Source organism: Streptomyces minutiscleroticus (genome assembly GCF_014650875.1).
In the GTDB taxonomy this organism is placed as follows: Bacteria; Actinomycetota; Actinomycetes; order Streptomycetales; family Streptomycetaceae; genus Streptomyces; species Streptomyces minutiscleroticus.
The window spans coordinates 112923-224422 of sequence record NZ_BMVU01000003.1; the positions used below are offsets into that span (position 1 = coordinate 112923).

Annotated in this window: 109 protein-coding genes and 3 pseudogenes (1 of these 112 only partly in view); 47 read left to right on the forward strand and 65 right to left on the reverse strand. The window is 73.8% G+C overall.

The genetic code is table 11. The features are described 5' to 3' along the window. Window positions 1-339, forward strand: partial view of a siderophore-interacting protein gene (locus IE271_RS05700; RefSeq protein WP_190189069.1) — the 3' end only. The gene continues 480 nt to the left of window position 1, outside the view; the window shows 339 of its 819 coding nt (coding positions 481-819); the start codon falls outside the window, past its left edge; its stop codon occupies window positions 337-339. 30 nt (window positions 340-369) lie between these two features. Here IE271_RS05700 and IE271_RS05705 read toward each other — a convergent pair whose 3' ends face one another. Beyond that, entirely contained in the window at window positions 370-657 is a 288-nt protein-coding gene (locus IE271_RS05705; RefSeq protein ID WP_308435157.1) for a dihydrodipicolinate synthase family protein, read from the reverse strand. Here IE271_RS05705 and IE271_RS41685 point away from each other — a divergent pair. After that, complete coding sequence (locus IE271_RS41685; RefSeq protein ID WP_229919185.1) at window positions 656-856, forward strand: hypothetical protein; 201 nt, start codon at window positions 656-658, stop codon at window positions 854-856. The genes IE271_RS05705 and IE271_RS41685 overlap by 2 nt on opposite strands. Window positions 857-956: 100 nt before the next feature. Next, complete coding sequence (locus tag IE271_RS05710; protein WP_190189071.1) at window positions 957-2756, forward strand: glycoside hydrolase family 15 protein; 1800 nt, start codon at window positions 957-959, stop codon at window positions 2754-2756. Window positions 2757-2813: 57 nt separating this feature from the next. Here IE271_RS05710 and IE271_RS05715 read toward each other — a convergent pair whose 3' ends face one another. The 4 genes from IE271_RS05715 to IE271_RS05730 form a co-directional block, all read right to left on the reverse strand. Then, window positions 2814-5273, reverse strand: a complete 2460-nt coding sequence (locus tag IE271_RS05715) for an FUSC family protein (protein WP_190189072.1) — start codon at window positions 5271-5273, stop codon at window positions 2814-2816. Further along, a complete protein-coding gene (locus tag IE271_RS05720) occupies window positions 5270-5740 on the reverse strand; it encodes a MarR family winged helix-turn-helix transcriptional regulator (RefSeq protein ID WP_190189073.1) in 471 nt (156 codons plus the stop codon). The genes IE271_RS05715 and IE271_RS05720 overlap by 4 nt, the downstream gene beginning before the upstream one ends. A gap of 101 nt (window positions 5741-5841) precedes the next feature. Beyond that, window positions 5842-6804, reverse strand: a complete 963-nt coding sequence (locus tag IE271_RS05725) for an LLM class flavin-dependent oxidoreductase (RefSeq protein WP_190189074.1) — start codon at window positions 6802-6804, stop codon at window positions 5842-5844. Next, window positions 6801-8114, reverse strand: coding sequence for an MFS transporter (locus IE271_RS05730; protein WP_190189075.1), 1314 nt, complete (start codon window positions 8112-8114; stop codon window positions 6801-6803). The genes IE271_RS05725 and IE271_RS05730 overlap by 4 nt, the downstream gene beginning before the upstream one ends. Window positions 8115-8236: 122 nt before the next feature. On the opposite strand from IE271_RS05730, the gene IE271_RS05735 reads away from it, so the two are divergent. Then, window positions 8237-8824, forward strand: coding sequence for a TetR/AcrR family transcriptional regulator (locus IE271_RS05735; protein ID WP_190189076.1), 588 nt, complete (start codon window positions 8237-8239; stop codon window positions 8822-8824). A gap of 112 nt (window positions 8825-8936) precedes the next feature. Here IE271_RS05735 and IE271_RS05740 read toward each other — a convergent pair whose 3' ends face one another. From IE271_RS05740 to IE271_RS05755, 4 genes are all read right to left on the reverse strand, one after another. After that, window positions 8937-9704 carry an NPP1 family protein gene (locus IE271_RS05740; protein ID WP_190189316.1) on the reverse strand — a complete coding sequence of 256 codons (768 nt, stop codon included), beginning with the start codon at window positions 9702-9704 and terminating at the stop codon, window positions 8937-8939. 303 nt (window positions 9705-10007) lie between these two features. Then, entirely contained in the window at window positions 10008-10823 is an 816-nt protein-coding gene (locus IE271_RS05745; protein ID WP_190189077.1) for an SAM-dependent methyltransferase, read from the reverse strand. Between the two features lie 446 nt (window positions 10824-11269). Then, on the reverse strand, window positions 11270-12115 hold the full coding sequence (locus tag IE271_RS05750; RefSeq protein ID WP_190189078.1) for an alpha/beta fold hydrolase: 846 nt from the start codon (window positions 12113-12115) through the stop codon (window positions 11270-11272). 326 nt (window positions 12116-12441) lie between these two features. Continuing rightward, entirely contained in the window at window positions 12442-12816 is a 375-nt protein-coding gene (locus tag IE271_RS05755) for a VOC family protein (RefSeq protein WP_190189079.1), read from the reverse strand. Window positions 12817-13258: 442 nt separating this feature from the next. On the opposite strand from IE271_RS05755, the gene IE271_RS05760 reads away from it, so the two are divergent. From IE271_RS05760 to IE271_RS05770, 3 genes are all read left to right on the forward strand, one after another. Next, window positions 13259-13552, forward strand: coding sequence for a hypothetical protein (locus IE271_RS05760; protein ID WP_190189080.1), 294 nt, complete (start codon window positions 13259-13261; stop codon window positions 13550-13552). 152 nt (window positions 13553-13704) lie between these two features. Further along, window positions 13705-15852: a DUF4139 domain-containing protein gene (locus IE271_RS05765; protein WP_190189081.1), complete on the forward strand. Its 2148-nt coding sequence runs from the start codon at window positions 13705-13707 to the stop codon at window positions 15850-15852. A gap of 8 nt (window positions 15853-15860) precedes the next feature. Further along, complete coding sequence (locus IE271_RS05770; protein WP_190189082.1) at window positions 15861-17432, forward strand: mucoidy inhibitor MuiA family protein; 1572 nt, start codon at window positions 15861-15863, stop codon at window positions 17430-17432. On the opposite strand, the gene IE271_RS05775 is transcribed toward IE271_RS05770, so the two are convergent. The 5 genes from IE271_RS05775 to IE271_RS05795 all read right to left on the reverse strand — a co-directional run bounded on the left by IE271_RS05775 (window position 17419) and on the right by IE271_RS05795 (window position 20863). After that, window positions 17419-17598 (reverse strand): hypothetical protein, encoded by a 180-nt coding sequence (locus tag IE271_RS05775; RefSeq protein ID WP_190189083.1) that lies wholly within the window; start codon window positions 17596-17598, stop codon window positions 17419-17421. The two genes, IE271_RS05770 and IE271_RS05775, sit on opposite strands and share 14 nt — an antisense overlap. Window positions 17599-17710: 112 nt before the next feature. Continuing rightward, window positions 17711-18199: a DUF5949 family protein gene (locus tag IE271_RS05780; RefSeq protein ID WP_190189084.1), complete on the reverse strand. Its 489-nt coding sequence runs from the start codon at window positions 18197-18199 to the stop codon at window positions 17711-17713. Window positions 18200-18636: 437 nt separating this feature from the next. Next, window positions 18637-18825 carry a hypothetical protein gene (locus tag IE271_RS05785; protein WP_190189085.1) on the reverse strand — a complete coding sequence of 63 codons (189 nt, stop codon included), beginning with the start codon at window positions 18823-18825 and terminating at the stop codon, window positions 18637-18639. Window positions 18826-18950: 125 nt separating this feature from the next. Next, window positions 18951-19112 carry a hypothetical protein gene (locus tag IE271_RS05790; RefSeq protein ID WP_190189086.1) on the reverse strand — a complete coding sequence of 54 codons (162 nt, stop codon included), beginning with the start codon at window positions 19110-19112 and terminating at the stop codon, window positions 18951-18953. Window positions 19113-19447: 335 nt separating this feature from the next. Beyond that, window positions 19448-20863 (reverse strand): FAD-binding oxidoreductase, encoded by a 1416-nt coding sequence (locus IE271_RS05795; RefSeq protein ID WP_229919151.1) that lies wholly within the window; start codon window positions 20861-20863, stop codon window positions 19448-19450. A gap of 534 nt (window positions 20864-21397) precedes the next feature. On the opposite strand from IE271_RS05795, the gene IE271_RS05800 reads away from it, so the two are divergent. Then, a complete protein-coding gene (locus tag IE271_RS05800; protein ID WP_229919152.1) occupies window positions 21398-21766 on the forward strand; it encodes a VOC family protein in 369 nt (122 codons plus the stop codon). Between the two features lie 125 nt (window positions 21767-21891). Here IE271_RS05800 and IE271_RS41690 read toward each other — a convergent pair whose 3' ends face one another. Both IE271_RS41690 and IE271_RS05810 read right to left on the reverse strand, forming a co-directional pair. Then, window positions 21892-22764, reverse strand: a complete 873-nt coding sequence (locus tag IE271_RS41690) for an ERAP1-like C-terminal domain-containing protein (RefSeq protein WP_229919153.1) — start codon at window positions 22762-22764, stop codon at window positions 21892-21894. Between the two features lie 197 nt (window positions 22765-22961). Then, window positions 22962-23360: a VOC family protein gene (locus IE271_RS05810; protein WP_190189089.1), complete on the reverse strand. Its 399-nt coding sequence runs from the start codon at window positions 23358-23360 to the stop codon at window positions 22962-22964. 216 nt (window positions 23361-23576) lie between these two features. On the opposite strand from IE271_RS05810, the gene IE271_RS05815 reads away from it, so the two are divergent. Further along, a complete protein-coding gene (locus IE271_RS05815) occupies window positions 23577-24596 on the forward strand; it encodes a helix-turn-helix transcriptional regulator (RefSeq protein ID WP_190189090.1) in 1020 nt (339 codons plus the stop codon). Between the two features lie 198 nt (window positions 24597-24794). Here the strand turns inward: IE271_RS05815 and IE271_RS05820 are convergent, their stop codons facing one another. The 4 genes from IE271_RS05820 to IE271_RS05835 form a co-directional block, all read right to left on the reverse strand. Then, window positions 24795-25448 (reverse strand): maleylpyruvate isomerase N-terminal domain-containing protein, encoded by a 654-nt coding sequence (locus tag IE271_RS05820; protein WP_190189091.1) that lies wholly within the window; start codon window positions 25446-25448, stop codon window positions 24795-24797. Between the two features lie 177 nt (window positions 25449-25625). After that, window positions 25626-26846 carry a beta-ketoacyl-[acyl-carrier-protein] synthase family protein gene (locus IE271_RS05825; protein WP_190189092.1) on the reverse strand — a complete coding sequence of 407 codons (1221 nt, stop codon included), beginning with the start codon at window positions 26844-26846 and terminating at the stop codon, window positions 25626-25628. Beyond that, window positions 26843-27250, reverse strand: a complete 408-nt coding sequence (locus tag IE271_RS05830; RefSeq protein WP_229919154.1) for an acyl carrier protein — start codon at window positions 27248-27250, stop codon at window positions 26843-26845. The genes IE271_RS05825 and IE271_RS05830 overlap by 4 nt, the downstream gene beginning before the upstream one ends. 45 nt (window positions 27251-27295) lie before the next feature. Next, the gene (locus IE271_RS05835) at window positions 27296-28432 is read right to left on the reverse strand and encodes an SDR family oxidoreductase (protein ID WP_190189093.1); all 1137 of its coding nucleotides are present in this window, start codon (window positions 28430-28432) and stop codon (window positions 27296-27298) included. Window positions 28433-28704: 272 nt separating this feature from the next. On the opposite strand from IE271_RS05835, the gene IE271_RS05840 reads away from it, so the two are divergent. Beyond that, a complete protein-coding gene (locus IE271_RS05840; RefSeq protein WP_190189094.1) occupies window positions 28705-30957 on the forward strand; it encodes an MMPL family transporter in 2253 nt (750 codons plus the stop codon). A gap of 114 nt (window positions 30958-31071) precedes the next feature. On the opposite strand, the gene IE271_RS05845 is transcribed toward IE271_RS05840, so the two are convergent. Together IE271_RS05845 and mptB are read right to left on the reverse strand one after the other, a co-directional pair. Beyond that, window positions 31072-31965, reverse strand: a complete 894-nt coding sequence (locus IE271_RS05845) for an aldo/keto reductase (RefSeq protein ID WP_190189095.1) — start codon at window positions 31963-31965, stop codon at window positions 31072-31074. Between the two features lie 308 nt (window positions 31966-32273). Then, window positions 32274-33701 carry a polyprenol phosphomannose-dependent alpha 1,6 mannosyltransferase MptB gene (gene mptB / locus IE271_RS05850; protein ID WP_190189096.1) on the reverse strand — a complete coding sequence of 476 codons (1428 nt, stop codon included), beginning with the start codon at window positions 33699-33701 and terminating at the stop codon, window positions 32274-32276. A 292-nt stretch (window positions 33702-33993) separates the two neighbouring features. On the opposite strand from mptB, the gene IE271_RS05855 reads away from it, so the two are divergent. Continuing rightward, entirely contained in the window at window positions 33994-37002 is a 3009-nt protein-coding gene (locus tag IE271_RS05855; protein ID WP_190189097.1) for a 3-keto-alpha-glucoside-1,2-lyase-like domain-containing protein, read from the forward strand. Window positions 37003-37113: 111 nt separating this feature from the next. On the opposite strand, the gene IE271_RS05860 is transcribed toward IE271_RS05855, so the two are convergent. The 4 genes and pseudogenes from IE271_RS05860 to IE271_RS05870 all read right to left on the reverse strand — a co-directional run bounded on the left by IE271_RS05860 (window position 37114) and on the right by IE271_RS05870 (window position 40515). Continuing rightward, window positions 37114-37902, reverse strand: a complete 789-nt coding sequence (locus tag IE271_RS05860; RefSeq protein ID WP_190189098.1) for an ANTAR domain-containing protein — start codon at window positions 37900-37902, stop codon at window positions 37114-37116. 266 nt (window positions 37903-38168) lie between these two features. Then, entirely contained in the window at window positions 38169-38567 is a 399-nt protein-coding gene (locus tag IE271_RS41695; protein WP_308435160.1) for an ABC transporter permease, read from the reverse strand. A 33-nt stretch (window positions 38568-38600) separates the two neighbouring features. Continuing rightward, window positions 38601-39176: pseudogene (locus tag IE271_RS05865) on the reverse strand (ABC transporter ATP-binding protein); the annotation flags it as partial. Between the two features lie 97 nt (window positions 39177-39273). Next, on the reverse strand, window positions 39274-40515 hold the full coding sequence (locus IE271_RS05870) for a PP2C family protein-serine/threonine phosphatase (protein ID WP_190189099.1): 1242 nt from the start codon (window positions 40513-40515) through the stop codon (window positions 39274-39276). Window positions 40516-40740: 225 nt separating this feature from the next. Between IE271_RS05870 and IE271_RS05875 the strand changes: the two genes are divergently transcribed. Next, complete coding sequence (locus tag IE271_RS05875) at window positions 40741-41394, forward strand: TOPRIM nucleotidyl transferase/hydrolase domain-containing protein (RefSeq protein ID WP_190189100.1); 654 nt, start codon at window positions 40741-40743, stop codon at window positions 41392-41394. Window positions 41395-41502: 108 nt separating this feature from the next. Here IE271_RS05875 and IE271_RS41700 read toward each other — a convergent pair. Next, window positions 41503-41673, reverse strand: a pseudogene (locus IE271_RS41700) (GntR family transcriptional regulator); the annotation flags it as partial. Window positions 41674-41881: 208 nt separating this feature from the next. Beyond that, window positions 41882-43303, reverse strand: coding sequence for an MFS transporter (locus IE271_RS05885; RefSeq protein ID WP_190189102.1), 1422 nt, complete (start codon window positions 43301-43303; stop codon window positions 41882-41884). 437 nt (window positions 43304-43740) lie between these two features. Between IE271_RS05885 and IE271_RS05890 the strand changes: the two genes are divergently transcribed. Further along, the gene (locus tag IE271_RS05890) at window positions 43741-44073 is read left to right on the forward strand and encodes a serine hydrolase (RefSeq protein WP_308435158.1); all 333 of its coding nucleotides are present in this window, start codon (window positions 43741-43743) and stop codon (window positions 44071-44073) included. 131 nt (window positions 44074-44204) lie between these two features. Here IE271_RS05890 and IE271_RS05895 read toward each other — a convergent pair whose 3' ends face one another. From IE271_RS05895 to IE271_RS05905, 3 genes are all read right to left on the reverse strand, one after another. After that, entirely contained in the window at window positions 44205-45128 is a 924-nt protein-coding gene (locus tag IE271_RS05895; RefSeq protein ID WP_229919155.1) for a hypothetical protein, read from the reverse strand. A gap of 431 nt (window positions 45129-45559) precedes the next feature. Further along, window positions 45560-46093 (reverse strand): alkyl hydroperoxide reductase, encoded by a 534-nt coding sequence (locus tag IE271_RS05900; protein WP_190189104.1) that lies wholly within the window; start codon window positions 46091-46093, stop codon window positions 45560-45562. Between the two features lie 3 nt (window positions 46094-46096). Then, on the reverse strand, window positions 46097-46651 hold the full coding sequence (locus IE271_RS05905; RefSeq protein WP_190189105.1) for a peroxiredoxin: 555 nt from the start codon (window positions 46649-46651) through the stop codon (window positions 46097-46099). Window positions 46652-46808: 157 nt separating this feature from the next. Between IE271_RS05905 and IE271_RS05910 the strand changes: the two genes are divergently transcribed. From IE271_RS05910 to IE271_RS05940, 7 genes are all read left to right on the forward strand, one after another. Further along, on the forward strand, window positions 46809-47765 hold the full coding sequence (locus tag IE271_RS05910) for a LysR substrate-binding domain-containing protein (protein WP_190189106.1): 957 nt from the start codon (window positions 46809-46811) through the stop codon (window positions 47763-47765). A gap of 271 nt (window positions 47766-48036) precedes the next feature. Next, the gene (locus IE271_RS05915) at window positions 48037-49710 is read left to right on the forward strand and encodes a PP2C family protein-serine/threonine phosphatase (protein WP_190189107.1); all 1674 of its coding nucleotides are present in this window, start codon (window positions 48037-48039) and stop codon (window positions 49708-49710) included. Then, a complete protein-coding gene (locus tag IE271_RS05920; RefSeq protein WP_190189108.1) occupies window positions 49707-50780 on the forward strand; it encodes a cobalamin B12-binding domain-containing protein in 1074 nt (357 codons plus the stop codon). The genes IE271_RS05915 and IE271_RS05920 overlap by 4 nt, the downstream gene beginning before the upstream one ends. Next, window positions 50777-51175 carry an STAS domain-containing protein gene (locus IE271_RS05925; protein ID WP_190189109.1) on the forward strand — a complete coding sequence of 133 codons (399 nt, stop codon included), beginning with the start codon at window positions 50777-50779 and terminating at the stop codon, window positions 51173-51175. The genes IE271_RS05920 and IE271_RS05925 overlap by 4 nt, the downstream gene beginning before the upstream one ends. A gap of 225 nt (window positions 51176-51400) precedes the next feature. After that, window positions 51401-52381 carry an alpha/beta fold hydrolase gene (locus tag IE271_RS05930; protein ID WP_190189110.1) on the forward strand — a complete coding sequence of 327 codons (981 nt, stop codon included), beginning with the start codon at window positions 51401-51403 and terminating at the stop codon, window positions 52379-52381. A 186-nt stretch (window positions 52382-52567) separates the two neighbouring features. After that, window positions 52568-54226 carry a PP2C family protein-serine/threonine phosphatase gene (locus IE271_RS05935; RefSeq protein WP_190189111.1) on the forward strand — a complete coding sequence of 553 codons (1659 nt, stop codon included), beginning with the start codon at window positions 52568-52570 and terminating at the stop codon, window positions 54224-54226. Continuing rightward, window positions 54223-54636, forward strand: a complete 414-nt coding sequence (locus IE271_RS05940) for an STAS domain-containing protein (protein WP_190189112.1) — start codon at window positions 54223-54225, stop codon at window positions 54634-54636. The genes IE271_RS05935 and IE271_RS05940 overlap by 4 nt, the downstream gene beginning before the upstream one ends. Before the next feature lie 295 nt (window positions 54637-54931). On the opposite strand, the gene IE271_RS05945 is transcribed toward IE271_RS05940, so the two are convergent. Then, complete coding sequence (locus IE271_RS05945) at window positions 54932-55249, reverse strand: hypothetical protein (RefSeq protein WP_190189113.1); 318 nt, start codon at window positions 55247-55249, stop codon at window positions 54932-54934. A 333-nt stretch (window positions 55250-55582) separates the two neighbouring features. Here IE271_RS05945 and IE271_RS05950 point away from each other — a divergent pair, with 333 nt between their 5' ends. Next, a complete protein-coding gene (locus tag IE271_RS05950; protein WP_190189114.1) occupies window positions 55583-56008 on the forward strand; it encodes a pyridoxamine 5'-phosphate oxidase family protein in 426 nt (141 codons plus the stop codon). A gap of 539 nt (window positions 56009-56547) precedes the next feature. Beyond that, window positions 56548-57732, forward strand: a complete 1185-nt coding sequence (locus IE271_RS05955) for a pyridoxal phosphate-dependent aminotransferase (RefSeq protein WP_190189115.1) — start codon at window positions 56548-56550, stop codon at window positions 57730-57732. Window positions 57733-57771: 39 nt separating this feature from the next. On the opposite strand, the gene IE271_RS05960 is transcribed toward IE271_RS05955, so the two are convergent. Beyond that, a complete protein-coding gene (locus IE271_RS05960) occupies window positions 57772-58035 on the reverse strand; it encodes a GlsB/YeaQ/YmgE family stress response membrane protein (RefSeq protein WP_190189319.1) in 264 nt (87 codons plus the stop codon). Window positions 58036-58317: 282 nt separating this feature from the next. After that, window positions 58318-59094, reverse strand: coding sequence for an AfsR/SARP family transcriptional regulator (locus tag IE271_RS05965; protein ID WP_190189116.1), 777 nt, complete (start codon window positions 59092-59094; stop codon window positions 58318-58320). Window positions 59095-59488: 394 nt separating this feature from the next. Between IE271_RS05965 and IE271_RS05970 the strand changes: the two genes are divergently transcribed. From IE271_RS05970 to IE271_RS05980, 3 genes are all read left to right on the forward strand, one after another. Then, window positions 59489-60412, forward strand: a complete 924-nt coding sequence (locus IE271_RS05970) for a manganese catalase (RefSeq protein WP_190189117.1) — start codon at window positions 59489-59491, stop codon at window positions 60410-60412. 63 nt (window positions 60413-60475) lie between these two features. Beyond that, a complete protein-coding gene (locus tag IE271_RS05975) occupies window positions 60476-60709 on the forward strand; it encodes a hypothetical protein (RefSeq protein WP_190189118.1) in 234 nt (77 codons plus the stop codon). Continuing rightward, on the forward strand, window positions 60702-62021 hold the full coding sequence (locus IE271_RS05980) for an Nramp family divalent metal transporter (RefSeq protein ID WP_190189119.1): 1320 nt from the start codon (window positions 60702-60704) through the stop codon (window positions 62019-62021). The genes IE271_RS05975 and IE271_RS05980 overlap by 8 nt, the downstream gene beginning before the upstream one ends. A 195-nt stretch (window positions 62022-62216) precedes the next feature. On the opposite strand, the gene IE271_RS05985 is transcribed toward IE271_RS05980, so the two are convergent. Beyond that, window positions 62217-63863, reverse strand: a complete 1647-nt coding sequence (locus IE271_RS05985; RefSeq protein WP_229919156.1) for an Nramp family divalent metal transporter — start codon at window positions 63861-63863, stop codon at window positions 62217-62219. Window positions 63864-64748: 885 nt separating this feature from the next. On the opposite strand from IE271_RS05985, the gene IE271_RS05990 reads away from it, so the two are divergent. Both IE271_RS05990 and IE271_RS05995 read left to right on the forward strand, forming a co-directional pair. Continuing rightward, the gene (locus IE271_RS05990) at window positions 64749-65978 is read left to right on the forward strand and encodes a cytochrome P450 (protein WP_190189120.1); all 1230 of its coding nucleotides are present in this window, start codon (window positions 64749-64751) and stop codon (window positions 65976-65978) included. A gap of 37 nt (window positions 65979-66015) precedes the next feature. Beyond that, the gene (locus IE271_RS05995; RefSeq protein WP_190189121.1) at window positions 66016-66207 is read left to right on the forward strand and encodes a ferredoxin; all 192 of its coding nucleotides are present in this window, start codon (window positions 66016-66018) and stop codon (window positions 66205-66207) included. 234 nt (window positions 66208-66441) lie between these two features. On the opposite strand, the gene IE271_RS06000 is transcribed toward IE271_RS05995, so the two are convergent. After that, window positions 66442-67020: a TetR/AcrR family transcriptional regulator gene (locus IE271_RS06000; RefSeq protein ID WP_190189122.1), complete on the reverse strand. Its 579-nt coding sequence runs from the start codon at window positions 67018-67020 to the stop codon at window positions 66442-66444. A 104-nt stretch (window positions 67021-67124) separates the two neighbouring features. Here IE271_RS06000 and IE271_RS41705 point away from each other — a divergent pair, with 104 nt between their 5' ends. From IE271_RS41705 to IE271_RS06015, 4 genes are all read left to right on the forward strand, one after another. Next, entirely contained in the window at window positions 67125-67298 is a 174-nt protein-coding gene (locus IE271_RS41705; RefSeq protein ID WP_229919157.1) for a hypothetical protein, read from the forward strand. Next, complete coding sequence (locus IE271_RS41710; RefSeq protein ID WP_229919158.1) at window positions 67298-67525, forward strand: alpha/beta fold hydrolase; 228 nt, start codon at window positions 67298-67300, stop codon at window positions 67523-67525. The genes IE271_RS41705 and IE271_RS41710 overlap by 1 nt, the downstream gene beginning before the upstream one ends. Then, entirely contained in the window at window positions 67522-68388 is an 867-nt protein-coding gene (locus IE271_RS06010) for a CE1 family esterase (RefSeq protein ID WP_190189123.1), read from the forward strand. The genes IE271_RS41710 and IE271_RS06010 overlap by 4 nt, the downstream gene beginning before the upstream one ends. 85 nt (window positions 68389-68473) lie before the next feature. Continuing rightward, window positions 68474-69289: an SDR family oxidoreductase gene (locus IE271_RS06015; protein WP_190189124.1), complete on the forward strand. Its 816-nt coding sequence runs from the start codon at window positions 68474-68476 to the stop codon at window positions 69287-69289. 251 nt (window positions 69290-69540) lie between these two features. Here IE271_RS06015 and IE271_RS06020 read toward each other — a convergent pair whose 3' ends face one another. Further along, window positions 69541-70050, reverse strand: a complete 510-nt coding sequence (locus tag IE271_RS06020) for a rhodanese-like domain-containing protein (protein WP_190189125.1) — start codon at window positions 70048-70050, stop codon at window positions 69541-69543. 93 nt (window positions 70051-70143) lie between these two features. On the opposite strand from IE271_RS06020, the gene IE271_RS06025 reads away from it, so the two are divergent. Beyond that, window positions 70144-70590, forward strand: coding sequence for an Lrp/AsnC family transcriptional regulator (locus tag IE271_RS06025; RefSeq protein ID WP_190189126.1), 447 nt, complete (start codon window positions 70144-70146; stop codon window positions 70588-70590). 182 nt (window positions 70591-70772) lie between these two features. Further along, window positions 70773-70976 carry an antitoxin gene (locus IE271_RS06030; RefSeq protein ID WP_190189127.1) on the forward strand — a complete coding sequence of 68 codons (204 nt, stop codon included), beginning with the start codon at window positions 70773-70775 and terminating at the stop codon, window positions 70974-70976. Between the two features lie 609 nt (window positions 70977-71585). On the opposite strand, the gene IE271_RS06035 is transcribed toward IE271_RS06030, so the two are convergent. After that, complete coding sequence (locus IE271_RS06035) at window positions 71586-72914, reverse strand: MFS transporter (RefSeq protein WP_190189128.1); 1329 nt, start codon at window positions 72912-72914, stop codon at window positions 71586-71588. A gap of 109 nt (window positions 72915-73023) precedes the next feature. Between IE271_RS06035 and IE271_RS06040 the strand changes: the two genes are divergently transcribed. Further along, window positions 73024-73335: an ArsR/SmtB family transcription factor gene (locus IE271_RS06040; RefSeq protein WP_190189129.1), complete on the forward strand. Its 312-nt coding sequence runs from the start codon at window positions 73024-73026 to the stop codon at window positions 73333-73335. Between the two features lie 51 nt (window positions 73336-73386). Here IE271_RS06040 and IE271_RS06045 read toward each other — a convergent pair whose 3' ends face one another. Continuing rightward, window positions 73387-73842, reverse strand: coding sequence for an OsmC family protein (locus IE271_RS06045; protein ID WP_190189130.1), 456 nt, complete (start codon window positions 73840-73842; stop codon window positions 73387-73389). A gap of 65 nt (window positions 73843-73907) precedes the next feature. Here IE271_RS06045 and IE271_RS06050 point away from each other — a divergent pair, with 65 nt between their 5' ends. Then, window positions 73908-74744, forward strand: coding sequence for an ArsR/SmtB family transcription factor (locus tag IE271_RS06050; RefSeq protein ID WP_190189131.1), 837 nt, complete (start codon window positions 73908-73910; stop codon window positions 74742-74744). 150 nt (window positions 74745-74894) lie between these two features. On the opposite strand, the gene IE271_RS06055 is transcribed toward IE271_RS06050, so the two are convergent. Then, complete coding sequence (locus IE271_RS06055) at window positions 74895-75845, reverse strand: NADP-dependent oxidoreductase (RefSeq protein ID WP_190189321.1); 951 nt, start codon at window positions 75843-75845, stop codon at window positions 74895-74897. Window positions 75846-75932: 87 nt separating this feature from the next. Here IE271_RS06055 and IE271_RS06060 point away from each other — a divergent pair, with 87 nt between their 5' ends. Beyond that, a complete protein-coding gene (locus IE271_RS06060; protein WP_190189132.1) occupies window positions 75933-76910 on the forward strand; it encodes a GlxA family transcriptional regulator in 978 nt (325 codons plus the stop codon). A gap of 290 nt (window positions 76911-77200) precedes the next feature. On the opposite strand, the gene IE271_RS06065 is transcribed toward IE271_RS06060, so the two are convergent. After that, the gene (locus IE271_RS06065; RefSeq protein ID WP_190189133.1) at window positions 77201-78112 is read right to left on the reverse strand and encodes an arginase family protein; all 912 of its coding nucleotides are present in this window, start codon (window positions 78110-78112) and stop codon (window positions 77201-77203) included. 738 nt (window positions 78113-78850) lie between these two features. On the opposite strand from IE271_RS06065, the gene IE271_RS06070 reads away from it, so the two are divergent. Then, on the forward strand, window positions 78851-79348 hold the full coding sequence (locus IE271_RS06070; RefSeq protein WP_190189134.1) for an NUDIX domain-containing protein: 498 nt from the start codon (window positions 78851-78853) through the stop codon (window positions 79346-79348). Window positions 79349-79483: 135 nt separating this feature from the next. Continuing rightward, a complete protein-coding gene (locus IE271_RS06075; protein WP_190189135.1) occupies window positions 79484-80725 on the forward strand; it encodes an ROK family protein in 1242 nt (413 codons plus the stop codon). A 66-nt stretch (window positions 80726-80791) separates the two neighbouring features. Here IE271_RS06075 and IE271_RS06080 read toward each other — a convergent pair whose 3' ends face one another. The 5 genes and pseudogenes from IE271_RS06080 to IE271_RS06100 all read right to left on the reverse strand — a co-directional run. Then, on the reverse strand, window positions 80792-82168 hold the full coding sequence (locus IE271_RS06080; RefSeq protein WP_190189136.1) for a GH1 family beta-glucosidase: 1377 nt from the start codon (window positions 82166-82168) through the stop codon (window positions 80792-80794). A gap of 32 nt (window positions 82169-82200) precedes the next feature. Next, complete coding sequence (locus IE271_RS06085) at window positions 82201-83070, reverse strand: carbohydrate ABC transporter permease (protein WP_229919159.1); 870 nt, start codon at window positions 83068-83070, stop codon at window positions 82201-82203. 4 nt (window positions 83071-83074) lie between these two features. Next, the gene (locus IE271_RS06090; RefSeq protein WP_190189137.1) at window positions 83075-84019 is read right to left on the reverse strand and encodes a carbohydrate ABC transporter permease; all 945 of its coding nucleotides are present in this window, start codon (window positions 84017-84019) and stop codon (window positions 83075-83077) included. A 5-nt stretch (window positions 84020-84024) separates the two neighbouring features. Then, window positions 84025-85284 carry an ABC transporter substrate-binding protein gene (locus IE271_RS06095; protein ID WP_190189138.1) on the reverse strand — a complete coding sequence of 420 codons (1260 nt, stop codon included), beginning with the start codon at window positions 85282-85284 and terminating at the stop codon, window positions 84025-84027. Window positions 85285-85531: 247 nt separating this feature from the next. After that, a pseudogene (locus IE271_RS06100) lies at window positions 85532-85720 on the reverse strand (xylose isomerase); the annotation flags it as partial. Window positions 85721-85999: 279 nt separating this feature from the next. On the opposite strand from IE271_RS06100, the gene yicI reads away from it, so the two are divergent. Beyond that, a complete protein-coding gene (yicI, locus tag IE271_RS06105; RefSeq protein WP_190189139.1) occupies window positions 86000-88270 on the forward strand; it encodes an alpha-xylosidase in 2271 nt (756 codons plus the stop codon). 308 nt (window positions 88271-88578) lie between these two features. Further along, a complete protein-coding gene (locus IE271_RS06110; RefSeq protein ID WP_190189140.1) occupies window positions 88579-89133 on the forward strand; it encodes a snapalysin family zinc-dependent metalloprotease in 555 nt (184 codons plus the stop codon). A gap of 90 nt (window positions 89134-89223) precedes the next feature. Here the strand turns inward: IE271_RS06110 and IE271_RS06115 are convergent, their stop codons facing one another. Continuing rightward, complete coding sequence (locus IE271_RS06115) at window positions 89224-89847, reverse strand: TetR/AcrR family transcriptional regulator (protein WP_190189141.1); 624 nt, start codon at window positions 89845-89847, stop codon at window positions 89224-89226. 172 nt (window positions 89848-90019) lie between these two features. Between IE271_RS06115 and IE271_RS06120 the strand changes: the two genes are divergently transcribed. Next, window positions 90020-90892: an NAD(P)-dependent oxidoreductase gene (locus tag IE271_RS06120; RefSeq protein WP_190189142.1), complete on the forward strand. Its 873-nt coding sequence runs from the start codon at window positions 90020-90022 to the stop codon at window positions 90890-90892. A gap of 85 nt (window positions 90893-90977) precedes the next feature. Here IE271_RS06120 and IE271_RS06125 read toward each other — a convergent pair whose 3' ends face one another. After that, window positions 90978-91526: a phosphatase PAP2 family protein gene (locus IE271_RS06125; protein ID WP_190189143.1), complete on the reverse strand. Its 549-nt coding sequence runs from the start codon at window positions 91524-91526 to the stop codon at window positions 90978-90980. A 124-nt stretch (window positions 91527-91650) separates the two neighbouring features. Continuing rightward, window positions 91651-92373 (reverse strand): alpha/beta hydrolase, encoded by a 723-nt coding sequence (locus IE271_RS06130; RefSeq protein WP_190189144.1) that lies wholly within the window; start codon window positions 92371-92373, stop codon window positions 91651-91653. Window positions 92374-92532: 159 nt separating this feature from the next. On the opposite strand from IE271_RS06130, the gene IE271_RS06135 reads away from it, so the two are divergent. Next, window positions 92533-92931, forward strand: coding sequence for a winged helix-turn-helix transcriptional regulator (locus tag IE271_RS06135; RefSeq protein ID WP_190189145.1), 399 nt, complete (start codon window positions 92533-92535; stop codon window positions 92929-92931). Window positions 92932-92996: 65 nt separating this feature from the next. Here IE271_RS06135 and IE271_RS06140 read toward each other — a convergent pair whose 3' ends face one another. The 3 genes from IE271_RS06140 to IE271_RS06150 all read right to left on the reverse strand — a co-directional run bounded on the left by IE271_RS06140 (window position 92997) and on the right by IE271_RS06150 (window position 94977). Further along, window positions 92997-93176 carry a helix-turn-helix domain-containing protein gene (locus IE271_RS06140; RefSeq protein WP_190189146.1) on the reverse strand — a complete coding sequence of 60 codons (180 nt, stop codon included), beginning with the start codon at window positions 93174-93176 and terminating at the stop codon, window positions 92997-92999. After that, window positions 93143-93820 (reverse strand): hypothetical protein, encoded by a 678-nt coding sequence (locus IE271_RS06145; protein WP_190189147.1) that lies wholly within the window; start codon window positions 93818-93820, stop codon window positions 93143-93145. The genes IE271_RS06140 and IE271_RS06145 overlap by 34 nt, the downstream gene beginning before the upstream one ends. 149 nt (window positions 93821-93969) lie before the next feature. Next, entirely contained in the window at window positions 93970-94977 is a 1008-nt protein-coding gene (locus IE271_RS06150; RefSeq protein WP_190189148.1) for a hypothetical protein, read from the reverse strand. Between the two features lie 100 nt (window positions 94978-95077). Here IE271_RS06150 and IE271_RS06155 point away from each other — a divergent pair, with 100 nt between their 5' ends. Next, window positions 95078-95248 carry a hypothetical protein gene (locus tag IE271_RS06155; RefSeq protein ID WP_190189149.1) on the forward strand — a complete coding sequence of 57 codons (171 nt, stop codon included), beginning with the start codon at window positions 95078-95080 and terminating at the stop codon, window positions 95246-95248. Between the two features lie 141 nt (window positions 95249-95389). Next, window positions 95390-95770 carry a peptidase inhibitor family I36 protein gene (locus IE271_RS06160; protein ID WP_190189150.1) on the forward strand — a complete coding sequence of 127 codons (381 nt, stop codon included), beginning with the start codon at window positions 95390-95392 and terminating at the stop codon, window positions 95768-95770. A 175-nt stretch (window positions 95771-95945) separates the two neighbouring features. Here IE271_RS06160 and IE271_RS06165 read toward each other — a convergent pair whose 3' ends face one another. The 3 genes from IE271_RS06165 to IE271_RS06175 form a co-directional block, all read right to left on the reverse strand. Further along, the gene (locus tag IE271_RS06165; protein ID WP_190189151.1) at window positions 95946-96215 is read right to left on the reverse strand and encodes a hypothetical protein; all 270 of its coding nucleotides are present in this window, start codon (window positions 96213-96215) and stop codon (window positions 95946-95948) included. Between the two features lie 34 nt (window positions 96216-96249). Continuing rightward, complete coding sequence (locus IE271_RS06170) at window positions 96250-97506, reverse strand: IS110 family RNA-guided transposase (RefSeq protein ID WP_190189323.1); 1257 nt, start codon at window positions 97504-97506, stop codon at window positions 96250-96252. A gap of 532 nt (window positions 97507-98038) precedes the next feature. Next, window positions 98039-98761 carry an AAA family ATPase gene (locus IE271_RS06175; RefSeq protein WP_190189152.1) on the reverse strand — a complete coding sequence of 241 codons (723 nt, stop codon included), beginning with the start codon at window positions 98759-98761 and terminating at the stop codon, window positions 98039-98041. Window positions 98762-98962: 201 nt separating this feature from the next. Here IE271_RS06175 and IE271_RS06180 point away from each other — a divergent pair, with 201 nt between their 5' ends. Then, on the forward strand, window positions 98963-99796 hold the full coding sequence (locus IE271_RS06180) for an SDR family oxidoreductase (protein ID WP_190189153.1): 834 nt from the start codon (window positions 98963-98965) through the stop codon (window positions 99794-99796). 51 nt (window positions 99797-99847) lie between these two features. On the opposite strand, the gene IE271_RS06185 is transcribed toward IE271_RS06180, so the two are convergent. From IE271_RS06185 to IE271_RS06205, 5 genes are all read right to left on the reverse strand, one after another. Next, complete coding sequence (locus IE271_RS06185) at window positions 99848-100789, reverse strand: SDR family oxidoreductase (RefSeq protein ID WP_190189154.1); 942 nt, start codon at window positions 100787-100789, stop codon at window positions 99848-99850. Window positions 100790-100877: 88 nt separating this feature from the next. After that, the gene (locus IE271_RS06190) at window positions 100878-101258 is read right to left on the reverse strand and encodes an STAS domain-containing protein (RefSeq protein WP_229919160.1); all 381 of its coding nucleotides are present in this window, start codon (window positions 101256-101258) and stop codon (window positions 100878-100880) included. A 343-nt stretch (window positions 101259-101601) separates the two neighbouring features. Further along, the gene (locus tag IE271_RS06195) at window positions 101602-102762 is read right to left on the reverse strand and encodes an oxygenase MpaB family protein (protein ID WP_190189156.1); all 1161 of its coding nucleotides are present in this window, start codon (window positions 102760-102762) and stop codon (window positions 101602-101604) included. A 109-nt stretch (window positions 102763-102871) separates the two neighbouring features. Beyond that, window positions 102872-103924 carry a polyprenyl synthetase family protein gene (locus IE271_RS06200; RefSeq protein WP_190189324.1) on the reverse strand — a complete coding sequence of 351 codons (1053 nt, stop codon included), beginning with the start codon at window positions 103922-103924 and terminating at the stop codon, window positions 102872-102874. After that, window positions 103917-104201 carry a polyprenyl synthetase gene (locus IE271_RS06205; RefSeq protein ID WP_190189157.1) on the reverse strand — a complete coding sequence of 95 codons (285 nt, stop codon included), beginning with the start codon at window positions 104199-104201 and terminating at the stop codon, window positions 103917-103919. The genes IE271_RS06200 and IE271_RS06205 overlap by 8 nt, the downstream gene beginning before the upstream one ends. Before the next feature lie 177 nt (window positions 104202-104378). Between IE271_RS06205 and IE271_RS06210 the strand changes: the two genes are divergently transcribed. Next, complete coding sequence (locus IE271_RS06210; protein WP_190189158.1) at window positions 104379-104834, forward strand: ankyrin repeat domain-containing protein; 456 nt, start codon at window positions 104379-104381, stop codon at window positions 104832-104834. An 84-nt stretch (window positions 104835-104918) separates the two neighbouring features. Here the strand turns inward: IE271_RS06210 and IE271_RS06215 are convergent, their stop codons facing one another. Genes IE271_RS06215 through IE271_RS06235 form a run of 5 tightly spaced genes read right to left on the reverse strand, consistent with a single transcriptional unit; the run spans window position 104919 to window position 110156 of the window. Beyond that, complete coding sequence (locus IE271_RS06215; RefSeq protein WP_190189159.1) at window positions 104919-105629, reverse strand: ABC transporter ATP-binding protein; 711 nt, start codon at window positions 105627-105629, stop codon at window positions 104919-104921. Further along, complete coding sequence (locus IE271_RS06220) at window positions 105622-106644, reverse strand: oligopeptide/dipeptide ABC transporter ATP-binding protein (protein ID WP_373308729.1); 1023 nt, start codon at window positions 106642-106644, stop codon at window positions 105622-105624. Before IE271_RS06220 ends, IE271_RS06215 begins: the two co-directional genes overlap by 8 nt. 35 nt (window positions 106645-106679) lie before the next feature. Further along, window positions 106680-107567 carry an ABC transporter permease gene (locus IE271_RS06225; protein WP_190189160.1) on the reverse strand — a complete coding sequence of 296 codons (888 nt, stop codon included), beginning with the start codon at window positions 107565-107567 and terminating at the stop codon, window positions 106680-106682. Next, window positions 107557-108525, reverse strand: coding sequence for an ABC transporter permease (locus IE271_RS06230; protein WP_190189161.1), 969 nt, complete (start codon window positions 108523-108525; stop codon window positions 107557-107559). Before IE271_RS06230 ends, IE271_RS06225 begins: the two co-directional genes overlap by 11 nt. A gap of 44 nt (window positions 108526-108569) precedes the next feature. Then, window positions 108570-110156: an ABC transporter substrate-binding protein gene (locus tag IE271_RS06235; protein WP_190189162.1), complete on the reverse strand. Its 1587-nt coding sequence runs from the start codon at window positions 110154-110156 to the stop codon at window positions 108570-108572. A gap of 293 nt (window positions 110157-110449) precedes the next feature. Between IE271_RS06235 and IE271_RS06240 the strand changes: the two genes are divergently transcribed. After that, window positions 110450-111340: a helix-turn-helix domain-containing protein gene (locus IE271_RS06240; RefSeq protein ID WP_190189163.1), complete on the forward strand. Its 891-nt coding sequence runs from the start codon at window positions 110450-110452 to the stop codon at window positions 111338-111340. Window positions 111341-111500 lie beyond the last annotated feature (160 nt).

Here is a 111500-nt window from a genome sequence, read left to right on the forward strand (position 1 = left end):
CTTCCGGCCGCCGCCGGCATCATGCGCTCCCTGCCGCGCGGGACGGTGGGGCGGCTGATCCAGGAGGTGCCCACGGCCGGTGACCGGCGTGAACTCGACGCACCGCCGGGAGTGACCGTCACCTGGGTCGTACGCGAGGACCGCGCCTGCGTGCCCGGCGCGGCGGCCCTGCGCGAACTGCTCGGCCGCACCCGCGTCGACGCCTCCGGCTACGCCTTCGTCGCCGGGGAGTCCACCCTCGCCACGGAGGGACGGCGGCACCTGCACCGGATCGGGCTCGCGAAGGACCGCATCACCTTCTCCGGCTTCTGGAAGCACGAGGCCGTGCTGACGGCCTGAGCCGTGGGGCCGACGGGACGCGCCCGCCCCTCACCCCTCGAGTTCGCCGAGCCGCTTCAGCGCTTCCGCCACCGTGTCCTCGCCGGCGGGCAGCAGCGGCAGACGCACGGCGGGGGTGGGAATCACACCTTGTTCGTACAGGACCGCCTTGAGGACGGTGGGGCTGGGTTCCCGGAACAGGGCGGCCGACAGGCGTGCCAGCGCGTGGCCCAGGGGGCGGGCACGGCCGGCGTCGCCGGTCCGCCAGGCGTCCGCGAGTTCGGCGAACCGGCGCGTCGCCAGATGGGCGGAGGCCAGGACGGCGCCCGAGGCGCCCATGGCCGGCACGGGGGAGACGAAGAGGCCGTCGACCCTGACCCCGCTGCCCGTCCGGCGGCGCACCGTGGTCGCGTACCGGCGGGGAGCGGGGCGGCACCCCGCCGTCGAAGCCGCCGTCATGGCGCTGCGCGCGGCGGTGCCGCAGGAGCTGGCCCACGGCCGGGTGCCGCCGTCCCCTCCGCCGGCGCCGCGCCGGTGACGCCCCGGGGCGTGCCGGTTCCGGTGCTTGTGCGTACTTCTGTGACCTGCGGGAACACAGCGGGTGACGAAGACCGTGCGGCGGAAGGGACCAGGCGGCGATGGCCGAGGCCGAGACAGCGCTCCCGGAGCGGACGGACGGATACGCGGAGCTGCGCTCGTACGCGGCGATCGGCGACGGCTACTGCGTGGCCCTGATCGCCCGCGACGGGGACATCGACTGGTACCCGGCCCCCGACCTCGACTCGCCGCCCGTCTTCGGCCGGCTCCTGGACGCGCTGGGCGGCGGCTACATCCGGCTGCGCCCCCGCGGTCCGTACGAGGTCGAGCGGGAGTACCTGCCGTCCACCAACGTGCTGTGCACCACCTACCGCACGCCGGGCGGCACCGTCCGGGTGACGGACTCCCTCAACGTGGGGCTGACCGGCAGGCTGCCGTGGAGCGAGCTGGCCCGCCGGATCGAGGGCGTCGACGGCGAGGTGGAGCTGGAGTGGGCCGTGGTCCCCGGCAACGCGCTGAACACCGTCTCGCCGTGGGTGATGCACACGCGCACCGGCAGCATCGTGCAGGCGGGCGACGTCAGCCTCACCGTACGGCTGAGCGAGGCCGGGTCCGTGCGGAAGGGGGAGCGGAGCGTCGACGGGACGCTGACCACCGCGCCGGGCTCCCGGCACCTGGTGGCCGTGATCGTGACCCGCGACGGGCCGGTGCCCCTGGTGGACGCCGACCGGGTGCTGGCCGGCATCGACCGCACCGTGGACCGCTGGGAGCGGTGGTCGGCGCAGCTCGGCCACGACGGGCCGTGGAAGGAGACGGTGCTGCGCAGCGCCCTCGCGCTCAAGCTGCTGATCCACAGCCCGACCGGGGCCGTCGCAGCCGCGGCCACCACCTCGCTGCCCGAGAGCCGCGAGGGCGGGCGCAACTGGGACTACCGCTACGCCTGGATCCGGGACGCCACCTACACCCTCAAGACGCTGCTGCGCCTGGGCGAGCCGGAGGAGGCGCACGGCGCCGTGGCCTGGCTGCTCCGGCTCGCGCGGCGGCACGACTGCGAACTGCCCGTGATGGCCCGGCTCGACGGCGGGCAGCCCGTCGAGGAGACGTACGCGGACGTCCCCGGCTGGCGCGGCATCGGGCCGGTCGTCATCGGCAACCGCGCGGCCGGTCAGCTCCAGCTCGGTGTGTACGGGGACCTGCTGGACATCGTCTGCACGTACACCGAGTACGGCAACGTGCTGGACTCGGCCAGCGGCCGGATGCTCGCGAACCTCGCCGACCGCGTCTGCGACCTGTGGCACCGCCCCGACTCCGGGATGTGGGAGCTGCCGGAGGCCCGGCACTACACGAGCTCCAAGATGGGCTGCTGGCACGCGCTGAACAGCGCCGTGGGGCTCGCCGAGGCCGGGCAGATCCCCGGCCCCGCCGACCGCTGGCGCTCCGAGCGGGACCTCATCCGACGCTGGATCGACGAGCACTGCTGGTCGCCGGAGCGCGGCGCCTACGTCTGGTACCCGGGCAGCCACCGGCTCGACGCCTCGGTGCTGCTGCACGCCGGCTCCGGTTTCGACCGGGGGCCCCGGATGTCCGCCACGATCGACGTCCTGCGCGAGGAGCTGGGCGCCGGGCCGCTGATGTACCGCCACAGCGAGGCCCGCGGCACCGAGGGCACCTTCACCGCCTGCGCCTTCTGGACCGTGGAGGCGCTGGCGTGGGTGGGGCGCGGCGAGGAGGCGGAGGAGCTCATGGCGCAACTGGTCCCGCTCGCCAACGACGTCGGCCTGTTCACCGAGATGATCGACGCGGACGACATGTCCTTCCTGGGCAACATGCCGCAGGGACTCAGCCACCTGGCGGTCATCACCGCCGCGCTGGCACTGCGGTCCGGGTCGTCCGGCTCGTGACGGCCGCCGCCCCGCTCCGGCGGGCGGGAGCCGCGGTCCGGCGGGCCGGAGCCGGGCTCACTCGGGGCGGACCCCCGCCGAGGGGGATCCGGACCGCACGGGACCGGCCGCCCGGCCGACGCCGGGGTGCTGCTGCGCCGGCGGTACCGGCGCCACCGGCGCGCCGGCAGGGCGGTCCGGGACGTCCAGGCCACGTGCCTCGGCGAACGCGGCCAGGGTCTCGTCCAGCGCCTCCAGCTCGCCCAGCGCGGTGAGCAGCCGCGCCGCCTCGGGCCGGGGCGGCGAGGAGCCCAGGGCCTTTCTCAGCTCCTGGACCAGCGGGCCGGTGCGCCGCCAGCCGCCCTGCGCCTGGCCGGTGGTCAGCCGGTGGTCCAGGGTGCGCAGCGACCCGACGAGGGTGCCGGTGATCAGCAGTGCCCGTTCGGCGAGGGGCGGTGGCAGGCGGACGACGGTGTCCGCCGCGGCGGCCAGGGTGCGGGCGTGCCCGGTGGCCGTGGACAGCAGCGCCGTGCGGTGGTCGGCGCGCCGCCCCCGCACGCCCGCGGGCATCCGCACCAGCGGTTCGGACACGGCGGTGACCTGGTAGAGGGCCGCCTCGACCGCGCGGGCCGCGCCGCGCAGCCGGACCGCGCCGCCGGGTTCGCCCCAGCGCAGCGCGACCTGGCCGACCAGGTGCTCCACGGCGGCCACGTACCCGTGCTCGGCCTCCCGGACGATCGCCCGCGTGGAGAGCGGGAAGATCAGCGCCGCGCACGCGGTCGCCACGGCGACGCCGAGGGCGTTGTCCAGCAGCCGCTCGCCCAGCAGCGCCTCCATCCCGCCGTCCGGCGTGGTCAGCGCGTACACCTGGACGAGCGCCGTCACCAGGCCGACCACCCACAGCGCGTACGCGCGCTGCATCCCGTACGCGCCCAGGGAGAGCCCCAGGACGACCACGGCGATCGTCGCGTACGGGTGGTCGCGGCCGATGACCTCCAGCACGGCCACGCCGACGACCGCCCCCACCACCGTGCCGACCACACGGTGGGCCAGTTTGCGCAGCCGTTCGGAGGTGGTGTTGGTGCCGAACAGTGTGATCATCACGCCGACCAGTCCCCAGTAGAGGCGCTGGGAGTCGACGGCGAGGGCGATCGGGCAGACCACGGCGGAGGCCGCCGCCGCGTGCAGCGGCGCCCGCACCACCGGCACGATCCGCCGCCAGCCCCGCTCGGAGCGCGCGTCGAGCACCCGCCGGACGGGGCCCGCCGAGCCGGTGATGCGGTTGTTCTCCAGCGCCACCGCCTGCTGGAAGGGCACCGCGTCCGGGGCGGCGGGCAGGTCCCGGCCCAGCGCCAGCCAGCTCGACAGCGAGCCGGCCAGCACGTCGAGCAGGTCGGCCGTGCGGGCGGCGAGCGCGACGGCCCGCGTCCCGGCCGGGCCCGCCGCCGCGTCGCGGCGCGCCTCCTCGCACGCCTCCTCGACGCGGTCCCGTATCGCGCGCACACGGCGGCGCAGTCCGCCGGCCCGGGTCAGCGGGGCGTCCCTGACCTGCTCCAGCGCCGCCGTGACGGCCTCGCGCAACGGCTCGGGCGGGTCGAGGCGGGACAGTTCCAGGGCCGACCGCCCGATGCCCCGCAGCGCGAGCTCGGCGTCGAAGAGGTGGCGGTGCAGCAGCTCGGCCGTCACCGGGTCGGCGCTGGTCCCGGGCTGCGCGAGCCGGCCGTCGATGGTGACGGTGACGAGGTTCAGATGGCGCAGGGAGCGGTCGAGGCGGCGCTCCACCCCGCGCCGGCCGGCGTCCGGGCCGAGCGCCGCGGCCGCCGTGCCGGCCAGCCTGCGCGCCTCCACGACGAAGGCGCGCTGGGTGCGCAGCAGGTCCTCGCGGGGCGTCGGGAAGCACAGCAGCAGCCGGGTGGCCAGCACCGCGGCCGACGCCAGCAGCGCCACGGCGAACGCCCGGCCGGTCAGCGCCGCGGGGATGCCCGCGAGCATGCCCAGCATCACACCGTTGAACAGCATCATCCCGGTGAGCAGTGCGAGCGGCCCGTAGCGGGAGAGGAGGAAGATGAGCGTCATCGCGCACACCGTCAGGACGATCTGGACGGTGCGGTCGTCGAAGCGGGCGGCCAGCCACAGCATCGCGCCGAACGGGAACGGCATCCACAGCACCGCGCGGGCCACCCGCTCCCAGGTGTTCTCCGCGACGGCGAAGGCGCTCATCAGACCCATCATGCCGCCGACCATCAGCCCGAGGAGGACGGGGAGGCCGAGGGCGAGGGAGGCCACGTGACCGGCCGCCAGCGAGGTGACCATGGCGACCAGGGACCGCCAGCCCGCCTGGAGCTGTATCAGCCCGGGGTCCGCGACCAGGACGCGGTCCCACCAGCGGCGCCGGGCCGCGACCCGGCGCGGTGCCGCGCCCCGGCGGCCCGCGGGCGCGGCGTGCCGGGCCCGGCGCCCGGTTCCGGAGCGGCCCGGCGAGGGGGCTCGCGGCGGCGTTCCGTCCGGCCGGGGCGGCGGGTTTCCCGTGTCCCTCAAGAGACCTCCTGGTCCATGGCGTCGGCGAGTACGGTCAGGGCGTCCCGGGCGGCGCCGACGGCGCGTTCCGAGTCCTCCACGCGTCCCTGCAGGGCCTCCAGCAGGGCGGCGGCCATGCGCTGCCGCGCCTGTGCGAGCAGCCGCCGCCCGTCCGGGGTGAGGCTGCTCTCCACCGCGCGCCGGTCCTCGGCGCAGCGGACCCGGGTGACCAGGTTCCGTTCCTCCAGCTGGTGCAGGACGACGGTGACCCGCGGCTGGGCCGTGCCGGTGCGGGCGGCCAGCGCGGTGACCCGCAGGGGCTCGTGCTCCAGTGCGTCCAGGACGGAGGCCTCACTGCGGGTCAGGCCGAACTCCCCGGCGCGGAACAGGGCCCGGCTGAGTGCGGCGATGCGGCTCAGCAGTCCGGTGGCGGCGGCCTGGACGCGCTCCTGTCCCGTTCCGGCGGGGGGCGCCGAAGGATGATGCATAAGGAAAATATATACGTTCAATATGCATGTATCTCTGCCGGGGGGTGTACCCCCCTCTGCAGGGGAGGGGTGCCGAGGCACCGATCACCCCTCCGGGGAAGTCAGAGGACCCGGGCCAGGGCGGCGAGCGCCGATCGGTGGTCGGGGCCGACCGGCGCGAGGACGACGCCGGTGACGCCCGCTTCGAAGAGGTGCCGGATGCGGGCGCGGACCTGGTCGGGGGTGCCCGCCAGGGCCAGCCGGTCCACCCATTGCGCGGGCATCGCCTGCGCGAACTCCCGCGCGCCGCCGCTGGCGCGGCGCAGCGCGGCGAGTTCGTCGCGGAAACCGAGAGGGGCGATGTGGGGCGCCCAGTCGGGGTCGCCGAGGGCCTGCAGGGCGGGCCGGGCGGCGGTGCGGGCGGTGTGCGGGTCGTCGTGGACGACGGCGACGTTGTAGGCGGTGAGCCGGTGGGGCCGCCGCGGGGCGATGCTGCCGAGGGCCTGGCGCGCGTACTCGGGCGTGACCGGCTCGGCGAGCAGGGTGCCGTCGGCCACCTCGCCGGAGACGGCGAGCGACTTGGGGCCGCGGACGCCGGCGAGGACGTCGGGCGCGCGCGAGGGCAGCGCCGAGCGGTCCAGGCGCAGTCCGTCGAGCCGGACGTAGCGGCCGTCCACGGCGGCCGGCTCGCCCGCCAGCAGCGTCCTGAGCGTCTGGATGTACTCGCGCAGCAGCGTCAGGGGGCTGCGCGGCCAGGCGCCGACGCTGCGCATCCAGCCGGGCATCCCGTGGCCGACGGCGATGTCGACGCGGCCGGGGTGGAGCTGGGCGAGCGTGGCCGCCTCCATCGCGGTGAAGGCGACGTTGCGCGCCGCGGCGGGCAGCAGGCCGACGCCGACGCGGATCCGGCGGGTGCGGGCCAGCACGGTGGCGGCCTGCGCGAGCCCGCCGCGGTAGCCGAGGTCCTCGACGACCCACAGTTCCGCGAAGCCGTGGGCGTCCGCCTCCTGCGCGAAGGGGACGACGTCGGTCAGGGGGATGTCGCGGGGGAGGAGGACGCCGATCGTGCCGTCCGGTCGCGTCATGGCAGGTCTCCGGTCTCGGGAAGGTGCTGATCCATGTGCCTCGCGTGCTCCGCGTGTTCCGCGCGGTCCGTGCCGTCCGTGCGGGGCGGGCCCGACGGCCTTGCCCGCGGTGACCCGGCGCGCGCGGCGGCCGGGGTGCGGACGCGGGTGCCGGCGGCGGGGGCGATCAGGACGGCCGAGGCGACGAACACCAGCACCACCGTCATCGCCGAGCGCAGCCCGTAGTGGTCGCCCAGGAACCCGAGGGCGGGCGGCCCCACCAGGAAGGCGACGTAGCCGATCGTGGCCACCAGGCCGACGCGGGCGGTCCGGTCGGGCCCGGAGTCGCCCGCCGCCGACAGCGCCACCGGGAAGCCCAGGGACGCCCCGAGCCCCCAGAACAGTACGGCGGCCGCGGCCACGACGGCGTTGTCGGAGAAGACGACCAGGAGCAGTCCCGCGGCGCCGGAGACGGCGCTCGCGCGCACGACGGCGGCGCGGCCGAAGCGGTCGAGGAAGTACGAGCCGCTGAAGCGCCCCAGGGTCATCGCGGCGGCGAACCCGACATAGACGAGCGAGCCGGCCGCCGCGCCCAGTCCGTGGCCGTCGACCATGAGCAGGGGCAGCCAGTCGTTGGCGGCCCCCTCGGCGAGCGCCATGGCCAGCACGATGGCGCCGATCAGCAGGAGCCTGCGGTCCTTCCGCACCGGCGGGCCGGAGGGCCGCGCCGCGTCCCGGTCCCCGGACGCGGCACGGATCCCGGTCCCGGCGGGCACGGCGCGCAGGGCGTGGACCAGGATGCCCGCGGCGATCACCGCGACCACGGCCAGGTGCCAGGAGGCGGGGAACGCGACGGCGGTGGCCGCCATCCCGGCCAGGCCCCCGACGACCGTGCCCAGGCTGAAACAGCCGTGCAGCGTGGGCAGGACCGCGGAACCGGTGAGGCGCTCCACGTCGGCGCCGTCCACGTTGACCGCCACCTCGCCGGAGCCCATGCCCGCGCCGAACACCCACAGCCCCGCGGTGACCAGCGGCGCGGACCGCACGGCGCAGCCCACGCCGATGACGGCCATGCTCACGACGACCAGGAGGGTGCCGAGCGCGATCACGGGCCTGGTGCCGAACCGCGACACGAGGCGGCCGGAGCACAGGATGCCGCACATGGAGCCGACGGACAGGCCGAACAGGATCAGCCCCATCTGTCCGGTGGACACACCGAGCCGGTCGCGGATGTCCGGCGTGCGCGTGACCCAGGAGGACATGGCGATGCCGGGCAGGAAGAAGAACAGGAAGAGGGCGTGACGGCGGCGGCGTACGGCGCGGTCTGTCAAGGGAGGGCTCCGCTGTGGTCCGGAAGAATGGCCGCGCAGGCGACGGATGCGGGCGCCCACCCGAGTATGCACAAATGTACACACCGAGGGGGGCGCGGGAGAAGAGAAGGCGGACGACGGCGATGACTGGCAGCACCCGCGGTCCCAACGACCCCCGGCGGCGCGAGCGCATCCTCGACGCGGCGCTCGACGTCGTCGCCGAGCACGGCGCCATCAAGGTGACCTTCAGAAGGATCGCCGAGGCGGCGGGGGTGCCGCTCGGCTCGCTCACCTACTACTTCGACGACATGCAGCACCTGCTCACGGCGGCGTTCACCCGCCTGGCCGAGTCCGTCTCCTCGCGCTACGGGGCCCTGCTGGAGGCGGCCGGGACGCCCGAGGAGGCCCAGGAGGCGGTCGTCGAGATCATCTGCGGCAAGGTCTGGGGCACCGACCGCAACCTGCTGCTCAGTTACGAGCTCTACGCGTTCGCCACCCGCCACCCCGAACTGCGCGAGGTCATGCGGTCCTGGATGCGGGCCAGCCGGGAGTCGCTGGCCCGGCACTTCGACCCCTTGACGGCCCGGGCCCTGGACGCGCTGGTGGAGGGCTTCTCCATCCACAACTCCGTCGACCCCGGGCCCACCGACCGCGCGGACGTGGCGGCCGTCGTCAGGGCCGTCGTGGACCGCCGCGCCCCCGGGGACGGCGGGAGCGCCGGGACCGGATGAGGCGGAACGGCGCGGAACGGAACGGGCCGGGGGACGTCGCGTCCCCCGGCCCGCGCGTGCGGACGGCCGGGCGGTGCCCGTACGTACGGTCAGGCAGTGCCCGCGCGTACGGTCAGGCGTTGGGGTCGAAGGTGATGCCGGACGGCTTGGCCTTCGCCAGGTGGGAGGCGAAACTGGCGTCCTTCAGACCGAAGTTGGCGCTGCCGAAGTCGGCCTGGACCAGCTTGTCGCGCAGTCCCGCGGGATAGCCGTTCCAGCCGACCAGGGCGGGGTACTGCCAGGTGCCCTTGTGGTTCTCCGGCGGTTCGTCGTTCGTGTTAGCGGGCCGGAAGCAGTGCGTGCTGATCCCGTCCTTGTGGTACACGATCTTGGGGTGCGTGCCGTCCCACCGGATCTGGTCGCGGCCGTAGGTGCTGAAGTCGCCGTGCGCCGAGGTGGAGACGTACTGGGCCTGGTCGTTCTGCACCCACACCACGATGTGCTCCCAGTCGTGCCGGTGCCCGCCGAGCGACGTGCCCGCCAGGGCCTGGTCCTTCTCGAAGTAGAGGCCGTAGACGATCGCGCACCAGCCGTTGTTGCACTTGGAACGCGAGTAGCTGTTGGTGTTGTCCAGGTCGGAGGCGTCACGGCAGTTGCCGTTGAGGGCGCCGGTCGGGTTGAGACCGGGGTTCAGCGTGCCGTCGGGGCCGATCGCGGGCGTGGAGTAGCAGCCGTCCGTGTCGTAGTCGAGGGCCGGCTGGAACGTCCGGTCCATGCTGTCCGCGTTGGCGGGCAGGGCGCCGGGCGGCGCGGCGAACGCGATGCCGGGGACGGCCACCACCAGTGCGACGGCGCTGCCGAGGATGAGCGAAGCCTTGCGGATCCGCGAGCCTGTCTTCAATGCGTCCTCCTGGTCGACCGGGGTGGGGGGTGCGGAGCTCATTGACATGGCCGGATCATCCTCGCCGAACTCCGTTGACATGCCGAGAGTCCGGAGGTTGCGAAGTGATGAAGGTGCAGCCAATACACGGGAGGGGCGGACTGCGCTCTCTGTCCGGTCAGCGAGGTCACAACTGCCGTGTGCGGCAGTCGTATTGACGGGAAGTGGACGAAAACCCCGGTCGGGCGGTGTCGACACCGCCCGACCGGGACGGGACGGCGGAGGCCGGAGGTCAGAGGCGCGGGCGCCCGGGCCCGGAGCGGGTCAGGGCTTGCGGCCGACGCCGCCGTGCTGGCCGATCGGCGTGGGAGCGGCGGAGCCGTCCTCCGGCCGCCACAGCGGCACCGAGACGACCCCGGGCTCCACGAGCTCCAGCCCCTCGAAGAACGCCTCGATCTTGTCCACGGGCCGCAGGAAGTACGGGACCGCGCCGGTCTCGTTGTAGCCGTCCTGCGCCTGCTCGTAGTCCGGGTCGGTACCGCGCGACCCGTCGTTGACGCACAGGTGACTGCCGGACGGCAGGCCGGCCATCAGCTCGCGCACGATGCGGCGGGCCTGCTCGTAGTCCGCGACGTGGCCGAGGATGCCGCTGAGGATGAGCGCGGTCGGCTGCGCGAGGTCCAGCGTCTCGGCGGCGGCCGCCAGGATGCGCTCGGGTTCGTACAGGTTGGCTTCCACGTAGTCGGTCGCGCCCTCCGGGGAGGAGGTGAGCAGGACGCGCGCGTGCACGAGGATCAGCGGGTCGTTGTCGACGTAGACGACCCGGGACTCCGGCGCGAGGCGCTGGGCCACCTCGTGGGTGTTGTCCACGGTGGGCAGGCCGGTGCCGACGTCCAGGAACTGCCGGATGCCCGCCTCCTCGACCAGGTACCGGATGCTGCGTCCGAGGAAGGCGCGGCTGCTGCGCGCGATGGTGACGATGCCGGGGAAGACGGCGGTGTAGGCGTCGCCGGCCTCCTCGTCCACGGGGTAGTTGTCCTTGCCGCCCAGCCAGTAGTTCCAGATGCGGGCCGAGTGCGGTACCGATATGTCGATATTCGGCCGCACCGCGGGGCCGGAAGGGCTCTCGTGGTCGGTCATGGGCACCGTCTTCTCCTCCGGGGCGTGCTCCGGCACGCGTGGCGAGCGGTCCAACGCCCAGGACACACAAGCCACTTCGTGCCCGGGCGTACGTCGCCGTCACGATACCCCGCACCCTCCTGGCCCGGGCGCTCCTCCGGACAAGCGAAGCGCGGCCGTCGCCGAGGGTTCCGTGGTGATCACGCTCGGCGACACGAGGGGGCTCTCCGGCCGGCCGTGCGCCCGCCCGCTGTCCCCGGGGGCCCCGCCCGGGCGGCGCGAATCCGGCCGACGACCTCCCGGCCGCGGTCGGAAGGTCGTCCGTCGAGGCCCGGCGACGGACGGTCCGGACCATACGCAGGGCGCAGCGCAGGGCGCAGGGTGGTGCTCTGCGTGAGGGCGAGGCCGAGCGGACGCGCGAGGACGGCGCTCGGTACCGCCCGCCGAGGGCGCGAACCGCCCACTGCTCACGCGACGAGGGCCGCGGCGAGTTCGTGCGGCCGGGCGGCGAACGGACTGTGGCCGCCGGGGAGGGTGCGCACGGTGAACGGGTTGTCGGGGAAGGCCCGGTCGGCTTCCGCGATCATCAGATCCTGCGCGGCCGGGGCCAGCGCGCGGTCCTCGGCGCAGCGCAGGAAGGTCCGGGGGATCCGCCCCCACCGTGCCGCGGTCGGGGTGACCGGGGTCGCCGGGACGGACAGTGGCAGATCGGGGCTCAACGCGGAGCGCCAGCGGTCGAAGCGGTCCGGGGGCGTGTCGTGATAGTGGGTCTGCCGTAGCTCCTCGACGTAGGCGGGGTCAGGTGAGAGCGGGTTGATGCGCACGGCGCCCAGCGCGGCGGGATCGCCGAGGTGGAGGCCCTGCCCGAGTGCGGTGGCGTTCTCGGGCGTGCCGAGGTAGTCGAAGAACCGTGGACGCCCGCCGGGGACGAAGGCCGACAAGTAGACGAGCCTGTCGACGAGTTCGGGTGCCCGTTCCGCGGCCAGGGACGCGGGACCGCCGCCCGCGCTGTGCGCGACGAGCACGACAGTGGGGAAGCGGCGCACCTGACGCAGTGTGTCCAGCACCGCGTCGGCGCAGCCGTCCATCGTCACAGTGGCGAGCTGCGACTTCTCGGTCGGCAGACCGGGCTGGCCGGGCAGGAGGTACCCGGTGGGCAGGGGAGCGTCGAAGCCGTGCCCGGGCAGGTCGACGGCCACGCCGGCGGCACCGAGTCCGGCGAGCGCGCGCTGTGTCGGCGCCCACTGAGCGGAGCTGTGCCACGCTCCGTGCACGAAGACGAAAACGGTGCCGGTCAAAGGTGTTTCTGTCATGCCTCCATCCCAGACCGCGACGGCCGCCTCGGCCAGCGAAAGACCTGACAAGAAGGGTTTTGATACTTCCGGGATATTGCGGGAGGGGGCGGGTATGTCCTGGGAGCGGGACGCCTGTGGCGCGCGGACGCTCACGAGGACGGTGGGTCCGGCGCGGACGGGGGCGGGGAGAAAGAGTAACCCTAAAGTTGAGCTTTAGGTTCGGTGTCGATCGGTGCGGGGTCCCTCCGGCGCGTGTGACGTCGACCGGTCCCGGACGGACGGAGAAGCGCGGCCCCCCGGTCGGGCACCGCCTTTCCGGCGTGTGCCCGACCGGGGCCGTCCGATCACAGGTACGGGCGGGTGATCAGTTCGATCGCGTGGCCGGCGGGGTCCTTGAAGTACACCCCGCGGCCGCCGTGCTCGGTGTTGGTCTCGCCCGGGCGCCGCATCTGCGGATCGGCCCAGTGCTCGACGCCGCGGTCGCGCAGCCGCCGGTACGCCCGGTCGAACAGGTCGTCGTCGACCAGGAACGCGTAGTGCTGCATCTGGATCTCCACCGGCGGCTCGGCGAACTGGAGCAGCACGCCGTCCGCGAGCCGGACGTTGGTGAAGACGCCCCAGGACGGCGCTTCCGGCAGTTCCAGCAGGTCACGGAAGAAACGGGCCGACTCGTCGCGGTCCACGGCGGCGATGATGGTGTGATTGAACGTGGCTGTCATTCGACTGATCTCACTGTCGTTCGGCACGGAAGCGGACTCGTGTGGTGCACGAGCACGGGGAGGTCCGCGTGCCGAACCAAGCGGGTGCCTTCTGCGCACCCTCTGTGCGATCAGCTCTCCACCGGGGAGCCGATCCGTGTGTGGCGTGGCGCCGGTCCGGTGTTCACGTCGGGCGATCGTAGTGGACCCGGCCCGCCACGACAACGGCTGTCCCACGGGCCGTGGTTGACGACGGACGCGACGGACCGGTCCGGCCACCGGCCGGTGGCCGGACCGGCCACCGGTCGGTGACCGGGTGTCCGGCGGTCGGGCCGTGTCCACGCAGCCCGTCGGAGGGCGGCGCGCAGTGCCCTGGCCGGGCCGGGCGCGGCCGTCCGCGGTGCTTTCCCGGGTTCTGCGCATTGCCCGGTGAGAGCGGCGGCGCCGGGGGTACACGGGCGGCATGGCAGCGAAGAACGAGCGATCCAAACTCCTGCGGGCCGTGCGGCAGTTGCGCCGGGTCCGGGCCTTCTACGCGGCGGGCGCCGTGCTGTGGGCGGCCCTGGCCGCCTGGGTGGGCTGGGAGCGTCCCGGCAGCCGGCAGATGTGGGTGTCGGTGCTCCTTCTGGTCGTCTTCACCGGCCTGCTGTCCGTGGCGTCCGTGTGGCTGTCGCGTCTCCGGGCGGCCGGCGCGGACAGGCCCGCGCACCACGCCCTCCCGCGCAGGACGGCCCTGCGCCGCCACGCGAACGCCTGACCGCACCGTCCGTCCCCCGACCCGGTCCACCGGTACCGGCGACACCTCGTGACCGCGCGGTCCGGTGACGCCGCGTCGGGGGCCGGCCGGATCGTGCGCGAACGGTTCTGGCGTAGGCTGCGCTGGGCACGGACGGGGCGGGGGCGGAGCACATGCGGACCGAGAGAGACCAGAGCTGCTGGGCGTCGGCCCTCGACGCGGTCGTGGTGTACGCGCAGGGCGCGCTCTGCAGCCGCCTGGCCCGGGGCACCGTGCCGCCGGACGGCCGGGTGCGCGTACCGGGACTGCCCCGCTCGCTGGACCCCGGTTCGCTGCGGGCCCGGGTCGTGCGCGGCTCCGGAGTGCGCGTCACCGAGGTCCGGGCGGAGGTGGACGCCGAGCCGCTGGGCGCCGACGAGCGCGACGGACTGCGGCGCGAAGGGGAGCGGCTGGACGACCTGTGGGCGGCGGCGGACGGCCGGCGCGGCCGGCAGCTCGCCCTGATCGAGGAGATCACGGCTCTGCACCCGGTCCCGCCGGCCCGCAAGCGCGAGGACCCGCACCGCCGCACCCCGGTCGACGCGTGGCTGGAACTCGCCGACTTCGTCGACGAGCGGCTGGCCGCACTGCACGCACGCCTCGCCGAGACGGAGGAGGAACTGCGCCGCATCGAGCACGAACGCGACGTCGTGGAGGACGGACTGGCCCGCGCCTCCACCGACGCACCGTCGGCGCACGTGCAGACGACGGTCTCCGCGGTCCTCACCCTCGACGGCAGCGGCGACGCGGAGCTGGAACTCGAGTACGGGGTGCCGGGCGCCGTCTGGGTGCCCGCCTACCGCCTCACCCACCGCCAGGGCGACGACGGCGGCCGTCTGGTGCTGCGCGCCTCGGTCGCCCAGCGCACCGGGGAGGACTGGAGCGGCGTGCGCGTCGCCCTGGCCACCGCCGATCTGCGGCGCCGCACCGACCTGCCGAAGCTGCGCTCGATGCGGATCGGGCGCCGGCAGCCCGCGCCCGCGCCGTCCGGCTGGCGGGAGCCCCCGGCGGGGCTCGCCGACCTGTTCGCCGGATACGACGCGGCAGGTCCTCACCGCGCCCCGGCCGCAGGGGCCATGGCCGGCGGGACCGGCCGTGCCTTCTCGGCCGTCGCCGGCGCCCCCGCAGCCGGCCCCGTCCCGCCGCCTCCGCCGGCACCGCAGGGCTACGGCGGACCGCCCCCGGTGCTCGGTGCGCCCGGCGGCGCGGAGGGTGCCTTCCCGGCGGGCTTCGGCGGCGGTACGCCCGGCACGGCGCCGCCGGCCCCGGCGCGGCCAGGAGGTGCGCCTCCCCGTACCGGCGCCGGGGCTCGTACCGGCAGATCCCTCGCGGCCCCCGCCGCCAAGGCGCCCGCGGCTCCGGCAGGAGCCGTGCCGCCGCCTCCGCAGTCGGCGGCCGGTCCCTGGGCACCGGCACCGGAACCGGCTGCGGTGGCCGGTCCGCCGCAGCCGAGCGGCGCCGAGCTCGACTACGCCGCCCTCGTCCTGAGCGGCCCCGGCGAGGAGGGCGGCCGCAGGGGACGGCTGTTCCCCGAGGCCCCCTTCGACCCGGTGGCGACCGAGTACCGCCGCCGCGCCGAGGCGGTGGCCGCGCTGCCCCTGCCCGCGCACGCCGTGCGCCCCCGTGAGTCGGCGGGCTCCTTCGACCACCGCTTCGACGCCGCCGCCCGCGCCGACATCCCGTCGGACGGCACCTGGCACACCGTCACCGTCGCCGAGGTCCCGGTCGGGCTGCGCACCGAGTACCTGTGCGTGCCGTCCGTGGAGCAGACCGTGTACGCGACGCTGGTGCTCTCCAACGCCACCGACCAGGCGCTGCTGGCCGGACCGGTCGAGGTCACCGTCGACGACGACTTCCTGCTGTCCACCGCACTGCCCACGCTCGCCCCCGGCGGCGAGAGCCGGGTGGGACTCGGGCCGGCCGAGAGCATCCGGGTCACCCGCCGCACGAACCTGCGCGAGTCGACCGCGGGGCTGCGCAACAACATCACCGTGCTCGACCACCGCGTCCACGTGGAGCTGGCCAACGGCCTCGCCAGACCCGTCACCGTCGAGGTCCGCGAACAGGTGCCGGTCACCTCCGAACCGGACGTCCGCATCGAGGAGCGGGCCGACTGGCGGGCACCGGAGCAGGACCACGACGCGGGAGCCGAACAGCACGCACCGGGCACCCGACTCTGGCGGGTGGATCTCCCCGCCGGCGGCACCGCCGGCCTCCACGGCGGCTACGAGATCCGCATACCGGCCGGCAAGGCCCTGGTCGGCGGCGACCGCAGGAGCTGACACACACCATGCCCACGGACCCGAGGACGGCCCCCGAGCCGATCCCCCTCCCCGTCACCGCCGTCACCTGCCTGGAGGACCGCGCCCACGTCGAGCGCTCCGCCGAACTCGACCTGCGGGCCGGCGTCCAGCGGCTGCGCCTCGGCCCGGTCAGCGCGCTGGCCGTCGACCGCACCCTCCACGCCGAACTGACCGCCGACCACCCGGCGGCCGTGCTGGACGCGCGGATCGTCCGCAGCTGGACGCCGCGCGGGCCGCTGCCGTCCGCCGACGACTCCGCCCTGCGCCTGCGCGTGCACACCCTCGAAGAGGAGCGGCTCGTGCTGGAGCGGCGGCGCGACCGGCTGCGGGTCCGCCTCGACCTGCTCGGCCGGCTGGCCGCCGATCTGCTCCGGGAGATCGGCGAGGGCGCCGGCTCCGGGGAGGGCGACCGTGTGCGCTGGACCCGCGAACTGGACCGGGTGGACGGGGAGCGCGACACCCACGGCGAGCGACTGCGCGACGCGGAAGCCCGGTCGGCAGCCCTCGACGCCGAGCTGGGTGAGGCGCGGCGGGCCCTCGGACTCGCCGAGGAGGAGACCGCCGAACTGGTCGGCCACATCGAGCTGACCGTGGAGAGCGAGGTCGCCGGACGGGCCGGACTGCGCCTGGGCCACCTCACACCGTGTGCGCTGTGGCGACCCGCCTACCGGGCCGTGCTCGACGGGGACCGTCTGAGGCTGGAGACCGACGCGATGGTCTGGCAGCGCACCGGCGAGGACTGGTCGGACGTACGGCTGACGCTGTCGACGGCCCGGTCGGCGCTGGCCACCGACCCGCCGCGGCTCGGGGAGGACCGGCTGACGCTCAGGGAACGCTCCGCCGCCGAGCGCCGCACGGTCGACGTCGAGCTGCGCGAGCAGGAGATCGGGGACCTCGGCCCGGCCCCGGTGCTGGGTCTGCCGGGCGTGGACGACGGTGGCGAGACGCGGGTGCTGACCTCTCCCGCGACCGTCTCCGTACCCGCGGACGGCCGTGCCCACCGTGTGCCACTGTCCACCTTCGGTACGGCCGCGACCAGCGAGTACGCCTGCTCGCCCGAGCTGTCCCCGCTGGTCACCAGAACGGTGCGGTTCGACAACCTGTCCGGCCACGCGCTGCTCGCCGGGCCGGTGGACCTGGTGCGCGGCAGCGGCTTCGTCGGCCGGGGCACACTGGACTTCACCGCCCCCGGCGCCCCGGTCGAACTCGCCTTCGGCAGCTGCGACGACCACCGGGTCGTCCGGCAGACCGAGGAGTCCCGCGACTCCGCGGCGATCAGCCACCGGACCACGATCACCCGTACGGTCCGGCTGCACCTGTCCCGCTTCTCCGCCCCCGGTGAGCAGGACGAACGGGTCGTCGTCCTGCGGGAGCGCATCCCGGTCTCCGAGGTCTCGGCGGTGGAGGCGCGGCTGCGCGAGAACGCCTGCTCCCCGGTGCCCGACGCGGTCGACTCCGAAGGAATCGCCCGTTGGGACGTCGCCCTACCGCCCGGCGGCCGCCGCACGGTCACCCTTGTCTACGAACTGTCGGCGAGCGCCGCGGTCACCGGACTCTGACACCGGCGGTCCGCCGCACGCCCGCGTCGAACGTGCTGCCGGTCGCCGGGGCCGTCCGGGCCGGGGCGAGGCCGATGTCGAGCGACGACGACCGGGCGAGGAGGGCGACGTGGGGCAGCGGGGTCCGGACCGACTCGGCGGGCGCACCGTTCGGCTCGGGCCGCATCGGTGCGTGCCCCGCCGCCGGGCGGAGCCGGTCGTTCCCTTCACGAACCGGCTGCGCCCCGCGGCGGGCGGGGCCGCGGCCTCGGGAGCCCGGTCGGCGGGGGCCGGCCCGTTCAGCTGCGCAGGCCGCGGGCCGGGAGGATGATCCGCGCCGAAGCCTCCAGCGTGGCCTGGTCGTTGGCGAAGGCGGCCAGGGCCTCGTAGTCGCCCGGGTCGCCCCCGAGCCATGGGCGCGTGGTGCAGACGAGGCAGGCGACCCCCTGCTTCTCGGCAGCGGCCAGCCATCCCTCCGGCGGGATGAACGGTGCCTTGATGTGCGGCAGGGTGAGGACGGCGGAGCCGGGCACGACGAGCAGGCTGATCGGCAGGTCCGGTCGGCGGGTGGCGTCGACGCTGTCGCCGCCCACGGCCAGCCCGGCGTCGCGCAGGAGGTGCTCGACGGTCGCCGTCGAGGGGTTCGTGCCGTCCTCGTCGTCCCCGACAGCACAGAGGAGGAGGTAGGGCACGTCACCCCCGTTGCTGGGGCGGATCCAGGAGAGCAGGACGAGCCTGCCGAGATCGGTGGTGTGCAGGGACGTCGTCTCGCTTGAGGTTGTGGTCACCACGGGAACCTATCGACGCGTCCGGTCCCTCCGGCCCCGCTGTCACCCGATCGGCCGATGGCCCCGCGGCCGGGCCACACGAACGAGGGAGGAGGGGGCGCCGCCGGCCGGGCGAGGAGAGGCGCCGCGGACCGGGCGAGGAGCGGCGCCGCGTTCCTCGGTACGACCGGGCCTGTACCGGGACGCGGCCGTGCGGGCCCGCACGGCCGGCGTGCGGGCGGACGCCGACGGGTCCGGGCGCAGGCCGCGCCGGAGCCGGCACACCGGGTCGGACTCACCCTCCGCGAGTCCGTCAGGTCCGGCGAACCCACCGTCCGACGGACGCGTGCACGCCGAAGCAGCAACAACGTGTTCCACAACGGCTGTCCGGATCCGGACCGGCACGGAGCGGTCGTGCCCGGGACGCGGGTGCGGCACGGGGACGAACCGTGGGGCGGTCAGAAGCCGCTGAGCCATCCGGAGACGTTGTTGACGCCGCCGTTGATGGCGGGGGCGATGCCCGTGGTGGCGAGGGCGAAGCCGAACAACGCGGCGGCCAGGGCGGGCCAGAATCGCAGGTGTCCGGTGCGGAACAGGACGAACACGATGATTCCGGTGAGGAGGGCCAGGGAAATGGTGAGTGTCACGGCGAGGAATTCCTTCCGGAAGTCTGTCCGGCCGGGCCCCACGCCCGGCCCGGCCGATGAGGGGGTGAGGGAGAGAGGACCGGCTCCTGAGAAGCTGTGTCACGTCTTTTCCGCGGACCACCGCGCTACGAGACGAGGCGGTACGCCCCGTGCGTACCGCCGGTGCCGTGGAGGCAGGGGCGGACGCGGTCGCGGGCGCCGCGGACCGGAGCGGGTGCGGCACGGCCGGGGCCTCTGAGGTCGTCCCAGGTGCCCGAAGCGGTGGCGGGCGCGGCGGAGACGGGCATGGCGCACTCCTTGCTTTGCGCACTCCTTGCTTTCCGGACTGTTCACCGAGGCCGAACACGGCAGAGCCGAGCTGCCGTGCGGTAGTAACAATCTAGGCGGGCGCGCCCCGCGGGAGCCAGTGAGCGGAGCGCCACGGCTCAAGCGCGTCGGCGTCGTCGCCGGGATCCGGCCGACACGGCGCCTTCTTCGGACGAGTCTCCCTTCTCCCCTGTGGGACCTGCACCGTGTGTATCGTCCCTGCTTCCCACCGGCCCCGGATCTCACGGTCGGGGAGCCGGCAATCCGTCCAAAAGCGTGCGCCGCGAGCGGGGGGATCCGCCACTCGGTCGCCCGCTCACGGCCTGCGCGCGGCCGGTGCGAACACGCCCTCCGGGTCGTACGCGGCGCGGATCCGTTCGAGACGCTCCTCGTGGGAGCCGAAGATCGCGCCCCGCCCGTCGGCGGCGTCCTCGCCGAGCCCGGCGAAGTTGATGTACATCCCGCCGCTCGCGAACGGTTTCAGCGCGTCCCACGCCGAGCGCGCCCACCCTATCGCCGCCTCGTCCAGCGCCGGGTCCTGCCAGCCCGCGTCGAAGCTCACGTTGTAGCGCGCGGACCGGTGCGCGAACGCGCTCTCGTCGGCGCCGACGCGCGCCACGGCCCCGCCCAGCGTCCGGACGACGATCAGGCTCTCCGGAGTCGGCCGCCGGGCGTCCCACTCGACCAGCACCCTGATGGCGTCGTCGCTCAGCTCGTCCATGAAGAGCGACTTCATGAAGTAGCGGTCCCCGTCGGGGAACAGCATGTCGTGCGCGCTCTGCACGGTGGTGTACGGGACGGTGCCGCTCATGTCGACGAGCGGCGGGCCGAACTGCCGCTGCGGCGTCAGGGCGGCGGTGGCGCCGGCGCCCGGCGGACCCGCGTACACGGCGACCGTGATCACGACGTTCGCCCCGTGCAGGTCCCGCGGGAGAGCGGGATCGGCCGGGACGCTCCAGAGGGCGAGTTCCGGTGTGACCGTGTCCGGCGTGCTGTCCGTGGCGTCGCGCCACGCCCGCAGGACGGCCTCGGCCCGTTCGTACGGGTGGAGGAGCTGCACCGCGGCCACGTCGGGGCCGAGCGGGTGGAGACCGAACTCGAAGGACGTGACCACCCCGATGCCGCGGCCGCCGCCGCGCGCGGCCCAGAACAGGTCGGACTCCTGGTCCCGGCTCGCCGTGCGCACCACACCGTCGGCGGTGACGATCTGGACCGAGCGCAGGGAGTCGCAGCTGAGGCCGTACGCCCGCATCACCAGCCCGAGGCCGCCGCCGAGCGTCAGCCCCGCGATGCCGGTGACCGAGATCTCCCCGCCCGGTGCGACCAGCCCGTGCACCTGGGTCTCGCGGTCGAGTTCGCCCCAGGTCACCCCCGCCTGCGCCCGCGCCGTGCGGGCGGCGGGGTCGACGTGCACACCCTTCGTCCGCGACAGGTCGATCACCAGCCCCTCGTCGCACACGGCGCTGCCGGCCACCTGGTGCCCACCGCCGCGGATGCTGACGAGCGGGCGGTGCGTGCGGGCGGCGCGTACCGCCTCGACGACGTCCGCAGTGCCGGAGCAGCGGGCGATGAGCGCGGGGCGGCGGTCGATCAGGCCGTTCCACACGGCGCGGGCCTCGTCGTAGCCGGGATGGCCGCGGCCGATCACCTCGCCCCGGAGCGAGGAGCCGAGCTGCTCGGCGAGTGCCCGCTCCGCGGCGGTTGTCGACGTGGTCCCCTGCTCGTCCGGCATCGACGTCACCTCTCTCGGTGCGCGCGGCTGGCCGCCGCTGTCCGTTCCCGCCCGCGCCAGGCCGGAACCTTTCGCGGCCGGCGCCGTCGGACCCGCGCTGCCGGTTCCGTCCCCCGGAGATGCCTGGCCCGTCCAGCCGTGCCACCTGGCCCGTGCGACCGTGCCACCTGGCGCGTCCCACCGCCGGCCCGGCGTTCGCCGCACCCGGAGCCGACAAACCGTTCACTCTCGTCGACGCTTCCCCGTGCCCCGCGCGAACGGCTCCGCCGTCTGCGGTCGGTCCCGCCGACACCGCCTGCGGTCCTTCGGCCGGCGCCTGCGGTCCTTCGGTCGGCGGCCGGTTCGCCGCCCTGCGCGTACCTTCTACCGCTGTGTGCGTACCTGGTCCTCCCAACGTAGCCGTCCGCGGAGCGGACGTCACCGACGAGGCCCGGCCATTCAACGGCCGGGGGCCGCTCCGGGGACGGACACGAAGCGGGCGGACGGCCGTTTCTGTAGTGTGATCGTGAATCTGGTGACCGGTCCGGAGGTGCCGTGCCCCTGCAGATGACGTTGCGTGCGGTGACGCTCGACTGCCCCGACCCGCCGGCTCTGATGACGTTCTACCAGCAGGCCACCGGCCTCGAACCGCACCCGGAGTCCGACGCCGGGTTCGCCGCTCTGCAGTACGGGGACGGACTCTTCATCGGATTCCAACGAGTCGACGACTACCGGGCACCCCGCTGGCCCGAGCAGACCGTTCCCCAGCAGTTCCACTTCGACTTCGCGGTCGACGACCTGGACGAGGCCGAGGCGCGGCTGCTCGAACTGGGGGCGAGCAAACCGGACCACCAGCCGGACGAGGGCAGGTGGCGGGTCCTGGTCGATCCGGCCGGGCACCCCTTCTGCCTGACCCGACGGTGACAGGCGCGGACGGGACAGGCGCGGACGGTTCGCCGGGGCACGGTTCCGCACGCGGGCGGCCCACCGCTCCCGCCGGTGGTTCATGAACAAGGCGCTGCTCGCGGGCGGCGTCTCGGCCGTCGCGGTCATGGGCGGCTGCGCCGCCACCACGGCCGGCGCGGAGGAGGCGCCGTCCACCGGCGCGACGGCGAGCGCCACACCGTCGGGGCCGCCGCCCGGCGGCGGGTTCGGCCAGACGGTGGCGGACGACGACTTCGTCGGCGTCCGCGTCGGCCTCCGCCTCCGCGGGACCGGGCGGCGGTCCGGGGCCTCAGGGCGACCCCACCCAGCAGCACATGCACACCGTCATCCGCACGCCCGACGGCAACGACTACGGATTCGACCTGCTCAAGCTCCACCTGGAGACCGGCCACTGAGCCCGGACCGGTCCGCTCCCGCGACACCGTGGGTGTGACACCTTCACGGCGCGCCTCCGCGCCGCCTGACGCCTGCCGGGCCTTCTCGATGTACGCGGAGTCGATGGCGTACGGGGGGAAGAGGTGGTTGGTGAAGCCCTTCGCCGGGATCATCCCGCCTTCGTGGAGCCGGGGGACGGAGTCCAGGTAGCGCCGGGTGAAGGGGGCCAGCAGAGCGTCCTGGCCGGGGCGCCAGAAGGCCGCCGCGACCTGGGCGACCGAGCCGACGGACACCGCGCGGTCCACGGCCAGCCGCTGCCAGACCTCGGCCTTCGCGGCGGGGTCGGGCAGGGCGGCCCGTACGGTGAGGGCGCGGACCCAGGCGTCGGGGTCCGGGTCGCTCTCCAGCAGGCGGGCGGTCTCGGACGCCACGTCACCGCCCAGTTCCGCCTCGCGGACCAGTGCGCGCCAGCGCAGGTCCGCGTCGTCCCCCGTGCGTTCGCGGAGCCAGGCCAGGTCGTCGGCGGACGTCGTGGTGCGGGCCAGACCGCGCAGGGCGACCCGGCGCTCGGCTTCACCACGGGTCAGGCTCCGGATCCCCATGCGTCGTCCTCCCTCGGCGCGGACAGCGGGCGTCAGCTTACGACGGGGAACACCGGTGGGCCCCGGTATTTCCGGGGCGTGCGCGACACACCTTTGGTGAGGGCGTGGGCAGGGCGCCCCGGGCGGGCGCGTCCGGACCGCCGTCCGGCCGTGCCCGCCCGGGGCGCCCCACCGCGGCAGCGGCGACCGGTCCGCCCTCAGCGGGCGAACTTCTCGATCGCGGCCGGTGTGACGGGGGTGAAGAAGTTGACGAGGTTGCCGTCGGGGTCGCGGAACAGGAGCGAGCGGTTGCCCCAGGGCATCGTGGTGGGCCCGTTGACGAAGTCCTCCACGAAGCCGGTCAGGTTCTCGTGCACCCGGTCCACGTCGTCGACGAGGAATTCGAGGACGACACTGCGGTTGTCGGACGGACGGGCGGAGCCGGGCGCGAAGAGAGCGACGGTACGGGTACTGCCGATCGCGAGGGTGGCCGAGGCGGTCCTGAGCTCGGCGAAGTCCTCGCCGAACCAGTCTGCGGACACGCCTGTGGCGCGCTCGTAGAAGCCGGCGAGGCGGGCGACGTCGCCCGTGATGACGCGGATCGAGACGAAGTTCATGGGTGTCTTTCCTGATGGGTCAGCCGATGAATCGGCACATCGGCACATCGACAGATCGATGAAGTGGTGAGTCGTCGAGTCGTTGATTCGGTAACTCGTTCGGTGGTTCGGAGGACCGGGGCGGCCGACCGTCGGCCGGGCGATCCGTCCTCGTGAGCGCACGGTATGACGGATACCGGGCAGAACCCGCCCGGTATGTGGGGGAGACTTCTCCGTATGCCCCGACCCGTCGCGCGTGTGCTCGCCCTGCTCGAACTCCTGCAGTCGGGCGGACTGCGGACCGTGGCGGACCTCGCCGACCGGCTCGGCGTCGACGAACGCACCGTGCGGCGCTACGTCGGCCACCTCCTCGACCTCGACATCCCCGTCGAATCGGTGCGCGGCCGCTACGGCGGTTACCGGCTCGCCGCCGGTTACCGCGTGCCCCCGCTCATGCTGAGCGACGACGAAGCGCTCGCCGTGCTGCTCGGGCTGGTCGCGGGCCGGCGGACCGGCCTGGCGACGGCCGCGGGAGCCGCGGGCGAGACGGCGGCGGCCAAGATCCGGCGGGTGCTGCCGGAGCGGTTGAGCCGCAGGCTCGACGCCCTCCTCGGCTCGCTCGCCTTCACGGCTTCGCCCGGCGCGGCGTCCGCGCCGGCGTCCGCGGTCGTGCTCCCGGTCGCCGACGCCGTGCACCACCGCCGGCCGATCTCGGTGCGCTACACCGCCGCCGACGGCCGGCGCAGCGAACGCACACTGCACCCGTACGGGGTCGTCGCCCATGCGGGAAGGTGGTACGTCACGGCTTCGGAGCCCGCGACCGGCGAGGACCGGACGTTCCGGCTCGACCGCGTCGACGACGTCAGGGTCCTGCCCGGCTCCTTCGAGCCGCCCGCCGGACCCGACCCGGCGCAGCGCCTCCTCAGGGGGCTCGCCACGGCTCCGTACCGGCACGAGGTGACCTTGTGGGTCCAGGCGACGGCGGAGCAGATCCACGCCCGGCTTCCCGCCGGCCTCGCGGTCGTGACGGAACCGCCCGCGGTGAGCAGCGCTGACGCGGTGAGCAGCGCTGACGCGGGGAGCGAGCGCTGGTCCCGCGTCGAGATGCGGGTGGAGCGGCTCGACTGGCTGCCCGCCGTGCTCGCCTCGCTGGACCGGCCCTTCGTCATCGACCGCCCGGACGAACTCCGCGGGCTGGTCGAGGCCCTCGCCGGACGACTCGCGGACTCCGCCCGGCGACGCTCACCCGATACGTGAGCCCCGGTGTGCCTCCGCTGCCGGCGCCCTGCCCGCCACGAGCGGCGAAGGCCGCGTCCACCGGACGCTCGTCCGGCGGGCCGGTCTCCGGGGACGAGCGCCCGATGGATCGGTCGCCGGGCACGATCGTCCGGCGGGCCGGTCGCCCGGGGACGAGCGGCGGACCCGTCGCCCGAGCACGAGCCTCCGGCGGGCCGGTCAGCCGAGGACGAGCGGCAGCCGCGCGGCCAGCCCGCCCAGTCCGGCCTTCTCCGCTCCGGTCGGTGCACGCCGTCCGGTGCCGATCAGCAGGGCGTCCCTGTCGGAGAGCGACGGAGGGAAGGCCGCGCCGGCGATCCCTTCCAGCAGCCCGCGTGACCGGGCGAGCGCTTCGGCGGGCGGTTCCGCCGCGCCGGGGAGGTGTGCGATCAGGTCGAGGTGGTGCAGCGTCCACTCCAGGACGTACGCGCGGAGGTAGTCGCCCGCGGTGAGCACCTCGCCGCGGGTGCCGACCCGCAGCGCGGGATCGGCGAGTTCGGCGGCGCGCCCGGCCGCGGAGCCGACGTCGTCGAGGTGGAACTTGAGCAGCCGCGGCTCCTCGTACGCGGCGGCCAGACGGACCGTCAGCGCGTCGAGCGGATCGTCACCGCTCGGGGCCTCGACGATGTCCCAGTAGGTCACGGCGTTCCTGGTGGGCTCCGTTCCGGCGGGCGTGACGAGAGTGATCAGGACGTCCTGCGCGTCGATGACCAGGTGGCACACCAGATCCCGCACGAGCCACCCGGCACAGCCGGACGGCCGCTCGAAGTCCTCGTCCGGCAGCCCGAGGACCGCCGTGCGCAACGCCGTCCACGCGTGTGAGAAGAGTTCCACGTCCGCAAGCTAGCAGTGCCCGGCTGCGCCGGGAGCCCGGTCGGGCCGGGCCCGCCGCGAGGGCGCGGCGGACGGCGCCGGCCCGGTCCCGGACGCCGGCCTCGACGCACAGCGGCGCGTCGTCCGGGGAACGGGGCCGGGCCGGGAACGCGCCGGAGGGGTCAGGGTGTTCGGCGGTCAGGGGCGGCGGAAGACGGCGGTGGAGTTGTGGCCGCCGAAGCCGAAGGAGTTGCTGACGACCGCGTTCAGCGCCGCGGTCCGGGGGCGGTCGGTGACGATGTCGAGGCCGATGCCGGGGTCGGGCCGCCGGTGGTTGGCGGTGGGCGGGATGAGGCCGTGGTGCAGGCTCAGGACGCTGCAGACGGCCTCGATGGCCCCCGCGCCGCCGATGGCGTGCCCGAAGACGCTCTTGTTCGCGGTGACGGGGGGCGGGTCGGCGAAGACCCGGTGCAGGGCGCGGGCCTCGGCCCGGTCGTTGAGGACGGTGGCGGTGCCGTGGGCGTTGACGTGGTCGACGTCTTCGGGCCGCAGCCCGGCGTCGTCGAGGGCCGTCAGCATGGCGCGCGCGGCACCGTCCCCCTCGGGGTGGGGGGCGACACAGTGGTGGGCGTCGGCGGTCGAGCCGTAACCGGCCAGCTCGGCGTAGACCCGGGCGAAGCGGGCCCGGGCCTGGCCGGCCCTTTCGAGGACCAGGACGCCGGCTCCCTCGCCGAGCACGAAACCGTCGCGGTCGGCGTCGAAGGGGCGCGAGGCGCCCGCGGGGTCCGCGCACCGCTGGGACAGGGCTCCCATGCGCCAGAAGGAGGCCGCCCCCATGGGGCAGCGGGGCGAGTCGGTGCCGCCCGCCACGACGATGTCGCAGGCGCCCGCGTCCAGCAGGAGCTTGGCCGCGCCCAGGGCCGCGGTCCCGGACGCGCAGTTGGTGCTGGTGCACATGGTCGGGCCCTGCGCGCCCAGGTCGAGGCTGACCTCGCCCGCGGCCATACCGGGCTGGCTGCGGGCCACCAGGCTGGGGGAGAGGGCGCTGAAGCGGCCGTCGACGACCTTCATGTACTCCTTGGTGTGGTCGAGCGCGCTGCCCCCCACACCGATCACGACGCCGACCCGCGTGCTGTCCCATTCGGCCGGGGACAGGGCCGCGTCGGCGACCGCCTCCCTGGCCGCCACGATCGCCATCTGGATGAACCGGTCGATGCGCCAGCGCAGGCCGCGCCCGAGGGCCGAGGCGAGGGCGTCGTCCGGGACCCGGCAGGAGAAGTCGACGGGCATTCCCTCCAGGGAGGGGTCGGACGCGGCGGTGGGACGGGCCTGCAGAAGCTGTTCCCAGCTGGCCTTGACGCCGACCGCCGCGGGCGTGACCAGGCCGACGCCGGTGACCGCCACGGCCTCCCGGCTCACTGGGTCACGCTCTGGTCGGCGGTGCGGTCCTGGGAAGGGGAGACGGTCCCCCCGTCGACAAGAGCCGCCTTCCCGTCGGCGAGGACTCTCTTCCCGTCGGCGGGGACTGTCCCGCCGTCGGCGGGGGCGGGCTCCCCGCCGTCGGGTCCCGCCTGTGCCGCGGCACGCTGTTCCTCGATGATCCGGACGACTTCCGCCAGCGTGGTCTGCTTCGTCAGGCTCGACGGGATCTCCGGCAGCGGGACACCGTCCTCCTCCTCGAGGATGGTGAGGAGTTCCGCCAGGGAGAGGGAGTCCATGCCCAGCTCGTCGAGGGGCGCGTCGGGGCGCAGAAGCTGGGGATCGACCTCGAAGTAGTCGCGCAGCAGGCTGGCGAGACGTTCCTGCATCGGTGAGGGGTTCATCGCTTCTCCAAGAGGATCGGACAGGAGGACTCGTACGGACGACGCCTAGGCGCGCTCGAGCCGGGGGCCACGGAGGGTGTTCACCAGGTAGGGGACGTCCAGTGCGGCCGGGGCGGGAACGCCGTCGCGTGCCTCGGCCGCGTCCAGGCGGGTGCGCTCGTAGCGTCGGCGCAGGTATCCGTACCGGCTGCCGCCGGGCTGCAGCGAGACGATGAAGGACTCCAGCGGGGTGGGCCGGCCGTGGTCCTCGACGAGGGTCGGTTCCACCCAGGGAATCACCGATCGCACGGCGCGCAACCACACCTGTCCCGGTGTGTCGACGGGGTGCACCACGTGCCGCGTGACCGTACCCGGCGCCTCCTGCGGCTCGTCCGCCAGGCGCAGGACGGCGTCCGCCGTGTACTCCACCGGGGCGATGCTGGTCACACTGTCGTGCCGGCCCGGCAGCCGGACGTGGAAGACGCCGTCGGGGCCCGGGTGCACACCGAACTGCCGGGTGAGGAACTGCGGGCCCCAGGCCGCCAGGCGGCCCAGGCGCAGCCCGAGCACGGAGTGGGGGTGGCGCGGGCCGCGCGGCACCGGCGGCCTGTCGGTCACCAGCGTGCCGGGCCGCAGCACCAGAGCGCGGCGCCCCTCCCGGCCGGCCCAGGACCGCACCAGCACCTCGGCCCGGTACTTCGACTCCTCGTAGGGGGTCAGGAAGCCGAAGGAGCCGTCCAGGTCGTCCTCGGCGACCGTGCCGGTGGTCCGGCCGCCGGCGACGTAAGCGGTGCTGATGTGCACGAACCGCGGCGCGCGCCTGCCCGCGCCGGCCAGCTCCAGCATCCGCCGCGTGCCCTCGACGTTGACGGCGCAGACCGTCGGCAGGTCGGCCTCCAGATGGGTGGAGGCAGCGCAGTGCCACACCTCGTCCACCTCGTCCGCCAGGTGCCGGAACGCCTCCGCGGACAGCCCCAGACGCTCCTCGCCCAGATCGGCCCGGACGATGCGCAGGCGTCCGGAGCCGACGGGAACGCTCAGCGGCCCGCCGCCCGCGAACGCCAAAGCCCGTTCGACCCTCCTGGCGGCCCTCGCCGGTTCGTCCCGCACCAGTGCGATCACGCGTCCGTCCCGCTGCAGCAGCCGTGCCAGCAGATGACAGCCCAAGAAGCCCGTCGCACCCGACAACGCCACCGTCTTCATATGGGCAACAGCACCCTCTCGCAGTCGGTCGGACGCACCGTGCCGGCCGCTGTTCGCTCGCCCGCGCACACATGGTCATCCGCTTGTCGTAACAGCGTGGCCGTCCCACGTAGATGTCGGTGTCCGACACACCCGCCGGTCACCCGAATGCCGGACGGCCGGAAGCCGCACACCGTGACGACGGGCCGTACGCACGGTGGTCCGGCCGCCGCCGCCCGGTGACCGGTGTGTCGTCCGGGGCCACGCCCGGGCCGCGCGTACACAGTGGGGTGATGGCCGACCAGAACTCACCGGGCGACCGCGGCGCGCACGCCGCGGCCCGCGGACGGGCACTCGCCGTCCTTCTCGTGACGGGGGCGCTGTGGGCGTTCTGCCTGTGGGCGTCGGCCGGCCTGCACGACCGGCTGACCCGCGGGGGCTTCACCGCGTCCGGCACCGGGGCCGCCCGCGCCCAGGTCCTGGCCGACCGCCACGGAGCGGGCCGGCCGGACCTGGTCCTCCTGGTCACCGCGGGTCCCGGACAGTCCCTCGACGCCCCCGCCGCCGCACGGACCGCCCACCGTCTCACCGCGCGCCTGCGCGGCGAGGCGGGAGTCGCGACCGTGGGGTCGGCCTGGGAGGGCACCCGGCCGGACCTCCGGTCGGACGACGGCCGCACCGGTCTGCTCGTGGCGTTCCTGGACGGGGGAGAGGACGCCGCGTCGCGCACCGCCGAGCGCCTCGTCCCCCGGCTCACCGGACGCCACGGTCCGGTGACCGTCCGGGCCGCGGGCCCGGCCTGGACCACGGCGGCCGCGACACGGACGGCCGCCGACGACCTGACACGCGCCGAGCTGATCGCCGCGCCCCTGACCTTCGCCATCCTGGCCTGGGCCTTCCGATCGCTGATCGCCGCCCTGCTGCCCGTCCTCGTCGGCGGCACGGCCGTACTGGGCGCCATGGCCGTGCTCCGCGCGCTGAGCGGGTTCGTCCCGGTGTCGGTGTTCGCCCAGAACCTCGTCGCCGGCCTCGGCTTCGGGCTGGCCGTCGACTACGCCCTGTTCATGGTCAGCCGCTACCGGGAGGAGACGAGCGGCGGAGCCGCCCCGGCCGAGGCCGTGGCGGTGGCCGCACGCACCGTCGGCCGGACCGTCGCGGCCTCCGCGTGCATCCTCTCCGCCGGACTGGCCGTACTCCTGGTCTTCCCCTTCCCCTTCCTGAGGTCGATGGCGTACGCGGGCATCACCGTCGCGATCCTCGCGGCCCTCACGTCCGTGCTGGTCATTCCCGCCGCCCTCACACTCCTCGGCCCCTGGATCGAACGCACCGACCCGTTCGGAGCGCTCGGCCGCCCCGCCCCGCCCCCGGTCCACGGCAGCCCGGCCTGGCGCTCGCTCGCCCGGGCCGTCACCCGCCGCCCCGCCCTGTGCGCCACGGGGGCCCTCGCCGTCCTGGCGCTCTTCCTGGCACCCTTCGCCCACGTACGCCTGGCACTGCCCGACGAGCACATCCTTCCGCCGGACGCGCCCGCCCACGCGGACGCCCGGCTCCTCGACGGCCTCTTCCCCGGACGCGACGGCCACCTCACCGTCGTGCTCCCCTCCGTGCGCCCCACCGCCGAGAGGGCCGCCCTCGACCGCTACGCGCGCGCACTGTCCCGGCTGCACCACGCCGGCACCGTCCACATGGGCACACTGGGCGCCTACGAGGACGGCCGTCCCCTCGGCCCGGAACCGGCTTCCGCGAGCCCGGATCCGGCCCCCGCGAGCCCGGCGCCGGCCCGCGACGCGCCGGCCGAAGGCGTCGTGGCGACCGTGGCGAGCGCCTCGGGACCGGAGACGCCGGCAGCCGCCCGGCTGGTCGCCGGCATCCGCGCGCTGCCCGCCCCCGGGGCGGCTTACGTGGCCGGCCCCGCCGCGGACAACGTCGACGCCCGCGCGGCCCTCACCGACCGGCTGCCGCTCGCGGCCGCGATCCTGGCCCTGGTGACCCTGGCCGTCACGGCCTGCTACACCCGGAGCGTCCTGGTACCGGTGAAAGTGGTGGCGGTGGCGGCCGTGAGCCTGACCGCGGCTCTGGGCGGCGTCGTCCACGTCTTCCAGGACGGCCACCTGACGGGCCTCCTGCCGGGACACGCCGCCGGGACCGGATCGGTCGACGCGACGATGCCCGTCCTGCTGTTCTGCATCGTGTTCGGCCTGACCGTGGACTACGAGCTCCTGCTGCTGGCCCGCATCCAGGAGCACTACCGCGCCACCCGCGACACCACGGCCTCCGTCGTGCACGGCATCGCCCACACGGGGCGCGTCTTCACCGCCGCCGCCCTGGCCGTGGCCGCGGCGATGGGAGCCCTGATCGCCTCGGACGTCACCCTCCTGGCGCAACTGGGGTTCGGCGTCGCCCTCGCCGTGCTCGTCGACGCGACCCTGGTACGCGGCGTACTGGTCCCCGCGGTCATGCGGCTCATGGGCCACGCCAACTGGTGGACCCCGCTGAGGAAGCCCCTGGCCGAGGTGGCGCCCGCCTCGACGCGGACCCCGAGGTGAGGGCGGACCCCGACGTGCGCAGGGGGCCCGCCCCGAGCAGGGGCCCGCCCTGAGCGCGGGACCGGCCGGCGCTGTCCCGGAGGAGCCGGTCGCAGCCGGTCGGGGAGGTGGCCGTCAGCCCCGCGGCTGCTCCGCGCCGGCCCGCGCCAGCGCCTCGAACTCGTCGTCGGTCAGCTCGATGGCCGCCGCGGCGACGTTGTCCTCCAGGTGCGCGACGCTCGACGTCCCCGGGATCGGCAGCATCACCGGGGAGCGCCGGAGGAGCCACGCCAGGGCCAGCTGCGAGGGAGAGGCGCCGTGGCGCCGGGCGAACGCGGTGAGCGGGCTGCCCTCGCCGGAGAGCGCGCCGGTGGCCAGGGGGAACCAGGGGATGAAGCCGATGCCCTGCTCGGCCGACCAGTCGAGCAGGTCCTCCGCGGAGCGGTCGCTGAGGTTGTAGAGGTTCTGCACGGAGACGATGGGCGCGACCCTCTGCGCCGCCTCCGTCTGTTCCACGGTGACCTCGCTGAGGCCGATGTGGCGGATCTTGCCCTCGTCCTGGAGCTTCTTCAACTCGCCGACCTGGTCCTCCAGCGGGACCTCGGGGTCGACGCGGTGGAGCTGGAAGAGGTCGATGCGCTCCACCCCGAGGCGGCGCAGGCTCAGCTCGGCCTGCTGGCGCAGGTAGGCGGGGCGGCCCACGGGCGTCCAGAGGTCCGGGCCCTGACGGGTGAGGCCGGCCTTGGTGGCGATGACGACGCCCTCGTCGTAGGGGTGCAGGGCCTCGCGCAGGAGGGGCTCGGCGACGTCGGGGCCGTAGCTGTCGGCGGTGTCGAAGAAGTTCACACCGAGTTCGACGGCGCGCCTGAGGACCCGGACGGCTTCGCCGCGGTCCCTCGGCTCGCCCCAGACGCCCTTGCCGGGCAGCTGCATCGTCCCGTAGCCGAGACGGTTGATCGTGAGGTCGCCGCCGAGGCGGAAGGCGCCGGAGGCCTCGGCCGGGCGGCCGGTGTGGTCGGGGGAGGTCATGCGGGGGTGTCCCTTCAGAGCGGTGATCGGGGCGGGGCCGGTGCCGTGCGCGGCACGGGCGCGGCACCGCCCTCGGATGTTCTCCACCCTCCATGGTTGACACCGGCGGCGAGGCCAAACCGGACCGGCGCCACCGACCTGGGCGGCGGCCCCGGCCGGAGGGCGGCGGCGGGACGGGCGGGGGCGCCCCGGCCCGGAGCCGCGGACGGTACCGGCCGCGGACGGTGCGGGTGCGCCCTCGGCGCCCCGTCGCGTCGTGGTCCGGGTCGCGTCGTGGTCCGGGTCGCGTCGTGGTCCGGGCGACGGCCTCAGGTGAGGGCCGCCTGCTGGCGGCTGCGGCGGGACGTCCAGGCCAGGACCGCCAGGGTCACCAGACCGCCGAGGACGGCGGCGGTCACATAGGTCCAGGTGGGGCCCCGGCCGGAGGGCATGAACACAAGGAGCAGGGCGACCACCGCGGCCTTCGCCCGGGCGTCGGCCAGGGTGCGCCAGGCCACCACGGCCAGCGGCACACCGCCCCACAGCAGGTACCACGGCTGTACGGCGGGCGCGCACAGCACCATGGCCAGCAGGCCCAGCGCCGTGGCGCGCTCCGCCCCGAGGCGGGGAGCGCGCCGGACGAAGAACAGCACCGCGCACAGTCCGGCCAGCGTGCCGACCGTACGCGTCGCGGTGATCGCCGCCCCGGGGGCCGTGCCCCAGCCGGCCGTGTCCGCGACCCACTCCAACGCCCGGCCCAGGTCCGTGCTCACCGACAGGGGCGTGTACACCTCGGCCGGTGTGCCGACGGTCCGCAGCCACCCCCAGCCCTGACCGCACAGGGTCACGATCAGCCACAGCGCCCCGCAGGCCACCGCGGCGATGCCCAGCGCGTGCCCCAGGCGGCGCCACCGGCCCGGCCGCGCGGCCAGCGCCACCGCCGCGGCGCACGCCAGCGCCATCCCGGCGGGGGCCTTCACCAGCACGGCCGCGGTCAGGACCACGGTGCCCAGCACCCACCGTCCGGAGCGGAAGGCCACCAGGCCGGCCGTCATCAGGCCGAGCATCAGTCCCTCGTTGTGCGCCCCGCCGACCACATGGGCCAGTACCAGCGGATTGAGCGGGGCCGCCCACCACGCTCCGCCCGCGCCGGCGTCCGTCCCCGCCGTCAGCCGCTGCACCGACCACGCCAGCAGGGCCAGCCCGGCCAGGGCCACCAGCCGGTGCCCCACGGCCGCGGCGACCGCGTGGTGCTCCCCGGTCACCGCCATCACGCCCTGGCTCGCCAGCGCGGACAGCGGACCGTAGGGGGTGGGGGAGTCCCGCCACACCTCGGGGACGTTGGCCGCGAGCGGACCGCCCAGCACCGCCGGGCCGACCTCGTAGACGTTCCAGCCGCGCAGGGCCAGCGCGCCCTGGGCGACGTAGCTCCAGACGTCGAAGCTGAACAGCAGGGGCGAGGGCAGCAGCGGCAGCGTCCAGCAGGCCAGCGTGCGCCACTGCTGCCGGCGGCTCATCTCCGCACCGGCCCGCACCAGTGTGCCCAGCTGCCACCAGGCCCACAGCACCAGTCCGAGCCCGGCGTACGCCACCGTGGCGGCCACCCCTATGAGGGCCGGGTCCGGTGCCCCCCACACCCCGTCCCGCACGCCCCGCGGCAGGGCGCCGGCACCCCACGCGCCCACCGAGAGGAGGACGGACCCCCACATGCCCCTGCGCGTCCACTCCTGGACCGTGCCGCTCCCCACCGCTCCCATTCAGCGGATCTTAGATGCCCCTCCCGGATCGGCCCATCGGACCCTGTGAAAACGGGGCGAACTCAGGGTGTCCGGAGGACGGCGGGCCGACGGCCCCGACCGGGCGGCACACGCATGGCGATCCGCCCCTCGCGCCGCTTCGGCCGCATGGGCGCGGGACTTTGAACTCTTCGATGACAAAGTATGGACATGCCAAACGAAAGACCTCTACCTTGACGGCGGAACTGCAGCCACACCGCACAAGACCGGAGCGATTTCCGGCACGGTCCGGTCCCCACGAACCGGAGGACCAATGCAGCAAGGCCTGTTCTCACGTGTCCGAAGACACCTCGTCGTCCTGCTGACGTCGGGCGTCCTCGCCGGCGGCCTCTGGACCGCCCCGGCGTCCTCGGCCGCTCCCGCGGACGTCCCGCCCCAGGAACCCGGGATCACCCTGCGTGTGTTCGACGTGCAGACGCCGTTGGACAAGCTGTGCACCCTGAAGCCGGCGCAGACCCCCAACCACGACAAGCTGATGCCGACGGTCGACTGGTCCACGGCCGAGGACTTCGGGGGATTCTCCGACAACTTCGTGACGGAGGCGACCGGTTACCTGGTGGCGCCGCGCGACGGCAGCTACGTCTTCCGCCTCACCAGCGACGACGGCTCCCGCCTCACCATCGACGACGCCACGGTGATCGACCACGACGGACTGCACGGCGCGGAGCCCAAGGACGGCACGGTCCACCTCACCGCCGGCTCGCACCCGCTCCGCATCGACCACTTCGAACGCGACGGCGGACAGCAGCTGCAGCTGTCCTGGCGGCCGCCCGGCGAGAGCGACTTCACCGTCGTGCCCCGCGAGGCGCTGAGCACCGACGCCGGCGTCGTCCGGGTGACGGCGCCGGGCCGCAAGGAGTGCGAGGCGGGCCGCGACACCCCGGGCGACGGTCTCCCGCTGACCTCCGTACGCCCCGACCTCACCCTCACCGACCTGCGCCCGGAGGGCTTCGAACCGCAGGTCAGCGGCATGGACTGGCTGCCCGACGGGCGTCTTGCGATCAGTACGTGGGGCGGCAGCGACAACGTTGCCGGAGAGGTGTACCTGCTGGACAACGTCACGGGCAGGACCAGCCGCGACAAGGTCACCGTCAAGAAGGTGGCGAGCGGACTGCGCGAGCCCATGGGCATCAAGTACGTCGACGGCTCCCTGTACGTCTCGCAGAAGCACGAGCTGACCCGGCTCGTCGACCGGGACGGCGACGACGTGACCGACGCCTACCGCACCGTCGCCACCTGGCCGTACGGGGGGAACTTCCACGAGTTCGCGTTCGGCCTGCTCTACCGCGACGGCCACTTCTACGTGAACCTCTCCGTGGCCATCAACCTCGGCGGCGCGACCACCGTGCCGCAGCCCGCGCCCGGCCGCGGCATCACCTACAAGGTGAGCAGGAAGACCGGGAAGATCAGCCCGGTCGCGGGCGGCCTGCGCACCCCCAACGGCATCGGCTGGGGACCGGGCGGCGACCTCTTCGCCACCGACAACCAGGGCGGCTGGCTGCCCTCGTCGAAGCTCGTGCACATCGAGCAGGACCGCTTCTTCAACCACTACACCGAGCCCGCGGGCCCCTTCGACGACAAGCCCGTCACCGAGCCGGTGCTGTGGCTCCCGCAGAACGAGATCGGCAACTCTCCGTCCACCCCGCTGCTGTTGAAGGAGGGGCAGTTCAAGGGGCAGATGCTGATCGGCGACGTCACCTACGGCGGCCTCCAGCGCGCCTACCTGGAGAAGGTGAAGGGGCAGTACCAGGGCGCCGTCTTCCGCTACACGCAGGGCCTGGAGGCCGGCGTCAACCGGATCACGCTCGGCCCCGACGGCGCGATCTACGCCGGCGGCCTGGGCGCCGACGGCAACTGGGGCCAGGAGGGCAAGCTGAGGTTCGGCCTGCAGAAGCTGACGCCCAACGGTGGCAACACCTTCGACGTCAAGACGATGCGCGCCGTGCCGGGCGGCTTCGACCTGACCTACACGCAGCCGGTCTCCGCCGAGACCGCCGGACAGCTCGCCGAGCGCTACGAGGCCGAACAGTGGCGCTACACGCCGACCGCCGACTACGGCGGCCCGAAGATCGCCGAGGAGAAGCTCTCCGTGCGCTCGGCGACGCTGTCGAAGGACGGCCGTACCGTCCGCCTGCGGCTGGACGGCCTGAAGCCGGACCGCGTGGTGCACGTCCGCTCCCCGCGCCCCTTCACCTCGGCGTCCGGTGAGACGCTGTGGAACACCGAGGCCTGGTACACGCTCAACGCGATGCCCGGCGAGCAGCCGCCGCCCGCGACCCTGTACGAGGCCGAGGAGGCGCGCCTGACCGGAACGGCCGGGATCAACACCGACCACACCGGCTACTCCGGCAGCGGGTTCGTCGACCGTTACGCGACCGAGGGCAAGGTCGCCACGACGTTCGACGTGACGGTTCCGAAGGCGGGCGCGTACGACGTCAACCTGCGCTACTCCAACGGCCCCGACCCGTTCCAGGGCACCAAGTCCCTGTCCCTGTACGCCAACGGGAAGAAGATCCGGCAGACCGAACTGCCCTCCACCGGCGACTGGGACACCTGGTCCACCCGCACCGAACGGCTGAGGCTGCGCGCCGGGCACAACACGGTCTCCTACCGGTACGACTCCGGCGACAGCGGCCACGTCAACCTCGACCTGATCACCGTCCGTCCGCACGGTGCCCGGGTCGCCCTCTTCGACGGGACCGGTGCCTCGCAGACCCAGTGGCAGCACACGGACGGACGGCGCGTGGCGTGGCCGCTCGCCGACGAGAAGTCGATGGAGGTGTGCTGCGGCGACATCCGCACCAAGGACGCCTACCAGGACTTCAGGCTGCACGTGGAGTTCCGCGTCCCGCTGCTGCCCGCGGACGTGACCGGCCAGGACCGCGGCAACAGCGGCATCTTCCTCCAGGACCGCTACGAACTGCAGATCCTCGACTCCTACGGCGACACCACACTGGACACCAACGAGGCCGGTGCGATCTACCTGAAGAAGGCGCCCGACGTGAACGCCGCGAAGGCGCCGGAGACCTGGCAGACGTACGACATCGTCTTCCGCGCGGCCCGCTACGACGAGGACGGCCGCAAGACCGCCGACGCCCGGGTGACGGTGGTGTGGAACGGCAAGAAGGTCCACGACGACATCGCCCTCGACGGGCCCACCGCGTCGGGCCGGTCCGAGACGCCGGCCGCCGGAGCGATCCGGCTGCAGGACCACGGCAACAAGGTCAGGTTCCGCGACATCCGGGTGGAACCGCTGACGTGACCCGCGGCCGGACCGGGTGAACCGCCTCGACCACCCGGATTCCGCCGCACTCCGTGGGCCGCCTCCTCGGAGGCGGCCCACGGACGGTCCGGTGAGGACGACGCGGCCCGGCTACCGGCCGGCGCCGCGTCCGGCTCGCTCGGCCCGCGGCGGCGCGGCGGCGCGGTGGACGAGGGCCGTGGCGACGTCGCGCAGCTTGGTGTTGGTGCGCTGGGAGAGGCCGACGAGGACCTGGAAGGCGTCGTCGGGGGCCAGGTGCCGCTCGGCGATGACGATGCCGATGGCCTGGTCGATCACCGCGCGCGAGGACAGCGCGGTCTGCAACTGCTCGATCTTCGTCTCCAGCCGGGCCAGGCGTTCGCGGTCCCGCTCGGCGGTGGCCAGGTACCGCGCGTACAGGCGCTGCGTGTCGCCGTCGCGGACCGGTGCCCCGGTCCGCGCGTAGGCGGTGCCGACCTCTTCGAGGAAGCGGTGCACAGGCGTCACGTCCTCCACACGGTGCAGGACGCCCACCACGGACCGGTCCCTGTCGTGCAGAGGCACACTGACCGGGCTCCAGTACCGCTCGGCGAAGCCGGTCGCGCTGCGGGGGGCGGGGATGTCGTAGCGGTGCACGCGCAGCTCGTCCCGCGTGCCGTGGTCCAGCACCCGCTGGAAGGACGACCTGAAGGTGGTCACACTGTGGACCTCGGGGACGTGCGGGTTGTCGGGGAACACGTCGAACACGTACCGGCCGATCAACTCGGCGTGCGTGCGGCGCGTCGCCGACAGATAAGCGGCGTTCGCCTCCCGGACGACCAGCCCGTCGTCCAGGACCAGCAGCGCGGCGGGCGCGGTCCGGAAGAAGCGCTCGAACCCCTCGTCCAGACCCGTCCACCACTGCTCAGCACGGTTCGACACGCTGCCTCCCTCGCGGACCCGTCCATGCTGGCACAGCTTCTCGGCACGTGAGCTTTTTCCGGCGATTCGTCACCGGACGGCGCCGCGACCGCTCAACGGCGGGATCGTTGTTCACGGTGTGCGGGAGCGCCCTCACGGGCCCGCGCGCCACCGTGCGCGGTGACACCGTTCCCGCCCGCGCGCGGCTCCGCCGGTGCTGTGGGGGTGGAGCGACGGCCGGTGCGGGGGCCCCGACACGATGCCGTCGCCGCGCACCGCCCTCGCCGCTACTCGGCCCTGATGGCCTGCAGCATGTTCAGCCGTGCCGCGCGCCGGGCCGGCCACAGCGCCGCCAGCACGCCGACCACCGCGGCCAGCAGCAGGAAGACCGCGATGCGGTCCCACGGCAGGATCAGCTCGTACGTCTTCGTCCGGGTGCCGAGCGGTTCCCCGGTCGCCCAGCCGAAGAAGACGCCCAGGGCGATGCCGAGGGCACCGCCGGACAGGGAGACGGCCAGGGACTCCAGCCGGACCATCCGCTTGGTCCCCGATCGGTCCAGACCGATCGCGCGGAGCGTGCCGATCTCCCGCGCCCGCTCGGACGCCGCCATGGCCAGGGTGTTGACGACACCGAGGACCGTGATGACCACCGCCATGGCCAGCAGGGCGTAGAGCATGTCGAGCATCAGTGTGACCGAGCGGGCGGACTCCTCGGAGACGTCCCGCTCGCTCCGGATCCTGACGGCCGGGCTGTCCCCCAGGGCCCGTGCCCCCCGTGCCCTCGCCGCGTCGGACGGACCGCCGGCCGTCGCCACCAGGACCTTGAGGTCCGCCGCCCCGGTCCTGCGGAGCGTGCCGTCGACGTCGAGGTTCCCGGTCGGCTCGTCGCCGAAGACGATGTCGGGGCGGGAGGCGAGCGTCCGGGCGACCGCGACGCGCTGCTGCTGGCCGCCGGAGAGCTGCGAGGGCCGGTGGGAGAGCCGGCCGGACAGGCCCACCGTGTCGATCACGGTGTCCAGCCACTGCCGGTCGGGCTTGCGTCCGGCGATGTCCATGGGAAGGGTGATGTTCTCCAGGGCGGTCAGGGTGGGCAGCAGGTCGAAGACCTGGAAGATGAAGCCGATCTTGTCCCGGCGCAACCGGGTGAGCTGCTTGTCCTTCAGCGCCCCCAGCTCCGTGTCGCCGATGCGCACCGAGCCGGAGGAGAACGTGTCCAGTCCGGCGACGCAGTGCATCAGCGTGGACTTGCCGGAGCCGGAGGGTCCCGTGATCGCGGTGAACTCGGCCTGCCGGAAGAGGAGGACGGCCGGGGAGGGACCGCTCGGGCGGTCGACTGCCGACGGGAGGCGGGAGGCGGCCGGCGGGAGGCGCGAAGGGCGGGCCGGGACCGGCCTACAGACGCACGATGACCAGAGCGATGTCGTCGCGTCCGCCGTCGGCCACGCCCAGCCGGGCCAGCAGGGTGTCGGCCAGGGGGTCGGGGGCCAGCGAGGTGTGGTGGGCGAGGGCGTCCATGAGGCGCTGGAGCCCGGCGTCGATGTCCTCGCCGCGGCGTTCGACGAGTCCGTCGGTGTAGAGCACGAGGGTGTCGCCCGGGGCGTAGGACACCGTGGCCTGCGGACGCGGTACCTGGGTGCTGAGGACGCCCAGCGGGGGATCGGTGGCCCGGTCGAGCAGTTCGACGCTGCCGTCGGTGCGGGACAGGAGGGGCGGGAGGTGGCCGGCGCTGGTGTAGGTGACGAGCTGCCGGCGGGTGTCGACGACGGCCTTGACCGCGGTCGTGGCCAGCGCGCCCTCGAAGGTCTGGGCGTAGCGGCTCAGGACGTTCATCGCCTGGCCGGGTTCGGGGATGGCGCGGACGGCGGCGGACAGGGCGCTGCGGAGCATGCCCATGAGGGCGGCGGCCTCCAGGCCGTGGCCGACCACGTCGCCGACCGCGACGGTGAAGGTGTCCTCGGACAGGTCCACCACGTCGTACCAGTCGCCGCAGATGTTGAGCGACCGGGCGGCGGGCATGTAGCGCACGGCGATCTCGCGGTGCCCGGCCAGGTCCGGGGAGTGCAGCATGGCCTCCTGGAGGGTGAGGGCGGTCCGGCGCTGCCGGTCGTGGGCCTCGCGGAGCTCCTGGTTGAGGCGCTGCAACTCCTGCGCCCGCGCGTACAGTTCGGCCTCCATCGCCTGCCGCTCCCCGGCCGGGTCGTCCGGTCTCGGGCGCAGGGGACGGGTGAGCACGAAGTCGGTCATGTCCTCCACCCGGTGGATGATCCACTCGACCTCTCCGTCGGGTCCGAGGACGGGGGTGTTGATGGGGGACCACCACTTCGCCCGGAACACCCCCGGACGGCCGGAGACGGGGAGGTCGTACTTCTGCACCGCCATCGTGTCCGGCTTCTTCGAGCGCAGGACCCGCTGCAGGGAGGCGTTCAGATTGGGTACGCCGTCGGCGTCCGGGTCCGCCGGGTTGACGGGGTGGGCGTCGAAGAGGTACCGGCCGACCAGCTCCTCCCTGGTGCGCTCCGTGACCCGCAGATAGGCGTCGTTGACGTCGGCGATCACCAGGTCGCGGTCCAGCACCAGGTAGGGGCTGGGCGTCACGGCGAACACCGCCTGGTAGTCGATCCGCGGCGTGGTCACTAACGGTCTCCTGTCCGGTCCGCCCTGTCTCGTCCCTCGCCTCTCGACTATGCGTCCGGCGGCGAGCGGCGGTGTGCAGGCACGCCGGGGCCGTGGGGACGCGCAGGACGCGTGGCCGTGGAAACGCGCGTGCGTACGGGAGGCCGCCCGTGCCAGGATGGCGCCGCGGACGTGCCGGGACGGCGCCGCGGGCGTGCCGGGACGGCGCCGGGGAAGCGGGGGAGTGTGGACGGGCCGAGACGATTCCGCCCGGCGCTGGCCGCGTGGGCGGCCGGCGGCGCGGGAGCGGACGAGGCCGCCGCGGTGGCGAGGGAACTGGCCGGCGGTGTGCGGACGGTCGTACTGGTCGAGGGGGACAGCGATCAGGCCGCGCTCGAAGCGCTGGCCGCGCGCCGGGGCCGCGATCTGGACGCGGAGGGCGTGGCGGTCGTACCGCTGGGCGGCGCGACGAACATCGGGCGCTTTCTGGACGTGTGCGGTCCCTCGGGGCTCGGCCTCCCGCTGGCCGGTCTGTGCGACATCGGCGAGGAGCGGCACTTCCGGCGGCACCTGGAGCGGGTCGGCCTCGCCTCCGGTCCCGCGCACGGCGGGCCGGAGGCGCTCGGGTTCCACGTGTGCGACGCCGACCTGGAGGACGAGCTGATCCGCGCCCTCGGGGCCGAGGGGGTGATCCAGGTGATCGAGGCGCAGGGCGAGTCACGGCCCTTCCGCACCTTCCGTAACCAGCCGGCGCAGCGGGAACGGCCCGTGGAGCACCAGTTGCGGCGCTTCATGGGCACCCACAGCGGCCGCAAGGCGCTCTACGCGCGGGCGCTGGTCGCGCACCTGGACCTCGCGCGCGTGCCCCGTCCGCTGGAGCGCCTCCTGGCACACGTCTGACGCCGTCAAAATCCCCTCGGCCGGTTCCCGCGCCGCCCGCCCGGAGCGGGGCCGCGTGGCCCGCGGGGCAGGACATGGCCCGCACTCCGGTCGGCACGGTGGGGCGCGTCAGGTCTCCTGTACGGGTTCGTGGTGGGCGCACTCGGTCAGGGCGGCCGCGGTCATGGTGAGGTGCCGGGCCAGCATTTCGGCCGCGGTGTCGGCGTCGCGGGCCGGCGCCGCCTCCTCGAGGCGGCGGTGTTCGCCGACGGCGTCCCGGTCGGGTCGGCGCCGCGCAGAGCGGTCCTGACCGCCACCGCCGAGACCCCCGCCTGACGGGCGGCGTGTCCCGGCCGGGCGCCGAGCCCGGCAGGGCGCGTGCCGACCCGCCGCCGTGACCCGCGCCGACACGAGGACGGCCCCCGACCGCCATCGTGGTCGGGGGCCGTCCTCGTGAGGAACTCACCACCGTGGGATTCGGCTCCCGGGGCGGCGGACGCCGGTCGGATCAGGAGGCGGAGGAGGCCGAGGAGGCGACCGCGGTGCGGGCGTCCTCCTCGGCGACGGCGGCCTCGCCGCCGTCCAGGGAGACGTCCTTGGTCTCCTTGCCGAGCAGGAGCGCGATCAGCGTCAGCACCGCCATCGCCGAGAGGTAGACGCCGACCAGCCACGGCGAGCCGTCACCGGCCTCCCACAGCGCCACGGCGATGAACGGGGCGACGGCCGCGCCGAGGATCGAGCTGACGTTGTACGAGATGCCGGAACCGGTGTAGCGCACGCTCGTCGGGAAGAGCTCGGGCAGCAGCGCGCCCATCGGCCCGAACGTCATGCCCATCAGGGTGAAGCCGAGCACGAGCCACAGCACCACGCCGAGCGTGCCCAGGCCGATCAGGGGCACCCAGACCAGCCCGAAGACCACGATCGCGGCGGTGATCCAGATCAGGGTGGCGCGCCGGCCGTACTTGTCGGCGAGCGGACCGGAGACGAGGGTGAACACGGCGAAGAACAGCACGCCGAAGATCATCATCAGGACGAACGTGGTGTAGCTGTAGCCCAGGCCGGGCACGGCGGCGTCCTTCGCGGTGCGGCCGTAGCTCAGCGAGAACGTGGTCATCAGGTAGAAGAGCACGTACGTCGCCAGCATGATGAAGGTGCCGAGGATCAGCTGCTTCCAGTGGTTGCGGGCCACGGTGGCCAGCGGCAGCTTGCGCACCTTCCCGGACTCCTGCGTCTTGGCGAAGACCGCCGACTCCACGAGCCGGGAGCGCACCCACAGGCCGATCGCGACCATCACGGCGGAGAACAGGAACGGGATGCGCCAGCCCCAGCTCGTGAAGGCCTCGGAGGGCTGCGTGGGGTCGGCGCCCGCGGCGGACGGCAGCAGGGCCCCGATGACCAGGAACAGGCCGTTGCCGATGATGAAGCCGAGCGGGGCGCCCAGCTGCGGGAAGGTGCCGTACAGGGCGCGCTTGCCGCTGGGGGCGTTCTCGGTGGCGACCAGCGCGGCGCCGCTCCACTCGCCGCCGAGCGCGAAGCCCTGCGCGAGCCGCATCAGCACGAGCAGCGCGGTGGCGAGCCAGCCGGCCTGCGCGTAGGTGGGCAGTACGCCGATGAGGAACGTGGCGATGCCCATGGTCAGCAGCGAGACCACCAGTGTCCGTTTGCGGCCGAGCCGGTCGCCGAGGTGCCCGAAGAAGACGGCGCCGATCGGGCGGGCGACCATCGCGGCGCCGAAGACCGCGAACGACGAGAGCAGTGCCGTGGTCGGGTCGTCGCTCGGGAAGAAGAGGGAGGGGAAGACCAGGACGGCGGCGGTCGCGTAGATGTAGAAGTCGTAGAACTCGATCGTCGTGCCGATGAGGCTGGCGATGAGGACGCGGGACCGCGGATTGACGGGTGTCTGGGCTGAGCCGGTGGCTGGTGCGGACATTGCTCGGTCTTTCGCGCGAGGTGGAGACGGGTCGCCAGGGCCCGGACCTGCGCACACGTCCCCCTCGCCGAAAGACCGTGCGAACCGTCCGGGCATTGTGATCATCTCAGGCGTCTTATTTTACGGAAAGTGGATACCACGATGTGAGATGCCATGCGCCGTCCCCGCGCGCCGCTCCTTCGTCCGGGCACAGGACGGCCGGCTGCGTCCGGCCGGGTGGTGCGGGGCGGGCCGCACGCGCCGTGTCCATCCGGGCTGCCCCCGTGGCAGTGGGGGTGCTCTCCGGATGGCCGGTGGTGCCCGCCGTTCCTGACCTCTGGCGCATGATCTCTCGTGGTGTACGGCTGTCGGCCGTCGTCCTGGCGTCAGTAATGTCGGTCTGCCCGTCCGCGGCGGCCTCTCCGGCCGCACCGCGTCCGACGGACCCGGGCCGGTCGGTGCAGCGGGACGCCGACGCGCTGCGCGATGCCGGAGTCAGTGGTGCGGCGGTCCGGCTGGAGACGGAGCGCGGTGTGGTCACGGCCCGGGCCGGGGTGGCGGACACGGTCACACACCGTCCGGTTCCGGCGGACGGCTACCTGCCTCTGGGCGGCATCACGAAGACGTTCGTGGCCACCGTCGTCCTGCAACTGGTGGGGGAGGGGCGGCTGTCCCTGGACCGGACGGTGGAGCAGGCACTGCCCGAAGTGGTCTCCGGCGCCGGCAACGACGGCCGCGCCGTCACCGTACGGCGACGCCCAGGGCGGCGAGCCCGAGAAGCGCTGCCGTGACGGTGAACTTGCGCATGGTGGTTCCCCTCGTTCGGTCGGTGGTGCATCAGTGGTGGTGCGCCGGTGGCGGTGTGCCGGGCGGCGCCCCGGCGTGCCGCCGCGGGGCGGTGTGCGTCCGGGGCGCGGGGTGGTCAGTCGCGCTCCGGAACGATGCGCACCGCCCGGTCGTAGGCGCGCCGGCCGAGGTTCCGGTAGGTGTCGATGTCCCTGCCGAACCGGTCGCGCAGGCGGTTCAGGTAGTACGTCTCGCGGTCCGCGGCCACGGACCGCAGGGAGGTCTCGCGGGCGCAGGTCGCGTCCGCGACGGCGGTCCGGCGCTCGGCGGCGAACGCCTCGTCGGCGCGGGCCGCGCCGAGCCGGCTGGTGTCGACCCGGACGGCGTCGCGGGCCGCCTGCGGGTCCCCGTAGGGCTGTCCCGCCCTCCGCGTGCACCGCGCCCACGCCCTCACCGCCGCGGTGAGCCGGGGGTCCGCCATGAGCCGCTCGCCGTACAGGGCGTCGAGGCCCGTGACGACCTTGCTCGTACGGAACCAGGCGGCAGGGTCCCCGTAGAGTTCGCGCTCGGCCTCCTCCGTGCAGCCGCCGAGGCGTTTGCGGATCTCCCCGCCGCCCGGCAGCGGCGCCGTGAGCATGCGGGCGCCGTCGCCGCCGTCGAGCGCGGTGTCGAAGGCGGCACGCCGGGACGCGGAGAGCCCCTGCCGGTAGGTGCCGATGGGGTTGCGCTCGCGGACGCGCTGGTTCCGCGCCTCGATCCGCCCGCCGTACCCGTACGCGCGGGCCCACGCCACGTCGTCCTGCACGTAGCGCACCGGGCGGCTCTCCCGGAGCGTGGGGGCGCGGTCCTCCCAGTAGGTGAAGCCGTGCCGGTCCATGCACTGCGCGGTCAGGCGCTGCTGCGCGTCGGCGACGCGCAGTTCCTGCCGCCGGGTCAGCGCCCGGGGGCGGGAGGACGAATCCCGCCGGTCCCGGCCGCCGTCGTCACCGCCGGCGCATCCGGTCGCGGCGGCCGCGACGGCCAGCGCCGCGGCGCACCACGACACAAGTGCACGTTTCATGGACCCGTCCCCCGTCGTCCTCATGGGCTCTGCTCCCGGCCGCCATGCCGCTCGGCGTGCGTACCGGCGCCGGTGCCCCGGCCGCGGGTCTCGCCCCGTGCCGACGGACCCGGAGCCGCGTCGTCGCCCGTGGGGTCGACGGGTTCCCCGTTGCCCGCCGTGCGGGCGGCCGGGAAACAAGGCGTGAACAGGGGGGATTGGGGCCGGAGGCAACGCCGTGGGGGGAGGGGGACGTGCGGCGGGTGGGCGGCGGGTCGTGACCGGGACGGCGGGCCGGGCACGCGCCTCCCGGCTGAACGGCGGGCCCTCCCTGGAGGCGCGGCGGCTGCGGCGGAGCCGGCGACGGCCGGACGCGTCCGCGCAGCGCGGACGGGGCCTGCCCGTCGTCGTGACGGTCAGGCCCCGTCGGTGCGGACGAGCCGGCGGCCGGGTTACTCCGCCAGGACCGCCTCGGCGTCGAGGGTCACGGCGACCGCCTGGACGACCGACGCGATCTTGAACGCCTCCTGGACGGTCTCCCGCTCGACGCCCGCCTTGCGCAGGACCTGCTCGTGGGAGTCCAGGCACATGCCGCAGCCGTTGATCGCGGAGACCGCGAAGGACCACAGCTCGAAGTCGACCTTTTCGACGCCGGGGTTGCCGATGACGTTCATCCGCAGGCCCGCGCGCAGGGTGCCGTACTCGTGGTCCGACAGCAGGTGGCGCGTGCGGTAGAAGACGTTGTTCATCGCCATGACGGCCGCGGCGGACTTGGCCGCCGTGTAGGCCTCGGGCGAGAGGTTCGCCTTCGCCTCCGGCTCCAGCTCACGCAGGACGATGGGGGAGCGGGAGGCGATGGCGGTCGCCAGGACCGTGCCCCACAGCTGCTGCGCCGGGAGGTCGCTGTTGCCGATGACCGAGCCCAGGTTGAGCTTCAGGTCCTTGGCGTAGTCCGGGACGCGGGACTTCAGGGAGTCGAGGGACATGCGTCACTCACCCGCCAGCAGCTTGACCGGGTCGAGGGTCTCGTCGCCCTTGCTCCAGTTGCAGGGGCACAGCTCGTCGGTCTGCAGGGCGTCCAGGACCCGCAGGACCTCCTTGGGGTTACGGCCGACCGAGCCCGCCGTCACCATCGTGAACTGGATCTCGTTGTTCTGGTCCACGATGAAGACCGCGCGCTTGGCGAAGCCCTCCTCGTCCTCGATGCCCAGCGCCCGCATCAGGTCGTGCTTGGGGTCCGCCATCATCGGGAAGGGCAGGTCGGTCAGGTCCGGGTGGTCCTTGCGCCAGGCGTGGTGCACGAACTCGGAGTCACCGGAGAAGCCGAGGATCTGGGCGTCGCGGTCGGCGAACTCCTCGTTCAGCTTGCCGAAGGCCGCGATCTCGGTCGGGCACACGAAGGTGAAGTCCTTCGGCCAGGCGAAGACGATCTTCCACTTGCCCTCGTAGGTCTTGTGGTCGATCGTCTCGAACTCCTTGCCCTTCTCCAGCGAGACGCAGGCGGTCAGTTCGAACTCGGGGAACTTGTCACCGACAGTGAGCACACGCTCTCCTTGCAGCGAGAAAGCGCCCGTTTTGCAGGCGTTTCCATGGGTTGATCTTTGATCATGTTGGCACGGAGTGCAGTGACGCGGGAAATAGCTACACTCGGTCGGGTTGATCGGAAACGGCTATCAGTGACGAAGGGTGAAGGTGCGGGGAATGCCTGCGGCGAAAGGCAGCGGACGACGTCAGCCCAGCCTCGCCCAGTTGCGCGCCTTCGCCGCCGTCGCCGAGCACCTGCACTTCCGGGACGCCGCCGCCGCGCTCGGCATGAGCCAGCCCGCTCTCTCGGGCGCCGTCTCCGCCCTGGAGGAGACACTCGGTGTCACACTGCTCGAGCGTACGACCCGCAAGGTGCTCCTCTCGCCCGCCGGCGAACGCCTCGCCGTACGGGCGAAGGCGGTGCTGGAGGAGGTCGCCGCGCTGACGGAGGAGGCCGAGGCGGTCCGGGCGCCGTTCACCGGGACGCTGCGGCTCGGTGTGATCCCGACGGTGGCGCCCTATCTGCTGCCCACCGTGCTGCGGCTCGTCCGGGAGCGGTATCCGCACCTCGACCTCCAGGTGCACGAGGAGCGGACCGCCGGCCTTCTCGACGGCCTGACCGGCGGCCGGCTCGACCTGCTGCTGCTCGCCGTGCCGCTCGGCGTGCCCGGTGTGGCCGAACTGCCGCTGTTCGACGAGGAGTTCGTGCTCGTCACACCCCCCGGTCACGCGCCCGGCGGACAGCGGGGGATCCCCCGGGACGTCCTCAAGGAGATCGACCTCCTGCTCCTGGACGAAGGGCACTGCCTGCGCGACCAGGCCCTCGACATCTGCCGGGAGGCCGGCCGCGAGGACGTCCCCGTCACCACGACCGCCGCCGGGCTCTCCACACTCGTCCAGCTCGTCGCCGGCGGTCTCGGCTGCACCCTGCTCCCGCGCACGGCGCTGCGGCTGGAGACGTCCCGCAGCGACCGCCTCCTCACCGGCTACTTCGCCGACCCGGCCCCCACCCGCCGGATCGCCCTGGCCATGCGGACGGGGGCCGCGCGCGCCGCCGAGTACGAGGAACTGGCCGCGGCCCTGCGCGAAGCGCTGCACCCGCTTCCCGTACGGGTCCTGGACGGGGACGCCTGACGCGTTCCCGGCCGTTCTCCCGCCGCTCCGGGGGCGAGGGCGCCCGGAGCGGGAGCCCTCGCGGCGGCGCCGCCCCGCCGTTGGGCGCGCCGTCCGCCAACTACCGCCGCGGACAGGGCACAGTGAGTCGTTCCGCACCGCTCCGTGCCCCTGACCGTGTGGAATCGCCGGGGGCGGGTTGCAACCGCGGGGGCGGATGCGGGACGGTTGCAGAAGGACGTCTGTTCTCCATAGCAGGAAGGTGGTGAGGTGCGCACGGTGCGTGCCTCTGATGGTGTCTGCTCCCCACGGGTCCTCCGCCCGACCGCGCGACGCCGACCTCGGGGTCGGTGCGGCGTGGGCCGAGGCCCCTTACCCGGTGCTGGTCGTCGACCGGCACGGCGGTCTCGTCCGGATCAATGAGGCCGCCCGAGCGCTCCTGCCCGACGTCGCCGACGGCGACCGGCTGCACGAGAAGGTGCCGTCCTGGCTCTCCCAGGCGCACCGGCGGCTCGGCGACGGGCCGCGCGACGCCTGTGCCGGCCCGCTGAGCGGAAGCATCAACGACCGTCTCTTCGAGGCGCATCCGACCTCGGGCGCCGACGGCGACGTGGTGTGGTGGCTGGTCGACGAGACCGACCGGCGCCTGGCCGAGACCGCGCTGAGCGACGCGCAGGTACGCTCCGAGGTCCTCGCGAAGGTCTCCAGCGCGCTGCTGTCCACCCTGAACGTGCCGCGCTGCACGGAGGTGGCCGCCTCCATGGCCGCGGAACACCTCGCCGAGGCCGCCGTGCTCGTCGCGCCGCCCCAGGGGCGGCGCCACCCGCTGACCCACGCCCGCCGGGGCGGACCGGTCACCCGGACCGTGCGGCAGGTCGACGTCGCGAGCGTGCCGGGGCTGAACGAGGCCCTGCAGGGCTTTCCGCCCGTACCCGCCCGCTGGATCAATCCCGACGACATCCCCGGCTGGGTGGTCCCGGACGGGTTCGCCGGACCGGTCGGCTCCGTGATCGTCGCTCCGCTCCCCGGCCACGGCGTGCCCGCCGGGGCGCTGATCCTGCTGCGCTCCAGCACCGAACAGGCCTTCACCGAGGGCGAGGAGGTCTTCGCCCGCCTGTTCGCCGCCCGCGCCGGGGCGGCCCTGTCCGCGGCCGGCCTGTACAGCGAGCAGGCCGCCATCACCGAGACGCTGATGCGGGAGCTGCTGCCGCCGTCGCTGCACAGCGTGCACGGGGTGGAGTACGCCGGCGGCTACCGGGCCTCCAAGAACCAGGAGCGGGTCGGCGGGGACTTCTACGACGTCCATCCCGGCTCCGACCCCTCCCAGGAGACCCTCGTCGTCCTGGGGGACGTCGCGGGCAAGGGACTGGACGCGGCGGTCCTGACCGGCAAGATCCGCAACACGCTGCACGCCCTGCTGCCGCTGGCCGAGGACCACGAGCGGGTGCTCGGCCTGCTCAACGGCGCCCTGCTGACCTCCCATCACGCCCGGTTCGCCACGCTCGTGCTCGCCTCCGTGCGCCGCCGGGGCGGCCGGGTGCAGGTGCGGCTGACCAGCGCCGGGCACCTGCCGCCGCTGATCGTCCGCACCGACGGCACGGTCGAGGAGGTGGCCACGCGCGGCACCCTGGTCGGCGCGCTGCCGACCGTCACCGCGAACACGGTGCGCACGACGCTCGCGCCGGGCGAGACGTGCCTGCTGTACACCGACGGCATCACCGAGGCCCGCGGCGGCCCGCTGGGCGACGAGCTCTTCGGCGAGCACCGCCTGCGGCGGGCGCTTGCCGAGTGCGCGGGCATGCCGGCGGAAGCGGTCGTGGAGCGGGTGCAGATGCTGGCCGCCGAGTGGCTGGGACCGGGCCGCCACGACGACATGGCCGCCGTCGCCGTCAGCGCCCCCAGGAACGGTCCCCTGACGGTCGTCGACGGACGCGCGCACGGCCGAGACAGCAGGAGGAAGACATGAGTCACCCCACCGTGCCGGCCGAACTGCCGGACCAGTTGTGGGAGGCGGTGGCCGACGGCGACGAGCACACGGCCGTCGACATCGTCCACCGGGCACTGGCGGACGGTGCGGACGAGGAGACACTGCTCCTCGAGGTGATCGCCCCCGTCCAGAGGCGGATCGGCACGGAATGGGCCGCCGACCGCATCAGCGTGGCCCAGGAGCACGCGGCCACCGCCATCAACGAGCGGGTCGTCGGCTTCCTCGCCCACGCCCGGCCGGAGGGCGAGCGCCGCGCCCCCGACCGGGGACGGGTGACGGTCAGCTGCATCGACGGCGAGTGGCACGCCTTCCCCGCCCGGCTCGTCACCGAGGTGCTGCGCCTGCGCGGCTGGCGGGTGGACTACCTCGGCGCCCAGACCCCCACCGCGCACCTGATCGCCCACCTGCACTGCACCAACCCCGACGCCGTGCTGCTGTCCGGGTCGATCCCCACCCACCTGCCGACCGCCCACAGCGCCATCACCGCCTGCCAGGCCATCGGCGTCCCCGTCCTGGCCGGCGGCCGGGCCTTCGGACCCGACGGGCGCCGCGCCCGGGCGCTGGGCGCCGACGAGTGGGCGGCCGACGCCCGCGGCGCGGCCGCCGTGCTCGAAGCGGGCCTCGCCCAGCCGTGCCCGACGGCGATCCGGCAGGCGACGGACGACCTGCCGCACCTGGACGACCAGGAGTACACGATGGTCGCCCAGTCCCGTCCCCAGCTCGTCAAGCAGACCCTGGTCGACCTGGAGGACCGCTTCCCCGCCGTACGCGGCTACGGCGACGCCCAGCGCGAGCGGACCGTCGAGGACATCGCCCACATCGTCGACTTCCTGGCCACCGCGCTCTACCTCGACGAACCGGACGTCTTCACCGCGTTCCTCACCTGGACCGCCGACATCCTGGAGGCCCGGCACGTCCCCGCCCGCTCGCTGACGGCCGGCCTGGACATCCTGGCCGTCCAGTTGCGCGACTTCCCGCGCACCGTGCGCCTGCTCCACGCGGGCACCGCCGCCCTGCGCGACCACCCCGTCCCCGGCATCCGCGCATGACCGGCCTGCCACCCACCGAGTTCGTCCTCGTCGCCCGCCACGAGCCGCCCGCGCTGACCGTGCGGGTGGCCGGTGAGCTCGACTACGACACGAGCGAGGACCTGGTCGGCGCCGTCGTCGAGCACCTGTCCGAAGCAGCGCAGATCCACGACGTGCACCTGGACTTCTCCGGCCTGACCTGGATCGACTCCACGGGCCTGTCCGCCCTGCTGACGGTCCACCGCCACGTCGGCGCCGCCGGTGCCACCCTGCACCTCGACAACCGGCCGGGCGTCCTGGAGCGCATGCTCCACATGACCAACGTGCTGGACCACCTCACGGCCCCCGCGGCCGGCGGACAGGCCCGGCGGTTCGGCGAGGACGACGGCACGGCCGGGGCGGGCGCCACTTCCTGACCGGCATTGTCACGGCGGCCGTCCGGGAGAACCGCGTCACGGTCGCCGCACCGCGGTGCGGGCGAAGAACCGGGGCGGTGCCACCGTCCGGGGGCGGCTTTGCCGAACCGGCAAACCGGCTGGTCCCCTCGGCGCGGTCCTCCGCATGATCGGAACCGGTCCGGCGGAGCCGCGGCAGGGCGACGTCGGGACGCACGGCGGACCAGGCACCCCGGAGGAGCACGTATGCCGCAGCACGCAGCCGAGACCACGCACCGCACGGTGTCCTCGCCGGCAGGCCGTATCCACCTCGTGGAGCAGGGGAGCGGGCCGCTGGTGCTGCTCGTGCACGGCTTCCCGGAATCCTGGTACTCCTGGCGCCACCAGTTGCCGGCGCTCGCGGCGGCGGGGTACCGCGCGGTCGCCGTCGACGTCCGCGGCTACGGCCGCTCCTCCAGGCCGGCCGCGGTGGACGCGTACCGGATGCTGGAACTGGTGGAGGACAACGTCTCGGTGGTGCGCGCCCTGGGGGAGGAGCCGGCGGTGGTCGTCGGCCACGACTGGGGCGCGACCATTGCCGCGCACTGCGCCCTGCTCCGGCCGGAGGTCTTCCGCGCGGTGGGCCTGCTGAGCGTTCCCTACACCCCGCCCGGCGGCCCCCGCCCCGGCGAGGTCTTCGCGCGGACGGGCGGGGACGAGGAGTTCTACGTCTCCTACTTCCAGCAGCCGGGCCGCGCCGAGGCCGAGATCGAGCCCGACGTGCGCGGCTGGCTCGCGGGCTTCTACGCGGCCCTGTCCGCCGACACCATGCCCGCGCCCGGCGCGCCCGATCCGCACTTCGTCGGCGGGGGAGGGACGCTGCGCGACCGGTTCCCCGCAGGCCGGCTGCCCGCCTGGCTCGGCGAGGAGGACCTCGACGTCTACGCCGGGGAGTTCGAGCGCACCGGTCTGACCGGGGCGCTCAACCGCTACCGGAACATGGACCGCGACTGGGAGGACCTCGCCGCCTTCCACGGCGCCCCCCTCACCCAGCCGTCCCTGTTCGTCGGCGGCGGCCTGGACGCCTCCACGACCTGGCTGGCCGAGGCGATCGAGGCGTACCCGGTCACACTGCCGGGGCTGGTCTCCTCCCACCTCCTCGACGGCTGCGGCCACTGGATCCAGCAGGAGCGCCCCGAGGAGGTCAACCGCCTCCTCGTCGACTGGCTCGCCGCCCTGCCCGCCTGACGGACCCGCGCACACCGTTCGTCCCGTACGGCGAGCGCCGTGGAACCGTGTGGTGAATCCGTTCGACACGGGGTTCGACACGGGACCCGGCGTTGCGTGCGGAAGGTGGATAAGGGAAGGTTGCTCCGAGCGATTTCTCCGAGCGGCAGAGGGGTGGTGGGGTACGCGCAGCGCGTTCCCCCGTTCGTGATTTCTTCTTCGGGTGCCTCCGGCGGTACGCGGGGCGGCGGCGTCAGTGTCAGCGCGGCGTGGAGCAACGCCCCCTATCCGGTGCTGGTCGTCGGCGGCGACGGGGACGTGGTCGACGCCAACGAGGCCGCGCGCACACTGTTCCCGCCGGCCGAGGGACTGCCGCCGTGGCTGGCGGACGCGCACCGCCGCCCGCGGGCGTCCGGGACCCCGGAACAGGGTGTCGTCTCGGGAACGGTGGCGGGCCGCAGCTTCGAGGCGTACTCCTCGCCCGGTGAGGGCGGGGAGGTGGTCTGGTGGCTGGTGGAGGACACCGGACACCGCCTGGCCGAGGAGGCGCTGCGCACCGAGCGCGAGCGCACGGAGCTGCTGGAGGAGATCTCCGGTGTGCTGCTGTCGTCGCTGAACGTGGACCGGTGCGCGGAGGTGACGGCCCGGACGGCCGCCGACCACCTCGCCGACGCGGCCGTGGTCGTCGCACCGGCGCAGGGGCGCCGCCACCCCCTGACGTACGCGCGGGCCGGCGGCGCGGTCACGCAGACGCTGGCGCGGGTCGACCCGTCGTCGGTGCCCGGGCTCGCGGAGGCCCTGCAGGGCTTCCCGCCGGTCCCGACCCGGTGGATCGACCCCGAGGAGCTCGCCGATTGGCTGATCCCGCCCGGGTTCGACGGCCCGATCGACTCCGTGATCATCGCTCCGCTGCCCGGGCACGGCATCCCGGCCGGTGCGCTGATCCTGCTGCGCTCCAGCACGCACCGGGCGTTCACGGACGGCGAGGAGGCCTTCGCCCACCTGTTCGCCGCGCGGGCCGGAGCGGCGCTCTCGGCGGCGCACCTGTACGCGGAGCAGGCCTCGATCACCGCCACCCTGCTGCAGGAGCTGCTGCCGCCCCGCCTCGAGCGGGTCCACGGCGTGGAGTACGCCGGTGTCTACCGGCCCTCCCAGGACCACGAGGACGTCGGCGGCGACTTCTACGACGTCCATCCCGGCGCCGACGCGTCGCAGGACACGTTCGTCGTCCTCGGCGACGTGGCGGGCAAGGGTCTGCAGGCCGCCGCCCTGACCGGCAAGATCCGCAGTGTGCTGCAGGCGCTGCTGCCGCTGTCCGGCGACCACCAGCAGGTGCTCACCCTCCTCAACGACGCACTGCTCACCTCGCACCACACCCGCTACGCCTCCCTGGTGCTGGCCTCGGTCCGGCGGAGCGAGGGGAGCGAGGGCGCCGAGGGACAGGTGCGGCTGAGGCTGACCAGCGCCGGGCACCTGCCGCCACTGATCATCCGCGCCGACGGCCGCGTCGAGCCGGTCGACACCCTCGGGCAGATCGTCGGCGCCCTGCCGAAGGTCACCGCACACAGTGTGGACGTCGTCCTGGCGCCGGGGGAGACGTGCCTGCTGTACACGGACGGCATCACCGACGCCCACGGCGGCCCCCTGGGCGAGGAACTCTACGGTGAGCACCGGCTGCGTCACGCGCTCCGGGAGTGCGCGCGGATGCCGGCCAAGGCGGTCGTGGAGCACGTGCAGATGCTGGCCGCGCAGTGGCTGGGCGGCGGCCGCCACGACGACATGGCCACCCTCGCCATCACCAACCCCGCCACCGGCCGCAGCACCCGCCGCACCGCCCACGGGCACGACACAGGAACGACCGCATGACCCCTTACCAGCCGTCCGGGTTCTCCCTGACCACCCGCATCTCCAGCGCCCACACGCTGGAGCTGGCGATCCGCGGAGACCTCGACTACGACACCGGCGACGAGTTCTCCACCGCGGTGAACGAGGCGCTGGACGCCCACGTGCGCCGGCACGGAACCGCGCTGCGCCATCTGCACCTGGACTGCGCCGAGCTGAGGGCCATCGACTCCATCGGCCTGTCCGCCCTGCTCGCACTGCGCCGGCGCACCCACCCCGCCGGCGTCACGCTGTACTTCCGCCACGAGCCCGTCTACCTCACGCGCATGCTCGAGGTCACCGGGACCACCGAGTACCTCACCGAACGCGCCGGTCCCGCTCCCGACGCCACACGGCCGCCGGAGGAGCGGGCCGACAGCGCGCCGGCGTCCTGACGGCACCGCGACGTCCGTCCGCCCGCGGCCTCGCCGCGTCGCCGGCACAGCGTCCGGAAGGGGCCCGGAAAGCGGCGGAGCGGCCGTCTCCGTACCCGTACGGATCCGGCCGCCCGCGGGTGCCCGCAGGCAACGCCCGGCACCTCGCTGACGGCTCGTCGGCGGACGCGGTGCCGTAGTCCCCGCCGCCGGCGCCGCCGGGTCCCCCCACCGAGGACCTCCCCCCCGTTCCTCGGTGCCGGCCCCCGACGGGCCCCCGGCTGCGGCGCCCCGCCGACCGCGTACGGTCACGAGGTCACGGCTGCGCGGACTCCGACGCCGCGTCGACCAGCTCCTGCAACGCGTCCTCCCCGAGATCGTCCGCGTCCTGCAGGGCCTTGCCGTAGTCGTGCGCGGACAGGTCCGCGCACTCCGGCGCGCCGGAGTCCTCACCGGCGGCTATCGCTTCGGTGCACGCCTTGATCTGGTCCGCCACCGACGCCCCCGCCGAGGCGCTGGAGGTGGCGGCCGGCGTCGACCCCGCGGGCTCGGCGTCGGCGGAGTCGGAGCCGGAACAGCCCGCGAGCGCGAGGCAGGCCGTGGTGAGCACGATGAAATCGAGATGACGGCGCATGGGTCCCCCCCATAACAGGAATGTGATCTTCTGCATCATCGAGCCATGAGGACGCAGCGTGCGCGTCATGTGACCGATTCGTGATGGACCATGGTCGGGTCCGGGTACGCCGGCTCCACGTCGCCGTCCTGCCGGCCCCCGCCCGGCGGCGGCGTCCGCGGCCGCGGACGGTCCGCGGGCCCTGTCCGCGGGCCGGAGCGCATGGCTCGAGGTGTCCGTACCGGCCCGGTCCGTCCGGCGATCCGGTGAATCGGGCGGGGCGTGCCGATATCGTCGGTGTGAGCAGGTGTACGGCCATCACGCAGGAACCGTGGGAGTCGTCGAGGAGGCCCTGTGGCACTGACCCGTGAAGAACGTGAGCAGTTCCTGGCCGAGCCGCACGTCGGTGCGCTCGCCGTGGCGGCCGAGGAGGGACGGGCACCGCTCTCCGTGCCGATCTGGTACCACTACGAGCCGGGCGGTGAGCTGTGGATCCTGACGGGGCGTGACTCGCGCAAAGCCCGGCTGATCGGTGACGCCGGCCGCTTCACGATGATGGCGGACCGTGTGGAGCCCACCATCCGGTACGTCTGCGCGGAGGGCCCGGTCGTCGGGGTGGCTCCGGGTACGCGGGAGGACCATCTCAGGCTCGCCTCCCGGTACCTGCCCGCGGGGAAGGCCGAGGCGTTCGTCGACTACGCGGAGCGGGAGCTGGGGCCGCAGGTGGTCATCAGGATGCGCCCGCAGCACTGGGTCGGCTCCGACCTGGGCCGGATGTAGGAGCGTCGTCCCCGGACCGCCCCCGGACCCGGGTCCGGGGGCGGTCCGGGTCCTGCGTCCAGGGGCGGTGAGGCACCCGGTCGCGGGCCGGGAGCCGCGGACCCGGGCGCGGCGGACGGCGTGCCCCGGCGGCGGGGACGTACCGGTACCGGGTGCCGGACGGTGACGACCAGGGCGGGAGCACTTCCTCCTACCCCGGCCTCTAAGCTGTGCTGTCATCAGGGTCGCGACGGAGCAGCCGCTCGGAGGTCCGCCCCGGTCCCGGTGATCCGGGCCGGCCCCCGCGGCCGGACGACGTCCTTCGCCGCCCTCGCCCTGCGACCGCCCACTCGGAAAGACGACATGAACCGACTCGCGAGCAACGCACCCGCAGCGGTCACCGGTGCGGCAGGCCTCCGCACGGCCTCCGCGCCGGCCCGGACGGGCCGGACCGCCACCGCCCGCGGCGGGCGCGAACCCGCCGGCCGTATCGGGGCCGCCGTTCCGGCCGACCGGTCCGTCCCGGCACTCCCGTCCGCCGTCACACCGGAGGCCACGGCATGAGCGGTGTCCGGATCTCGCAACGTGCCCGGGCCGTCGCCCCGTTCCACGCCATGGAGTTCAGCAAGCAGGCCGCCGCCCTGGAGGCCCGGGGACACCATGTGGTCAAGCTCAGCCTCGGCGAACCGGACTTCGGCGCGCCCCCGGCCGTCCTGGAGGCGATGCGCGAGGCCATGGACGGACGGCCCATGCCCTACACCGCCGCCCTCGGACTCCCCGCTCTGAGACAGGCCGTCGCACGGTTCTACCGCGACCGGCACGGTGTGGAGGTCGACCCTTCGCGGGTCGTGGTGACGGCGGGGGCCTCGGCCGCCCTGGTGCTGGCCGTCGCCGCGCTGGTCGACCCCGGCGACGAGGTGCTCATCGGTGACCCGTCCTACCCGTGCAACCGGCAGATCGCCGAGAGCTTCGGCGCCCGCGTAGCCCTCGTTCCCACCACGGCCGGTACGCGGTTCCAGCTGGACGCGGCGTCGGTCCGCGCGCACTGGACGGCCGGCACGCGCGGCGTCATGATCGCCACTCCGTCGAACCCGACGGGCACCACGATGCCGGCCGAAGAGCTCGCGGCGGTCTGCGACCTCGCGCGCGAACGCGGCGCGTGGCGCCTCGTCGACGAGATCTACCTCGGCCTCGCCGACCACGACGACGCGGGCCGGCCGCCGCGCAGCGTGCTGTCGTACGACCCCGGCGCCGTCGTCGTCAACAGCTTCTCGAAGTACTTCGGCATGACCGGCTGGAGACTGGGATGGTGTGTCGTCCCCGAGGAACTGGTGCCGGCCGTGGAGCGGCTGGCGCAGAACTACTTCCTGTGCGCGTCCGCCCCCGCCCAGCAGGCCGCCCTGTCCTGCTTCACCCCCGAGTCCCTCGCGGTCTGCGAGGCCCGCCGCACCGAGTTCTCCGAGCGGCGCGCGCTCGTCCTCGACGGCCTGGAACGGATCGGACTGCCGGTCCCCGTCCCGCCCGACGGCGCCTTCTACGTCTACTTCGACGTCGGCCGCACCGGGCTCACCTCGTGGCAGTTCTGCGAGCGGGCCCTGAGGGAGGCGCACGTCGCCCTCACGCCGGGCAGGGACTTCGGCGTCCACACGGCGCAGAGCCACGTCCGCCTCTCGTACGCGGCGTCGGCCGACGAGCTACGCGAAGGGCTCGCCCGGCTCGGCGAGTTCACGGCCGGACTCCGGTAGGCCGGGGGACCGGCGGGCCCCGCGGGCCGCCCGGCTCCCTCAGCGGCGGCCCTTGAGGCGCTCCACTCCCGCGACGCCCACGGCGGCGAGGAGGATCTGGACGGCCAGCTCGATCCAGTCCACGCCGCCGGTGTCGGCGACCCCCAGGGCGCCGGCGACCGCGGTACCGATGAGCGCGGCGACGACGCCGACCAGGATGGTCCACAGCACCCCGATGTGCTGACGGCCGGGCAGGACGAGGCGGCCCAGAACGCCGATCACGATACCGATCACGATCGCGGCGAAGATCCCCGAAATCTCCATGGTGTCCCTCTCCACATCTGTCATATCTACAAGGCTGTAGATATGACAGTGCCCCGGCCTCGCCGGGGCAGTCCTGTCCCCGGCGCTGCACGCCGGCACGGCCGTCGTGGGATGCGTGGCCGGGGTGGCGGCCGGGAGCGGACCGGCGCACGTGGCCGGCCGTTCGGCACCGCCGGCCCCCTGGCCCCGGCCGGCGGCCCCGGTCCTCGCGGCCGAGTGCGCCGTCCCGCTCGCGGTCGGCGCCGCCCGGATCGGCTACCGGCCCGATCCGCCCGCCGGCGGTCAGGCGCTGTGCCGGGACCGCTGTGCGGAGTCCAGCGGGCGCCGCAGGTACGGTGCGAGGAGGCCGCGGTAGTCGTTGCTGGGCGCCAGGCCCAGCTCCTCGCGCAGCTGGCGCCGGTAGGTCTCGTAGAAGCGCAGCGCGTCCGCGACGTTCCCCTCGGCGAGGTGGATCTCGCTCACGCAGCGGTGGGCGCTCTCGCGCAGCGGGTCCGCCTCCAGCGCGGCCATGGCGAACTCCATGGCCGCGCTCATCTCCCCGGCCTCGCGCAGCCGCCTGCTGCAGGCCTCCAGGGTGTGCAGACGCTTCTGGCGGAAGTGCTCGCGCTCCACGATCAGCCAGTTCTCGCTCCAGGTGGGCAGGAGGTCCTGGCACAGCTGGACGGGCACCGTCGGCCAGGAAGCCGCGAGCCGGTCGCTGCCGAGGTCGCGCACGATGCGGTGGGCCGCGTGCAGGTCGACACGGACCCGCTGGTCGAGCTGGAGGCGATCGTTGTCGCAGGTCACTACGTGGTGGGACCCGTCGGTGCGGGACAGGCGCCACAGCGCGGAGCGGAGGCTGGCGGCGGAGCGCCTGTCGGGCAGATGGGGCCACAGCAGCGCCGCCGCACTGCTGCGCGGCAGCCCCTGCGGATGGATCGCGAGCAGCACCAGCAGCTTCTGGGTGACAGGGGCCAGGTAGGCGTTCCCGTCGGGGAAACGGACCGTGAAATGGCCGAGCAGCGACATCTCCGCCCAGGGCCGGGAGGGGTCATCACGGTGGAGAGTGGTGACTGCCATGGCTCCTCATGCTTTCCGGGAGACGGTCGGATCGTCGGGGGTGTCCGGGACGGAGCGTGACCACCCCGTCCCTGCTGCCGGGTCCCCCCTTTCAAGGCATTTCCTCCGGTGAATCCCGCACGTCTGTGTACGGTGCGGCGTCACCGGCCGCGCACCAAGCCCCTGACCTGCAATTTTCCTTGGACCGAAAAAGTGTTTTCTCGGTTTCGGACGACGCCGGACACGCTGGGAGGGCGCGGGAACACGGTGGGTGCCCGCCGGCGGTAGGCGTACGGAGACAGCACGGTGACGGCGGGTGCCTAGCGTCGTGACGTGGAAGGGCAGGCGCCGGCCGGGCATCGGCACGGGCCTGCTCCGCCGCCGTTCAGACCGCATCCGCGAACAGGAGCACACCATGTTCCGACACACCCAGAGGCTGCAGTTCGACGCGAAGCCGGAGAAGCCGGACCCGGTGTACGCGCACAAGCTGCAGGAACTCGTCGGCGGTGCCTACGGCGAGATGTCCGTGATGATGCAGTACCTGTTCCAGGGCTGGAACACCCGCATCAAGGGCAAGTACAAAGACCTGATCATGAACACCGCCACCGAGGAGATCGGTCACGTGGAGATGCTCGCCACGATGATCGCCAGGCTCCTGGAGGGCGCACCGAACACCGCGACCACGAAGATGGCGACCTCCGACCCGGCCGTGGGGGCGGTCCTGGGCGGCATGGACCCCCAGCAGGCCATCATCGCCGGCGGGGCGGCGCTGCCCGCGGACAGCAACGGCTACCCCTGGAACGGCCGCTACGCGGTCGCCAGCGGCAACCTCCTCGCCGACTTCTACGCCAACGTCGCCGCGGAGGCCCAGAGCCGGCTGCAGACGGCCCGGCTGTACAACATGACCGACGACCCGGGCGTCAAGGACATGCTGAAGTTCAACCTCGCCCGCGACACCGTGCACCAGAACCAGTGGCTCGCCGCGATCGAGCAGCTGAAGGAGGACGGCCTGGAGGGCGTGGTCGTTCCCGGCGGCTTCGAGGACGTCGAGTACCGCGAGCACGCGCAGACGATCTGGGCCCTGTCCGACGGCGCCGAGTCCGAGGTCGGCCTGTGGGCCGGCGGCCCGACACCGGACGGCGAGCACGAGTTCAGCGTGCTGACCGCCCCGGAGCCGCTCGGCGACGTCGGCCAGGCCCCGCCGCCGGACCCGAAGCTGTACGCCACCTACGACGGCAGCCTGGGCCGACCCAAGGGGCCCGTGCTCGGCACCGAGACCGGCCTGAAGGGAAAGATCAAGGGCGCGATGAAGCCCACCACGGGTACGCCGGACGAGTGAGGCACGTGCCGGGCCCGCCCACGGGCGGGCCCGGCACGCCCGTTTCCGAAGGGAACACCATCGATGCGCCACTCCGTGCTCTCCTCACCGCCGCGTTCCGCGACGTCCCGCCTCGTACTGAGCGGTGTGTACGTACTGTCCGCCGTGGCCGGACTCGTGTACGGCACCACGGCCCACCAGGTCCTGGCCGCCGTCCTCCTGGTGGCCGGCCTCGCGGGGACCCTGTCCGTACGCGCCGTGCGCCGATCGGGCCTCCCGCGGCGCGCCTCCCTGGCAGAGGGGAGGCGGCATGCTTGACCCGGCCTCCACCACACACGTACCGCACACCCCCCTCGCCCCGCCGACCGGCCCGCCCACCCTCGCGGCCGAAGCCGTCGCCGCGGACCGGCCGGTGCCGAGGACCGCGAACGGCTCCCGGCTGCGGCTGCTCCTGGCGATGCTCGGTCCGGCGTTCGTCGTGTCGGTCGCCTACGTGGACCCCGGCAACTTCGCCACCAACATGACCGCGGGCGCCCGCTACGGGCCCATGCTGCTGTGGGTGATCGCCGCCGCGAACGTCATGGCCGTCTTCGTCCAGTACCTCGCCTGCAAGGCGGGCGTCGCCACGGGCCAGGACCTCCCCCAGCTGTGCCGGACCCACACCCCCCGCGCCGTGAACCGGACACTGTGGATACAGGCGGAGCTCGTCGCGATGGCCACCGACCTGGCCGAGTTCGTCGGCGGCGCCGTGGCCCTGCACATCCTCTTCGGCATCCCGCTGCTGCCGGCCGCCTTCATCGTCGCGCTCACGTCGCTGGTGCTGCTGACCCTCGCCCCCGAGGGACGCCGCCGCTTCGAGGTCGTGACGGCCGCGCTGCTCCTGGTCGTCCTGGCCGGATTCGTCTACCAGGCGGTGGCCGCCGGAGCGTGGAGCGGCGCCCTGTCCGGCATGCGTCCCCGCTTCGCCGACACCCAGAGCATCCTGCTGACCACGGGCATGATCGGTGCCACCGTCATGCCGCACGTCATCTACCTGCACTCCTCGCTGGCACGCAGCCCCGCCCACCTCTCCCGGGAACGCAAGCGACGGCAGTTGCGCGCACACCGTTCCGCCCTGATCATCGCGCTCGGCATCGCGGGGCTGGTCAACGCCAGCATGCTCACCATCGCCGCCGCGTCCCTGCACGGGAGCGGTACGCAGGAGACGCTGGAGTCCTTCCACGCCGGCCTGGGCGGCTCCCTGGGCGCCGGCGCCGCGGTCGCCTTCGCGCTCGCCCTGCTCGCGTCCGGGCTGGCCTCCTCGGGCGTCGGCACCTTCGCCGGTCAGGTCATCCTGCGCGGCTTCCTCGGGCGCAGCATCCCGCTGACCGTGCGCCGCCTGGTGACCATGGCCCCGCCCCTGGCGGTCCTGTCCCTGGGGGTCGAACCGACCCAGGCGCTCGTCCTGAGCCAGGTCGTGCTTTCCTTCGGGGTCCCCTTCGCGCTCGTCCCCCTGCTGGTCTTCACGGCGCGCAGGAAGATCATGGGCGCCCTGGCCAACCGCCGCGCCACCACCGTGGCGGCCGTCGTGGTGAGCGCCGTCATCAGCGGACTCAACATCCTGCTCGTCGTCCGCACCTTCGGCGCGTGACCCGGCCCGGCCGGGCCGGTCCCGGAGCCGCCGCGCGACCGGCTCCGGGACGGGGGAGATCTCCCCGCCCGCTCTCCGGCCGGACCGCCGGTGCGCCTTTCGCACCGGCGGTCCCTGCTTCTCGCGCCCACGGCCACGGAGCCTCGGCGGGCCTCCCGCCGTCGTCGGCGCGACCGGCCGCCCCGCCGTCGGCCCTCACAGCCCTTCAGTGGCCACCATCCCGATGAGGAAGACGTTGAGCGCGCTGATGAGCAGGACGGCCACCGTGCCGATCGCGGTGGTGAGCGGGCGGTTGACCAACGGGCCCATCACGCTCCGGCGCGAGGTGAAGATCACGAGCGGTACGAGCGCGAAGGGTATGCCGAAGGACAGCACGACCTGGCTGAGCACCAGGGCCCAGGTGGGGTCGATGCCCAGGGCGAGCACGACCAGCGGCGGGGTCATCGTGACCAGTCGGCGGACCAGCAGCGGCACCTGCCGGCGCAGGAAGCCCTGCATGATGACCTGGCCCGCACAGGTGCCGACGCTGGAGGAGGCCAGGCCGGAGGCGAGCAGCGCCAGCGCGAAGGCCAGGGCCGCACCGGGACCGACGATGCTGCCGAGGCCCGAGTGGATGCTCTCCAGGGTCTGGTCGCTGTTCGCCCCGCTGAACGCTGTGGCGGCGATGGTGAGCATGGTGGCGTTGACGAAGCCCGCCGCGCCCAGGGCGATGACGATGCCGGTGCGGTTGGCGCGCAGCAGCGCGCGCTGCTGCGCGGGGCCGGTGCCCGCGTGCCGGGCGCCCAGCGCGGAGTGCAGGTAGATGGCGTGCGGCATGACCGTGGCGCCGACCATGCCGGTGGCCAGCAGCAGGCTGTCCGCGCCGGCGAACCGGGGGGTCAGCCCGGAGGCGGCCCCGTCCCAGGAACCGCTGCTCAGGCTCTGGTAGACGAAGGCGACGAGGATGACCACCAGGAAGGCGCCGATGGTGACCTCGAAGCGGCGTTTGCCGTCCGGCGCCAGGGCGAGCAGTACCAGTGACACCACCCCGATGATCACGGCGGCCGGCAGCAGGGGGATGCCGAACAGCAGGTGCAGGGCGACCGCGCCGCCGACGAACTCGGCCAGGTCGGTCGCCATGGCCACCAGCTCCGCCTGTGCCCACAGCGGCCAGCGCACCGGCCGGGGCGTGTGGTCTCGGCACAGCTCGGCGAGGGAGCGCCCGCTGACGATGCCGGCCTTGGAGGCGAGGTACTGCACGAACATCGCGATGACGTTGGCCAGCACGATCACCCAGAGCAGCATCATGCCGTAGCGGGCGCCGGCCGTCATGTTGGAGGCGAAGTTGCCCGGGTCGACGTAGGCCATCGACACGACCACCGCCGGTCCGGTCATGAGGACGACGGTGCGGGTTCTTGCCCGTCGCCCCACGACGGGCGGGGGAGCGGACCCGTCGGGCGGGGGACCGGCGGCACCCGCACCGGCGGTGGCGGGCGCGGGGGTGGGGGCGGGAGCGAAGTGTGTCCTGAGACGGCGGCGTAGAGCGCGCATGGAAGCGTTCCTCCTCGTGTACGGGGTCGACGGAGCCGGTCCGCCGGGCCCGGGAGCCGGTTCGGCCCCCTTCGCGGGCCCGGCGGCGCGGGGGGCCCGAGCGGTGCCGGGACGTCCGGTGCGCAGGACGCCCCGCAGACGCCGGGGCGGACCGGGATCGCGGGGCCCGTCCCCGCGACGGGCCGCGCGGCTGACGACCAGCAGTTGCAGGCCGACGACCGCGAGCAGGGCCGGCGCCAGGAGGCGCTGCGCGGCACCGCCCGCGACCAGGCCGGTGACGGCGGCGGTGACCTGGAGGACCAGCAGCACCACGCGTGCCGGGCGCGGGCCGCGACGGCCGGTGACCGTCGTGGGACGTCGCGGGACTCGGAGCACGACCGGCCTCGCTCTCTCGTGCACCACTGCACATGGAAATCGGCACCAGCTCAATGACAGCGAAACACGGCGGTACAAGCGCGCAGCAGGGCGCAAGAGGGCCTGAAGAGCGGGTGCACGGAGGCGCGACCTGCGCAGTCCGTCGCCCCGGGGAGCGCAGGGCCGTCCCCGGTCGCGCCGTGCCGGTGGGACGCCGAGGGCGACATGCACCGCTCGGGAACAAGCACCGATCTCCGCGTACCGCAACCGTGCCCGAGGCCCCGCAGGGCGAATCAGGCCACCTTCGACGGTGTGCGCCGGAGCCGCCGGGGGACCGCGAGGTACAGGGTCGGCCGAGGAGGAAGGTGTGTCGTCGGGCGTGGCATGACACGCGGTGGAACGGTGGTGCCCCATGGGCGCGGCATGGCACACGGTGGAACGGTGTCCCATGTTTGCGGCGGAGAACTCCGGGTCGTGTCGGCCGAGGTCCGATCCCGCACGGATCGTGACGCCTTGTGGGCGAGCCGCCCCGGCATCCGGCACGGCTTGTGCCCGGGGCGCGGGGCAGCCGGGCGTCGCGGTACGCGTTCCGTGTTCCGCGCAGGTGGGGTGAACGGGCAGCTCCGGCGCCGTGATTCGCGCCGTACGGACGGCGGGCGCCGCCCGGCGGCCGCTTGCACATCGACCCGTCAAGGACGGGCGGCCCGTGACGTCGCATCATGGCCGAACAGCGGCTGCGAATCGCGCGGCACTGTTGATCCACCGGACCCGGTCCATAACAGTTGCCTTAGGCACCTAACGCTGTCGGAAGTGTGGGGTGACCCCCCTGTCGAGGAGACGCGTATGACCGAGACACTGGCGGACACGTCGGCCGAGTCGCCCGAGTACCCGGCGCCCAGGGCGGCCGGCTGCCCCTTCGACCCGGCCCCCGCCCTGCGGGACCTGCAAGCGGACAAGCCCCTCTCCAGAGTGCGCATCTGGGACGGTACGAGCCCGTGGCTGGTCACCCGTCACGACCACCTGCGGGCCCTGCTCGGCGACCCGCGCATCAGCGCCGACCCCGGCAGCCCCGGCTATCCGCACACCACCGCGGCCGCGAAGTCGAACTTCCGGACCCGCCGTTCGTTCATCACCATGGACGACCCGGAACACGCCCGCCTGCGCCGGATGGTGACGGCGCCTTTCGCGATCAGGAGGATCGAGGCCCTGCGCCCGTCGATCCAGAAGATCGTCGACGACCGGATCGACACCATGCTCGCCGGCTCGGGACCGGTCGACCTGGTCGAGGAGTTCGCGCTGCCGGTCCCCAGCCTGGTCATCTGCGAGCTGCTCGGTGTGCCCTACGAGGACCACGACTTCTTCCAGCGCAACACCAAGGTCCTCGTCCGCCGCACCTCGACGCCGGAGGACGTGCTGGCGGCGTCCGACGCGCTCACCGGCTACCTGGACGACCTCCTGAGCGCCAAGCGCGTCCGGCCCGGGGACGACCTGCTCTCCACGCTCGCCACCGAGCGGGTGGACACCGGCCAGCTGACCCGGCACGAGGCCGCGCGGACGGGCGTCCTCCTGCTGGCCGCCGGCCACGAGACCACCGCGAACATGATCGCGCTGGGTACTCTCGCCCTGCTGCACCACCCGGACCAGCTCGCCCTCCTGCGCGACACCGAGGACCCCGGGACGGTGGCCGGGGCGGTGGAGGAGCTGCTGCGCTACCTGACCATCGTCCACTCCGGGCGCCGCCGCGCGGCCCTGGCGGACATCGAGATCGACGGCCAGGTCATCCGCGCGGGCGACGGTGTCGTCTTCGCCGGCGAGGTCGCCAACCGGGACCCCGAGGCCTTCCCCGACCCCGACCGGCTCGACCTCACCCGCGACGCGCGCCGCCACGTCGCCTTCGGGTACGGCGTGCACCAGTGCCTGGGCCAGCCGCTGGCCCGCGTCGAACTCCAGGTCGTCTACGGCACCCTGTACCGCCGCATCCCCACCCTGGCCCTGGCCACCGACGTCGACCGGCTGCGGTTCAAGCACGACGGCTTCGTCTACGGCGTCCACGAACTCCCCGTCACCTGGTGACACCCCCCACCCCTCACGAGCGGAATCGAGAGACCCCATGCGCGTGGAAGTCGACCAGCCCAGGTGCGTCGCGTCCGGACAGTGTGTCCTGATGGCCCCCGAGGTCTTCGACCAGGACGACGACGGCATCGTCGAACTGCTCACCGACCGCCCGTTCCCCGACCAGTACGACGGCGTCCGGGAATCGGCGGCCGTCTGCCCGGCCGCGGCGATCCGGCTGGAGGAGTGACGGCCGGTCCGCCACCGTGGACGGCCGTCCTTCCGTCGCGTACCGCACCGGCCGGAGGCTCGCCGGGGCGCCGGCCGTGGGCATGCCTCCGCAGGCCCCGTGTCGGCGGCGGGCGGCCGTCGTCGCCCGGGCCGGCCGGCGGACAGCGGTCACGGGCCCCTCTCCCGTCCGCACGTGCGAGGGCCGCCGCCACGACGGGCGGCGGCCCTGCGGTCGTCGCGCACGGCCCTGCGGTCATCGCGCGTGGCCGCGGAGTCCTTCCAGGACGACGGTGAGGTAGCGGCGGGCGGCGGCCGCGCGGTCCGCGTCGGTCGCGGCCGGGCGGACGGTCGCCGCGTGGACCACCCCGCACATCAGCGGCACCAGGTCGGCCTGCGTCACGCCGGGGTCGGCCGCGCCGGCCGCGTGCGCCCGGTCGAGGAGCTGCCCGAACAGTGTGACGAGCCGCTGCTTCAGCTCGGTGGTGTGCGCCAGGGTGCTCGCCGCCGCGGCGAACACCGGCGACATCGACGCGTCGGTGATCAGGGCGTCGGTGGCCGCGAACAGGAAGTCGCGCAGCGCCGTCCAGGCGTCGTCGCCGGACAGCGCCTGCTCGGCGTGCGAGGCCAGCGCTTCGAGCCCGGGGGCGGCGACGGTCTCGAGCAGCGCCTCCGGCGTGGGGAAGTGCCGGTAGACCGTGGCCACCCCGACCGAGGCGGCCCGCGCCACCTCGTTGAGCTGGATCGGCGTCCCCTCGTCAACGAACCGGCGGCCCACCTCGACGATGCGGTGCCGGTTGCGGGCGGCGTCCTTGCGGAGCGGGACGGTGGTCATGCGCACCAGGATAACCGGATGACTTATCCGCTCGTGCTACGGTGAAGCGGATAGAACATCCGTTTCGTGCGGGCGGCCCCGCCGCTCCTTCTCCGGAGATCCCCGTGCCTTTCACCGAGAACGATGTCCCGCGTCTGCCGGACGGCTTCACCGACGCCTTCACCAGCCGCACCGTCGACGCGGACGGCCTGACCCTGCACGCCGTGACCGGCGGGAACGGACCGGCGCTCCTGCTGCTGCCCCCTGGCTGCAGTTCTGGTACGGCCGGTGCCCGGTGATGCCCGCCGCGGCGGCGGCGGGGCCTCCGACCGGCCCGGTGCCGGCCGCCGGCGGCGAGCGCGGCTCGGGCGAGCATGCCATGCGGCGGGTCGCCGACGACGTGACCGGGGCGGTGGATCCGGGGGCCGGGCACTTCCCGCCGGAGGAGGCGCCGGAGTGGACCGCCCGCACCCTCGTCGGCCTCTTCGCCCGACGGCCCGCGACACAGGAAGGACAGGAACAGTGAGGCACGACAGCGTCGAGGTGAACGGCAGACAGCGCACCTACACCGTGGTGGGGGCGGCGGACGGCAAGCCCGCACGCGACCTCGTACTGGTCTTCCACGGGTCGAAGCAGACCGGGGACAAGCACCGGGAGTTCACCGGGAGGGCCTTCGACGCACTGGCGGACAAGGGCGCGGCGGTGGTCGTCTACCCGGACGGATACAAGCGGAACTGGAACGACGCGCGCCGCGGCAGCTCCTTCCCGGCCCGCAAGGAGGGCGTCGACGACGTCGCCTTCACCCGGGCGGTGATCGAGAGGCTGGCGGCCGGTCACCGTATCGACACGGACCGCGTGTTCGCCGTCGGCTACTCCAACGGCGGGCAGATGGTGATGCGCCTGGCCCACGAGACGCCGGAGCTGATCGCGGGCGCGGCGGTGATCGCGGCGACCCTGCCGGCACCGGAGGACTTCCTGCTGTCCGGCGCGCCGCCCGCGCCCCTGCCCGTGCTGCTGGTCCACGGCACGAAGGACCCGATCGTCGACTACCGGGGCGGCGAGATGAGCCGGTGGGCGCGGGCACTGTTCAGGGTCGGCGGGCGGAGCCTGTCGGCGCCGCGGACCGCGGCCCACTTCGCGGCCCGCAACGGCATCACGGCCGAGCCGGTCAGCAGGATGCTGCCGAAGCGGCCGGGCTCGTCCGGCCGGACGTCGGTCGAGCGCACCGACCACCGGCAGCAGGGGCGGCCGCCGGTGGTGCTGTACACGGTGCACGGGGGCGGCCACACCGTTCCCGGACCCGTGAAGGCGCCCGCCGTGCTCGGCAGGACCAGCCAGGACGTGAACACCGCCGAACTGGTCGAGGAGTTCTTCGGGATGGCGCGCTGACCGGCCACGGCCGCGTGGGCGGGAAGGGCCGGGAACGGGCGAATTCCGGTTGACGCTCCCGCACCGGTTGTGGACGATCCGGACCGTGACGACGAACAGCGACCAGGACAGGTCCGCCCCCGGCCGGGTCCCTTCCCCCGCCCGCCCGCTCGCGCTGGTCACCGGCGTGGGCCGCACCGTCGGCATCGGCGCCGGCATCGCCCGCCGGCTGGCCGCGTCGGGGTGGGACATCGCCTTCACCCGCTGGCCCCCCTACGACGACCGCATGGCCTGGGGCAGGGAGCCCGGCGCGGCCGAAGCGATCGGCAGGGTCCTGGCCGAACACGGTGCGGCCACGGCGGCGATCGAGGCGGACCTCGCCGACCCGGACGCTCCGGCACACGTCTTCGACGAGGCCGAACAGCGGCTGGGCGGTGTCACCGCGCTGGTGATGTGCCACTGCGAGTCGGTCGACTCCGGTCTGCTCGACACCACCGTCGAGAGCTTCGACCGGCACTTCGCCGTCAACGCGCGCGCCACCTGGCTGCTCGTCCGCGAGTTCGGGCGCCGTTTCGCAGCGGCTGCGGGCACCGGCCGGATCATCGCCCTCACCAGTGACCACACGGTCGGCAACCTGCCCTACGGAGCGAGCAAGGGAGCCCTGGACCGCATCACGCTGGCCGCCGCCCACGAACTCGCCCCTCTCGGTGTGACCGCCAATGTGATCAATCCCGGGCCGGTCGACACCGGCTGGATGACCGAGGACGTCCGGGAGCACTGCGTCCGCGGCACCCCGCTCGGCCGTCTCGGCACTCCGCAGGACACCGCGCACCTCGTGGACTTCCTGTGCTCCCGCGAGGGCGGGTGGATCAACGGCCAGTTGCTGATGAGCAACGGCGGCCTCGCCAGGAACGCCGTGTGATCCCGCTCCGCAGCCCCTGAAGTCCGGCACCGACCGCCCCCGGGCGCGCCCGCTCCCCGACACCGTCTCCCATGGGGCACGGTCCCTGGAGGGCACGCTCCGGGCGCTCTCCCCGGAGCGGGCGGCCCAGCCAGGGAACCGGACCGGGCCGGCGAGTGCACCGTACGGGCCGTCTGCTCACCGTCGTGTGCCGTACGGACCGTCTGCTCACCGTCGTGTGCCGTCGGGGTCCGTGAACGTCCGGTGCCGGCTCAGCAGCCGCAGGCGTCCGCTCCCACCGGTGCCGTCAGCGCGTCGGCCGGACGCCGCCCCGGCCCTTCCCGGGTCTCGTACGCGAAGCCCTCCCGCACCCAGTACTCGAACCCGCCGAGCATCTCCTTGACCCGGAAGCCCCGTTCGGCGAGGGCGAGGGCGGCGCGGGCCGCGCCGTCGCAGCCGGGGCCCCAGCAGTAGGTGACGACGGGGACGGCCCTGTCGAGGAGCCGTTCGGCCTGCTCGGGGACGAGCGCGGTGGGCAGGTGGACCGCTCCGGGCACGTGCCCCTGGTCCCAGGACCCGGTGGAGCGCGCGTCGAGGACGACGAAACCGGGGTCACCGCCGGCGGCGAGCGCGGCGGCGACGTCGGACACGTCGGTGTGGAAGGCCAGGCTCGCGCGGAAGTGGGCGGCGGCCGCGGCGGGAGGGGCCGGAGGGACACGGAGCACACCGTTGGTGCCGCCGGCTCCGGCGACGGTGCGGAGGGAAGGGCCGATCTCTGTCATGGCAGAAAAGTACGGCCGTGGACCTCCGCCCTGAACAGGCGATCCACGGCACTTTCCTTGATCGGCCGGGGAATCGCCTGTTATCCATGGCCCATGGCCGCGTATTCACCGGACGCCACCGACCGGCGCATCCTCGACGTCCTCCAGCGCGAGGGACGGATCAGCTTCGCCGAACTGGCGCGTGCCGTCTCCATGTCCGCGAGCGCGGTCACCGAACGGGTGCGGCGGCTGGAGGAGGCCGGTGTCATCCAGGGGTACGCGGCCGTGGTCGATCCGGAGCGGCTCGGACTGCCGATCCTGGCGTTCGTGCGCCTGCGCTACCCCACCGGCAACTACAAGCCCTTCCACGACCTGGTGGCGGCGACCCCGGAGATCCTGGAGGCGCACCACGTCACGGGCGACGACTGCTTCGTGATCAAAGTGGCGGCCCGTTCGATGCGCCACCTCGAGGAGGTCTCGGGCCGGATCGGCGGACTGGGCTCGGTGACGACGAGCGTCGTCTACTCGTCACCGCTGCCGCGCCGTCCCGTGGGCCACTGACACCGTGTCACACCGGTGGTGTCCCCGGCGCCGTGCGAGCGGCGTGGGCGGCCCACCGCGTCCCATCTCCGTCGCCGGGGAGCGGAGTTCGCGCCGCCTGCGCGGAAAAGGGGTGGTTTCAGCAGGACGGCAGGGGTACCCGTGGTGGAGTACGACGCACGCGCTATCGCGGGAGGTATCCCATGGGCAAGCTGGGTGACATGGCGAACAAGGCCAAGGAGATGGCCAAGGGACACCCGGACCAGGCCGACAAGGGCGTCGCCGGCGCCGAGCGGATGGTCGACGAGCGTACGGGCGACAAGTACGACGCCCAGACCGACAAGGCCGCCGACGCCGTGCGCCGCTCCTACGGGAGCGACGGAGGCCACGGGACGACGCAGCACTGATCCGCGTACCCGATGCGAAGCCCCCCGGTGCCGTGCACCGGGGGGCTTCGGGCGTCCCACCGCGTGGCGTGGGACGCGCCGGTGACTCCCGGTCGGCCGGGTGCTCCGCGACGCCGGCGGACTCCGGGCGGGTGAGAACGGGCCCGTTGGTCCGCCCGGACCGAAGGAGGAGCGGGAGGCCGGACGCATCGACCGCCGAGGGCCGCGCTCACCCGCGGTGTTCGGGCCCTCCAGCGGTGCGGGCGGGTGCCGGCGGACCCGGACGCGGAGAGGACGGCGGCGGCGTTGCCGGCCGGCGTCCGGGGCGGTGTGACCATCATGACGTCCACGGGTGACACGATCCGCCCCAAGGCGGCACCCGACGTGGGCGTTCGCGCACCTGCGCGGGACGGCGTCCGCGTCGGAGGGACGGTCCTCGGCGTGCCGTGCACCGTGCTCGGCACGCATGCCGCGCCGGTCGGCCGGAGCCACGGGCGTCGCCCGCGGCCCGCTGTCCGCGAAGGGCGGCGACGGCCGAGCCGCCCGGCCCCACGGGGAGAGGGGGCGGGCGGCGGAGAGGACGGCCGCGCGCGCGAACCGCGGCCGTCCGTCGGTCGTTCGGCGGAGCGGTCAGAGCCTGGCGGCGGGGGCCTGGGCCGCGGCCGGCGCGATGCCCGCGGAGGAGCCGTCGACGGCTTCCGGGCCCGGCACCGTCACCGGCCGGGGGCCGGCGGCCGCGTTCCTCGCGCGCCGCAGGGCGGCGACGCCGAACGGGATCGGCAGCAGGGCGAGCACGGTGACGGCCCCGAGGTAGCAGACCGCGGTGGAGCGCAGTCCCGCGTGGGGGACGGCGAGGCCGGCCGCGACGGCCGGAACGCTGTTGGCCAGGTAACAGACGACGTAGACCGCGGCGAACAGCTGCGCCCGCTTCTCGTGGGCGGTCTGCGCCAGCATGCGGAAGGCCCCGAAGAAGGCGGTGCCGAAACCGAGTCCGGCGACGACGGTGGTGGCCAGCAGCAGGGGCGTGGACGGGACGAGGAGCGCCGGCAGGGTCAGGAGGGTGCCGGCGACCAGGGTCACGGAGCCGAACAGCATCATCGGCAGCGGGGCCATGCCGCGCAGCGCGACGCAGGCGAGGGCTGCGGCCCCGGGCAGGAGGGCCACCACGAGTCCGGCGGTGACGTGGTTGTCGGTGCGGAGGATGTCGGCGGTCAGCGACGACCCCAGGGACAGGTACAGGCCGCCGATCGCCCAGCTGGCGATGAAGGCGGGCGCGGCCAGCAGGAAGGACGTGCGGTCGGTGTGCGGTACGGACACGCGCGGCTGCAGCGAGGCCAGGGCGCCGGGACGCAGGGGAGAGGTCTCGGGGACGAGCACCACGGCCGCGGCCAGGACCAGGAAGGCGGCCGTGAGCAGGCCGAAGACGACGACGTGCGGGGAGGAGGAGTACTGGGTGAGCGCGCCGCCCGCCAGAGCGCCGACGGCCATGCCGCCCGCGGTGCCGGCACTGGTGAGCAGCGGGCCGAGCTTCGAGCCCGGGTGCTGCAGGTCGATCAGTCCGGCGCTGATCGCACCGGTGGCGGCACCGGTGGCGAGTCCCTGCAGGGCGCGTCCGGCGATCAGCTGGCCCACTCCGCCGGCGGTGAGCAGCACCGCCATCGCCGCTGCCTCGCCCACGAGGGCGGCGACCAGGACCGGGCGGCGGCCCAGGTGGTCGGAGAGCCCGCCGGCGACGAGCAGGGCGACCAGCAGGGCCAGGGCGTAGACGGCGAAGACGACGGTGAGGGCGGTGGCCGACAGGTCCCAGCGCCGGGCGTACTCGGAGTAGAGCGGGGAGGGGGCGCTGCTGGCGGCCATGAGCGTGAGCTGGGCGATACCCAGCAGCCAGAAGCCCGCTGCTCGCGTCAGGCGGGGGACGCGGCCACCGGGTGCCGGATCCGGCCGAAGGGCGGTGGACATGAGGACTCCCACGGAAGAGTTCCAGAATTCTCGAACGATGGGAGCGTACGCCACCGCGATCGGTAGTTCCAATAATCTCGAACAAATACGGTTCCAGTACTCTCGAACCATGAGTGGATCGACGCGCGAGTTCGCCCACCCCGAACCCGCCCAGCTGGAACTGACCGGCGTGCTCTTCGCCCTGAGTGACCCCGCCCGGCTGGAACTGGTGCGCCGCCTCGCCGCCGACGGCCCCCTGGAGGTGGCCGAGTGCCAGCCGCGCTCCGGTCCCATCCCGAAGTCGACCCTCTCCCACCACCTGAAGACCCTCCGCGAGGCCGGCGTCGTCCGCAACGTCCCGCACGGCCGCCGGCGCTCGATCAGCCTGCGCCGCGACGAGCTCGACTCCCGCTTCCCCGGACTGCTGGACGCCGTGCTGTAGAGCCGCCCGGACGTCCGCGACGGAAGGCCCCGGTGTCCTGCGGCCGGTCGCTCACGAGGCCGTCACCACCGTCGTCGTGACCTCGACGGGGACGGACAGGCTGTTGGCGACGTAGCACTCGCGGTGGGCCCGCTCGGCGAGTTCGAGCACGTCGGCCTCGTCGGTTCCGGCCGCGACCCGGACCGTGGCGGCCAGGCGGACGGCGCCGAGGCGCGCGGGGGAGACGGTCAGGTCCAGGCGGCCGGTGGCCTCGTCGTCGTACGCCAGCACCTCCACGCCGGCGCGGGCGGCGGCGCCGAGGAAGGACAGCAGCTGGCACGAGGACGCGGCCATGACCACCAACTGCTCGGGGTTGAGGCGGTCGGGGGTGCCGCGGAAGGCCGGGTCCGCGCTCAGCTCCACCCGCGCGGCGGCCGGCGGGGCGAGGGCGGTGTGGTCGCGTGAGTAGGAGCGGACACCGGCGGCGGTGGAACCGTCCCAGTGCAGGCGGGTCGTGTAGCTGTGCATGGTGCGACCGTAGGACCGGGAAGCTTCGGCGGACGCCGAAGGAACGGTGCCGTACGGTCGGTGCCATGAGCAGGGACCGGGACTTCACGACCGTGGGCAGGGCCCTCGCCGCCCCGGCGCGCTCGGTGTTCCTGAACCTGCTGATGGACGGCACCGAGCGGCCCGCCGGTGAACTGGCGCGGGCGGCCGGGGTGAGCGCGTCGACCGCCTCGGAGCATCTGGGCGTGCTGGTCGGGGCGGGCCTGGTGCGCTGCACGGCGCACGGGCGCCGCCGCCACTACTCGCTCGCGGGCCCGCAGGTCGCCGCCGCGCTGGAGATGCTCGGCGCGCTGGCCGGTGCGGCACCGGTGAGCGGGTACCGGCGCAGCCGCCAGGCACAGCGGCTGGCGGCCGCGCGGTTCTGCTACGACCACCTCGCCGGGCGTCTGGGCGTCGCGCTGGCGGACGCCTGGACGCGCCGGGGCTGGTTCGGTGAGCGCGAGGCGCTGCCGCTCACCGCCGTGGGGGCGGAGGGACTGCGCGCGGTCGGTGTGGACGTCGACGCCGCGGTGGAGGCGCGCCGCGCCACGACGCGCGCGTGCCTGGACTGGACCGAGCGCCGCCCGCACCTGGCCGGTGCCCTGGGCGCCGCGGTGGGCCGCCGGTTCCTGGAGGCCGGATGGGTGGTGCGGCACGGCTCGGGGCGCGGCCTGGACGTCACCCGGGCCGGTCACGCCTTCGTCCGGCGGGAGTGGGGCATCGACCTGAGCCCGCCCGCCGCGGAAACGTCGCGGCCCCGGCCGGACCTGAGGGAGGATCACCTCGATCTCGACCTCGCTCCCGGCCGGACTCGAGACCGATGGCCGGCGGAACACCGTCCCCCGGCGACCGGTGCGACCGCCGTGGAACACCGTTCCCCGTGACCGGCACGACCACCGCGGAGCACCGTCCCCCGTGACCGGTACGACCGCCGCGGGCGCCTCCGGCCGGCGCGGCACCGGCCGGCCCCTTCGCGCGGTCCGCCGACGCGACGGCGAGCGGTGCCGCCCGGCGCGGCGGCGGACCGCGCCGCCTCACGCCTCCGCGGAAGCCCCGTCCACCAGCAGGACGATCTTTCCCGTGGTGTGTCCGGTCTCGCCCAGGGCGTGGGCCCCGGCGGCGTCGGCCAGCGGGAAGACCTTCTCCACGTGGGCGCGCAACGCACCGGACTCCACCAGGCCGGCGATCGCGCTCATACCGGCGTGGTCGGCCTCCACCAGGAGGGTCTCCGCCCGTACGCCCCGTTCGGCGGCCTTCGCCGCCTCGTCCGGATCACCCCCGCCGAGCAGGGAGACGAGGACGCCGCCGGGGCGCAGGACCTCCAGGGAGCGGGCGCGGGTGTCGCCGGAGAGCGGGTCGAGGACCACGTCGATGTCCTGGGCGGCGTCCCTGAAGTCGGTGGTCCGGTAGTCGATCACTTCGTCCGCGCCGAGGGAGCGGACGAAGTCGTGCTTGGCCGCGCTCGCGGTGCCGATGACGTACGCGCCGCGGGCCTTGGCGATCTGGACGGCGAGGTGGCCGACGCCGCCGGCGGCCGCGTGGACGAGCACCCGCTGCCCCGGGGCGACCTCCGCCGTGTCGACGAGCGCCTGGTACGCGGTGAGCGCCGCGAGCGGCAGAGCGCCGGCCTGGACGTGGTCGATCCCGGCGGGCTTGTGGGTGAAGGCGCGGGCGGGTCCGGTCACGTACTCGGCGTGTGACCCTACGCCGTACGGGTAGGGGAGCATGCCGAAGACCTCGTCGCCCGGCTTGAAGAGTGTGACACCGTAGCCGACCGCCTCGACGACGCCGGAGACGTCCCAGCCGAGGACGAGGGGCAGACGGTCCAGGAAGACCTTCTGCGACCGGTGCTTCCAGTCGGTGGGGTTGACCCCGGCCGCCTTGACGGCGACCAGGATCTGGCTGACGCCCGGCGTCGGCCTGGGGACCTCGACCTCCTTCAGCACATCGGGCGTTCCGTAGGTGTCCTGGCTGATGGCGCGCATGGTGGGGTTCTCGGTCATGTGCTCAGCCTCGCGGACGGTCCCGCCGCACGCCATGGCATGATTGCCGTCTTTCGATAGGATCGTGCCATGACGAGCCGTGCCCACCGTGTCGTCGTCCTCGCCCCGGACGGTGTCTACCCCTTCGAGCTCGGCATCCCGAGCCGTGTCCTGGGTGCCGCCGAGGGCCGCTACGAGGTCCTGACCTGCTCCGTGGACGGCCTGCCCGTACGCACCAACGCCGACTTCTCCGTCACGGTCGAGCACGGCCCGGACATCCTGCGCACCGCGGGGACCGTCGTCGTCCCGCCCTCCGACCCCGCCGTCCTCACCCGTGAGCTGCCGGCCGGCACCCGGGAGGCCCTCGCCTCGATCCCCTCGGAGGCCCGGACCGTCTCCATCTGCACGGGGGCCTTCCTGCTCGCCGCCGCCGGGCTCCTGGACGGCCGCCCCGCCACGACCCACTGGGCCCTCGCGGACACCTTCCGCAGGTGGTTCCCGCGGGTGGCGCTCGACCCGGACGTGCTCTTCGTCGACGACGGGGACGTGCTGACGTCCGCCGGGGCCGCTTCGGGCGTGGACGTCTGCCTGCATCTCCTCCGCAGGGACCACGGCGCCGCCGTCGCCAACCAGGTGGCCCGTGCGCTGGTCGTGCCGCCGTGGCGGGACGGCGGACAGGCCCAGTACATCGAGCGGCCCGTGCCCGAGGCCACGGCGAACGGCACCTCGGCCACCAGGCAGTGGGCGCTTGAGCACCTGCACCGGCCGCTCACCCTGAGGGAACTCGCCGACCACGCGAGGATGAGCCTGCGGACCTTCGCCCGCCGCTTCCAGGAGGAGGTCGGCGTGAGCCCGGGGCGCTGGCTGATCCAGCAGAGGGTGGCACGCGCCCGGCACCTGCTGGAGTCGACCGACCTGCCGGTGGACGACATCGCCGGCCAGGTCGGCTTCGCCACCGGCGCCTCGTTGCGCCAGCACCTGCACGCCTCCATCGGGGTCTCCCCGCTCGCCTACCGGCGCACCTTCCGGGGCGAGGCGGGGAGGGCGCCGGTCCCGGGCCGGTCGTGAGCGCCTCGGGCGGAAGGCACTGACGCGCGGTACGAGGGCGACGCGCGCGGAGCCGGGGACGTCGGGCGGACACCGGCGATCCGGCGGGGGAGTCCCGGAGCGTCCGGTCGTGTTCCTCGCTCGTGGTCCGTCCTCGTACCGGCCGCAGCGTCGGCGACGATGCGCGCCGCCTCCTGCGACCGGCCGGGGGAACCGCGCAGCGGCTGCTTCGTGCCGCTGCCGGCTCCCCGGCCGCGCGGGGCGTGGTGCGGCTTCGGAACGGCTCCACCGTCCCTCACCCCATGTAGACCTCATGTACCGTCGGCCCGGTCTCCGTGACCGGTCCGCGCCGACAGTCCCCGGCGCAGGCACTCGGTGAGGCGCGCGGCGATGTCGCCCCCGGGGTCGAGACGAGGATTGAAGATCGTGACGTCGAGGCCGACGGCCCGGTCGCCGGCCAGCGCCGTGCGCAGCACACTCTCCAGCTCCGACCAGGTCAGACCGCCGGGAAGGCGGTGGTCGACGGCAGGCATGACCGTGTCGTCCAGGACGTCGACGTCGAGGTGGACCCAGTGTCCGGCGCGGTCGCCGCCGGTGAGCCGGCCGACCGCGGCGCGCGCCGCCGCGTCGGCGCCGGCCGTACGCACACCGTCGAGGTCGATCGCGTGCAGGCGTGGTGGCAGGGGCTGCATTCCGGCCTCGGCGGACTCGGCGGCGTCACGGAAGCCGAAGGCGACGACGTCCTCGTCCCGCAGGAGGGGACCGCGGCCCTCCAGGTCGGTGAGCAGCCGGGGGCCGCGGCCGGTGGCCAGGGCGAGTTCCATCGAGGCCGCCTCGCCGGCCGGCTCCGCCGAGGGCTGGTAGAAGTCGGTGTGGCCGTCGAGGAACAGCAGGCCGTAACGTCCGCGGCGGCGCAGGGCGAGGAGGTTGCCGAGCAGGATGCTGCAGTCGCCGCCGAGGACCAGGGGGAAGCCGCCGGCGTCGAGGACCTCGCCGACCGCGTCGGCCAGCCGGACGGAGTACCGGGCGATGCCGACGGGGTTGAGGATCCCGGTTCCGGCGTCCCGCCCCGGTTCGTACGCGGGCGCTTCGACCCGGCCGGCCCTGGCCGCCCCGGGGTGGAGGAGCAGACCGGCGTCGAACAGCGCCGCCGGGAGGTCCTGGACGCCGGTCGGCCGCAGCCCGAGCACGGACGGTGCCTCGATGATCGCCAGTTTCCGCATGTCCCGCGTCCCTTCGTGACGGCCGGTCCGTGACGGGCACCCTCTCCGGCGCCGCCCGGCCGGGCGGCGCCGCCGTGAGTTCAGAGTGCCGCGACACGGGCCCGTCGTGGAGCCGTGGCGCGAGCCGTGTCCGGTCCCGACCGCTCCGGGCGGGAAGGGCCCCGCGACGCCGAGCCCGAACCCTTGCTTCCAGCCGCGCATTCGACGACCCGGGCCCCGCACGAGGTGCGCTGCGCACCGACCGCCTCGACGAGCGGCCCCGGCCCGCCCCGAACGCGCCCGGCCGGTCCGCGAAAGGGCGCCGCCCAGTCACACGGTGTGCCGGGACGGCGCGCGTAGCGGCTCGCCGTACCGCTTCGCCGCGCCGGGCCGCGTCCTTCCAGCGGTGGTCGTGGTGGCCGTGGCGCGCGGTGGGCGGATGAGCTCCTGCCGGAGTCCGCCCATCGGGTCACCGCTGCCGGGGTCGCCGCTGTCAGCGCCCGTCGTCGGCGGGGGAGCCGGGGCCGAAGTAGTGTGATCCTGCCGTCGCCGCCCCGGGGAGATCATGATCAAGTCCGTGCGGAGCGAGCCGGACCCGCCGGCCGGACCCGTCGGACACCCTCGCGGCGCCTTCCGCCCGGACCGGTCCGGCGACGACCGCCCGCCCCGCTGCGGCACCGACCCCCGCGACGCCGCCGCGGACCCGGAGCACCGCGCCCCCGTCCGGAAGACCGTCACCGACCCTCAGGAGATTGCCGTATGACCGCCGCGTCCGCCGACCTCGACGTCCACCTGATCCTCCGGCGGGGCGAGGACGTCCTCCTCGGCCTGCGGAGCGGCACCGCCCACGGCAGCGGCGAATGGGCCCTGCCCTGCGGCAAGGTCGACCCCGGGGAGTCCGTCCTGGACGCCGCCGTACGCGAGGCCCACGAGGAACTCGGCATCACCCTCGCCCCGGCCGACCTGGTCGTCGGGCAGACCGTGCACGCCCGGCACGGCACCACGGACCACCTCGGGGTCTTCTTCGAGGCCCGCACCTGGACGGGCACCCCGACCAACCGCGAGCCCGGCAAGTGCGCGGGGCTCCGCTGGTTCCCCCTCGGCGGGACGCCGGCACCGCTCATGGACTACTCCGCCGCGGGCCTGCGCGGCTACCTCGCCGTACCGGGCGGGCTGAGTGTCTTCGTCGGCGCTCCCGGACCCAGGACGATAGGCCCGGCGACCGCCGCGGCCCCCCGCCTCGACGGCCGCCCCTGACCTCACCCCCGCCCACGCCGTGCCCGCCCGGCGCACGGCTGCGGGGGAAGCGCACGCGACTCGCGAGGAGCCCGAGGACGTCACGCCGGACGGGGCGGCCCGCGCCCCCGGACGTCGCATACGCTCGGCACCACGATGAAGAGCCACCTGACCCCCCTGGAGCCGAAGGCCGACAAGGCCACGGTGCGACGGCACAACCTCAGCCTCGTCCTGAGAGCCGTGCACGACGTGGGGGAGACCACCAGGGCCGGCGTCGCCACGCACGTCGGTCTGACCAGGGGAGCGGTGTCGTCCCTGGTCGAGCAGTTGCTGGAGTACGGGTTCGTGACCGAAGGGGGCAAGACCAGCAGCGGGCAGGCGGGGCGGCCCGGCACCGTGCTGAAGGTGGCCCGGTCCGGGCCCGCGGGCCTCGGCGTCGAGATCAACATCGACTACATCGCCGTGTGCGTCGTCGACCTCGCCGGCACCGACCGGGTCCGGGTGGTGGAGCACGTCGACAACCGGGGGGTGCCGCCCTCGGAGGTGCTGGCCCACGCGGCGGGGCTGGCCGCCCGCGCCGCCGGGTCGGCGGCCGAGCAGGACCTCGCGCCGGCCGGCGTCCACGTCGCACTGCCCGGCCTGGTCACCGGGGGCACCGTGCGCCAGGCCCCCAACCTCGGCTGGCAGCGGGTCGCCGTCGAGGGGCTGTTCGCGCAGGCGCTGTCGGCGCTGCGCCCCGACCGGCGTGCGCTGCCGGTCAGCTCCGACAACGAGGCCAACACCGCCGCGCTCGCGGAGCTGTGGTACGGCGCCGGCACCGAGGGCGTGCGCAGCTTCCTGTACCTGACCGGCGAGGTCGGCGTCGGCGGTGCCCTGGTGCTCAAGGGGGAACTGCTGCGCGGGGCGCACGGCTTCGCCGGGGAGATCGGGCACGTGGTGGTCGACCCCGGTGGCCCGCCGTGCCGCTGCGGCGCCCGCGGCTGCCTGGAGCAGTACGCCGGGCAGGCCGCCCTGCTGCGGGCCGCGGGCATCGGCGCGGACGCGGGCGTACCGGGCGTCGCCGAACTCGGGCGCCGCGCCCGGCGGGGCGATCCGGCCGCGCTGGCGGCGGTCGAGGAGGCCGGACGGCGGCTGGGCGTCGTGGTGTCCGGGGCGGTCAACCTCTTCGACCCCGGCGCGGTCATGCTCGGCGGCGCCTACCGGGAGCTGATGGAGTGGCTGGCGCCCGCCGTCGAGCGGGAACTCGCGCTGCGCGTGGTGTCGGGCCTGTGGACCGGGGGCGGGAAGCGGCTGCGGGCCGCCTCCCCGCTGGGGGACGCGGCCCGCGGAGCGGCCGGGGTGATCGTGCGGGAGGTGCTGGAGGACCCGGTGGCCTACGCGGAGCGGGAGCGGAACTGAAGGAGGCGGGGGCCGCCCGGCGGCCCCCGCCTCACCCCCCGGCCGCGGTGCGCGGCGGTCGCGGCCTCAGCCGCGGTGCGCGGCGATCATGTCCCGGTACCAGCGGTAGCTGTCCTTCGGCGTGCGCTCCTGCGTGCCGTAGTCGACCCGGACGATCCCGAACCGCTTGTCGTAGCCGAACGCCCACTCGAAGTTGTCCAGCAGCGACCACACGTAGTAGCCGCGCACGTCCACGCCCGCGTCCATCGCCGCCCGCAGCGCGGTGAGGTGGTCGCGCAGGTAGGCGACCCGGTCGGGGTCGTGCACCGCCCCGTCGGCGGAGACCGTGTCGTCCTCGGCGGAGCCGTTCTCCGTGATGTGCACGGGCGGCAGCGCGTCCCCGTACCGCTTCTTCAGCTCGACCAGCAGGTCGGTGAAGGACTCGGGGACCACCGGCCAGTTCATCGCGGTGTGCCGCACGTCCGGGAGCGCCACCTCCGCGTAGCCGTTGTCGGTGGCCACCCGCCGCGCCGGGTCGGCCTCGCGGTGCGGGGCGTCGGCGACCACGATCGGCCGGTAGTAGTTGATGCCGAGGAAGTCCAGCGGCTGGGAGATCAGCTCAAGGTCGCCGTCGCGGCGGAAGTCCGCGCCGGTGATCAGCTCGCCCCAGGTCTCCTCCTCCGTGGCCGGGTAGCGGCCCGCGAGGATCGGCTCGGTCCACACCAGGTTGTGCTGGGTGTCCGCGCGGACCACGGCCGCCAGGTCGGCGGGGGAGCCGGTGGCGGGCAGGTTGCGGTCCAGGTTGAGCGTGATGCCGACCTCGCGCACCCCGGCCGCCCGCAGCGCCTCGACCGCCAGGCCGTGACCGACCAGCAGGTGGTGGGCGGCGGCCAGCGCGCCCCGGCCCTCCTGGGCGCCGGGCGCGTGCCGGCCGACGGAGTAGCCGAGGAAGGCGCTGCACCACGGTTCGTTGAGGGTGATCCAGCGCGGCACCCGGTCGCCGAGGTGTTCGGCGACGACGGCCGTGTACTCGGCGAACCGCTCCGCCGTCGCGCGCACCCGCCAGCCGCCCTCGTCCTCCAGCGCCTGCGGCAGGTCCCAGTGGTAGAGGGTGGCGGCCGGCTCGATGCCCGCCGCGAGCAGCTCGTCGACGAGCCGGGAGTAGAAGTCCAGCCCCTTGGGGTTCACCGGGCCGCCGCCGGGCACGATGCGCGGCCAGGCGATCGAGAAGCGGTAGGAGTCCACGCCCAGGTCGCGCAGGAGCGCCACGTCCTCGGGGTAGCGGTGGTAGTGGTCGCAGGCCACGTCACCGGTGTCGCCGTTGGCCGTCCTGCCTGGGGTGCGGCTGTAGGTGTCCCAGATCGACGGGGAGCGGCCGTCCTCGCGCGCCGCGCCCTCGATCTGGTACGAGGCGGTGGCGGCGCCGAAGACGAAGCCGGGCGGGAAGCCGGGGAAGTCAGTCATGCGGGAAGAACCCATTTCCTGTGGTGCGGTGGTCACTTGACGGACCCGCCGGTGATGCCGGCGGCGATGTACTTCTGGGCGAGCACGAGCAGGATCGCCGCGGGGATCGCGGACAGCACGGACGCGGCCATCACCGAGCCCCAGTCGCCGACGTGCGCGCCGATGTACTGGTAGATGCCCAGGGTGACCGGCTTGACCTCGTCGGTGGTGTTCAGGGTGAGCGCGAACATGAAGTCGCTCCAGGAGAACAGGAACGCGAACAGTCCGGAGGTGATCAGGGAGTTGCGGCTCATGGGCAGCACCACCGCGACGAACGTCCGCACCGGCCCGGCGCCGTCCATCTGCGCGGCCTCGATCACCTCGCCGGGGATCGACACCATGAAGGAGCGCATCAGCACGATGGAGAACGGGATGCCGAGCGAGGCGTCCGCCAGCATCAGGCCGAAGTAGGAGTTGACCAGGCCCAGGTCGACGTAGGAGTTGTACAGCGCGTTGGCGATGACGATGCCCGGCACCATCTGGGTGATCAGCGTGCCGAACACGATGGTCTTCGAGCCGCGCAGTCCGAACCGCGCCAGCCCGTAGGCCGCGGGCGCCGCGATCGCCAGGCAGATGACGACCGCGCCGAGCGAGACCACCAGCGAGGTCAGCAGGTGGCCGCCCTGGTCGGTGATCGCCTTGGAGAAGCCGGACAGGTCCAGGCTGCCCGGTACGGGGTCCACCTTGAGCAGGCCGGACTCCGGCTGGAGCGCGGTGTTGAGCATCCAGTACAGCGGGAAGAGCATCACGCACAGGACGATCACACCGGCGACGGTGGAGCCCCAGCTGCGCCTGGACCTTCTCTGCCCGCCGCCGGTGGACGGGTGACCGGCGGACGTCTGCGTGGACGTGACAGAGGCCATGACGTCACTTCCCCTCGGTGCGGTTGGCCCGCAGGTAGAACACCGCGAACACCGCGGAGATCAGGATGAGTACGTTGCCGACGACCGCGCCCGCGCCGAAGTCCAGCTGCACGAAGGAGTTCTGGTAGGTGAGCGTGCCCAGCGTCTGGGTGGAGTCGGCGGGTCCGCCGTCGGTGAGGGCGAGGATCAGGTCGAGGATCTTGACCGTCGACATGAAGCCGAGGACGAGCACCACCGTGACCACGGGCTTGAGCATGGGCAGGGTGATGGAGCGGAAGGTCCGCCACGCCGAGGCGCCGTCCAGGGAGGCCGCCTCGTACAGCTCCCTGGGAATCTCCTGCAGGCCGCCGTACAGGATGACCATGTTGAACGGGATGCCGATCCAGATGTTCACCAGGACGACGGAGAACAGGGCCATGCCCGGGCTGGTCAGCCACGGGGTGTGGCCGCCGAGGCCGATGGTGTCCAGGAACGAGTTGAGCACGCCCGTGTCCTGGTCGAGGATGCGGCGCCACACGATGCCGGACACCACCATGGGCACCAGCCAGGGCAGCAGGATCAGCGACCGCAGCACACCGTTCAGCGGGAAGCGCCGGTTGAAGAAGACGGCGAGCGCCAGACCGATGCAGAACTGGCCGAGCAGCGATCCGGCGGTGAACACCAGGGTGTGCCAGAGCGCCTTGCCGAACAGGGCGTCCTGGAAGACGTCCGCCCAGTTGTCGCCCCCGTTGAAGGGCGCCTCACCGGTGAAGAACGTCTTCGGTGTGTAGTGCTGGAAGCTCATCACGACGTTGCGGACGAGCGGGTAGCCGAAGAACAGCAGCATGAAGACGACGGCGGGGGCGACGAACCCCCACTGGGCGATGCCGCGCCGGCGGCGCAGCCGGGCCGGGTCGGGCGCGGCGGGCTTCCCGGCGGACGCCGGGGCGGTGACGGTCGACGTGGTCATGGCGCTCAACCTCGGTTCCCGCTCGTGGCCCGCTGCTGGGCGAGCTTCAGGGCGGCCTCGCTGGACTGGCCGGTCAGGGCGGACTGGAAGGCGCTCTGCAGGGCGAGCGACACGCTCGACCAGCCGGCGCCGAGCTTGGCGGTGCGCGAGCGGGCGGCGGCCACCTGGTCGGCGAGCGCGTCCAGCTCGGGCACCTTCTCGCGCCACACCGCGGCGGCCTTGGCGTTGGCCGGGACCATCCAGCTGTTGAGCGCGTAGGTCAGCTGCTCCTTCTGGCTGGACAGGCACGCCACGATCTTGCCTGCCGTCCTCTCCCGCTGCTCGTCATCGGTGTTGGGCACGGTCAGCACGGAGCCGCCGAGCGGACCCACCGAGTCCTCGCCCGCCTTCGGGACCGGGATCCGGGCGATCTCCCAGTGCAGGGACTTGTCCGTGTTGAGGGTCTCGACCTGCCACGGACCGTTGATCATCATGGCCGCGTTGCCCGCCATGAACTGGTCGTTGACGTCCGCCTGCGTCCAGTTCAGCGTCGACTTCGACAGCGAGCCGTCCTTGAGCAGGCCCTTCCAGTAGTCCAGGGCCTGGGCGACCTCAGGGCTGTCGAGCTTCGTCTCGTCGCCGCCGTTGGACCACATGAACGGTGCGAACTGGAAGACGCCGTCCTCCGCGCCGCCCGCGCTGAGCGCGATCCCGTACCGCTTGCCCTGGGTGAGCCTCTTCGCGGCGTCGCGCAGCTCGTCCCAGGTGGTGGGGACCTTCACGCCCGCCTCGTCGAGGATGTCCTTGTTGTAGAACAGCGCGAGCGTGTTCACGGACCGGGAGGCACCGTAGTAGGTGCCCTTGTACGAGCCGAAGTTGACGATGCCCTTCGGGACGTCGTCGGTGCTCAGACCCAGCGACCTGAGGTCGACCAGGCCGCCGGCGTCGGCGAAGGTCGGCATCTCGGAGGCGTCGAACTGGATGATGTCCGGCAGCGACTTCGACGACGCCATGCGCAGCGCCTTCGTCATCACCTGCGCCGCGGGAACGCTCTGCTGCTCGACGGTGACGCCCAGCCGCTTGCTGCAGCGGGCCATCGCCTCGGCGTCCCAGCGGTGGTAGGACTCGTCGGTGGAGGAGTTCATCACGGTGTACACGTCGGGGTCGCGCTGCTGGCCGCAGCCGGTCAGTGCCGTCCCGGCGAGCAGGACGCCGACGGCGGCGAGCGGGACGACGGCCCTGCGCGAGCGCCCGCGGCGCGCGGCGGCCGGAGGATGTGCTGTCACGGTGGATGCCCTTGGGTGCGAGGGGGTGCCGGCCCGCCCGCGCGACCACGGCGTCACGCGGGGGCGAAGAGGAGGGTTCGCGGGCACCGGCCGACCCGCGAGACAAGGGTCAGCGAACGCCGGGGAGGTGGTCCGCGGCGAGCCGGCCGAGGTGTCCGGAGGCCGTGCCGCGGGCGGCGCCGGGCTCCGGGCCGAAGGTCGCCTGCGCCACGGGGCCGGCCGGTGCGCCGGACAGGCCGTCGCGGCCGGAGGCGCCGAACGGGACCGGGCCGTCGTGGAACGTCCCCCCGTGCGCGCCCGGCTCCGACAGGCGCGTGACCGGCCCGGCCGGGTCCGGCCGGGTGGCGTCACCGAACAGGTCCCTGCCCCGTCGGCCCACGGTCCACAGACCGGGCGTGAACCTGTCCTCGGGGACGGGGTTGAAGCGCTTCGACATCGTGCGGCCCTTGCTGTCCTACCGCCGACTTCCGCGTCGACGGGTTTGTTTCGTGAGATGACTAATACGGCACGCAGACGCTCCAGCGCTAGCCCCCAAGGGGTCACGTCTCGGTATTCCTGTCCGTGAGGACACTGTTCTCTTCGGTAATAACCCCAGTTCAGCGGTTACGAACCTGGCTCGGAGCCCTGCCGCTGCGGATTTGTTGTGTGTACGATCAAAACGCTTTCGGGACACCCGCGTTCCCATCCGACCGCCTCGCCCCACCCAAGGAAGATCATGAAGTTCACCGACGGCTTCTGGCTCATCCGCGAGGGCGTGGACATCGCATACGCCACCGACGTACGCGATGTCCGCACCCAATCGAAGCGCTTCACCGCCCATGCCGCCGTGAAGAAGGTGACGCGCAGGGGCGACACGCTCAACGCGCCGCTGCTCACGGTCGACTGCTTCTCACCGGCCGAGGGCGTCATCGGCGTCCGCGTCACCCACCACGGGGGCAAGCGGCGACCGGGCCCCGACTTCGCCCTGCCGGGCGCGGTGGACGACGCCGGCGAGGTGCGGCAGGACGGCACCGTCACCGAACTGGCCAGCGGCCCGCTCACCCTGCGCCTGGACCGGTCCGGCCCCTGGACCCTGAGTTTCCACGGTGCGGACGGGCGCGAGCTGACCAGGGCGAACGCCAAGAGCACCGCCTTCGCCACCACCGGCGACGGAGCCCACCACATGCTCACCCGGCTCGGCCTCGGCGTCGGCGAGCACATCTACGGCCTCGGCGAGCGCTTCACACCGTTCGTCAAGAACGGCCAGGTCGTCGACGTCTGGCAGGCCGACGGCGGCACCAGCAGCGAGCAGGCCTACAAGAACGTCCCGTTCTACCTCTCCTCGCGCGGCTACGGCGTCTTCGTCAACCACCCCGGCGCCGTCTCCTTCGAGGTCGGCTCCGAGTCGGTCGGTCAGGTGCAGTTCAGCGTCGAGGACCAGACGCTGGAGTACTTCGTCGTCGCCGGCCCCACCCCGAAGGACGTCCTGTCCCGCTACACGGCCCTCACCGGCCGCCCGGCCCTGCCCCCGGCCTGGTCCTTCGGCCTGTGGCTCACCACGTCGTTCACCACCTCCTACGACGAGGGGACGGTGATGTCGTTCGTCGACGGCATGGCCGAGCGCGGCATCCCGCTGTCCGTCTTCCACTTCGACTGCTTCTGGATGCGCGAGTACCAGTGGTGCGACTTCGAGTGGGACCCCGACGTCTTCCCCGACCCCGAGGGCATGCTCGCCCGCCTGAAGGAGAAGGGCCTGCGGATCAGCGCCTGGATCAACCCCTACATCGCCCAGAAGTCCCCGCTGTTCGACGAGGCCGCCGCCCTCGGGCACCTGGTGCGCAGGCCGGACGGCGACGTGTGGCAGTGGGACCTGTGGCAGGCCGGCATGGGCCTGGTCGACTTCACCAGCCCCGAGGCCCGCGCCTGGTTCCAGGGCAAGCTCAAGCCGCTGCTCGACCAGGGCGTCGACACCTTCAAGACCGACTTCGGCGAGCGCATCCCCACCGACGTGGTCTGGCACGACGGCTCCGACCCCGAGCGGATGCACAACTACTACACCCACCTGTACAACCGGACCGTCTTCGAGCTCCTGGAGAAGGAGCGCGGGCAGGGCGAGGCCGTGCTCTTCGCCCGCTCCGCGACCGCGGGCGGCCAGCAGTACCCGGTGCACTGGGGCGGCGACTGCTGGTCGTCCTTCGAGGCCATGTCCGAGTCGCTGCGGGGCGGCCTGTCCCTGTCGCTGAGCGGCTTCGGCTTCTGGAGCCACGACATCGGAGGCTTCGAGGGCACGCCCGACCCGGCCGTCTTCAAGCGGTGGCTGGCCTTCGGCCTGCTCTCCTCGCACAGCCGCCTGCACGGTTCGTCGTCGTACCGGGTGCCGTGGGAGTTCGGCGAGGAGGCGGTCGAGGTCGCCCGCGCGTTCACCCTGCTCAAGCACCGGCTGATGCCCTACCTCTACGCCGCCGCCGCCGAGGCCCACCGTACCGGCGTGCCGGTGATGCGGCCGATGGTCCTGGAGTTCCCCGGGGACCCGGCGTGCCGCCCGCTGGACCGCCAGTACATGCTCGGTCCGGACCTGCTCGTCGCCCCGGTGTTCACCGAGGACGGCGAGGTGGAGGTCTACCTGCCCGAGGGCACCTGGACCCACCTGCTGAGCGGCGAGCGCGTCACCGGCCCCGCCTGGCGCACCGAACGGCACGGCTTCGACAGCCTGCCGCTGTACGTCCGCGAGGGCGCCGTGCTGCCGCTGGCCGCCGACGACTCCCGCCCCGACGGCGACTGGCTGGACACCCCCACCCTGCTGGTCCACCCCTCGTCCTCGTCCGCGTACGCCGCCGAGGTCACCGTGCCCGACCCGACGGGCGCGCCGGCCGCCACGTTCCGCGTGCGGCGCGACGGCGACCTGCTGCGGGTCACCGCGGAGGGCGCCGACCGGCCGTTCGCGGTCCGTGTCGCCGGCGGGGCGAGCGCCGAGGGCACCGGCGAGGTCACGGTGCCGCTCGGCTGAGTGCACCTCCCAGGGCTCCGGAGGACCGTCCTCCGGGGCCCTGGACCGGCCGTGCCGCGCCGGGCGAGGACCTGCCGGTGACCCGGTGACCCGGTGACCCGGTGACCCGGTGACCCGGGTGACTCCGGCGGGCCTCCGCCGTCCGGGCCCCGGCAGGTCCAGGGCGCGCATCCGGCCGCCGAGCGCGGCCGGTGCCGCCGGCACGGCGGCCGGCCGTGCCGATTGACGGATTGGCGTCCGCCGGACATGGGCAGGGAGCCCAGCAATATGTGACATGAGCGCGCCACCTTCCCCACAGGAGGTCGACCATGCATGCACGCACCACCGCCCGTGCCCTCACCGCCGCCGTCACGGTGGCCCTGGCCCTGGCCGGCGGCCAGGCCCACGCGGCACCCGCGGGCGCCGCGGACCAGTCCCTCGCGGCCCGCGTCGTCACCTACGACGCCGGCGCCTCGGCGGAGTTCAAGGCCGCCGTCGACCGGGGTGCGGCGATCTGGAACGAGAGCGTGGACGGCGTCGAACTGCGCCCGGTCGCCGCCGGGCAGCGCGCCAACATCCGGATCCTGGCCGACAACGGCTGGCCCAGAGCCCTGACCACCTCACTCGGCAACGGAACCGTCTACATCGGGCGGCAGGCGGTCGACCAGGGCTACAACACGATCCGCATCTCGTCGCACGAACTCGGCCACATCCTGGGCCTGCCGGACCGCAAGCCCGGGCCCTGCACCAGTCTGATGTCGGGTTCCAGTGCCGGCGTCGCGTGCACGAACCCGTACCCGAACGCGGCCGAGAAGGCGGAGGTCGAGGGCAACTTCGGCGCCGCGGCCGCCGGCCCGGCGCACCGTGTGCTGACCGTGGACTGACCCGGCCCGCGAGTGTGCGGGGACGGCCCGTCCCCGCACACCCGCCGCCCACCCTTTCCGGAGCCGCGAGACCGGCCGTGCGTTCTCCGGCTAACGCGCCACCGCTCCACGTGACCTGATGAGCTGTGCCATGTGGCGTCCGGCGGTGAGCAGGGGCTGCTCGCTGCGGTAGACCTGGGAGGTCACCTCGGCGCCCTCCAGGGCCGACAGCACGGTGGACGCCAGCTCCTCGGCGTCCTCGTCGCCGAAGCCGCCGTCGCGGAACTTGGCGGCCAGCACCTCCTGCCAGTTCCGCAGCGCCGCGAGGCAGGCCTCCTGGATGGGGGAGGTGCGGCCGATGGTCTCCAGGGCCGTCGCCGTCACCGGGCAGCCGTCGGCCCAGTCCGACGCGCGCAGGGCGGTGGCGAGCAGGCGGGCGCAGTTCTCCACCGCGACGGCCGGGTCGTCGGAGCCGGCGAGCCCGGTGCCGAGCATGTCGGCGAACTCCCGGTCGCCGTGCTGGATCGCGGCGACGGCCAGCTCCTCCTTGCCCCCGGGGAAGAAGTGGTAGACGGAGCCGAGCGTCGCCTCCGCCTCCTTGGCGATGAGCTTGATCCCCGTGCCCTCGTACCCCTGCCGCTGGAAGAGGCGCGACGCGGCCCGCACCACGCGCTCACGCGTGCCGATTCCGGTCCTCGCAGGCGAAGTGCTCGCGTCCTGTGGCTTGGTTCCCATGCCCTCAATCTACTTGGTAGAGCGATCGTTTTAGAACCTGCTACATTGCTTCTTGATAGAACGATCGTTTTAGAAGGGCGAGCCGGCCGTTCCGGCGCGGCTCCCCGTCGTTCCCCCTGCCCCGGACAGGGGCGGGGCGGGTCATGACACGGACTACGCGAGGAGCGTTCGGATGAACGAGCAGTCGGTGACGGTCATCGGTCTGGGGCCGATGGGCCGGGCGATGGTGGACACCTACCTGGACCACGGCTACGACGTGACGGTGTGGAACCGGACCGCCGCCAGGGCGGAGGCCCTGGTGGCCCGCGGTGCCGTACTCGCACCCACCGTCGAGGAGGCGCTGGCCGCCAACGAGCTGATCGTGCTCAGCCTGACGGACTACGACGCGGTGTACGCCGTCCTGGAGCCGGCCGCGGCGTCCCTGTCCGGAAAGGTCGTCGCCAATCTCAGCTCCGACACCCCCGACAGGGCCCGTGAGGCGGCCGCGTGGGCGGCCGGGCACGGCGCGAAGCACCTCACCGGCGGTGTGCAGGTGCCGCCGCCGCTGATCGGCAAGCCCGGGTCCGCCACCTACTACAGCGGCCCCAAGGACGCCTTCGACGCCCACGAGGCCGCGCTGAAGGTGCTCACCGACACCGACTACCGCGGTGCGGACCCCGGCCTCGCCGCCCTGTACTACCAGGCCCAGATGACCGTCTTCTGGACCTCGATGCTCGGCTACCACCAGGCCCTCGCCCTGGGCCGTGCCAACGGTGTCACCGCGAAGGAGCTGCTGCCCTACGCCACGATGCAGATGGCGATGATGCCGCACTTCCTGGAGCTGTACGGCGAGCGCGTGGACTCGGGCGCCCACCCCGGTGACGTCGACCGCCTGGCGATGGGCGCGGCCAGCGCGGACCACGTCCTGCACACGCACGAGGAGGCCGGCGTCGACACCGTTCTGCCGGCGGCCGTGGCCCGGATCTTCCGCGCGGGCATGGACAGGGGCTTCGCCGAGAACAGCTTCTCCCGTCTCATCGAGGTCCTGGAGAAGCCGGCGGCCTGAGCCGGCCGACGGACGGGCCCGGCCCCGCGGAGGTGTCCCCCCGCAGGACCGGGCCCGTTCCCGCCCGCACGGCCGGCCGCGGCCGTCACCGCCACATGCGCAGTGCCCACCGCGGCAGACGTCTGACCAACCAGGCGCCGGCGAGTCCGATGACCGCCCCGGCGGCCACGTCGCTGGGGTAGTGGGCGCCGGACTGCACCCGCTCGACGGCCACCAGGGCGGCCGGCACCGCACAGACGGCACCGGCCGCCGGCCACGAGGGGGCGACCGCGGCGGTGAAGGCCACCGCGGCCGCGGTGTGCCCGGACGGGAACGACGAGGAGTCGGGCCGGTCCTCGACCTCGTCGTGCGGGATCCACTCCTTGGGCGGCCGCGGGCGGTCGCTCACCTGCTTGCACACACCGTTGGACACCAACTGCGCCAGGGTGAGGGCCGTCATGCCCGCCACGGCGGCCCTGCGGCCGCGCCATCCGCCGGCCGCGGCCATCACCACGGCCGCGCCGCACCACAACTTGCTGCTCTCCGCCGCCTCCTCCACCGCCGACAGCGTCCGGTGGAGGGTGGGTTCCTGCCAGGCGGCCATCCGTTTGGTCATCCGCCGGTCCGTCTCGCGCACTACCGCCAGCAACTTCATTACCTGCGGGTATCCCGCGCCCGACGGAGTACGCGTGCCCGGGTCCACGGGCATCGGCGGCAGCCGTCGCCGCGAGGGGGGCCGACTCGCGCCGGGGCGCTCCGGCGCCGGCGGCCGGACGCCGCTAGAGGCCGAGCAGCAGCCGGCTCAGCTCCGCCGGCATGGTGATCATGCAGTCGTGCCCGGTGGGCAGCTCCCACACCCGCGACGGGGAACCGTTGGGCTGCACCGCGGGGACGGGCCGCCGGACGATGCCCTCCGGCTCCGCGCCGACGCAGTGGATGTGGGTGCGCGGAATCGCCTCCACGGCCGGGTCGTCCAGCCGGACCGGCTGCTGCAGGCAGCGCACCGGCTGGTCGGAGAGCATCGTGCGCAGCCATGCGACGTCCGCCGGGTCGGTGACCCCGAACAGGCCGTGGGGCGGCGGCATCTCGGGCAGCGGCGGGACGCGCCACCCGCCGTCCGACCCCGCGGCCAGGTCGATCAGGTTCCGGGTCATGGGCTGGACGTCGACGGCCGTCTCGCCGTGCTCCGGGACCATCGCGTCCAGGTACACCAGATGCGCGATCCGCTCCGGTACGTCGTTCGCCACGGACGAGACGACCAGTCCCGCGTAGCTGTGGCCCACGAGGACCACGTCGGTCAGGTCCTCCTCGCGGATCAGCTCGACCACGTCCTCGACGTGGGTGTCGAGCCCCACCTCGGGACCGAGCAGGTGCGCCTTGTCACCGTAGCCGGTCAGCGACGGCGCGAACACACGGTGTCCGGCCGACTCCAGCAGCGGGACCACCCGGTCCCAGCACCGGCCGCTGTGCCAAGCGCCGTGGACCAGCAGGAATGTAGACATGGTGGGAGTGATTCCTTCTCGGGGCGGGGTGGAGGCGCGGGGACATGGTGGTTCCTGTTCGTGCCTCGGTACTCTTCGAGAACCGAGACCATCGTGGTGCGCCGGCCGCACCGCGGGCAATAAGGCACTTTTCCGTGCCCCGGTTCTGTGGAGGTAACCATGAGCGCAGCGGGCGACGGGCCGCGTCCGGCCCGGCAGGAGGACCCGTGCCGGGCCCGTGAGGTGCTCGGCATCGTCGGTGACAAGTGGTCGCTGCTGGTCGTGCGCAACCTCAGACAGGGACCGCGCCGCTTCACCGAACTCAAGCGGGCCGTCGACGGGATCAGCCAGCGCATGCTCACCGTCACCCTGCGCAGCCTGGAACGCGACGGAATCCTCACGCGGACCGTCCACAACGTGATGCCACCGCACGTCAGTTACGAACTCACGCCGCTGGGCCGGACCCTGCGCGAAGCAACGGCGCCCCTGCTGGAGTGGAGCGTCGCGAACCTGGCGCGGATCGACGCCGCGCGCGCCGCGTACGACACCCGCCCCGACACCCCCGCCCCGCCCGCCTGACCCGCCTGGCCCCTGCCTCCGCCGTCCTGCGTGGCGCTACGGGGCCCCGTGCGCCGCGCGGCGGCTCACTGGGGCGGCTCCGCCGGCTGCGGCAGCCCGTACCGGACCAGCTGGGTGCGGGAGGTGAGCCCGAGCTTGGTGAAGACCTTGTGCAGGTGGTAGTCGATGGTCCGGGGGCTGAGGAACAGCTGGTCCGCGATCTCCGGGTTGGTCATGCCCTGCGCGGCCAGAGCCGCGATCTGCAACTCCTGGGGGTGAGCCGGTCGAGGGCGCCGGGACCGGTGCGCGCGGCGGTCTCCCCGGTGGCGCGCAGCTCCGCCACGGCGCGTTCGGCGAGGGGCCGTGCGCCGATGCCGGTGAGCAGTTCGTGCGCGGTTCTCAGGTGCGGTCGCGCCTGCCGGCCGCGCCGCCGGCGGCGCAGCCATTCCCCGTACAGCAGGTGGGAGCGGGCGCGCTGCCACGGCGGCAGGGCGGCGGCGAGCGCGACGGCGTTCTCGTGGTGCTCCTGCGCCGAACGGTCGTCGAGCAGGGCCCGGCAGCGGGCGAGGAGCGCGCGCCGGGCGTCGGTGGGCGCCGCGCCGACCCGGAGGGCGAAGGCGCGGGTCAGGCGCTCGGCCTCGTCGCGGCGGCCGGAGCGGACCGCGGCCTCGACGGCGTCGGGCAGGGCGGCGAACCCGACGACGGGGTTGAAGCCGGGGGCCCCGGCCGCGGTCACGGGCAGGAGCCGTTCGGCGGCCTCCGCGGGCCGCCCGGCCCCGAGTTCGGCGCGGCCGACGGCCCACCGGGCGAGGGCGGCGTGGTAGGCGGACCCGTTGCGCTGGGCCAGGACGAGCACTTCGGCGGCGTGCCCGCACGCCTCGTCGTACCGGCCGCGCACCGCGTCGGCCATGGCCTTGTGGCTGAGGTGCGTGGCCCTGCCCTGGCCCAGCTCCGCCGCCAGCCGTTCGCCCTCCGCGGCGACGGCGTAGGCGAGGTCGTAGCTGTCGACCCCGATGAGGTCCGCGGACTGCTGGGCCAGGGCGAGGGGCAGCAGGCTGATCAGGCCCTGGCGGCGTGCCAGCCGGACGGCCGCTCGGCGTGGGCCAGACCGGCCCCCGCCCCGTGGGCGACGGACTCCGCGCGGGCCGCCCAGATCAGCGCCCGGGGGTCGTCCGCGCGGCCGGCCTGTCCGGCGGCGGCCCCGAGCAGGTCCTGGGCCTGTCCGTACGCTCCTTCGAGGAGCTTCGCGTGCCCCCGCACCAGGTAGGAGACGAGGCGGTCGCGGGCGGTACGGGGCGGAACGGCGCAGGCGCGCTCGGCCAGCGCCGCGAGCCTCGCGGTGTCGCCCAGGAAGAACGCCGAGCCCGCGGCCTCGATCAGTGTCTCCAGGGTGCCGGAGGGGTCCGTGCTCGCCTGCGCCGCCTCCAGCAGCTGGTCGCAGGCGTTGCGGAGGTGGCCGGCGCGGGCCTCGATGACACCGCCGAGGCGGAGCAGGCGCGCGGACAGGTCGCCGTCGGCGCTCGCCAGCGCGCGGGAGACCGTCGCCCGGGCCCGGTCGGTCTGCCCCGCCGCCCACAGGGCGTCGGCCGCCGCGGCCAGCCGGCGGGTGCGGCGGCCCGTGTCGGTGCTCAGCTCGGCCGAGCGCAGCAGGGCGGCGGCCGCCGGCGCGTGGGCCGCCCGGCGCGTGGCACGCCCGGCCGACTCCTCCAGGGCCGCGGCGATCCCCTCGTCGTCCTCGACGGCGGCCAGCGCCTGGTGCCAGACGCGCCGGTCGGTGTCCGCGGGCCCGGGCAGGACCTGTGCGAGGGCGGTGTGGGCGGCCCGACGCCTGCTGAGGGTCGCGCCGTCGTGGACGGCGGCGCGCACCAGGGGGTGCCGGAAGGCGATACGGCCGCCGTGCGTGCTGATCAGGGCGGCGTCCTCGGCCGCGTCGAGGGCGTCGTCGGGCAGGCGCAGCGCGGCCGCGGCCCGCAGCACCACCGCGGCGTCACCGGTGTCGTCCGCTGCGGCCAGGAGCAGCGCGGTCCGGGTGGCCTCGGGCAGCCGCCCGATGCGCTCGTGGAACATGCGCCGGATGCGCGGTGTGAGCGGGATCGTCTCCGGCAGCGCCTCGTCGCCGCGGAGCTGCGGCCCGGACAGACACCTCAGGCGCCTAACTCGTCAAGCCATGCGTGTCTTCAGCGTCTTCTGCATCGAGCACCGCCTCCAGAGTCTCTCCGATCTGGATGAGGTCTTCCGCAGAGAGCTTGGGTGGAGTCCAGCGATGTGCGCGAGCGTGATCGACGAAGGCCTCGTCCAGCGGGACGTGGTAGCGCTCGACGTAGTGAGCAAGGTCTGACTGATCGTTTCAGATTGAAATGATCAGTCAGGCGTCGTTTCTTACGCAACCACTGAACCAACAGGCGCGTGAGAGCCGTCTTACGGCTGGACGCGGCGACCATGACCGCGCTTCCGCGGGCAGCAACAGGAAAGGACACTCATGAGACTGACAGTCAAGACCGCAGTGATAGCGGCAGCCATTGCCTCCACCGCCGTACTGGTGGCTCCGGGAACCGCATCGGCTGACCCCAGGGACCCGCTCCCGAGCAACTGTGCGGAGGGTAAGGTCTGCCTCTACGACGGCCACAACCTCACCGGGGACGTCCTCCAGCTTGACCCGGTGACCACCCCCTTCATCGGCTGGGAGTGGAACGACCGGGCCAGCTCGGTGTGGAACCGCAGTGGCGACTATGCCTGCATCTGGCTCGATGCCAACCACTACGGCTACCCCTTCGATATCCCGCCGGGCGCGACGCAGGAACTTCTGTACCTCTACGACAACGCGGTGTCCTCCATTTCGATCAACGGCTGCGGAGGCTAAGCCGACCGGTCGACTGAACCCGCCGTCCGCCTGAGCTTCGAGGGAGGACGGCGGGTTCAGCTGAGCGGCGCACTTTCAGAGCGCGCTGGCCACCGTACGTCGGAAGTCCAGGGCCGTGAGGCAGGCGTCGACTCCACCGTGCCGAACACGTCCGCACGGTGGCGTGCCAGGCGCTTCATTCTGAAACGATCAGTGAGTACCAGAACCACTCGCCGTCAGTGTGCAGCTCCAACGCGCCGATGAATTCGCTGCTCAGCGCGTCATGGACTGGCGATCCGGTGACGGCAAGGGCAGATCCTGAACGGAGATAACGCACCAGCTTCTCCTCGCCCGGAACGGCGTGGTCGCGGACCGAGTCGCGAAGTGCAGGGCCGTCGGGGCGACCATGTGCCAGTTCCTGAAACTCACCAAGGAACCGGTTGTAGGGAAAAGATTCACTGGCCATGCGCGGAAGCTTATTCACGCTCTGCAGCTTGGCGTCACGCCGCCTCTAGAGCCTTGGCAGCAGTAGAAGGAAACGCCGTCTGTTCATCGAACAGTTCGTGCTGCTGGAGACAGTGGTAGAGCTGGCCGAGCATGCGGTTGAAGAGGTTGCGCTGGGCCGCTGCGTGCCAGTCGCCATGGTCGTCACGGCGCTTGCGGTAGTGCGTCTTGGCGCCAGGAGAGGCGCTGATAGCGGAGAAAGCCCAGTAGTAGCCGGCATGGTTGAGGCGGTCATTCTTCACCCAGCGCCTGGTGACGCTGGACTTCTTGCCGGACGCCCTGGTGATGGGTGACGCGCCGGCATAGGCCTTCAGCCCACGGGCGTCCGAGAAGCGCTGCCGGTCGTCTCCGATTTCGGCCAACACCCGGGCGCCGAGCTGGACGCCGAGGCCGGGGAAGCTGAGGATGATGTCAGCGTCCGGGTGCTGAGGGAATGCCTCGTCCACCGCCTCTTCGAGGTCGGTGGCAGCCTGGGAGGCGGCTTCAAGCTGAATGAGCAGGGCGAGCATTTGCTTGCCGAGAGCGTCTTCGACGAGCGGCGGCTGATGAGCCCAGTCGCCTCGGAGGACCTCGTGGAGCCGGTCGGCTTCCGCTTCGATGCCGCGCTGGCGGCCAGCCCGCTTGAGGGCCGACCGGAGTTGCACACGGGGCAGCCTTGCAGCTCGCGTCGGCGTGGGAGCGAGGCGGAGGAGTTCGTGGGCCTCGGGCCGGCAAAGGCCCTTCTTCCAGGTCTCCACGGCTGCCAGGGCAGCCGGATAGTACTCGCGCGGCAGGGAGCGCATCTGGTTGGCGATCTGTTGGCGGTTCCAGACGGCGTCTTGCTGGGCGCGTGCGAGAACTGCGACGGCGCGGGCCAGGTCACTGTCCTGTGGCAGCGGCCGGTGGGCGTGCATGTCGGTGCGCAAGATGTTCGCCAGGACCAGGGCGTCGCCGGGGTCGGACTTCTTCCGCGAAACGGAGTGCCGATCGCGGTAGCGGGAAGCAGCCATCGGATTAATGGCGAACACTTGCCGCTTACCGGTTCGCAGCACGGCCACAAGCAGTCCGCGGGAGGTTTCGATCGCGACCGGGATCGGGTTGTCCTCACAGTCGCCGTAGTCGGCAAGCAGGTCCAAAAGGATCTTGTAGCCAGCCGCGTCGTCAGTGACGTGCCGCTTGGCGAGCAGCTGGCCGCTGTCGTCGACCAGGGCGACGTCGTGCGTGCGCTCGGCCCAGTCGATACCGCAGTAGATCAAGTTCGTCCCCTCCGCCATGCTCTTGCTGATCGTTCGCGAGCTCACGCGGGCCACGCAGCGACCTAATCCCAGGACTCAGCCCCTCACGGCCGGTCCGCCACCTCAGTAGCTGTTCGTGGCACCAGCTCGCCCCGCGGGCCTCGGTCTTCGCGGGAGCTCGGGGCTCGGGCGTCGTGAGAGGTCACCGTGGAGTGGGCTCGCACCACCAACACCAACGAGTGACGTTCGAAATGGTGTTGACGCTCGCTGACGCTGGGCGTCGCCGATCTTTCGGTAGGCATCGCAGGCCGGGAGGGACGTCAAGCATCCGCCCAGCGCCAGCGGGCGCCAACACCTTTCAGACTCGCTGTGAGCTGGGCGTCGGCTCGACGTACGTCCAGCGCCCCGGCGGCTTCCATCGGTTCGTGGTGGCGGCCGATGCGGGCCGAGACGTGCCCCGTCTGTCCGAAGGCCTCATGGGCCAAGCCGCCCGCTTGCATCCACTCGGGCACCACACGCGGCCGCCACCACTCGAACGCTCCGCCGTGGATACCGTCCCAACGGACCGCTCTTAATTCCGGATCAGGCTGCCCGGGAGTTCCAGGAGGGCCAGGGGGTTGCCGTGCGCCTCGTCCAGGAGCCGGGCCCGGACCGTCGGCGCCAGGTCCTGGCCGGCGCGCGCGAGCAGGGCGGCGGCGTCGGGCCCGGGCAGGCCCTCGACGAGGAGTTCCGCCAGGCCGGGGGTGGTGAAGTCGCCCGGCTCGCCGTCGCGGACCGCGATCAGCACGGCCACCGCTTCGGCCCGGAGCCTGCGGGCGGCGAACAGCACGGCGTCGCTCGACGGCCGGTCCAGCCACTGCGCGTCGTCGACGAGGAGCAGCAGCGGCTGCCGCTCGGCGGCCGCGGCCAGCAGCATCATCAGCTGCGTGGCGACGCGGAAGCGGTCGGGCACCGCCCCGTCCCCGGCCGCCTCGGACAGCCCGACCGCCGCGGCCAGTGCGGCCGAGCGCTCCGGGGGCATCGCGAGGAGCGTGTCGGTGAGGGGGCCGACGAGGTCGTACAGGCCGGCGAAGGCCAGAGCGGACTCGTGCTCGACCCCGGTCGTCCGGAGCACGAGCGCTCCCGGTGCCCGGGCCGCCGCGTGGTCCAGCAGCGCCGTCTTCCCGATACCGGGCTGCCCCCGCAGGACGAGGGCGCCGCCCGCGCCCTCGGCGGTACGGGCCAGCAGGTCGTCGATCTCCGCGCGTTCTCGCTCACGGCCGACGAGAGCGGGAGGCGTGGGGCGTCGTGACATGGCGTGATCAGGATATCCGCGCCCGGTCGGCGGGCCCCTCCGGGTCGGGGAGGGGCCGTACCCGGGCGGGCGGTACCGGTGGCGCCGGCCTCCTCACCGGTGACCGGACCGGTGACTTCGCAGATGCCCCGGTGGGTGCCGCGGCCGGAGCATGGACGACGTCGGGCCGAACGGCGGCCCCCTCCCCCGAAGGAGCTGGACATGACTGCGCGGACGTGGCTGATCACCGGTGTGAGCAGCGGCTTGGGCCGCCGTATGACCGAGCGGCTGCTCGCGGACGGCGACCGGGTCGCGGGCACGGTCCGCGACCCGGACGCGGTGGCCGACCTGAAGTCGGCCTACGGCGACCAGCTGTGGCCGGCCGAGCTCGACGTCACCGACCTCCCCGGTGTGCGCCGGGTCGTGGACGAGGCGTTCGAGGAGCTGGGCCGGATCGACGTCGTGGTGAACAACGCCGGATACGGGCTGTTCGGCGCGGCGGAGGAACTCTCCGACGAGCAGGTGCGGCACGAGATCGACACCAACATGACCGGCTCGGTCCAGGTGGCCCGGGCGGCCCTGCCGCACCTGCGGGAGCAGGGCGGCGGCCGCATCATCCAGATCTCGACCTACGGCGGCCAGGCCACGCACCCGGGGGCCACGCTGTACCACGCGAGCAAGTGGGGCATCGAGGGCTTCATGGAGTCGCTGGCCAAGGAGGTCGCGGCCTTCGGCATCGAGGTGACGATCGTCGAGCCCGGCGGCGCCCGCACCGGCTTCCGCTCCGGCGGCGCCCGCCTGGCCGAGCCGCTGGCGGCCTACGACGGGACCCCCGCCGCCGTGGTCCGCGGCATCAGGAACGCCCCGCCGTCCCCCGGGGACCCCGCGAAGATGGCCGCCGCGATCATCGAGAGCGCCGGGCGGACGCCCGCTCCGCGCCGCCTGGTGCTGGGCAGCGACTCCTACCGGTTCATGCACGACGCCCTGACCGAGCGGCTGGCCGAGCTGGAGGCGCAGAAGGAGTCCGCCGCCACGACCGACTCGCCGGCCGCCTGACCGGGGATCCCGGCCCACGCCGACCTCGCGGGTCCCCGGGCGTCCACCGGCTCATCCGGTCGGGTGCTGTCCCGGGGGACGGGCACCGGACCGGCTGTGGGCGTTCCAGTCGGCCCGGCCGCCGACGCCCAGGACCCCGGTGTGCGACGCGAGGTCCTGGGCGGTGAGGGTGCGCATCTCCCGGCGGGCGACGCGGGCCACCAGGGCGGGGAAGACGGGCCGCAGGGGCTGGCACCAGCGCAGCCAGGGCGGCGCGTAGACGTTCAGGGCGCGGTGCTCGATCCCGGTGGCCAGCCAGCGGGCGACCTGCGCCGGGCTGTGGACGCGGCGGGCGGGGCCGGGCTGGTGCCTGCGCAGCGCGGACAGGACGGGGTGCTCGTCCATCCCGGAGACCATGTCGGTGCCGGTCCAGTGGAGGTAGGCGATGCCCACGGTGACACCGTCGGGTTCCACCTCGCCGCGCAGCGCGTACGCGAAGGACTCGGCGCCGGCCTTGGAGGCGCAGTAGGCGCTCATCATCGGCGCGGCGCCGAACGCGGCGGTCGAGGCGATCTGCAGGAAGTAGCCGCGCGTGCGCCGCAGGTGCGGCAGGAAGGCGCGGGCGGTGTTCGCGGAGCCGGTGAGGTTGACGTCGATGACACGCTGCCACAGGTCGGCGTCGACGGCGGCGAAGGGGCCTCCGGCGGCGATGCCGGCGTTCGCCACGACGACGCTCGCCGGGCCGAACCGCGCGGTCACCTCCGCGGCGGCGTGGTCGAGCGCGGCGCGGTCGGTGACGTCGGCCTCGACGCACAGGGCGGGTGCGGGCAGCTCCGCGGCGACCCGGCACAGCGATTCCTTCTCGCGGCCGATCAGCGCGACCCGCACGCCCGTCGCGGACAGCTGTCGCACCAGCGCCTCACCGACACCTCGCGCCGCCCCGGTCACGACCGCGATGCGTCCGCGCAGCACCGCGGGGTCCCGCCGCCCCGGCCGGAAGACAAGCCTCTGCATGGTGTGGTCCTCCTTCGGGCCCAGCCTTGCCGATCCAGGACCCGTACGCACGCCCGGCCCGCCGCGGCACGGGCCGACGGGGTGGCGGTCAGCCGGTGGTCCCGTCCTCCAGGTGGAGGGCCTGGTGCAGGGTGGGACAGCAGTCGATGACGGTGTCGAGGCCGCTGACCTGGAGGATCCGCCGCACGGGGCGCTGGGGGCGGGCCAGGCGGATCCATCCGGGTGTGCCGAGGGTGGCGCGGTGGAGGGCGACCAGGGCGTTGATGCCGGTGGAGTCCATGAAAGTGACCCATCTGAGGTCCACCACGAGGCGGACGGGGTCGGTCGCGCAGGCCGCGAGGGCGCGGCGCAGACGGCCGACGGTGTGGAGGTCGACCTCGCCCTGCAGGCCGAGGACGGTGGTGCCGTCGGTGACGGTGCGGACGACGGTCAGCCAGCTGGCACCGTCTGTGTCGTAGGAGCTGGTCACACGTCCCTCTGCAACGGTCGGCGAAGATCTTTCCCACGCTTTCCGAAGGCCGGGGCCGGGGACCGGACGGGCTTGCTCCACGTGGCCTCTTTGGCGTGAACGCGCCACTATGGCAAAGGAATTGCACGAGGTCCAGAGGGAGATCGTGCCATGCCATGCCATGCCGTGTCGGCCGGTGCCACTGTGTACGACGGGACCGCACGCGCACGACACGGTGGGACCACACGCGTGTGCACGGCACAGTGGGACCGCACGCGCACGCGCACGGCGGGACGGTGACGCGGGCAGGGCCGCGTCACCGGGAGGCCGCAGGCGCGGGGACCGGCACGCGCAGGGGCCGGTGTCAGGAGACGGTGGCCGCGGGCGGGGTCCAGCGGTGGGTGCGGGGCACGCCGCCGTCCACGCCGTAGTCCTTCTTCAGCTGCTCGGGGATGGCGTAGTGCATCACCCGGCCGCGGGTGAGCGAGGACAGTTCGAGGACGGTGGTGAGGTGGCCCAGGCGGTCCAGGGCCCAGGCGCCCAGGGGCGAGCGGTCCTCGATCGTCTCCAGCACCCCCAGCAGGTGGGGGACGGCCCTGACGACGGTGTCCCACGGCGTGCGCGGCACCTCCAGCCAGTCGGCGCAGGTGTCGCCGACGAGGTGGCGGATCAGGGCGGAGACGACGGGGTCGAAGAAGGTGCCGGGGACGACCTCCTCGTACAGGTCGATCAGTTGCCGCGTCAGGTGCGCGCCCTCGGGGCTGGGGCCCATGTGGCGCAGCATGTAGAGGTCGAGGAAGTGCCGTGCCTCCTCCAGGGTCCTGGGCACGGCGTCCTGGTCGACGCCGAGGATCGCGCCGACCACGCGCCAGGCGTAGTAGTAGGCCTCGGCGCCCTCGGTGCTCATGTGGATGCCGAGCCGGTGCAGGCTGTCCAGGACGAGCAGGGAGAAGAACATCTGCCCGCCGATCATGTCCTCCTGGCAGATCGGCACGCCGAGCGTGCCGCTGTCCCAGCGGTCCTCCCGTTCCAGATGGTGGCGGATGGAGGCGTGCAGCAGGCGGACCTTCTGGGCGGCGGGGACGAAGCGGCCGCCGGCCTCGAACGCGTCCGGCTGCATGAGGTGGACGGTGAACTGCCCGGTCTCCGCCATCCGCTTCGAGGGGTACTCCAGCCCGTGGGTGGCCGACAGCAGCTTCGCCACGTGGGGGACGAGGTAGCAGGCGGGCATGGCGGCGAAGGACAGGGCGGTGGAGATGTGGACGTTGTTGTCGATGAAGAACAGCCGGGCCTTCTCCATCTCGGCCCAGTCCACCCAGGCCGGCGGCACGGCGGTCGCCTCCAGGTACTCGCGTGCCACGGCGGGCAGCCCGCGGGGGAGCTCCTGGCCCGAGGTGGAGACGTAGCGCATCAGCGCGTTGAACGTGCCGACCTCCCCCCGCTCGAAGAGGGTGGCGACGACAGCGTCGGCCAGTTCGTCCCCGCCGGCGCGCAGCGCGTCCATCGAGGCGTCGGTGTAGGTCATGACGGGACCGTCCTTGCTTCTGCGTGCGCCGGCCGCGGGCACCGGGGGCGCGGCCACGGCCGCGGGGCGAACGGGGTGGAAAAGAGGGGGCGGGTGCCACGAGGGCGGGTCAGTGGAGGCGGTCGGTGGCCGAGGAGGCCAGTGCGGCGAGCGCGTGCCGCGTGCGAGGCGGCAGATCCAGCTCGTCCAGGGCCCGGGTGGCCTCCTCCACCCGTGCGCCGATCATTCGCTCGATCCGCTCCGGGGCCCCCACGTCGCGCATCAGCGCACGCACACGTGTCAGGTCGCCCTCGTCCAGATCGCGCCGGCCCAGCACGAGGCGCAGCCGCTCGCGCTGCGCGGCGTCGGCCGCCTTCCACGTCTCGGCGAGCAGGGCGGTGGGCCGGTGGGCCCGGATGTCGTCCAGGCTCGCCTTGCCGGTGCGGTCCGGGTCGCCGAACAGGCCGAGCAGGTCGTCGCGCAGCTGGAAGGCCTCGCCCAGCGGCAGCCCGTAGGCGGAGAGCCCCTGCCGCAGCCGCGGCGCGGCGCCGGCCAGCAGGCCGCCCATCAACAAGGGCTGCTCGACGGTGTACTTGGCGGTCTTGTAGCGGAGCACCCGCAGGGAGACCTCCGTGTCCGGGCGGGTGCCGGTGTGCAGGATCTCCAGGCACTCGCCCGCGATCAGCTCCCGGGCCAGCGCCGCCCACAGCGGGCGGGCGCGGGCCAGGTAGGCGGCGGGCAGCCCGCTGGTGGCGAACAACTGTCCCGCCAACGACATCAGCAAGTCCCCGACCAGCAGGGCCAGGGAGCGGGCGGCGTGCCGGGCGTCGGGCCGCCCCCGCAACGGCACCCGCAGGGCGTGGTGCGCGGTGGGCAGGCCGTGGCGCAGGGGGCTGTCGTCGATGAGGTCGTCGTGGACGACCGCCGCGGCGTGCACCAGCTCCATGGAGGCGGCGGCGCGCAGCAGGGCCTCGCTGTCGGGCTGGCCGGCCGCGCGCCAGCCCCAGTGGCAGAACGCCGCCCGCAGCCGTTTGCCGTGCCCGGCCGCGCGCCGGACCTGTTCGGCCACCGGCGCGAGGTCGGGGTCGACGGCCAGCAGGTGCTCGCCCTCCTCGGCCAGGAAGCCGCGCAGGACGCCGTCGACGCGCTCCTTGAAGGCCGCGGGGTCCCACCGGTCAGACATCGTCACCCGTCGCGGTCTGCCGGGCGAGCACGTGCCGGGCGAGTACCTCCAGGTGGGCCGGTGGTGAGGAGGCGTAGCGGTCCAGGACCAGCCGGCCGCGCGCGGTCAGGTCCCGCTCCGCGTCCCGGGCGAGGTCGGCGGTGTCGGAGCGGCGCAGCAGCCCGCGCACCGAGCCGATCGCCGACCCCACCGTGTCGAGTGCGAGACCGGCCAGTCCGGCCAGCAGGAGAACGGGCCGTTCGCCCGGGCCCGGGTCATGGTGCGATGCGTGCGGCACAACCCTCCACCTCTCAGGTCCAGTACGGAGCACAGTGCCGATACGTGACACTGTGCTCCCAGCATGGCGGCACGCACCCGGGCGGAGATCGGCGATTCCCGTATCGGATGACACGGCAGAACACACGTGGGATAACCGGAGGCGGTGGCGGGCCGGCCGGCCGTAGCATGGCCCACCGTGAAGCGGCGACAGCAGAAGAACCTCTCCCGTCATCTCTTCGAAGCGACGCTGTCGGGTGACGCCGCCCGGGTGAGGGCGCTCCTGCGGGCCGGAGCGGACCCGGAGCGAAGGTACGGCGACGGCTCCACCCCGCTCTACTTCGCGTCCGTGCAGGGAGAGGCCGAGGTCGCACGCCTGCTGATGGAGGCCGGGGCCGCCCCTGACACCGAGAGCGGCGAAGACGGCTCGCAGGGCACACCGTTGTGCGCGGCCGCGTGCTGGGGACACACCGGGACGGTGCGCGAGCTGTTGGCGCACGGCGCCGACCCGAACCTCCGCGAGGACCACGGAACAGGTCTGTCCCCTCTGGAATGGGCCGAGCACGGTCCCCACCCCGGGACCGCCGGACTGCTCACGGCAGCGGGAGCGGAGCCCGCGAGGAGACCGTCCGACGGCTCACGGCCCGGTCGTTGACCCGTTGCCCCCCTGCGCCGACGAGGGCGTCACGAGCTCTCCTTCGGCGACGAGGGCGTCACGCGCCCTCCACCGGTGACGGTGTCACGAGCCATCCGTCACCGGCGACGGTGTCACGAGCCCTTCCTCACCGGCGACGGCGTCGGACAGGTCGTCCCAGTGGACGGTGCGGTCGCACCAGCGGTGCAGGAGCGTGTGGTCGTGGCCGACGGCGAGGAGGCCCGCGCCGGTGGCGGCGCGGTAGTCCTCGACGGCCGCGACCAGCGCGGCGGTGGTGGACGCGTCGAGCATGGCGGTCATCTCGTCGCAGATCAGCCAGCGCGGCCGCAGGACGAGGGCGCGGGCGAGGCAGGCACGCTGCAACTGCCCGTCGCTGACCTCGTGGGGCCGCCGGCCCAGCAGGTCCCGGGTCAGGCCGACGGCCGCGGCCAGCTCGGGGACCCGCCGCGGTGCCTCCTCGCGGCGTCCGGTGGCGCGCAGCGGTTCGGCGATCAGGTCCGCGAGCCGCAGGCGCGGGTCGGCGGAGAGCCGTGGCTGCTGGAAGACGACGCCGACGGCGGTGCGTTGCGCGCGCGGGGCGCGGTGGCGCCAGCGCCGTACGGGCTCGCCGTCGAGCACCAGGGTGCCGGCGTCGGGGCGGTGCAGCAGGGCGGCGACGCGGGCGAGGGTGGACTTGCCGCAGCCGCTGGGACCGAGCAGACCGACGGCCTCACCGGGGGCGACGGCCAGGGAGACACCGTGGACGACCGGGGCCTTCCTGGCGTACCCGGCGGTGACGGAGCGCAGCTCAAGCACGGATGTCCTCCGTGGACGACGCGGTGGGGGAGGGCGCCTCGCCGTCGTCCCCCGGCAGGGGGTGGTGGCAGGCGAGCCCGCCGACCGTGGCCGGCAGGGCGGCGCACGCGGCGGAGGCGCGCGGGCAGCGCGGCGCGAAGGCGCAGCCCTCGGGCAGGTCGCCGAGTTCGGGCGGCATGCCGGGCACGGGGGCGAAGGCCCGGTCGGGCAGGGCCTGGAGCAGGCCGCGGCTGTACGGGTGGCGGGGGCCCGGCGTGCCGAAGAAGGAGGCGGCGTCGGCCAGTTCGACGAGGCGGCCGGCGTACATGACGGCGACCCGGTCGGCGACGCGCTCGGCGGCCGCCAGGTCGTGGGTGATCATCAGCAGGCCGCGTCCGGTCCCGCCCGCGGCGTCCGGGGCGTCGACGTGGCGGCGCAGTTCGTCGACGGTGCGGTCCACCAGGGCGCGGTCGAGGCCGGTGGTCGGTTCGTCGGCGAGCAGCAGGGGCGCGTCGCCGACGAGGGCGAGCGCGGTGGCGGCGCGCTGGGCGAGGCCGCCGGAGAGTTCGTGCGGGTAGCGGTCGAGGTGGTCGGCGGGGAAGGCGGCGCGGTCGGCGGCGGCCCGGGCCGCCGCGCGCACGGCGGCGCGGCCGCGCACCCCGGTCAGCGCGGAGACCGTCTCCTGCGTCTGGGAGCGGACGGTGCGCACGGGGGTGAGGTGGGCGGCGGGGCTCTGCGGTACGAGGCCGACGAGGCGGCCGCGTACCGTGCGGGAGAGGGTCCTCTCGTCGGCGGCGAGCAGGTCGAGGTCGCCGAGCAGGGCCCTGCCCGCGGTCCGGGCGTTGGCGGGGAGCAGGCCGAGGAGGGCGGAGGCAAGGACGGACTTGCCGCAGCCGCTCTCGCCGATCAGGGCCAGGCATTCGCCGGCCGCCACGTCGAAGTGCGCGTCGGTGACGGCGGCGACGCGGCGCCCGCCGGGCATGAGGAAGCGCACCGACAGCCCGCGCACCGACAGGACGGGGGTCCGTCCGGGCACGGCCGCGGCCTCGCTCGACGGTGGTGCGGGGGCGGTCACAGCATCAGCTCCGATCGGCGGCGGGGGTTGAGCCTCTCCCGCCAGGCCCCGGCGAGCCCGGCGACGGCGAGGGTGGGGACGATGATGAACAGGCCGGGGAACAGGGTCGGCCACCAGTGCCCGGCGAGCAGCGAACCCCGCGCACCCTGCACCAGGTTGCCGAGGCTCGCCATGTGGGCGGGCAGTCCGAGGCCGAGGAAGGACAGGGCCGACTCGTGCCACATGGCGTGCGGCACCATCAGGGTGGCGGCGATCGCGGCCTGCGGTGCCACGGCGGGCAGCAGGTGCCGTACCGCGACCCGCCGCCGTGAGGCGCCCCCGGAGACGGCGGCGTCGATGTACGGGCGGGAGCGCAGCGAGAGCACCTCGGCGCGCACGATGCGGGCGGTCGACAGCCAGTGGGTGGACGCGACCGAGACCGCCACCGGCACGACGCCCGGCCGGAACAGGGCGACGACGAAGATGCCGAGCAGCAGGTGCGGCACGGACGACAGGGTGTCGACCACCCGCATCACGGCCCGGTCGGCCCAGCCGCCCAGCGCCCCGGCGGCGGCCCCGACGGCGGTGCCCACCACGGCCGCCACGAGCGCCGCCACCAGGCCGACGAGCAGGGAGACCCGCAGCCCGTAGACGCAGCGCAGCAGCAGGTCGCGGCCGAGGTCGTCGGTGCCGAACGGGTGCGCCCAGCTGGGCGGTCGCAGCTTGGCGGCGAGGTCCACGGCCTGCTGGTCGAGCTGGGCCAGCGGCGGCACGAGGAGCACCGCGAGCACGGTCACGGCCACCAGCGCGGCGCAGACGCGGACCCGCACCGCGCGGGTGGAGCGGCGTCGCGTACCGTACGACCGCCACACGGTGGGTTCGGCGGCGGGAGCGTCACATGTCACGGAACTTCACCCTCGGGTCGAACAGGCCGTAGAGCAGGTCGGCGAGCAGGTTGCCGGCCAGGACGGCGGCGGTGGCCAGCACGGTCAGCGCGGCGAGCAGCGGGAAGTCGACGGCGGTGGCCGCCTCCACGGTGGCCGCGGCGACGCCCGGCCAGCTGAACACGGTCTCCACCAGCAGGGCGCCGGTGATGAGTTCGGGCACGCGGGACCCGATCAGGGTCAGCACCGGCAGCAGGCCGGAGCGCAGCGCGTGGCCGAGCAGCACGGTGCGCTCGCTCAGCCCCCGCGCGCGGGCGCCGCGCACGGGGTCCTCCGCGAGCGCGTCGCCGACGCCCTGACGGACGTAGAGGACGAACCAGGGGAGCTGGGAGACGGCCAGCACACCGGCGGGGAGGACGAGGTGGCGCGCCACCTGCCCCGCCGTCACCTGTTCGCTGGCCGTGTCGGTGAGGCCGCCGGCCGGGAGCACGCCGAGCTGGAGGGCGAACAGCCAGACGGCGAGCAGGCCGAGCCAGAAGGCCGGCGCGGCCTCCAGGGTGTACGACAGCGAGGTCACCGTCCGGTCGAGCGGCGAGCCGGGGCGGCGGGCGGCGAGCACGCCGAGCACCGTGCCGAGCACCACGGCCGCCACGAGGGCGACCGCGCACAGCAGCGTCGACCACACGACCCGCTCGCCGATGACCTGGGCGACCGGCTGCCGCATCACCGCCGACCGCCCCAGGTCGCCGGTGGACGCCGAGGCCAGCCACTCCCACCAGCGGGCGGTGAAGGGCTCGTCCGCACCCAGGTTGTCCCGCAGCCGGTCGAGGGTCTCCTGGTCGGCGGCGAGGGCGGCCGTGCCCGCGTACGCCTTGACGGGGTCGAAGGGGGAGGCGGCGGCGATCGCGAACACACCGAAGGTGACGACGAGGAGGACGGGGACGGCGAACAGCAGCCGCCGCCCCGCCAGGCGTGCCATCGCTCCCCAGGGCAGTGACCTGGGCAGCGGCCGGGGAAGGAGGCTCACTTCTTGGGCTGCCAGTCCTCGAGGTTCCACCACGGGCCGCTGCCGAAGCCGTGCTCGTGCGGTTCCACCTGCGTGGTCAGTCCCTCCCAGCGGTCGGCCAGCACGTAGGTGTGGTCGACGTGGGTGAGGTAGGTGGTGCCGGGGTCCTTCACCAGTTCGCGCTGGACCGTGTCGTAGGCGGCCTCGCGGTCCGCGCGGTCCTGGCTGCGGCGGGCCTCGTCGAGCGCCTCGTCGACCGCGGGGTTGTCGTAACGGCCCATGTTGTTGTAGCCGTCGCCGGCGAGGGAGGAGTGCAGCGTGCGGTAGAGGGTGAAGTCGGGGTCGCCCGTGCTGCCGCCGCCCGCGAGGACCGCGTCGTCGCCCATGCGCGGCTCGATGACCTCCCAGGTGGCGCTCTCCACCGTCACCTCGATGCCTGCCTTCTTCGCGTCGGAGGCGTAGGCGAGGGCGTGGTCCTGGCGGAGCTTGTCGCCCGCGGGGTAGAGGAGGGTGAAGGCCGCCCGCCGTCCGTCCTTGGCCCGTACGCCGTCCGCGCCGGCCTTCCAGCCCGCCCGGTCCAGGATCTCCTTCGCCCCGGCCAGGTCGTGCTTGCGCTCGATGCCCTGCGCGAACCAGGGGTCGTCGACGGGCAGCGGTCCGTACGCCGGGCGGCCCGCACCGTCGAGGATCCGCTCCACCATGGCCTCGCGGTCCACGGCGGCGTCGAGGGCCCGCCGGATCGCGCGGTCGCCCGTGACCTCGTTGCCCGTGGGAAGGGTGACGGCGCGGAAGTCGTAGGTCTTCGCGTCGTACCTCACCTTCCCCTTGTCGCCCTCGAACGTCGCGGCGAGGGCGGGCGTGAGGATCGCACCGTCGAGGTCGCCCGAGCGCAGCCGGGTGGCGCGCACGTCGTCGTCCTCGATGATCGCCACGGTCACCTTCTGGACCTCCGGCGCGCCGCCCCAGTAGTCGGGGTTGGCCTCGAAGGTGAGCTTCTCGCCCTTGCTCCAGCCGGTGAGGACGTACGGTCCGGTGCCGACGGGCTGCGTGTTGAAGGAGCCGGTGTTGGGGTCCTGCTTCCCCACGATGTGCTCCGGGACGACGGGCAGCGTGGTGCGTGCGGCGAACGGCGCGTACGGGTACTTGAGGGTGAAGACGACCTTGTCGTCGCCGTCCGCCCGCACCTCCTCGACGGCGTCCAGTTCGTTGCGGAAGGTGTTGTTCGTCTTCGGGTCGAGGGCGGTCCGGTAGGTGAAGACGACGTCCTCGGCGGTCAGCGGCTCGCCGTCGCTGAACTCCACCCCGTCGCGCAGGCGGTAGGTGTACGTGCGCCCGCCGTCGCCGACCTCGGGCAGGGCGGTCGCGAGCGCGGGGGTCAGCCGGCCGTCGGCGCCCCGGGCGAGGAGCCCGTCGAAGATCTTCGAGTTGCCGTCCTTGCCGTAGCCGAGCAGCGGGCTGAGGGTGTCCGGTTCGTTGGCCACACCGATCACGACGGAGTCGGCGGCCCCCTCGTCCCCCGTGCCGCCGCCGGGCGCCGAGCAGGCGGTGACACCGCCGAGCACCGCCGCCGCGGCGGCGATTCTCCGTATCCGCCGGACCGTCATGGATCTCACACCCTTGCTGCAGTAGAGACGTTGTTGCGCATAGTTTGCAGCAAGGTGCTACCCGGGTCGTCCCCGGGTCAGTCCACCGTCTTCGCCCGGGGCGCGGCGCGGCGGCATCGGCACGACACCGGGGAGGGGCGGTCGCATGACACACCGTCATGTGGCCGGATCGGGTGGCGCGCCGGCGCCCGGGCGTACGGCATCGCCCGATCCGGTGGAAGCGCCGGGTGCGCGGCGGAGAGAATGACGCCGGTCCTGGCCGCCGGGATCCGGTCCGCACCGTCGGAGGAACGATGCACTCTTCGGAGCTCTCGGACTTTCTGCGCTCGCGCCGTGCGGCACTGACCCCGCAGGACGTCGGGCTGCCGTGGCGTTCCGGCGCGCGACGCGTCAAAGGACTGCGCCGCGAGGAGCTGGCGCTCCTCGCGGGCGTGAGCGCGGACTACTACACCCGCCTGGAACAGGGCAGGGCGAAGAACGTCTCCGCGCAGGTGCTGTCCGCCGTGGCCGACGCGCTGCGGCTCACCGGGCTCGAACGGCGGCACCTGTTCTCGATGGCCCGGCCGGGACTGGTGCCGGACGGGCCGCGCAGGGCCCCCGCTCTCCGGGCGCGGCCCGCCGTGCGGATGATGATGGACGCCCTGGACCCGACGCCGGTCATGCTGCACGGTCCCCGGCTGGAGGCGATCGCCGCCAACCGGATGGGCAGGGTCCTCATCGACGACTTCGACGCGATGCCCGCGGCCGAGCGCAACCTGGCGCGGTGGATGTTCCTCGACCCCCGCGCCCGCACGGTGTATCCGGACTGGGAGGAGATCGCCGCCCAGACGGTGGCCGTCCTGCGGGTCGCGGCCGGGGAGGAGCCGGATCCGGCGCTCACCGGCCTGGTGGGCGAACTGTCCTCGCGCAGCGACGACTTCGCCCGGGTCTGGGCCGAGTACCGGGTCTTCCGGCACACGCACGGCAGGAAGCGGTTCCACCACGAGGCGGTCGGCACCATGACGCTCAACTACGAGTCGCTGGCGCTGTCCGCCGACCCGGGTCTGTCGCTGCTCGTCTACACCGCGGACACCGGCTCGCCCTCGGAGGAGAAGCTGCGCATCCTGTCCGGCCGGGCCGAGGAGCGGAACGCGCGGGCGCCCGCGGACCTCACCGGCGCGGAGAAGGCGCAGGGGGCGCCGTAGGAGCACACGGTCGGCCGCGGGCGCAGGGAGCGGAACCGGTCGCGGCCGGCCGGCTTCCGGACAGGCGCCTGCCGGGCGGTGTGCTGCCCGGGACCGCAGGAGGCGCCGGCGACGGACCGAGTGGTCGGCATGCGGACTCCGGACGGGAGAGCACGGAGTG

Coding starts and splice junctions, on each gene's coding strand:
- IE271_RS41685 (WP_229919185.1), top strand. CDS start 656: ATGGCCGGCACGGGGGAGACGAAGAGGCCGTCGACCCTGACCCCGCTG.
- IE271_RS05705 (WP_308435157.1), bottom strand. CDS start 657: ATGGGCGCCTCGGGCGCCGTCCTGGCCTCCGCCCATCTGGCGACGCGC.
- IE271_RS05710 (WP_190189071.1), top strand. CDS start 957: ATGGCCGAGGCCGAGACAGCGCTCCCGGAGCGGACGGACGGATACGCG.
- IE271_RS05720 (WP_190189073.1), bottom strand. CDS start 5,740: ATGCATCATCCTTCGGCGCCCCCCGCCGGAACGGGACAGGAGCGCGTC.
- IE271_RS05725 (WP_190189074.1), bottom strand. CDS start 6,804: ATGACGCGACCGGACGGCACGATCGGCGTCCTCCTCCCCCGCGACATC.
- IE271_RS05735 (WP_190189076.1), top strand. CDS start 8,237: ATGACTGGCAGCACCCGCGGTCCCAACGACCCCCGGCGGCGCGAGCGC.
- IE271_RS05745 (WP_190189077.1), bottom strand. CDS start 10,823: ATGACCGACCACGAGAGCCCTTCCGGCCCCGCGGTGCGGCCGAATATC.
- IE271_RS05750 (WP_190189078.1), bottom strand. CDS start 12,115: ATGACAGAAACACCTTTGACCGGCACCGTTTTCGTCTTCGTGCACGGA.
- IE271_RS05755 (WP_190189079.1), bottom strand. CDS start 12,816: ATGACAGCCACGTTCAATCACACCATCATCGCCGCCGTGGACCGCGAC.
- IE271_RS05760 (WP_190189080.1), top strand. CDS start 13,259: ATGGCAGCGAAGAACGAGCGATCCAAACTCCTGCGGGCCGTGCGGCAG.
- IE271_RS05765 (WP_190189081.1), top strand. CDS start 13,705: ATGCGGACCGAGAGAGACCAGAGCTGCTGGGCGTCGGCCCTCGACGCG.
- IE271_RS05770 (WP_190189082.1), top strand. CDS start 15,861: ATGCCCACGGACCCGAGGACGGCCCCCGAGCCGATCCCCCTCCCCGTC.
- IE271_RS05775 (WP_190189083.1), bottom strand. CDS start 17,598: ATGCGGCCCGAGCCGAACGGTGCGCCCGCCGAGTCGGTCCGGACCCCG.
- IE271_RS05790 (WP_190189086.1), bottom strand. CDS start 19,112: ATGCCCGTCTCCGCCGCGCCCGCCACCGCTTCGGGCACCTGGGACGAC.
- IE271_RS05795 (WP_229919151.1), bottom strand. CDS start 20,863: ATGCCGGACGAGCAGGGGACCACGTCGACAACCGCCGCGGAGCGGGCA.
- IE271_RS41690 (WP_229919153.1), bottom strand. CDS start 22,764: ATGGGGATCCGGAGCCTGACCCGTGGTGAAGCCGAGCGCCGGGTCGCC.
- IE271_RS05810 (WP_190189089.1), bottom strand. CDS start 23,360: ATGAACTTCGTCTCGATCCGCGTCATCACGGGCGACGTCGCCCGCCTC.
- IE271_RS05815 (WP_190189090.1), top strand. CDS start 23,577: ATGCCCCGACCCGTCGCGCGTGTGCTCGCCCTGCTCGAACTCCTGCAG.
- IE271_RS05830 (WP_229919154.1), bottom strand. CDS start 27,250: ATGAACCCCTCACCGATGCAGGAACGTCTCGCCAGCCTGCTGCGCGAC.
- IE271_RS05835 (WP_190189093.1), bottom strand. CDS start 28,432: ATGAAGACGGTGGCGTTGTCGGGTGCGACGGGCTTCTTGGGCTGTCAT.
- IE271_RS05840 (WP_190189094.1), top strand. CDS start 28,705: ATGGCCGACCAGAACTCACCGGGCGACCGCGGCGCGCACGCCGCGGCC.
- IE271_RS05845 (WP_190189095.1), bottom strand. CDS start 31,965: ATGACCTCCCCCGACCACACCGGCCGCCCGGCCGAGGCCTCCGGCGCC.
- mptB (WP_190189096.1), bottom strand. CDS start 33,701: ATGGGAGCGGTGGGGAGCGGCACGGTCCAGGAGTGGACGCGCAGGGGC.
- IE271_RS05855 (WP_190189097.1), top strand. CDS start 33,994: ATGCAGCAAGGCCTGTTCTCACGTGTCCGAAGACACCTCGTCGTCCTG.
- IE271_RS41695 (WP_308435160.1), bottom strand. CDS start 38,567: ATGCTCGACATGCTCTACGCCCTGCTGGCCATGGCGGTGGTCATCACG.
- IE271_RS05885 (WP_190189102.1), bottom strand. CDS start 43,303: ATGTCCGCACCAGCCACCGGCTCAGCCCAGACACCCGTCAATCCGCGG.
- IE271_RS05895 (WP_229919155.1), bottom strand. CDS start 45,128: ATGAAACGTGCACTTGTGTCGTGGTGCGCCGCGGCGCTGGCCGTCGCG.
- IE271_RS05900 (WP_190189104.1), bottom strand. CDS start 46,093: ATGTCCCTCGACTCCCTGAAGTCCCGCGTCCCGGACTACGCCAAGGAC.
- IE271_RS05910 (WP_190189106.1), top strand. CDS start 46,809: ATGCCTGCGGCGAAAGGCAGCGGACGACGTCAGCCCAGCCTCGCCCAG.
- IE271_RS05915 (WP_190189107.1), top strand. CDS start 48,037: ATGGTGTCTGCTCCCCACGGGTCCTCCGCCCGACCGCGCGACGCCGAC.
- IE271_RS05920 (WP_190189108.1), top strand. CDS start 49,707: ATGAGTCACCCCACCGTGCCGGCCGAACTGCCGGACCAGTTGTGGGAG.
- IE271_RS05925 (WP_190189109.1), top strand. CDS start 50,777: ATGACCGGCCTGCCACCCACCGAGTTCGTCCTCGTCGCCCGCCACGAG.
- IE271_RS05930 (WP_190189110.1), top strand. CDS start 51,401: ATGCCGCAGCACGCAGCCGAGACCACGCACCGCACGGTGTCCTCGCCG.
- IE271_RS05940 (WP_190189112.1), top strand. CDS start 54,223: ATGACCCCTTACCAGCCGTCCGGGTTCTCCCTGACCACCCGCATCTCC.
- IE271_RS05945 (WP_190189113.1), bottom strand. CDS start 55,249: ATGCGCCGTCATCTCGATTTCATCGTGCTCACCACGGCCTGCCTCGCG.
- IE271_RS05955 (WP_190189115.1), top strand. CDS start 56,548: ATGAGCGGTGTCCGGATCTCGCAACGTGCCCGGGCCGTCGCCCCGTTC.
- IE271_RS05960 (WP_190189319.1), bottom strand. CDS start 58,035: ATGGAGATTTCGGGGATCTTCGCCGCGATCGTGATCGGTATCGTGATC.
- IE271_RS05965 (WP_190189116.1), bottom strand. CDS start 59,094: ATGGCAGTCACCACTCTCCACCGTGATGACCCCTCCCGGCCCTGGGCG.
- IE271_RS05970 (WP_190189117.1), top strand. CDS start 59,489: ATGTTCCGACACACCCAGAGGCTGCAGTTCGACGCGAAGCCGGAGAAG.
- IE271_RS05975 (WP_190189118.1), top strand. CDS start 60,476: ATGCGCCACTCCGTGCTCTCCTCACCGCCGCGTTCCGCGACGTCCCGC.
- IE271_RS05980 (WP_190189119.1), top strand. CDS start 60,702: ATGCTTGACCCGGCCTCCACCACACACGTACCGCACACCCCCCTCGCC.
- IE271_RS05990 (WP_190189120.1), top strand. CDS start 64,749: ATGACCGAGACACTGGCGGACACGTCGGCCGAGTCGCCCGAGTACCCG.
- IE271_RS05995 (WP_190189121.1), top strand. CDS start 66,016: ATGCGCGTGGAAGTCGACCAGCCCAGGTGCGTCGCGTCCGGACAGTGT.
- IE271_RS06000 (WP_190189122.1), bottom strand. CDS start 67,020: ATGACCACCGTCCCGCTCCGCAAGGACGCCGCCCGCAACCGGCACCGC.
- IE271_RS41710 (WP_229919158.1), top strand. CDS start 67,298: ATGCCCGCCGCGGCGGCGGCGGGGCCTCCGACCGGCCCGGTGCCGGCC.
- IE271_RS06020 (WP_190189125.1), bottom strand. CDS start 70,050: ATGACAGAGATCGGCCCTTCCCTCCGCACCGTCGCCGGAGCCGGCGGC.
- IE271_RS06025 (WP_190189126.1), top strand. CDS start 70,144: ATGGCCGCGTATTCACCGGACGCCACCGACCGGCGCATCCTCGACGTC.
- IE271_RS06030 (WP_190189127.1), top strand. CDS start 70,773: ATGGGCAAGCTGGGTGACATGGCGAACAAGGCCAAGGAGATGGCCAAG.
- IE271_RS06035 (WP_190189128.1), bottom strand. CDS start 72,914: ATGTCCACCGCCCTTCGGCCGGATCCGGCACCCGGTGGCCGCGTCCCC.
- IE271_RS06040 (WP_190189129.1), top strand. CDS start 73,024: ATGAGTGGATCGACGCGCGAGTTCGCCCACCCCGAACCCGCCCAGCTG.
- IE271_RS06045 (WP_190189130.1), bottom strand. CDS start 73,842: ATGCACAGCTACACGACCCGCCTGCACTGGGACGGTTCCACCGCCGCC.
- IE271_RS06050 (WP_190189131.1), top strand. CDS start 73,908: ATGAGCAGGGACCGGGACTTCACGACCGTGGGCAGGGCCCTCGCCGCC.
- IE271_RS06055 (WP_190189321.1), bottom strand. CDS start 75,845: ATGCGCGCCATCAGCCAGGACACCTACGGAACGCCCGATGTGCTGAAG.
- IE271_RS06060 (WP_190189132.1), top strand. CDS start 75,933: ATGACGAGCCGTGCCCACCGTGTCGTCGTCCTCGCCCCGGACGGTGTC.
- IE271_RS06065 (WP_190189133.1), bottom strand. CDS start 78,112: ATGCGGAAACTGGCGATCATCGAGGCACCGTCCGTGCTCGGGCTGCGG.
- IE271_RS06070 (WP_190189134.1), top strand. CDS start 78,851: ATGACCGCCGCGTCCGCCGACCTCGACGTCCACCTGATCCTCCGGCGG.
- IE271_RS06075 (WP_190189135.1), top strand. CDS start 79,484: ATGAAGAGCCACCTGACCCCCCTGGAGCCGAAGGCCGACAAGGCCACG.
- IE271_RS06080 (WP_190189136.1), bottom strand. CDS start 82,168: ATGACTGACTTCCCCGGCTTCCCGCCCGGCTTCGTCTTCGGCGCCGCC.
- IE271_RS06085 (WP_229919159.1), bottom strand. CDS start 83,070: ATGGCCTCTGTCACGTCCACGCAGACGTCCGCCGGTCACCCGTCCACC.
- IE271_RS06090 (WP_190189137.1), bottom strand. CDS start 84,019: ATGACCACGTCGACCGTCACCGCCCCGGCGTCCGCCGGGAAGCCCGCC.
- yicI (WP_190189139.1), top strand. CDS start 86,000: ATGAAGTTCACCGACGGCTTCTGGCTCATCCGCGAGGGCGTGGACATC.
- IE271_RS06110 (WP_190189140.1), top strand. CDS start 88,579: ATGCATGCACGCACCACCGCCCGTGCCCTCACCGCCGCCGTCACGGTG.
- IE271_RS06115 (WP_190189141.1), bottom strand. CDS start 89,847: ATGGGAACCAAGCCACAGGACGCGAGCACTTCGCCTGCGAGGACCGGA.
- IE271_RS06120 (WP_190189142.1), top strand. CDS start 90,020: ATGAACGAGCAGTCGGTGACGGTCATCGGTCTGGGGCCGATGGGCCGG.
- IE271_RS06125 (WP_190189143.1), bottom strand. CDS start 91,526: ATGAAGTTGCTGGCGGTAGTGCGCGAGACGGACCGGCGGATGACCAAA.
- IE271_RS06130 (WP_190189144.1), bottom strand. CDS start 92,373: ATGTCTACATTCCTGCTGGTCCACGGCGCTTGGCACAGCGGCCGGTGC.
- IE271_RS06135 (WP_190189145.1), top strand. CDS start 92,533: ATGAGCGCAGCGGGCGACGGGCCGCGTCCGGCCCGGCAGGAGGACCCG.
- IE271_RS06145 (WP_190189147.1), bottom strand. CDS start 93,820: ATGGCCGACGCGGTGCGCGGCCGGTACGACGAGGCGTGCGGGCACGCC.
- IE271_RS06150 (WP_190189148.1), bottom strand. CDS start 94,977: ATGTTCCACGAGCGCATCGGGCGGCTGCCCGAGGCCACCCGGACCGCG.
- IE271_RS06155 (WP_190189149.1), top strand. CDS start 95,078: ATGCGTGTCTTCAGCGTCTTCTGCATCGAGCACCGCCTCCAGAGTCTC.
- IE271_RS06160 (WP_190189150.1), top strand. CDS start 95,390: ATGAGACTGACAGTCAAGACCGCAGTGATAGCGGCAGCCATTGCCTCC.
- IE271_RS06165 (WP_190189151.1), bottom strand. CDS start 96,215: ATGGCCAGTGAATCTTTTCCCTACAACCGGTTCCTTGGTGAGTTTCAG.
- IE271_RS06170 (WP_190189323.1), bottom strand. CDS start 97,506: ATGGCGGAGGGGACGAACTTGATCTACTGCGGTATCGACTGGGCCGAG.
- IE271_RS06175 (WP_190189152.1), bottom strand. CDS start 98,761: ATGTCACGACGCCCCACGCCTCCCGCTCTCGTCGGCCGTGAGCGAGAA.
- IE271_RS06180 (WP_190189153.1), top strand. CDS start 98,963: ATGACTGCGCGGACGTGGCTGATCACCGGTGTGAGCAGCGGCTTGGGC.
- IE271_RS06185 (WP_190189154.1), bottom strand. CDS start 100,789: ATGCAGAGGCTTGTCTTCCGGCCGGGGCGGCGGGACCCCGCGGTGCTG.
- IE271_RS06195 (WP_190189156.1), bottom strand. CDS start 102,762: ATGACCTACACCGACGCCTCGATGGACGCGCTGCGCGCCGGCGGGGAC.
- IE271_RS06200 (WP_190189324.1), bottom strand. CDS start 103,924: ATGTCTGACCGGTGGGACCCCGCGGCCTTCAAGGAGCGCGTCGACGGC.
- IE271_RS06230 (WP_190189161.1), bottom strand. CDS start 108,525: ATGGCACGCCTGGCGGGGCGGCGGCTGCTGTTCGCCGTCCCCGTCCTC.
- IE271_RS06235 (WP_190189162.1), bottom strand. CDS start 110,156: ATGACGGTCCGGCGGATACGGAGAATCGCCGCCGCGGCGGCGGTGCTC.
- IE271_RS06240 (WP_190189163.1), top strand. CDS start 110,450: ATGCACTCTTCGGAGCTCTCGGACTTTCTGCGCTCGCGCCGTGCGGCA.